This is a genomic window from Lentzea chajnantorensis (assembly GCF_054300775.1).
Window position 1 is genome coordinate 8,107,501 of sequence record NZ_JBSDZT010000002.1, and the last position, 115,343, is coordinate 8,222,843.

Consider the following 115,343-nt stretch of genomic DNA (forward strand, 5'->3'; position numbering starts at 1 on the left):
GCCGACGGTCTGCGCGGCGACGGTGATGCCGGACCTGGTGATCTTGACGGGCCGGTCGGCCGGGTGGACGCCTCGTGCGAGGACGATGCGCTGGCCTGGGCGGGCGGTGTCGATCGCGGCCTGCAGGGAGGACACGGTCGAGACGGCGACCACGGCGGCCTGGGCCGGCACGTGGACGAAGGACAACAGCAGGGCGGCCGCGGCGACAGCGGCCAGTGATCGGATCATTCGCCAACTCCGTTGTGGGCAGTTGGCGGCGGCAGGAGCGAACCTACCGCAGAATTCCCGCGGGTGGGGCGGTCCGGTAGAGGCCGAGGGCGGTGTCGAGGGACGGCACGCGGTCGAGTTGTCCGACGTCTGCGAGCGGGTGCCACTGGGCGAGGTCGGTCGTGCCGCCCACCTCGTTGCGCAGCTCGCCGCCGATGATCCGGACCTCGTACATGATGCGAAGTGCGTGGTAGTCGCGGCGGGACTCGGTGCGGAGCTCCGAGTCGATGCCGAGCAGGCGCACCACCTCGACGGTGAACCCGGTCTCCTCCTCGACCTCGCGGACGACCGCGTCGTACGGGTGCTCGCCGTGCTCGATGCCACCGCCGGGGAGGATCCAACGTTTGCCCGTTGGGCCAAGCCAGCGCGCCAGCAGGATCCGGTCCGCCTCGTCGACGCACACCCCGTACGCGGCCACACGCTGCTTCTTCACCCTCATGCGGCTCAGCCTAACTTGCGATCAACCGCAAAAAAGTGATATCACTTAGATACTACTTCACCAGGGGGTCTGGATGAGCGCAACCATCGACACGACAGTGCACATGCCGGCACCTGTCGTGCGCGAGAAGCACGCACGGGAGATCGCCGGTCTGCCGATGTTCTTCGCAGGGTTGGCGGTGTTCGCGGTGGGCGTGTGGACGATCATCGAGGGAGTCAGGGTCGCGGAGGCCAACGGCGGCGAGCCGTCGGCGGGGCTGCTGGTCGCGGGGGTGCTGGTGCTCCTGGCGGCGTCGCTGCTGATGAAGGGGCTGTTCACCGTCGCGCCCGGTGAGGCGCGGGTGCTGCAGTTCCTCGGCCGCTACGTCGGCACGGTCCGCTCGGACGGCCTGCGGTGGGCGAACCCGCTGACGACGCGGGAGAAGATCTCCACCCGCATCCGCAACCACGAGACGCAGACGCTGAAGGTCAACGACGCGGACGGCAACCCGATCGAGATCGCCGCCGTGGTCGTGTGGCAGGTCGAGGACACCGCGCGCGCACGGTTCGAGGTCGACGACTTCGTGCGGTTCGTGGGCATCCAGACCGAGACCGCGGTCCGGCACATCGCGACGAGCTACCCGTACGACAACCACGAGGGGGCGGGGCTGTCGCTGCGGGAGAACGCGGACGAGATCACCGAGACGCTCGCGATCGAGATCTCGGCACGCGTGCAGTCCGCGGGCGTGAAGGTCATCGAGTCGCGGCTCACGCACCTCGCGTACGCGCCGGAGATCGCCCACGCCATGTTGCAGCGGCAGCAGGCGGGCGCGGTCGTGGCGGCCCGCACCCGGATCGTCGAGGGCGCCGTCGGCATGGTCGAGCTCGCGCTGGAACGGCTCGCCGCGCACGACGTCGTGGAGCTCGACGAGGAGCGCAAGGCGGCGATGGTCTCGAACCTGCTCGTCGTCCTGTGCGGTGACCGCTCCACCCAGCCCGTGGTCAACACCGGGTCGCTGTACACCTGATGGCGGAGCGCAAAAGCGTTCTGCTCAGGCTCGACCCGGCCGTGCACGACGCGTTGAGCAGGTGGGCGAACGACGAGCTGCGCAGCACCAACGCGCAGATCGAGTTCCTGCTGCGGCGTGCGCTGGCGGAGGCAGGCCGGCTGCCCGGTGAAGCGAAGAAGATGCCGCGCCGCGGCCGTCCGCCGAAAAAACCGGAACCGGAACCGGACGCGGGTTGACCGGTCACTGCGGCACGCTGAACAGGCGTTTCAGCAGCATTGAACCGCTTCCACGGCGTTCGTGCTGTCAGCTCGTGCCGACCAGGCCGGGTTCACGGTGCGCTGAGCTGGCCTGATATCCTTCGTCGTCGTGAACGCGCGGCGCTCCGCCGTGGAGGAGAGCCGGCTCTCGCCGGTGCCGACCAAGCGCGTCACGAACTCCGGTTTCGACACAGAAGGGTGATGTCGCATGGCGAACATCAAGTCCCAGCTCAAGCGGATCAAGACCAACGAGAAGGCGCGCCTGCGCAACAAGTCGGTCAAGTCGTCCCTCAAGACGGCCATCCGCAAGTTCCGCGAGGCTGCCGAGGCCGGTGACAAGGCGAAGGCCCTGGAGCTGCTGCAGGACGCGTCCCGCAAGCTCGACAAGGCCGCCACCAAGGGCGTCATCCACGCCAACCAGGCCGCCAACAAGAAGTCGGCGATGGCGCTGCGCGCGAACCAGCTCGAGGGCTGATTCCGCTCACCTCAGAGCCGTCGGGAAGGGCTCGCTCCTCGTGGAGCGGGCCCTTTTCGCTGTTCTGGTGGGGATGAGGGCCATGGAGTCGCTCCACGCATTCACCTCATTGGGCTTCACGACGCGCCGTTCCGTGCGGAAGCTGGCGCGGCACGGTCAATTCCGGTGCGTGGACGGTTCCGCGGGAACGCCGCGAGGGTGCTACCGGCGGCCGTGTGCCGCCACGATCCGCAGCACGGCGCGCTCCAGCGCGTAGTCGGCGTCGGCGGCCACGCCCTTCACGTCGGCGTTGAGCCCCGCGACCACCTGCATCGCGTCCGCGAGACCCGCCTGCTCCCAGCCGCGGGCCTGCGCCTGAGCTTTCTTGATCTTCCACGGCGGCATGCCGAGCGGACCGGCCAGGCTGAACGGGTCGGCCCGGCCCACCGCGGAGACGCGTGCGACCGTGCGCACCGCGTCCGCCAGCGCGTCGGCGACCAGCACGTGCGGCACACCGAGCTGCATGGCCCACCGCAACGACTCCATCGCGCCCGCACGGTCACCGGTGACGGCCTTCTCCGCGACGGCGAAACCGGTCACCTCGGCCTTGCCCTGGTGGTAGCGGCGGATCTCCTCGACCGTCACCTTGCCGTCGGTGTCCGACACCAGCTGGGAGGCCGCCGCGGCGAGCTCGCGCAGGTTCGTGCCCACGGCGTCGATGAGCGTCGCGACCGCCTCGGGGTCGATCTTGCCGCCTGCCTGCCGCACCTCGTTGCGCACGAACGCCTCGCGCTCGGCCGACTTGGTGACCTTGCCGCACTCGGTGACCGCCGCACCGGCCTTCTTCAGCTGGCCGGGCAGGTCCTTGGCCGCCTTGCTGCGGCCGCCACCGGTGTGCACGACGACGAGCGTCACCCCGTCCGCGGGCGCCTTGAGGTAGGAGAGCACCGTGTCGGCGATCTCCTTGCTGATGTCCTGCGCGTTCTGCAGGACGATCACCCGGCCCTCGGCGAACAGCGACGGGCTCACCAGCTCGGCGAGCTCCGGCGGCGTGAGATCGCTCACCTGAACGCGGGTCAGGTCGGCCGACGCGTCGACCGCGCGCGCGGCCTCGAGTGCCGCCCGAACTGCGCGTTCGACCAGCAACTCCTCCTCGCCGACGACGAGGTGCAGTGACTCCGGTGCGCTCACGCTCCGCATCCTCCCACGTCCCGAATCGTGGACGTTTGTGGCCGAGCGGCGGAGACGTGCCGTACGTTGGTGGCCACAACTGAACACCGCTCATCCAGAGGGGCAGAGGGACCGGCCCGAAGAAGCCCCGGCAACCGGCGTCAGCGCTATGCGCAGACGATCACGGTGCCAATTCCGACCCGTTCGATTTCGCGGGAAAGATGAGGAGATACCTCGCGATGACTGCTGTCACTGTGCCCACGAGCACCAAGTTCGACCTCGGCCCCGCCCGCGCGCTGCTGTGCCGTGAGTGCGGAAATGAGACCCCTCTCGCTCCGGAATACGCCTGTCTCGAGTGTTTCGGGCCGCTGGAAGTGGCCTACGACTTCGGCAAGGTGCGGCGCGAGGACATCGAGGCCGGCCCCCGCTCGATCTGGCGCTACCGCGGCCTTCTGCCCGTTCCGTCCACTGTGGAACAGCACCCGAACACCGACCCCGGCGGCACCCGCCTGGTCGAGGCCGACCGCCTCGCGAAGGCGCTGGGCGTACGCAAGGTCTGGGTGAAGGACGACACCGGCAACCCCACCCACTCCTTCAAGGACCGCGTGGTCGGCGTGGCACTGGCCGCCGCCCGCGAGCTCGGCTTCAAGGTCCTGGCCTGCCCCTCCACCGGCAACCTCGCCAACGCCGTCGCCGCGGCCGCCGCCCGCGCCGGCTGGGAGTCCGTCGTACTGGTCCCCTCCTCCCTGGAACGCGCCAAGATCCTCATGAGCGCCGTCTACGAGGGCGCCCTGATCGCCGTCGACGGCAACTACGACGACGTCAACCGCCTCGCCCAGGAGCTCGCCGCCGAACACGAGGACTGGGCGTTCGTGAACGTCAACGTCCGCCCGTACTACGCGGAGGGCTCCAAGACCCTCGGCTACGAGGTCGCCGAGCAGCTCGGCTGGCGCCTGCCCGACCAGATCGTCGTGCCGGTCGCCTCCGGCTCCCAGCTCACCAAGATCGACAAGGCCTTCCGCGAGCTCGGCCAGCTCGACCTCGTCGAGGCCTCCCCGTACCGCGTGTTCGGCGCCCAGGCCACCGGCTGCTCGCCCGTGTCCACCGCCTTCAAGGACGGCCACGACGTCATCCGCCCGGTCCGCCCCGACACCATCGCCCGCTCGCTGGCGATCGGTGCCCCCGCCGACGGCCCGTACGTGCTCGACACGGTCCGCCGCACCAACGGCGCCATCGAGGACGTGACCGACGAAGAGGTCGTCGAGGGCATCAAGCTCCTCGCCCGCACCGAGGGCATCTTCGCCGAGACCGCCGGCGGCGTGACCGTGGCGACGGCGAAGAAGCTGATCGAGACGGGCCAGCTCGACCCCGACGGCGAGACCGTCCTGCTGATCACCGGTGACGGCCTCAAGACCCTCGACGCCCTCGGCGACACGATCGGCCCGCGCGCCACTGTGCCGCCGTCGGCCGAGGCCGTGCTCAAGGCACTGGGCTAGGTCGTTCGTTCAGCAGATCACCTCCTCCCGGTCCGGGGACGTCCGCGTCCCCGGACCGCGTCGTTTCACGCGGTGAGCGTCAGAGGGTGATCGCGGCCGACTTCGTCCAGCCCGTGCGCGGGAAGCGGCGCAGCTCGTCGCGAACGTGCGGGCCGACCGGTTCCACCTCGGCGCGCCAGGCCACGATCCGTTGCGGCCACGGGGCTTCTGCTTTGAGGGCGTTGTAGTGGTACTCGTGCCAGACGTCCGGGGCGATGCGCATGCCGTCGTCGAACACGTGCTCGGCGACGAGGTCGTAGGCGGCGTCCGCGTCGGCGGCCTCCGTGGGTGGCAGCACGTGCGTGGCGCGGGCGCGGTAGGTGATGGCGCGGCTGCCGTCCTCCAGTGTTTCGCAGAGGTAGTAGGCGAAGTCGGGCTTCAGTTCGTCGTGCGGCCACTGGGTGGCGGGGTAACCGGGCTGCCACATCGCCCAGGCGAAACCGGGCGTGCCGCCGGGAATCGGGTAGCGCGCGTTGTGGAGCCTGATCCAGACCTGGTCCATCTTCCTTCTCCTTTTCCTTCGTACGACTCGGCTTCCTGGCAACACCGCCAGGTCGCCGTCCTTGTCCGTGCGCAACACCAGGGCGCCACCCGCCCGCAGCGCGTCGATCACCTGCGGGCTCGGGTGCCCGTAGCGGTTGCCGGTGCCGACGCTCACCAGTGCGATCCGCGGTCGCACGCGTTCCAGGAACGCGGGCAACGAGGAACGTGAGCCGTGGTGGGGCACCTTGAGCACCTCGGCCCCCAGGTCCCGCTCCCCCAGCAACGCGGCCTGGCCGGCCAGTTCGACGTCACCGGTGAGCAGCACCCGGCCCGCGGGTGTGGTGGCCCGCAGTACGAGCGAGTAGTCGTTCACGACCGTGTTCGTCTCCGCGACGACCGGTTGCCGCCGCGGGCCCAGCACCTCCAGTTCCAGCCCCGGCCAGGCGAACCGCTCACCCGCCTTCGGTTCCAGCACCCGCACGCCATTCGCGCGCGCCTGCTCGTTGACCTCCTTCCACGCCCACGCCGGCTCCTTGAGCGGTCCCACCGCCACCGCGCCCACCGCACGCCCGGCGAGCACCGCCTGCAGACCGCCGATGTGGTCGGCGTGCAGGTGCGACAGCACGATCAGCGGGATCCGCGTGATCCCCAACGTCCTCAGGCACCGGTCGATCGCGCCGGGGTCGGGCCCGGTGTCGACCACAACCGCGCGGTCGGCCTCCGCAGTGGCCAGCACGAGCGCGTCGCCTTGGCCGACGTCGCAGCTCACGACTTTCCAGCCGGCCGGTGGCCACATCGGCGCGATGGTCCGCATCGGCACCAGCGCCACGAAGCCGCCGACGAGGAGCGCGACCGTCAGCACCCGCGTCTTCTTGTTGCGCAACAACAGGAAGACGATCGCCGTGACCACCGCCAGCGCGAGCCCGCCGACCCAGCCCTCCGGCCAGCTCAGCGACGCACCCGGCACCGTCGCCGCGTGCCGCCCGACCAGGACCAGCCACGTCACGGCCGGCCCGGCCACGTGCACCACCACCTCGGCAGCCGGTGGGAACAGCGGCGCGATGACCGCCGCCACCACACCCAGCACCGTCGCGGGTGCCACCACCGGTGCGACGGCCAGGTTCGCGAGCACCGACACGAGGCTGATCTGCCCCGACAACCCGACCACGAGCGGAGCCGTCGCGAGGCTGGCGACCGCGGGCACGGCAAGTGCTTCGGCGAACCCTTGCGGCACACCGCGTTCCTTCAGCCTGCGTGCCCATCTCGGTGCCACGAGCACCAACGCCGCCGTGGCCGTCACGGACAACGCGAACCCGGGATCGGCTCCCAGCGCCGGATCGACGAGCACCAGGACGAGCACCGTCGTCGCCAACGACGGCAGCGCTGACCGTTCGCGGCCGATGAACAGCGCCAGCAACGCGACGGCACCCATCACCGCGGCCCGCAGCACGCTCGGCTCGGGACCGGCCAGGGCCACAAACCCCACGAGTGCCACCAACGCACCCACCGCCGCCTTGCGCGGACCGGTCTTCCGCAGCAGCAGGTAGACCGCGCCGCAGACGATGGCCAGGTTCGCGCCGCTCACCGCGAGCAGGTGGGCCAGGCCCGCTGTCCGGAACTCGTCGACGACGCGCGGCACCATGTGCTCGGTGTCGCCCACCACCAACGCGGGCAGCAGTCCCGCCTCCTCCTCGCCGAGGGTGGCGCTGGCCCTGCTCAGGCCGTCGCGGAGGTGGTCGGCCCAGCGCTGCCAGGCCGGTGGCGGCTGCACGTCCGCCGGTGGCCCGCGGACCCGGAGCAGGGCGGAGGTGAGGTCGCCCGGTCTCGGCGGCGCGAGCGAGCCCTTCACCGTGACCCGCTGACCGGGCAGCAGATCACGCCACTGCGCGGCCGGCGCGAGGATGACGACGGTGGCCCCGTTCGCCGTCGCGGTGACGACGACGTGGTCCACCCCGGCCTGGTGCCCGCCGAACCCCGCGGCCCGGATGCCACGCGGTCTCGTGCTCAACTCCGCGGTCACCGTGGTCGTGCGGCCCTCGTCGGCGGCCAGGCGGAGCGGGTGGGTCTCGGCGCGCAGGACGTGGCTGCCGACCCAGGCACCGGCGATCGGGCCGGCGAGCAGGAGGGCGATCGCGCACGTCTTGGGCCACCACGCCCGGTGCCAGGCGATCAGGCCGACCGCGCCGGCGGACAGTCCGATGAGGACTGCGGCCTGCCAGCTCAGGTAGAGGCCGGACAGGGCCGTTGCCCACACCGCGGTGGCTGCGGGGACCAAGCGGTAGTCGTGGGTTACCGGGTGTCTGCGAGGCATGGTCGGGCCTTCGCTGTCGGGGCGCTTGGGGTGGGGTCGGTGAGGAGGGTGGCGAGTGCGCGGCGGTTGGAGCACCAGGCTCGGCGGCGCCAGGCTCGGCGTTGGGCGAGCAGGACGGCTGTTCCTGTGGACAGTCCGATGAGGACTGCCGTGTGGCGGGTCAGGAACAGGGCGGCCAGGGCGGTTGCCCATACAGCGGCGGTTGCGGGGATTAGGGGGTGGTCGTGGGCTGGGTGTCTGCGGGGCTCGGGTGTGGGAGGTCGCGCCGCGATGGTGGAGGACCGGGGCGCGGGGGCGGGAGATCGAGGTGCGGCCGTGGGAGACCGGGAGGCGGCGGTGGGAGGGCGGGGCGCGGCAGTGGGAGGCCGGGGCGTGGTGGCGGGGGCACGGCTGGTTGTTGTGCGGGTGCGGGCTCGGCGGTGTGGGAGGCCGTTCGGGGAGAACTCGCGGACGGTGACGAACGGGGTGCGCAGGAGGCCGGAGTACAGGCGGCCGGGGCGGGTGGACTGGTGCCAGATGAGGTCGGGTGCGGGCATGGCGACGATGCAAGGCATGGGAGTTCCTCTCGGCGAGTGCGAGGTGGGCTGTGGAACGCGCGGCGTCGGGCACGGGCGCGGGCGTGGGGTGGAGCGCGGGCGTGAGTGGGACGCGGGCGCGGGTGGGCAGGGCGCGGTGGGCAGGGCGCGGTGGGCAGGGCGCGGCGGGCAGGGCGCGGCGGGCAGGGCGCGGCGGGCAGGGCGCGGCGGGCAGGGCGCGGCGGGCAGGGCGCGGCGGGCAGGGCGCGGCGGGCAGGGCGCGGCGGGCAGGGCGCGGCGGGCAGGGCGCGGCGGGCAGGGCGCGGTGGGCAGGGCGCGGTGGGCAGGGCGCGGTGGGGCGCGTGGGGCGAGGTGTCGAGCGCCGGGCCTCGGGTGCGGGCCGTCAGCGGGGACGAGGTGCAGGCAGCCAGGGGCGGGCGAGGTCAGCGGGATGGCTGCGGGAGCCCGGCGTCTGGGATGGGGCCAGCGGGTGGAAGCGCTGGGGGTCAGGTGTGGACCAGGTCGGCGAGTTTCGCGAGTTTGGTGTCGCCGATGCCTTCCACGTCGCGGAGTTCGTCGACGGAGGCGAACGGGCCCTTGCGGGTGCGGTGGTCGACGATGCGCTGGGCGGTGACCGGGCCTACTCCGGGCAGGGAGTCGAGGTCGGTGGCCGAGGCAGTGTTCAGGTTCAGCTTGGCCGGGTGCACGGCCGCGGGTGGGGGTGGGATGCCGACCGCGATCTGTTCGCCGTCGGTCAGTTTGCGGGCCAGGTTGAGGCCGTGGAGGTCGGTGCCGGGGTGGATGCCGCCGGCCAGGCGCAGGGCGTCGGCGACGCGGGCGCCGGAGGTGGCGGTGACGAGGCCGGGGGTGGCGACCTCGCCGATCACGTTCACGACCAGTTCGGGGGCCGGGGCGCTGGTGCTGACCAGGGCCAGGTCCGGTGCGGACTCGGCGGTGGGGCGTTGCAGCCAGGTGGACAGGCCGATGACCGTGCAGGCAACGGCGATGCCGAAGGCGAGCAGGCCGCGGCGGGGCAGCCGGGGCAGCCGGGGCAGCCGGAAGCGGCGGGGGTGGCCGTGTTCAGTGGAGTCGGCGGAGTTCGCGTGGACGAGGGTCGGGTCGGCGCGGACCTTGGCGGCCAGTGCTTCCAGGCGGTCGGCCGGGGTGTCGTCGTGGTGGGAGCGGGGGAGCATGGGGTCGAAGTTACGGAGTGGGAGGGGTGGGGGGTGCGGGGGAAGTGCCGGGCTGTGGGTTACTCGCGGGTTGTGGACAGGTCGCGATCACTCGCTGCTCGGGGAACCGGGATTGTCGGGGGTGTGTGGGAGGATGTCCGGTCCTCCTGGCAGGACCACCACGCCGAGGACGCCGGGGCCCGTGTGCGCGCCGATCACCGCGCCGACCTCCGAGATCACGCACCCGGTCGAGCCGGGGAGGCGTTCGTCCAGGTGGGTGGCCAGTTCTGCGGCGCGTTCCGGGGCTGCGAGGTGGTGCACAGCCAGTCCCACCGGGCCGTCGCCGGCCGCCGCCGCGGCGAGGTCCACCAGTCGGGCCACCGCCCGGCTCATCGTGCGCACCTTCTCCAGCGGCACGATCCGGCCGTCGTCGACGTGCAGCAGCGGCTTCACGGCCAGCGCGGTGCCCACCAGGGCCGCGGCCGCACCGATCCGGCCGCCGCGGCGCAGGTGGTCCAGGGTTTCGACGCAGAAGAACATCCGGGTCTCGGCGGCCGCGGTGGACGCGGCGTCCTCGACCTCGGCGTGCGAATGCCCGGCACCGACAGCGGCACACGCGCGCAGCACGGCGAACCCGAGCCCCATGCCCGTCGACCGCGAGTCGACCACGCGGATGCGGGACGGGTCGATCTCCTCCGCCGCGAGCCGTGCTGCCTCCCACGTCCCCGAGAGCTCGCGCGAGAGATGAACGGACACGATCGCGTCGGACGACGACAACACGTCCCGGTACACGTCGGCCATCTCGCCCGGTGTCGGACGCGACGTGGTCACCCGGCGGTGCTCCGCCAGCGCGGCGGCGAGCTCGGCCGGGCCGAAGTCGACGCCGTCGAGACGCCCGGCACCGTCCACCGCGACGTGCAACGGCACCACGGTGATCGAATGGCGCTGCGCGAACCCCTCGGGCAGATACGCCGTGGAGTCGGTGACGATGGAGATGCGCACGAGCGACGAGCCTACGGCCCTCACTCCTCCGTGTGATTGACCGCCACGGACGAGATGAGCTCGGCCATGGCCTCGCCCACCAGCTCGTGCCCCTCCCAGCCCCAGTGCATCCCATCGGGGTTGCCCGCACCCGAACGGACGTGCGGGCCGATCACCGCGGGCAGGTCCAGCAGGGGCACCTCCGCATGTGCGGCCCACCCGCGCACAGCCTTCACCGCAGCCGCGTGCCCGGAGTGCACGAACCCGTACGACTCGGCCCGGTGCACTGACGGCACCATCCCGATCGCGGGCATCGTGTACTGGAGATTGCGCACTGACTGCAGCGAGTCGCGCAGATAACGAGCCGTCAGCGCCGGAGGCAGGGCAACGCGCGCATACGGCGCCAACAGTGGCTGCGCGGCGATGTAACGCGCGCGCACCCACCGTCGCAACCAGTCAGGCCGCACATAACGCAGCCCTTCGCGCAGATAGGTCGGCAGCGGCGACGGCAGCGTGTCCATGCTGCCGACCGCGAAGATCAGCACGTCCGTGGACGGCAGCAACGACCAGATCCGCGGATCACCCGTCAACGCCCACCAGGCGTCCCGCGCCGTCCACCCGAACCCCGCGGCCAGCTCCGCCGACCCGCCCAGGGCCGCGGCACAGAGGTTGTGCCACAGCCGCGGATGATCGGCGGGCAACGGCCCGGACGGTCCGAAGAACGACAGCGAGTCGCCCAGGACGAGCAGTCTCAACGCGTGGTGCCCGCGTTGTACGACGACAGCCGCCACCGGTCGTTGCGCCGGGTGAACACGGTCCAGTGGCAGTTCGAGATGCCGCCGAGCTGCGACCAGTTCTCCACCGGCAGTTCGAGCAGTCGCCCGGTCAACGCGCTGATCAGGCCGCCGTGCGCGCACAGCAGGACGGTCTCGGAGAACTCCGCGTCGACCTCCTGCACGACCTTGATGGCCCGCTCGGCGACCTCGACCCGCGACTCACCGTCCGGCGGCGTGTAGGTGGGGTCGGTGCGCCACACGGTGACCGCACCCGGCCACTCCTGGTCCACCTCGGCCGTGGTCAGCCCCTGCCACTTGCCCAGGTGCGTCTCGCGCAGCCGCGCGTCGATGCGCAACGGCACGTCCGCGGACGTGGTGAACACACGCGCCGTGTCGCGCGCACGTTGCAGATCGGAGGCGACCACGACCTCCGGTTCGAAGCCGGCGAGCACCGGAACGGCGAAGCGCGCCTGGTTGAGGCCGGTCTCGGTGAGCGCCGAGTCCAGGTGGCCCTGCAGGCGGCCGGTCGCGTTGTAGTCGGTCTCGCCGTGCCGCCACAGCACGAGCCGGCTCAGGGCCATCGGCTACCCCTGCTCGGCCGCGGTGTCGGCGGGGACGTCCGCTTCGAACTCGATGCGCGGGCAGTCCTTCCACAGCCGCTCCAGGCCGTAGAAGCTGCGCTCCTCGGTGTGCTGCACGTGCACGACGACGTCCACGAAGTCCAGCAGCACCCACCGGCCCTCGCGGGCCCCTTCGCGGCGCACCGGCTTCGTGCCGGCCTCCCGCAGCTTCTCCTCGATGTTGTCGACGATCGCTCCGACCTGCCGCTCGTTGGGAGCGGACGCGATCACGAACACATCGGTGATCACGAGCTGGTCGGAGACGTCGAGCACCGTCACGTCGTGCGCCTTCTTGTCGGCCGCTGCGTTCGCCGCGACCAGCGCCAGCCGTCGTGCCTCGTCGGTGGCTGCCACGTCACTCCTCTGACTTCCGGCGGACGTCGATACGCCCGCACGAGTTACTGAGGGTACCGGCGAGCGCCAAACAGGTACTTCACGCCCAGGCATGACGAAGGCCACCTCAGCGCCCTGAGGTGGCCTTCACCTGCGCCGAAGACTAGATCGGGCGGACCTGCTGGGCCTGCGGGCCCTTCTGGCCCTGACCGACCTCGAACTCGACCTTCTGGTTCTCCTCGAGCGAGCGGAACCCCTTGGACTGGATCTCCGAGTAGTGCACGAAGACGTCAGCCGAGCCGTCGTCGGGCGCGATGAACCCGAAGCCCTTTTCGGCGTTGAACCACTTCACGGTGCCTGTAGCCAAAGTCTTGCCTTCCACGAACCAGCAACAACCCGTCGATTGTTGCTCCCCGGGCCCTCGGATGCACGCAAAATCCACTCGAACGTGATTACGACTCGGAGTACAGGCCCGTCTTGGCGATGTACTGGACCACCCCGTCCGGTACGAGGTACCAGACCGGTTGGCCCGAGGCGGTGCGGTCGCGGCAGCCCGTGGAGGAGATCGCCATGGCCGGGACCTCGACCAACGAGACGGCGCCCGGCGGCAGGTGGTGGTCGTCCAACGTGTAGCCCGGACGGGTGACTCCGATGAAGTGGGCCAACGCGAACGCGTCCTCCGCGCGTTTCCAGGACAGGATCTGCTCGAGCGCGTCCGCGCCGGTGATGAAGAACAGCTCGGCGTCCGGGTACTGCGCCTTGAGGTCGGTCAGCGTGTCCACGGTGTAGGTGGGGCCCTCGCGGTCGATGTCCACGCGGCTGACCGAGAACCGGGGGTTGGATGCGGTGGCGATGACCGTCATCAGGTAGCGGTCCTCGGCCGGGGAGACCTCGCGCGAGGCCTTCTGCCAGGGCTGACCGGTCGGTACGAAGATCACGCGGTCCAGGTCGAACCTGGCCTGCACCTCGCTGGCGGCCACGAGGTGGCCGTGGTGGACGGGGTCGAACGTGCCGCCCATGACGCCGATGCGCATCGAAACAGCGTAGACGGGCGCCGGACCGCTCCCGAGCTCCGGCGCCCGTCGTGCTGATCACACCGCACGGCCCAGGGGGAGGACGGGCCGTGCGGGTCGCGGCCCACCCCGAAGCAGAGCCGCGCACCGGGGAAACGCACCCGCCGCTCCCCCATTACGCGACTTCGTGAAGATTTTTCTCACCAGCTCGCCACGAGCCGCAACGGGCCCCTGACCAGCGAACCCTTGCGGAACTCGACGGATTCGGCCAGCCGCAGCCCCGGCATCCTGCGCAGCACCGCGGCCAGTGCGACGTGCAGCTCCATCCGCGCGAGCTGCGAACCGAGGCAGAAGTGGACGCCGTGGCCGAACTGCAGGTGCTGACCGGTCTCGCGGTCCAGGTCGAACTCGGCGCTGTCGCGGTACACGGACTCGTCGCGGTTGGCCGACGACACCACGACCAGCAGCGCGTCACCCTCCTCGACCCGCACGTCCCCGATCCGGACGGCCTCGGTCGCGATCCGCGGGAAGCCGGCGCCGCTGCCCAGCGGGACGAACCGCAGCAGCTCCTCGACCGCGCGGGGAACTTCCTGGGGGTCGTCGACCAGCCGCTGCCAGACGCCGGGGTGTTCCAGCAGCGTGAGGATGCTGTTGCCGAGCATGTTCGCGGTGGTCTCATGACCGGCGACGAGCAGCGTGATGCCGAACCGGACCAGCTCGTCCTCGCTGAGCCGGTCGTCGTTGTCACGGGCGGCGACCAGTGCGCTGTACAGGTCGTCCGTGGGCTGCGCACGGCGTTTCGCCACCAGTGCGGTGAAGTAGGCGTGGAGCTTCGCGACGCCCTCCGCCGCCTCCTGGGGCGTGTTGCCGCCGACCGTGCCCATGACCTGGTTCGACCACGTGCGGAACTCCGCGCGGTCCGCGAAGGGCACGCCGAGCAGCTCGCAGATGATCGTGACCGGGAACGGCGTCGTGAAGCCCTCGACCAGGTCGCCGGGGTTGTCGAGGCGGTCGAGCAGGTCCTCGGTGATCTCCTGGGCACGCGGCCGCAGCGCCTCGACCCGCCGCACGGTGAACGCCTTCGACACGAGGCGGCGCAGGCGGGCGTGGTCCTCGCCGTCGGAGGTCAGGATCGACCCGCCGGGCGCGATGAGGGGCTGCATCCGCGGCACGTCCCGCCCGACGGTGCGGGCGCGGCTGAACCGCGGGTCGCCCAGGACGAACTTCGTCTCTTCGTACGACGTGACGAGCCAGCCCTCGCCGCCGTAGGGGAACATCACGCGCGCAACGGGTTCTTCGCGCCGTAACCGTTCATACGCCGGGTCGAGGGCCAGGCCGTCGGGTTCGGAGAACGGGTAGGTGGGAGCCATGTCCCCGAAGGTAGGGCTACGCCTTCGGGCGCGTGTGCCCTTCGCCCCACGCGACCCACTTCGTGGACGTCAGCTCGGTCAGGCCCATCGGGCCGCGGGCGTGCAGCTTCTGCGTGGAGATGCCGATCTCCGCGCCCATGCCGAACTCGGCGCCGTCGGTGAAGGCCGTGGAGGCGTTGACGAACACCGCCGCCGCGTCCACACGGGCGGTGAACCTGCGTGCCGCCGCGACGTCGTTCGTCACGATGGCCTCGCTGTGCCCGGAGCCGTGCTGGGCGATGTGCTTGACCGCGTCGTCGAGGGAGTCGACCACCCTCGCGGCGATGTCGAGGCTCAGGTACTCGGTGCCCCAGTCGTCGTCGTTGGCCTGCACGACATCGGGCTGCTGCGCGAACTGGTCGTCACCGTGGATGGTGACGTCCTCCTGCTGCAGCGCCTTGGTGATGCGCGGGACGAACTCCGCGGCGACGTCCTTGTGCACCAGCAGGGACTCGGCCGCGTTGCACACGCTGGTGCGCCGGGTCTTGGCGTTGAGGACGATGGCCTCGGCCATGTCGAGGTCGGCGTGCGCGTCCACGTAGACGTGGCAGTTGCCGACGCCGGTCTCGATCGTGGGCACGGTCGCCTGCTCGACGACGGCGTTGATCAGGCCGGAGCCGCCGCGCGGGATCACCAGGTCGACCAGGCCGCGTGCGGTGATGAGGGCCGTGACGGACGCGCGGTCGTGGCACGGCAGCAGCTGTACGCAGTCAGCCGGCAGGTTCACGCTTTCGAGTGCGTCGCGCAGGACGGCGACGAGCGTCGTGTTCGAGTGCTCGGCGGTAGAGGAACCGCGCAGCAGAGCGGCGTTGCCCGACTTCAGCGCGAGACCGGCGGCGTCGACCGTGACGTTCGGGCGGCCCTCGTAGACCATGCCGACGACGCCCATCGGGACGCGGACCTGCTTGAGCTCCAGCCCGTTCGGCAGGATCGAGCCGCGCACGACCTCGCCGACCGGGTCGGCGAGTCCCGCGACGGTCTCCAGGCCCTTGGCCACGGCGTCGACGCGCGCCTCGGTCAGCGTGAGCCGGTCGAGGATGTTCTCCGGCAGACCGGCCGCCCTGCCCGCTTCGAGGTCCTTCCCGTTGGCCTCGATGATCTCCGGCGTGCGCGCGCGGAGGGCGGCGGCCATCTCGTGCAGCGCGGCGTCCTTGCGCTCACGGGTGGCGAGGACGAGGTCGTCGGCGGCGACGCGGGCGCGGCGGGCTGCGGCGTGCACCTGGTCGCGCAGGTCTTCAGTCACGCCGCACAGCTTACGACCTGCGGCAATCACAATTGTCAGACCTACCTGGCAAGCTTGCTCCCCATGGACGACATCGCGTTGCGGGAACTGGCGGAGGAGCGGCTCCGGGCACTGGCGGGCCCGGAGGCGGTGCTGCGCGAGGACCAGTGGACGGCGATCCACACCCTCGTGGCGCAGCGCCGCAGGGCACTGGTCGTCCAGCGCACGGGGTGGGGCAAGTCGGCGGTGTACTTCATCGCCACGGCGTTGCTGCGGCAGCTCGGCGAGGGCCCGACGGTCATCGTCTCGCCGTTGCTCGCGTTGATGCGCAACCAGGTCGACGCGGCGGCGCGGGCCGGGGTGCACGCGGTGACGATCAACTCCGCCAACACCGACGAGTGGGACGCGGTGCAGGCGCAGGTCGCCGCCGGTGAGGTCGACGTGCTCCTGGTGAGCCCGGAACGGCTGAACAACCCGGACTTCCGCGACTCGGTGCTGCCCTCGCTGACGGCCTCGGCCGGTCTGCTCGTGGTCGACGAGGCGCACTGCATCTCCGACTGGGGCCACGACTTCCGGCCGGACTACCGCAGACTGCGGACGCTGCTGGCGGAGCTGCCGCCGGGCGTGCCGGTGCTGGCCACGACGGCGACGGCCAACGACCGGGTGGTCCACGACGTCACCGAGCAGCTGGGGCTCGGTGCCGAGGAGGGCACGCTGGTGCTGCGCGGGCCGCTGGACCGCGACAGCCTGCGGCTGGGCGTGGCGCAGCTGCCGACCGCCGAGGCGCGCCTGGGCTGGCTCGCCGAGCGGCTGGAGCGGCTGCCTGGCTCGGGGATCATCTACACCCTCACGGTCGCGGCGGCGGACGACATCGCCGCGTTCCTGTCCGACCGGGGCTTCGCGGTGGCCGCGTACTCGGGCAAGACCGAGCCGGCCGAACGGCAGCGGGCCGAGGAGGACCTGCTCGCCAACAGGGTCAAGGCCCTCGTCGCCACCTCCGCGCTGGGCATGGGGTTCGACAAGCCGGACCTGGGGTTCGTCGTGCACGTCGGCGCGCCCTCCTCCCCCATCGCCTACTACCAGCAGATCGGCCGGGCGGGCCGCGGTGTCGAACGCGCCGAGGTGATCCTGTTGCCCGGCCACGAGGACCGGGACATCTGGGCGTACTTCGCGTCCCTGGCGTTCCCGGCCGAGGTGGTCGTGCGGCAGGTGCTGTCCGCGTTGTCCGGGGCGGGCAGGGCGCTGTCGACGGCCGCGCTGGAGCCGGTGGTCGAGCTGTCGCGCGGGCGGCTCGAGGTCGTGCTCAAGGTGCTGGACGTGGACGGCGCCGTCCGCAGGGTGCGCGGTGGCTGGGAGGCGACCGGGCGGCCGTGGGAGTACGACGGCGAGCGGTACGCGCGGATCGCCGAGGCCCGCCGCGCCGAGCAGCAGGTGATGATCGAGTACCAGCGGACGTCGGCGTGCCGGATGCGGTTCCTGCAGGACCAGCTCGACGACCCGACCGCGCACGACTGCGGCCGCTGCGACAACTGCACGGGCGAGCGGTTGTCGGTGGACGTGTCCGAGACCGCGGCCGGCGCTGCCCGCGAACGGCTGCTGCGGCCGGGCGTTGACGTGGCGCCGCGCAAGATGTGGCCGACCGGCATGAAGGCGATCGGCGTCGACCTGTCCGGCAAGATCCCCGCGTCCGAGGTGGCGGCCACGGGACGGGCGCTGGGCCGGCTCACCGACATCGGCTGGGGCAACCGGCTGCGCGACCTGCTCGGCGACGGCGCCGACCGGGAGATCCCCGACGACGTGTTCGCGGCCTGCGTGAAGGTGCTGTCGGTGTGGGGCTGGGACGAGCGCCCGGTCGGCGTGGTGGTGGTCGGCTCCCGCAACCGCCCGTCCCTGGTGGGCAGCTTCGGTCAGCGCATCTCGTCGATCGGCCGGCTGCCGTTGCTGGGCACGGTCTGGCTCGGCGAGTCGACGCACCGGGCCAACAGCGCCCAGCGGCTGGCCGGCCTGGTGCGGTCCGGCGAGGTCCCCGACCTGTCCGGTGTGGACGGTCCGGTGCTGCTGGTGGACGACCACGTCGACACCGGCTGGACGATGACCGTGGCCGCCCGGCTGCTCAGGAGGGAGGGGGTGCCCGCGGTGCTGCCGTTCGCGCTGGCGGTGACGAACTGACGCCGGGCTCTACCGGGCGGCCAGCCGCCGGAGCTGTCCGATCTCGGCCACGTTCTTCATCAGCTCGGCGTTGACCCAGGCGAGGGTGTGCGCGACGGACATCGTCCCGTCCGGCCACGGGAAGCCGGTGGTCGCCTCCAGGTCGGCGGTCGCCAGCACGTCCAGCCACTGCGCGCGCAATCCGCGCAACCACTCCACGGCCAGCTCCGGCCCCGGCCACACCACCTCTCGCGGCTCGTCCCCGCGCACGTGGTCGATCGCGGCCGTCCACCACCAGCCGATGTGCCACGTCAGCCAGGCCGTCGTGGCCACGCCGGTGGGTTCCTGCTCGGGCGTGGGCCAGTCGCGGTCCCACCCCGTGCCGTTGTGGCGCATGGTGAACACGGCAGGGGCCTGCGGTTCCCAGAGGAGGTCCGCGGGGTCCAGCAGCTCCAGGTGGTGCTCGAACAGCGACCAGGTCAGCTCGAACTGCCAGCGCAGCAGGTCGCGTTGGGAGACAGCCATGTCGTCAACCTAGAGGAGGTCGTCGTGCGCGTTGCCGCTGCCCAGGCCCGCTGTCCGTGGCTGGACCGCGAGGCAGGCGTGCGCAAGGTGGTCGACTTCGTGGGGCGGGCCGCGGCAGAGGGTGTGGAGCTCGTCGTGTTCCCGGAGACCTTCTTGCCGGGCTACCCGATCTGGCTCAGCGAGGCCGGTGGTGTGGAGTTCGACGACGACCGGCAGGAGGCGGCCTGCGCGGCGTACCGGGAGCTCGCGGTCGAGCTGAGCGGACCCGAGGTGCGGGTGGTCGTCGAGTCCGTCCGGGACCACGGGGTGTTCACCTACCTCGGGATCGCCGAGCGCGGGCCGGGGCGCGGCACCGTGTACTGCACGCTGCTGGCCATCGACCCGGTGACCGGTGTGTGCGGTGTGCATCGCAAGCTGGTGCCCACGCCGGAGGAACGGGCGGTGTGGAGCAACGGGGACGGGCACGGCCTGCAGGTGCACGAGGTCGGCGGTGTGCGCGTCGGCGGCCTGTGCTGCTGGGAGAACTGGATGCCGTTGGCGCGGCACAGTCTCTACGCGCAGGCACCGGACCTGCACGTGTCGGTGTGGCCGGGCTCCACCAGGCTGACCGGCGACATCACCCGGTTCGTCGCGCTGGAGGGCGGGGTGTACTCGCTCGCGGCCGGAGCGGTGGTCGACTACGCGGACGTGCCAGCCGGTTTCCCGCTGCGGGACGAGGTCCTGGCGGCCCGGCACCGCTCGCCCTACGACGGCGGGTCGGCGATCGCGGGGCCGGACGGCCGGTGGCTGGTGGCACCCGTGCGGGGCGAGGAGCGGCTCGTGATCGCCGACATCGACCCCGCGGAGGTGCGCGGTGCGCGGCGGGAGCTCGACCCGGACGGGCTCAGGGCGAGACCGGACGTGTTCGGGGTGAGCGTGAACCGAAGACGGGGCTTTCCCGGCTGACGGACCGCAGCGGGCGCGAGCACTCGACGAACAGCATCGCGGTGGTGTTCACGCTGGTGCTCACCGGCCAGCCGTGCAGGAGCAGGCGTTGGAGGCGGCCGCCGCGGTAGGCCACCTGCCGAAGGGTCCTCTGTGGCAGTGTCCTCGGCATGACTGCGGGTGTCGTGCGGTTCCGGCGGGCCGAGCTCCTCCTCGCGGCACACCGGCGGTTCGGGCCGGTCGTGCGGCTGGGCCCGTACACCTGCCTGCTCGGGCCGGAGGCGAACCGGTTCGTGTCGCGAACTCCGGGCTGTTCGGGGTGGAGCGGGCGTTCCAGTCGCTGGTGCCGGTCGACGGGCCGACGTCGTTGATCGTCAGCGACGGCGAGGACCACGGGCGGCGGCGCCGGCTCGTGCAGCCGGCGTTGGCGCACCGGCGGATCGCCGGGTACGCACCGGTGATGGTGGCCAACGCCGAGGCGGCGCTCGACGCGTGGCGGCCCGGTGCGGTGGTCGACGTCTACCAGGAGTTCCGGCGGGCGATCCGGCGCAGCACGATCGAGGCGTTGTTCGGGGCGGAGCTCGCCGGGGACGCGGACTTCTTCGGGGCGCACCTGCAGGTGCTGATCAACCTGATCGACCGCAACCCGGCCGTGGTGACGGTGCTGCGCCGGCTGAACGCCCCTGCCTGGCGCAACGCGATGCGGGCGCGGCGGGCCGTCGACGCGCGGGTGTACCGGGCGATCGAGGAGGCGCGGGAGAAGGGGACGGCCGAGGACGACCACGTGCTCGCGGCGCTCGTGCACGGCGGGGGTGACGACGGGCTGAGCGACCTGGAGGTGCGCGACCAGGTGGTGACGCTGATCGCCGCCGGGTACGAGACGACGAGTGCCGCGATGGCGTGGTCGGTGTTCAACCTGTTGCGGCACAACGGGATCTGGGAGCGCGCGGCGGAGGACGACGAGTTCCTCGGCAACGTCGTGAACGAGACGCTGCGGCTCTACCCGCCCGCGGTGGTGTCGGCGCGGACCGCGACGCGGGACTTCGAGTTCGCCGGGAAGCGGATCGAACAGGGCACCTTCCTGCTGTACAGCCCGTACGTCACGCACCGGTTGCCCGAGGTGTGGCCGGATCCGCTGCGGTTCGACCCGGACCGCTGGGAGCACAAGCCCGCGCCGCACGAGTTCCTGCCGTTCGGCGGCGGGCCGCACCGGTGCATCGGCGCCGGTCTCGCCGTGACGGAGCTGACCGTGATGCTGAAGGCTTTGCTGCAGCGGCCGAAACCGGTGTTGCTCGCCCAGCGGGTCACACCGGTGAGCCTGGCGGCGATGCGACCGAAGCAAGGCATCAAAGTCCGAGTGGCAGGGTGACCGCCGAGGCGAGACCGGCGACGCCGCGCACGTGGTTCCACAACGTCCACCGGCGCAGGTACTCGGGCCAGTAGGCGTCGTCGGTCCGTTCAAGACGGTTGTTCATCGGCACGTTGACGACCATCGTCAGCACGAACACGCCGACGAGGTAAAGCAGGCCGCCGACATGGCGCCCCTGGACGACCTCGATCCCGCACACCACCGCGGTACCAAGGAAGACGAGCAGGAACACCGGGTTCTGGATGCGGGCGTTCAGGCGCCGCATGGCCGCGCGGCCGTGTTCGGGCGGAAGGTCCGCGAGACCGGGCATCACCGAGGTGGAGAACGCGAAGAAGACGCCGGCCATCAGACCGGTTGCGGCGCTTGCGATGAGCGTGGTGGTGTCCATGATGCCAACCCTGTCCCGATCAGCGTGGACTCTCAATGACAGTTCATCGCGCAGCTTTGCTCGATCGTCCAGAATGTCGGGCATGACGGACGCGCTGGCCGAAGCCCTGCACCTGCTGCGCATGTCCGGCACCTTCTACTGCCGGAACGAGCTGACCGAGCCGTGGGGCCTCACGATGCCCGACATGGCGGACTGCCTGTGGTTCCACGTGCTCACGAGCGGTCGCTGCCAGGTCGAGGCCGACGGCGGGACCACCGTCCTCGCCCCCGGTGACGTCCTGCTGGTGCCCGGCGGCCAGGGCCACCGCCTGTTCAGCACCGCGGACGCCGCGTCGCCGGTGGTGACGACCTTGCCGCACGAGTTCGAGACCGACAACTACGCGATCCTGCGCCATGGCGGCGGTGGCGGCGTGACGCACCTGGTGTGCGGCACGGTGCGGTTCGACCACCCGGCCGCCCAGCACCTGGTCGAGGTGCTGCCGCAGGTCCTGCACGTCCGCCAGGCCGACGACATGCGCGCGATCATCGACCTGATGGCCGCCGAGGCGCGGACGCTGCGCCCCGGCGGGGAGGCGGTCATCACCCGCCTCGCCGACGTGCTGGTGATCCAGACCATCCGCTCCTGGCTCGCGAACGACCCGGCGGCGCGCACCGGGTGGCTGGGCGCGTTGCAGGACCGGCAGATCGGCCGGGCGCTCGCGCTGATCCACCGCGACCCCGCGCACCCGTGGACCGTCGACCGCCTCGCCCAGCGGACCGCGATGTCCCGTTCGGCGTTCGCGGCCCGCTTCACCGGCCTGGTCGGCGAGTCGGCGATGCGGTACGTGACGCGGTGGCGCATGCACGTGGCGATGAACCGCTTGCAGGACCGCGACTCCACGGTCAGCGAGATCGCACGCGGCCTGGGCTACGAGTCGGAGGCGGCGTTCAGCCGGGCGTTCAAACGCGTCGTCGGCGTCTCGCCCGGTCAGGCCCGCGCGGGCTGAAGCAGGTCCCAGCGGTTGCCGTAGAGGTCTTCGAACACGGCCACCTTGCCGTAGACCTCGTCGCGTGGCGTCTCCAGGAAGCGCACGCCGAACGCGGTCATGCGGGCGTGGTCGCGGTCGAAGTCGTCGGTGGTGAGGAAGAACCCGACCCGGCCACCGGTCTGGTCACCGACGCGTGCGGCCTGTTCCTCCGATGTGGCCTCCGCCAACAACAACGACGCACCGTCGCCCGCCGACACCACCACCCAGCGCTTGTCGCCCTGTGGCGTGTCCTCGACCAGCGTGAACCCGAGACCGTCCACGTAGAAGCGGATCGCCTCGTCGTAGTCGCGGACCACCAACGTCACCAAACCAATGGATCGCACGCCGACGAGTATCGCCCTCCCCGCCTGATGAGACGCACCCACAGGGGATTGCGCTGTGTGACAGGGTGATCGCATGGCGGTTACTTCGGAAACGCATCGACTGCCCGTGCGCAAGCTGGTCGCGGCCTCGGCCGGCAACGCGGTCGAGTGGTACGACTGGGGCATCTACACCGCGTTCAGCATCTACTTCGCCACGCAGATCTTCCCGAAGGGCAACGAGGCCGCTGCCCTGCTGAGCACGTTCGCGACGTTCGCGCTGGCCTTCTTCTTCCGCCCGCTCGGCGGGTACCTGCTCGGCCGGTTCGCGGACGTCCGCGGGCGGCGGACCGCGATGCTGCTGACGATCGTGCTCATGTCGGGCGGGTCGGTGGTGATCGGGTTGCTGCCGACGTTCGAGCAGGTCGGGTGGCTGTCCCCGGCCCTGCTGGTGCTGGCGCGGATCGCCCAGGGCATGGCGCTGGGCGGCGAGGTCTCCAACGCGTCGGCGTACCTAGGTGAGATCGCCAAGCCGAGCCACCGCGGGCGGTACTCGTCGTTCTTCTACATCTCGACCGGTGCCGCAGTGCTGGTGGCGTCGCTGCTCGGGTTCTTCCTCAGCCGCAGCCTCGACGCGGCGGCGATGGCGTCCTACGGGTGGCGGGTGCCGTTCCTGGTCGGCGGCGTGCTCGGGCTGATCGGGCTGTGGCTGCGGCGGGCGCTGCCGGAGACCGAGCAGTTCGAGGAGAACCGTGCGAAGGCGGAGAAGCTGAAGAACCCGTTGCTGACCACGCTGCGGGAGCACCCCAAAGCGGTCGGGCAGCTGGTGGGCTTCACGCTGTTGTCGACGCTGTGCTTCTACACGTTCTTCTCGGCGCTGACGCCGTTCGCGGTGAAGACCCGCGGTGCGGACGACGTCGACGTGTTCCTGGCGTTGTCGATCGCCACCGGTGTGTTCATCGTCCTGCAGTACCCGATGGGCTGGCTGGCGGACCGGGTGGGGCGCAAGCCGCAGATCCTGGTGTGGTCGGCGGTGACGGCGGTGCTGATCGTGCCGCTGTCCGCGCTGGTGCAGCCGGGGCTGGGGAACCTGCTCGTGGTGTTCTGCGTGGGCCTGGGGCTCTACACGACGATCACGTCGATCGCGCCGGCGTTGATGAGCGAGCTGTTCCCGACGGAGCTGCGCGGGCTCGGGATCGGTGCCTGGTACAACCTCACGGTCGCGTTGTTCGGCGGCACGGCGCCGCTGGTGATCCAGGCGCTGCCGGGCACCACGTTCTTCTGGTACGTGGCGGTGGCGGCGGTGATCACGTTCCTGGCGATCCTCACCCTTCCGGAGACAAGGGGTGTTCGGTTGAGCTGAGGCAGAACTCGTTGCCCTCGGGGTCGGCGAGCACGAACCACACGCCGTCCCGGCTGATCACCGCGGCGCCGAGGGCGACGAGCCGGGCCACCTCGGCCTCGACGTCGTCGCACCACAGGTCGACGTGCACGCGGTTCTTGCCGGTCTTGGGTTCCGGGACGCGGTTGAAGAAGAACCGGGGCGACCCGTCCAGCAACACCGACGGGTCGTCCTCGGGGTCGGCGATCCCCTTGCCGCGCAACCGTTCCAGCTCTTCATCGGTGTACGGCGCGAGCTCGTGGTCGTCCAGCACCGCCGCCCAGAACCTGGCGAGCGAGGCGGGGTGGGCGCAGTCGATGACGACGTCGTGCATCCGGGCCATGCGACCGAGGCTAGCGGTGCAGCGGCACCAGGTCGTCGGCGTGCACGACCTCGCGGCGTTGTTCCGCGGGCAGGTCGTGGGACTTGCGGCCGATCACCGACGGCAGCTCCGCCGAGTCGTAGCCCACGACACCGCGGGCCACCACGTCACCGGCGAGGCTGACCAGCTCGACGACGTCACCCGCCTCGAAGTCGCCGTCCACACCGGTGATGCCCGCGGCCAGCAGCGACCGGCGCCGGCCCACGACAGCGGCGACAGCGCCGTCGTCGAGGTGCAGGCGGCCGTTGGCGTCGGTGGCGTACCCGAGCCAGAAGCGGCGGGCGGTGAGCCGTGAACCCGTTGCGGCGAAAGCGGTGCCGACGTCGGCGGAGGTCAGCGCGCGGTGGGCCTCGGTGGCGCCGGTCAGCAGCACCGGGATGCCTGCGGAGGACGCCAGCCGTGCCGCGGCGAGCTTGGAGGCCATGCCACCGGTGCCCAGGCCGGACGCGCCGACGCTCCCGGCCCGCACACCGTCCACGTCCGCGGCGGACGCGACCTCGGAGATGCGCACCGCACCGGGCTGACGCGGGTCACCGGAGTACAGCGCGTCCACATCGGACAGCAGGAACAACGCGTCCGCGCCGACGAGGTGCGCCACCAGCGCGGCGAGGCGGTCGTTGTCGCCGAAGCGGATCTCCTCGGTGGCAACGGTGTCGTTCTCGTTCACGACCGGCACCGCACCGAGGGCGAGCAGGCGGTCGAACGTGCGCTGGGCGTTGCGGTAGTGGGCACGGCGCACCACGTCGTCCGCCGTCAGCAGCACCTGGCCGACGGTCAGCGCGTACCGGCCGAACGAGTTCGCGTACGCGTGCGCGAGCGTCAGCTGGCCGACGCTCGCCGCGGCCTGCTGGGTGGCGAGGTCGCGCGGGCGGCGGGAGATCTTCAACGGCGCCAGGCCAGCGGCGATCGCGCCGGAGGACACGAGCACGACCTGGCTGCCCGCCGCACACCGCGCGGCGAGGGCGTCGACCAGCGCGTCGAGACGCGCCGGGTCGAGCCCGCCTTCCGCTGTGGTCAGGGAGGAAGACCCGACCTTGACCACGATGCGGTTCGCCGAGGCGACCGCGGTGCGAGCTGGTGAGACCACGGGGGCCGTCACGGGTTCACTCCTCGTCGAAGTCGTCACCGTCGTCACCGGCGCCGGGCGCGCGGCGGGCCTTCTTCAGGGCCTTGCGCTCGTGGGCGCCGATGCGGTCGTTGCGCTCGAGACGGGCGTCCGTGCCACGTCCGGTCATCGTCATCGCGATGCCGGCCGGGGTGGTCGGCTCCCAGTCGAAGACCAGGTCGCCGATGGTGACCTGGCAGCCGGGAACGGCGCCCATCTTCACGAGCTTGTCCTCGACGCCCAGCCTGTTGAGGCGGTCCGCGAGGTAACCGACGGCTTCGTCGTTGGAGAAGTCGGTCTGGCGGATCCAGCGCTCGGGGCGTTCGCCCTTCACGATGAAGCCACCCTCGACCGAGGGGTCCTCGGTCACGGTGAAGCCCTGGTCGTCCACGGCGGTCGGCCGCAGCACGATTCGGGTCGACTCCTTCTTCGGCTGGGCCGCGCGGTACTCGCGCACGACCTCGGCCAGCTTGAACGTCAGCTCGCGCAGACCCTGGCGGGACACGGTCGACACCTCGAAGACCGGCAGGCCGCGGGCCTCGATCTCCGGGCGGACGATGTCGGCGAGGTCCTGCGCGTCCGGGATGTCGACCTTGTTGAGGATCACCACGCGCGGGCGGTCCTCGAAGTTGCCGCCCAGCGACGGCGTGTACTCCGAGAGCTCCTTCTCCAGCGCGTCGATGTCCGCGATCGGGTCGCGGCCCGGTTCGTACGTGGCGCAGTCGACGACGTGCGCGAGAACGGCGGTGCGCTCGATGTGGCGCAGGAAGTCCAGGCCGAGGCCCTTGCCCTGCGAGGCGCCGGGGATCAGGCCGGGGACGTCGGCCATCGTGAAGACGGTGTCGCCCGCGGTGATCACGCCGAGGTTCGGCACCAGCGTGGTGAACGGGTAGTCGGCGATCTTCGGCTTCGCGGCGGAGAGCACCGAGATCAGCGACGACTTGCCGGCCGACGGGAAGCCGAGCAGACCGACGTCCGCGACGGACTTGAGCTCCAGCACCAGGTCGCGGGTCTCACCGGGCTCGCCGAGCAGCGCGAAGCCGGGGGCCTTGCGCGCCTTGGACGCGAGCGACGCGTTGCCCAGGCCGCCCCGGCCACCGGCGGCGGCGATCAGCTGGGTGCCCTCGCCGACGAGGTCCGCGACGACCTCGCCGTCCTCGGTCAGCACGACCGTGCCGTCCGGGACGCGCAGGACCAGGTCCTCGCCGTTCGCGCCGTCGCGGTTCGCACCCGCGCCCGCCTTGCCGTTGGTGGCGGAGGCGTGCGGGCGGAAGTGGAAGTCCAGCAGGGTGTGCACCTGCGAGTCGACGACGAGGATGACGTTGCCGCCACTGCCCCCGTTGCCGCCGTCCGGGCCGCCGAGGGGCTTGAACTTCTCGCGGTGCACGGAAGCACAGCCGTTGCCCCCGTTGCCGGCGGCAGCGTGGATCACCACCCGGTCAACAAAACGAGCCACGGAACTACTTCCTCTCAAAGTTCTGGAACAAGCGACGAGGGGCGGTGCCGGATGACCGGTCCCGCCCCTCGCCGAGGTCTAGCTACGTTGCGGAAACGATCCTCAGACCGCGACCGGAACGATGTTGACGGTCTTGCGACCGCGCTTCGTGCCGAACTCCACCGCACCCGGCAGCAGGGCGAACAGCGTGTCGTCCTTGCCGATGCCCACACCGACGCCGGGGTGGAACTTGGTGCCGCGCTGGCGGATCAGGATCTCGCCGGCCTTGACGACCTGACCGCCGAACCGCTTCACACCCAGGTACTGGGGGTTGGAGTCACGGCCGTTGCGGGAACTGGATGCACCCTTTTTGTGTGCCATGAGAAGTCAGGTCCTCACTTACCGGTGATGCCGGTGACCTCGACGCGGGTCAACTTCTGACGGTGACCCTGCCGCTTGTGGTACCCGGTCTTGTTCTTGAACTTGTGGATGCGGATCTTCGGGCCCTTGGTGTGCTCGACGACCTTGCCGGTCACCGAGAACTTCTCCAGGGCCGCCGCGTCAGCGGTGACGTCAGTGCCGTCGACCACGAGCAGCGTCTGGAGGGAGATTTCGGTGCCCGGCTCGCCCTCGAGCTTCTCGACCTCGACGATGTCGCCGACAGCGACCTTGTACTGCTTGCCGCCGGTCTTGACGATCGCGTACATCAGGACGGAAGTCTCCTGCTACTCGATGGTGACGGGCCATGTGCCAAACCGTCTGCGAGAAACCAGCAGAGGAGGCACACGACAGGACCCGTCGGATGGCGGGCCGCAGACAAGGTTACGGGAGTGGGTGCACCCGGAGCAAACTGGGGTCCCCTGAACCTGTTTCCGCAGGCTGTGCGGTCCCTCACAGGTGCGGTCGCGCACCCCTGACAACGCAGAACCGGGGCCGCGTGAGCGACCCCGGTTCGACGGTTGCTGACCTCAGTCCTCCTGGACCGGCGGGCCCGCGGGCCGCGACACGGCACGGCGCCTGCGGGTGGTGGTGACCACCGGAGCGGGCAGCTGGACCTCGGGCTGCTTCGGGACCTCGGCGACCACCACGGGGGGCGCCTCGACGGCCGGCGGGGCACCGGCGGCGCGCTTGGCCGCACGACGCCGCGGACGGGCCGCGGGAGGCTGCACGGCGACCGGCGCGACGGGCTCGGGTGCCGAGACCGGCTGCGGGGCCGCGACGGCCTCCTGCTCGGGCTCGGCCACCGGCTTGGCCAGCTGGGAGCCGATGCGGCCGGTCACGACCGGCTTCACGGGTTCCGGGGCGACCGGCTCGACGAGCTCCGCCGCGGTCTCCTCGACCACCTCGGGCTCGACGGCCGCCTCAGGCTCGACGGCCGGGGCCGACTCGACGACCGGGGCAGGCTCGGCGACCGCTTCGGGCTCGACGACCGGGTCGATCTCGACCGGCTCGGGGTCCTCGGCGACCTCGTGCGGCACGTCGCCGTTGAGCGCCTGCTCCTCGACGACGACCGCGTCGACGACGGCCTGCGGCTCCTTGTCGCGGCCACGACGGCGGCGGCGACGACGGCCGTGGCCCTCGTGCTCCTGGTCGGCCGCGACGGCGTCCTCGGAGGTGTCCTCGGGCTCGGCCGGCTCCACGACCTGCGGCTCGACCGGCGCTTCGGGGGCCTCGACGGCCGCCTCCACCACCTCGGTGGTCTCCGCGGCCTGGTCGCCGCCCTTGTTGCGGCGCGACTTGCGGCCACCGCCCTGCGACTGCTGCTGCTGGCCACCGTTGCCGCTGCCACCGCCGTGCGAGTGCACCGGCTCGGTCGACACGACGACGCCACGGCCGCGGCAGTGCTCACAGGTCTGGCTGAACGCCTCCAGCAGGCCGGTGCCGACCCGCTTGCGGGTCATCTGCACCAGGCCCAGCGAGGTGACCTCGGCGACCTGGTGGCGGGTGCGGTCGCGGCCGAGGCACTCGGTCAGGCGGCGCAGCACCAGGTCGCGGTTCGACTCCAGGACCATGTCGATGAAGTCGATGACGATGATGCCGCCGATGTCGCGCAACCGGAGCTGGCGGACGATCTCCTCCGCCGACTCCAGGTTGTTGCGGGTGACGGTCTCCTCGAGGTTGCCGCCCGACCCGGTGAACTTGCCGGTGTTGACGTCGATGACCGTCATCGCCTCGGTGCGGTCGATGATCAGGTAGCCGCCCGAGGGCAGCCAGACCTTGCGGTCCAGCGCCTTCATCAGCTGCTCGTCGATGCGGTACTCGACGAACGCGTCGTTGTTGCCGACGTGCTTCTTCAGGCGGTCCTGCAGGTCCGGCGCCACGTGGCGGACGTAGCCGTCGATGACGTCCCACGCCTCGTCGCCCTGGACGACGAGCTGCGCGAAGTCCTCGGTGAACAGGTCGCGGACGACCTTCACCAGCAGGTCCGGCTCCTCGTAGAGCAGCGTCGGCGCCTTGGTGGAAGTGCTGGCGGACTTCTCCTTGATGACCTTCCACTGCGCCTGCAGGCGGGTGACGTCGCGCGCCAGCTCCTCCTCGGAGATGCCCTCCGACGCGGTGCGGATGATCACGCCGGCGTCCTCGGGGACGACCCGCTTGAGGATGTCCTTGAGGCGCTTGCGCTCGTTGTCGGGCAGCTTGCGGCTGATGCCCGTGGCACCGCCGCCCGGCACGTACACCAGGAAGCGGCCGGGCAGGCTGATCTGGGTGGTCAGGCGGGCGCCCTTGTGGCCGACCGGGTCCTTCGTGACCTGGACGAGCACCGAGTCGCCGCTGGAGAGCGCCTGCTCGATCTTGCGGGACTTGCCCTCGAGACCGGCGGCGTCCCAGTCGACCTCACCGGCGTAGAGCACGGCGTTGCGGCCGCGGCCGATGTCGATGAACGCGGCCTCCATGCTCGGCAGCACGTTCTGCACACGGCCGAGGTACACGTTGCCGACGATCGAGCCGGAGCCCGACGACGTGACGAAGTGCTCGACCAGCACGCCGTCTTCCAGCACGCCGATCTGGGTGCGGTCACCGTGCTCGCGGACGACCATCGTGCGGGCCACGGCCTCGCGGCGGGCCAGGAACTCGGCCTCGGTCAGCACCGGGGCGCGGCGGCGGCCGGCCTCGCGGCCGTCGCGGCGGCGCTGGCGCTTGGCCTCCAGGCGCGTCGAGCCGCGGATGCTGCGGACCTCGCTGCGCGCGGCCTCGCTCTGGGCGGCGTCGTCGGCCTTCTCGTCGCGCACCTCGCGCACGTGCACGACCGTGTTCGGCGGGTCGTCCTCGGACGACACGTCCTCGTCCGCGCCGGTCTTGCGGCGGCGGCGACGGCGGCGACGGCGGGTCGAGCCCTCGTCACCCTCGTCCTCGGCGGTGTCGTCGGCGTCGGCACCCTCCGCGGGCGCCTCGGCGTCCTCGGACTGGGTGTCGTCGCCGTCCTCACCGCCGTTCTCGGCATCCGCGCCCTTGCCGCGGCCACGGCCACGGCGACCGCGGCGGCGCCGGCGACGGCCCTCGCCCTCGTCGTCACCGTCGACGTCGATGTCGCCGTCGGTGTCCGCGTCGACGTCGGCGGCCTCGGCGGCGTCGAGCTCGTCGGCGGCGAGCTCGCCCACCGACTTCTCGTCCTCGACCGGCTCCTGCTCGACGACGAACGGCGAGGCGGACGCCTTGGGCCGCTCGATCGGCGTCGGCGGCAGGAAGACCGCGCTCGGCGCGGCGAAGACCGGCGCGAGCGCCGGGGCCTCGAACGCGGGGACCGCCGGGGCCTCGTAGTCCTCGGTGATCTCACCGGTGACGACGTCGTCCCAGTCCAGCAGGGTCTCTGCGACCTTCAGCGCGACGTCGCGGCTCACGCTCGACTGCGCACTGCGCGCGACCTCACCGAGGTCGGCCAGCGCCGTCATCACGTCCTTGCTGCTGACGTCCAGCAGTTTGGCCAAGGCGTGCACCCGCAACTTGTCGGGCAGATCGGCCAGCTCAGGGCGTGCGGAAACCACACCCTGCCCGCCGGTCGCACCGGCGGGCTTTTCCGTGTTCGACATGCAGCTCCTCCACCCCCGGGCGCGTCCCGTGAGGACGCGGCCGCGCAGGGGCCTCTCTTGTCTCTCTCCACCGCATGCTCGCGGCGGGAATCCTTGCCTCGCGCGCAGCGGCGTGACGCCTCAGCGGGCGCACGCTTGCGCAGGTCCCACGACGACGCCGCCTCCAGCGCCGCTCCTCCTGTTTGCGTCGCTGACCGGCGTTCCGGCGCTCGTCAGGACTCTCTGTCCTGCTGGAGCGGGTCCGCCAGCCTGCCTTCGTCGTCGAGCCGTCCCTGCGCCATCCGGATTGCTCTCGCAGGAACCGGTGGCACGAGATCGGCGACGACACGAAGCGCATTCAGCACGTCGTCGGGTCGGACGGTAGGCGTTACCTGCCGAACGACCGTCATGAGTATCCCACACGGTGGTGACATTGCGGCGTCATCGTGTCCGGCGTCGCTCGAACGTGGCCCGACCTGTGCCGACACGACCGCAGGCCGGACGTCGACCGTCTTCACGCCGTTCTTCGTGAGCCGCTCGACCTCCACCCGTTCGGCGGAGAGCAGGAGCTCGACCGCTTTCGCGAGCTCAGCGGGGTCGACGCCGTCGAGCTCGATCCGCCATTCGCTCGCGTCGATCCGCTCGGTGAGGTTGCCCCCGCGGGCCTGCACGACCTCGACCACGTCGATGCCGGGTGGCAGCGCCGCGTCGAGGGCGAGCTTCAGCGCCGCCGGGTCGACCTGCTCGACCACGGACACCTCGACGTACTCCGCCTCGCTGGCGACGCCGGTCGGCGCCGCGCCGACCCACGACACCTTCGGGTGAGGGCTGAAGCCCTGCGAGTACGCCATGGGTACGCCGGCCCTGCGCAGTGCTCGTTCGAACGTACGAGCGATGTCGCGGTGCGACGTGAAGCGCAGCCTCCCCCGCTTGGTGTAGCGGAGGCGCAGTTTCTGCACGGCTGCTGCCGACGGGTTGTTGGGCTGGTGGCGGCTCAGTGGTGCTCCCCACGGGTGGGCCTGACGGGTGAGCGGTCCCATCGGCGCAGGCTGTTCGTCCAGTAGGACGGTACCGTGAACTTGATTCAGGACGTTCAGCTTGTCTAGATCGTTGCGCGTGGTTACGGTCCGGCTGACCGGACGCCCCGCCAACCTGGAGGTCCCTGGTGCCTCTGCTCCACCGCGCACGGGCGGCTGCGGTGACCACCGCGCTGCTCGCCGCAGGACTGGTGGCGTCCACGCCCGCCGGCGCCGAGCCGGTGCTCACCAGCTGCACCCAGCCGGGTCCGCTGCTGCGCTACCTCGTGGTGTTCCCGCAGCTCACGACCCCTGCTACGGCGCAGTCGGAAATTGCTGGGGCGTGTGGCACCACCACCGTGTACTACCCGGAGATCGCGGTCGCCGTGGCCACGTCACCGGACCCGTCGTTCCTCCGGCTGATCGGCCCGCAGCGCGCCTACAGCGCCCAGGCCGAGGGTGCCTCCAAGCGCACGGTGAAGCGCAAGAAGGACGACACCGAGCTGCTGCAGCCCGCCGGCGCCCGGTCGAGCGAGCAGTGGGACATGGATCTCATCAACGCCCCGGCGGCGCACTCGATCACGACCGGTTCGCGGTCCGTGGTGGTCGGGGTGCTCGACTCGGGCGTCGCCCGGCACCCCGACCTGGCCGCGGCGCTGGCACCGGAGCTGTCCGCGGGCTGCCTGACCGGCAAGCCCGACCCCTCCCCCGCGGCTTGGGCACCGACCACGTCGGCACACGGCACGCACGTCGCCGGCACGATCGCGGCGGCCAACGACGGCCGCGGCATCACGGGCGTGGCGCCCGGCGTGCGCATCGCGTCCGTGAAGGTCGTCGACGACGACGGGTTCATCTACCCCGAGTACGCGGTGTGCGGCTTCATGTGGGCCGCCGCGCAGGGCATGACCATCACGAACAACAGCTACTTCATCGACCCGTACCTGTTCACGTGCCAGAACGCGCCGGGTCAGCGGGTCGTCTACGAGGCCGTGCGGCGTGCCGTGGACCACGCGACCTCGCGCAACGTGCTGACCGTCGCCGCCGCGGGCAACAACGCCGCCGACCTGTCGCGGCCGGGCCGTGACTCGGTGTCGCCGACGAACGGCGAGGCGCAGACCCGGCCCGTGGACCCGTCGTGCGTGGTGCTGCCGGTGCAGCTGAAGAACGTCGTCGGCGTGTCGGCGGTGGACGCGACCAAGACCAAGTCCTCGTACAGCTCGTACGGCCTGGGGGCGATCGACGTGACGGCGCCCGGTGGCGACTCGCGGTCCCCCGGCGGGTGCGTGCTGTCGACGGTGCCGTCCGGCTACGACTACTCGTGCGGCACGTCGATGGCGGCGCCGCACGCGGCCGGGGTGGCGGCGCTGATCGCCTCGGCCCACCCGGAGGCCGACGCGCTGCAGCTGGGCCGGATGCTGAACGTGCAGGCCACGACGCTGGCGTGCCCTGCGGACTACGACCTGTACGGGACCGGGGTGCAGGACGCGTTCTGCACCGGGTACTCGGAGTACAACTCGTTCTACGGACACGGTCTGGTGGACGCGCTGGCCGCCGTCACGAGGTGACGTCGCAGGCCACGGACGGTCCCGTTTCCGCACTGAACGACGCCCCCGCTACTTCGAGCAGCAGAGGCGTCGTTCAGGACACGGGGTCGTTCACTTCGAGGTGAGCGCCGGGTTCTTCACCGGCGAACCGACGCCGACCGGGGAGATCGGCAGCAGTTTGCGGCCCGTCGGGCCGACCTCGATGTCGGTGCCCATCGCGGGGCACACGCCGCAGTCGAAGCACGGGGTCCAGCGGCAGTCGTCCTGCTCGCGCTCGTCGAGCGCGTCCTGCCAGTCGGCCCAGAGCCACTCCTTGTCGAGGCCCGAGTCGAGGTGGTCCCAGGGCAGGACCTCCAGCTCCTCGCGCTCGCGGGTGGTGAACCAGGCGAGGTCGACGCCGAGCGGCTCCAGCTCGCGCGCGGCCATCGTGGTCCAGCGCTCGTAGGAGAAGTGCTCGCTCCAGCCGTCGAACCGGCCGCCGTCGCGCCACACCGCCTCGATGACCTTGCCGATGCGGCGGTCACCGCGGCTGAGCAGGCCTTCGATGAGGCTGGGCTTGCCGTCGTGGTAGCGCATGCCGATGTTGCGGCCGAGGCTGCGGTCGGCGTTGACGGCCTCGCGGAGCTTGCGCAGCCGGTCGTCCACGACGTCCGGGTCGCACTGCGGGGCCCACTGGAACGGCGTGTGCGGCTTGGGCACGAACCCGCCGATCGAGATGGTGCAGCGGACGTCGTTGCGGCCACTGGCCTGGCGGCCGGCGCGGATGACGTTCTTGGCCATCTCGGCGATCTGCAGGACGTCCTCGTCCTCCTCGGTGGGCAGGCCGCACATGAAGTACAGCTTCACCTGCCGCCAGCCGTTGGAGAACGCCGCGGACACCGTTCTGATGAGGTCCTCTTCGGACACCATCTTGTTGATGACGCGCCGCATCCGCTCGCTGCCGCCCTCGGGCGCGAAGGTGAGGCCCGAGCGCCGTCCGTTGCGGGACAGCTCGTTCGCGAGGTCGATGTTGAACGCGTCGACGCGGGTGCTCGGCAGGCTCAGGCCCGTGTTGGTGCCCTCGTAGCGGTCGGCGAGACCCTTGGTGATCTCGGCGATCTCGCTGTGGTCCGCACTGGACAGCGACAGCAGGCCGACCTCTTCGAAACCGGTCGCCTCCAGGCCCTTCTGGACCATGGCGCCGATGCCCTCGATGGACCGCTCGCGCACCGGGCGGGTGATCATGCCGGCCTGGCAGAAGCGGCAGCCGCGGGTGCAGCCGCGGAAGATCTCGACGCTCATCCGCTCGTGGACGCTCTCGGCGAGCGGCACCAGCGGCTGCTTCGGGTACGGCCACGCGTCGAGGTCCATCGTGGTCCGCTTGAAGACGCGGTACGGCACCCGGTCGCGGTTGGGCACCACGCGCTGGATGCGGCCGTCCGGCAGGTACTCCACGTCGTAGAACCGCGGGATGTAGACGCCGCCGGTCTCGGCCAGGCGGGTCAGCACCTCGTCGCGGCCACCGGGGCGGCCCTCGGCCTTCCAGTTCTTGACGATCTCGGTGATCTCGAGGACGGCTTCCTCACCGTCGCCCAGCACCGCCGCGTCGACGAAGTCCGCGATCGGTTCCGGGTTGAACGCCGCGTGCCCACCGGCGACCACGATCGGGTCGTCCTCGGTGCGGTCGGCGGCGTGCAGCGGGACGCCCGCGAGGTCCAGCGCCGTGAGCATGTTCGTGTAGCCCAGCTCCGTGGCGAAGCTGATGCCCATCAGGTCGAACGCCTTCAGCGGCCGGTGCCCGTCGACCGTGAACTGCGGCACCCCGTGCTCGCGCATCAGCGCTTCGAGGTCCGGCCACACGGCGTACGTGCGCTCGGCGAGCACGTCCGGGAGCTCGTTGAGGATCTCGTAGAGGATCATGACGCCCTGGTTGGGCAGCCCGACCTCGTACGCGTCCGGGTACATCAACGCCCAGCGCACGGACGCCTCGTCCCAGTCCTTGACGGTCGCGTTGAGCTCCCCGCCGACGTACTGCACCGGCTTGGAGATCCGCGGCAGCAGGGGCTCCAACCTGGGGAAAACAGACTCGGCACTCACGCGACCAGAGTAACCGCCCCCACGTTGACGGCCGAATCGCGTGCCGCACCGCTCAGTCCAGCAGCAGTTTGCCGAGCCGCCGCGCCGCCACCACCGTGCCCACCGCGGCCATCACCGCGAAGTACGCGAGGTGGCCGAGCATCCCCCAGCCCACGACGCCCAGCGTGAGGCCGCGCATCAGCTCGATCGCGTGGTAGAGCGGGGTCCACGAGACCACGACCCGCACCCAGCCGGGGTAGACCGACAGCGGGTAGAACGTGGTCGAGAACAGGAACAGCGGCAGCACGGCCAGCTGCACCAGGTCGAAGTCCTGCCACGAGCGCATGAACGTCGTCGCCGCCATGCCCACCGCCGCGAACGCGAACGCGACCAGCAACGCCACCGGCAGCGCGAGCAACGCCCACGGCGACGCGATCAGACCCATGCCGAGCATCACGGCGAGGAACCCGGCCGAGTACAGGCCGCCGCGCAGCAACGCCCAGGCGATCTCGCCGATCGCGATGTCCATCGGCCCCATCGGCGTGGCCAGCATCGCGTCGTAGAGCTTCAGGTACTTGAACTTGAAGAACACGTTGAACGTGGCGTCGTACACGGCCCCGTTCATCGCGCTGGCCGCCAGCAGCGCCGGCGCCACGAACGCCGCATAGCCGACCGGCTGCCCGTCCGGCCCGGTGACGGCCGTGACCATCTGGCCGAACCCGAGCCCGAGCGACCACAGGAACAGCATCGGCTCGAAGGCACCGCCGACCAGCACGAACCACGCGCGCCGGTTGACGACGGCGGCCCGTTCGACGAGCACGCTCGCCTTCCCGCCGTAGAGCCCCGGCGGTACCACCCGCCACAGCAGCCCCACGCTGGCGGGCACGGCCCGTCGCCGGTCGAGGGTCCCGGTCATCTCACACCGCCAGCCTGCGTCGGAAGTACCTGACGCCGAGCGCGAGCCCGGCCGCCGCCAGCACCGCGAGGTACGCGACGTGCCCGAGCGCGGGCAGCACCCCGAGCGTGCCGAACGCCGCTCCCCTGGCCAGCTCGATGCCGTGCCACGCGGGCGTCAGCCACACCACCGGCAGCAGCCACTCCGGCAGTTGGGCGACAGGGAAGAACGCGCCGGTGAACAGGGTCATCGGCATCAGCACGAACCGGAAGACCGTCGTGAAGCTGTCCGGTTTGTCCAGCCGCGCGCTGTAGGCGATGAGCGGCGCGCTGAACGCGAGCCCCGCCAGCGCCCCGAACGGGACCGCCCACAGGATTCCCGGTCCGGCCGCCGCTCCCAGCGCCGCGGCGATGACGACGAACACCGCGGACCGCGCCACGAGCTGGGTGCCGATCCACATGACCTGCCCGTACAGCACCTGAGCGGGCGTGATCGGGGTGGCCACCATGCCGATGTACGTCTTCTGCCACAGGAACGCCGACATGATCGCGTACGTCGACTCGAACGTGGCGCCCTGCAACGCCGTGACGACGACCAGCGCGGGCGCGAGGTACTGCAGGTACGGCACGCCGCCGAGCAGCTCGGTCGACCGCACCTGCGACCCGAACCCGAACCCGAGCGCCAGCAGGAACAGCACGGGCGTGAGGAAGCTCGACACGACCGTGGCCCGCCAGTTGCGCCGGTACCACGTCCAGTGCTTCTCGAACCCGTACCAGGAGGCCCGCAACGTCCGCATCAGTCCACCAACGTCCGGCCGGTGAGCCGGAGGAACACGTCCTCCAGCGAACTGCGCCGCACCAGGCTGGACACCGGCTGCACCCCGTTGTCGTGCACGGCTTGCAGCGCCCGCTCACCGTCCTGGGTGTACAGCAGCAACCGGTCCGGCAGCACCTCGACCCGCTCCGCGAACCGCCCGAGGTCCGGTTTCTCCGCACCGGGCCGGAACCGCAGCTCCAGCACCTCCCGCGTGGAGTAGCGGCTGATCAGCTCCGCGGGCGACCCCTCGGCCGCGATCCGCCCGCCGTCCATGACCACGAGCCGGTCGCACAGCTGCTCGGCCTCGTCCATGTAGTGCGTGGTGATGATGAGCGTGACGCCTTCTTGCTTGAGCCGGAACAGCCTGTCCCACAACAGGTGCCGCGCCTGCGGGTCGAGCCCCGTGGTCGGTTCGTCGAGCAGCAGCAGCTCCGGGTCGTTGACCAACGACCGCGCGATCGTGAGCCTGCGCTTCATCCCACCCGACAACGGCTCCACCTCGTGGTCCGCGCGGTCGGCGAGCTGGGCGAACTCCAGCAGCTCGGTGGCCTTCTCCCGGCACCGCTGCCGCGACATCCCGAAGTACCTGCCGTAGACCTGCAGGTTCTGCCGGACCGTGAGCTCCGTGTCGAGGTTGTCGAGCTGCGGCACCACCCCGAGCCGCGCGCGGATCCTCGGCCCGTCCACGTCCGGGTCCAGGCCGAGCACCTTCAGGTCCCCACCGGTCCGCCCCGACACGCAGGAGATCATCCGCATGGTCGACGACTTGCCCGCCCCGTTCGGCCCCAGGAACCCGAACGCCTCCCCCTTGCGCACCTCGACGTCGATGCCGCGCACGGCCTCGAACGCCCCGAAGTGCTTGGTGAGCGCCTTGGCCTCGACGAGGTTCTCCACCCGCCCGACGTTAGCCAAGGGGTCTGACAATTCTCGACGCATTTACGATCGCCCCATGCCGGAGATCGAACTGCGGTGGCCGCACGAGGCAAACCCCCGGCTGCGCGCCGAGATCCACACCGTCGTGCACGACGTGGTCGCTGCCGGCGGCGCCGTCGGCTACCACTCGCCGCCGGGTCCGGACCGGCTCTCGGCGTGGCTGGACGGCGTTCTGGAACAGGTCCGCGACGGCGACGCCGCGTTCGTGACCGCCGTGGTCGACGGCGTGGTGCGCGCCGTCGGGTTGTGGCGGCGCGGGGGCACCGCCGTGTTCCAGCACCGCTGCGAGGTTCAACAGGTCATGGCCCACCCAGCCGCGCGTGGGCTCGGGCTGGGGCGGCTGGTGGTGCAGGGCTTGGTGGACAGCGCGCGGGCGGCCGGGTTCGAGATCGCCATGCTCGGCGTGCGCGGCAACAACCACGGGGCGATCGAGCTGTACGAGCAGCTCGGGTTCCGCGAATGCGGGCGGATGCCCAACGCGATCGCCGTCGGGGCGGACCGCTGGGACGACGTGTGGATGTACCTGCCGCTCGGTCATCCCGAGGGGACGCGGTTGAACGGCTCGTCGCCGGGTGGGCTGGGATCAAGCCCTCGGCGGGGAGCTGGGTTTTGATCGAGCCGAAGGCGAGGCGTTTCGAGCCTCTTCCTCGGGCTTTGGCGGTGGTGGCTTCCCCGTCGAGCGCTCCGATGGTCCTGCCGGGCCTGAGAGGGGATGTCGAGCGCAAGGACACGCTCCCGCAGGCGTCCCCTCAGAAACAGGACCCCCTGATCAACCCGACTGTACTCAGCGGGTCTGACAACCAGGGGGTCCGACGAACTCAGACGGCTCGGACGCTCAAGCGCCCAAGCTCAACGCGCTCAGCTCACCGCTTCACGCAGAATCCTCACAACCTCAGAGGTTCGGGAACCAGATCTTGATCTCGCGCTCCGCCGACTCCGCCGAGTCCGAGCCGTGCACGAGGTTGTACTGCACCTCGGTGCCGAAGTCGCCGCGGATCGTGCCGGGCGTGGCCTTCTCGACGGGGTCGGTGCCGCCGGCGAGCTGGCGGAACGCCGGGATGGCGCGGACGCCCTCGACGACGAGCGCGACCAGCGGGCCGCCGGTGATGAAGTCGACGAGGTCGTTGTAGAACGGCTTGCCGTCGTGCTCCGCGTAGTGCTGCTCGGCGGTAGCACGGTCAGCCGTGCGGAGCTCCAGCGCGGCGAGCTTGAGGCCCTTGCGCTCGATGCGGGCGATCACCTCGCCGACCAGACCACGCTCGACGCCATCGGGCTTGACCAGAACCAGGGTGCGCTCGGACACGACGGTGTGACTCCTCGAAAACAGGTACGGGATGTCCGCACAGGGTAGCCGCGCCCGCGCGGTGCACGTCGGGAGGGCTGTGACCGGCGATACGCCATAGTTCTGCGGGTGGATGCAAAGCACACCGGGTCCGCGGTGACCGGCGCCGCCGTTCTGTTCGTCCTGCTCAGGCTGCTGGCCGTGTCGCACTATGATTGGCACACGGCGTTCGCGCTGCTGCACACGCTGGAACTGGATGACGCGCCCGGGTTGTTCCTCGGCACGTTCATGGCGGACGACCGGATCAGCACGGTGTTGCTGATGGTGGTCACGCCGGCGACCTTCTTCTTCTACCTCCGCACGCGCAAGGACCCCGAGCGGGCGAACACGACGGCGTTGCTCACGTTGATCGTGCTCGTGGCGCTGATGGTGTCGCACACGCTCACGTACCACCGGTGGTGGATGCCGCTCGGCGCGGTCGCGCTGGGGGTGGTGTTCGTGCTGGTCATCAGGAACGCGCGGTGGTTGCTGCACTGGTTCGCGTGGCTCCTGGCCGGGACGGCGCTCGCGGTGGCGGCGGTCGTCAGCACGCCGTGGGTGCCGAAGGAGCGGATCAACGACTCCGAGGACGTCTACGTGTTCGAGACGAGCCCCGGCTACCTCAAGGTGCTCAAGGCGCAGGACCGCGAGTTCGCGATCCTGCGCTCCGAGGACGTCACCAAGCGGGTGGAGCTGGCGGACCACTGACGCCGGGCCGCGTCAGCTCTGGTGGACCAGCCGCTCGGGGACCGCACCGGTGCTGAGCCACGCTCGCGCCAGCTTGCCGTCCTCGGCCTGCTTGTCCAGGTACACGAGCATCGGCAATGCGATCACCTCGCAAACGATCCGCGGTTCTGAAACGAAACGGGCGGTGAGTGGCACGCGCCGCCACCCACCGCCCGCTCCCCCTCAGTGCACGAGCACCGGCTGGGCGTCGCGGGACACCGCGACCTGCCGGAGCACGAACACCGCCAGTGCCAGCGCGACCGCCACCAGGCCGGCGCTGATCCAGAACGCCAGGTGGAAGCCCGACGTCAGCGCCTCCAGCCGGCCGACGCCGGACGCCAGCAGCGACGAGGTGTACGTGGTCGAGGTGGTGGCGAGGACGGCGAGGCCCAGTGCGCCGCCGACCTGGGCGGTGGTGTTCACCAGGCCGGAGGCGAGGCCCGCCTCGTCGTGGGCGGCGCCGGACATGGCCAGCGTCATCAGCGACGGGAACGACAGGCCCATGCCGATGCCGACCGGTGCGACCGCGGGCAGGATGTCGGCCACGTACGAGCCGTCGACCGGCACCTGCGTGAAGACGACCATGCCCACCAGCATCAGGACCAGGCCGAGGATCAGCATGTTGCGCTCGCCGAACCGGGTGTTCAGGCGGGCCGAGAGCGACACCGAGAACACCGCGATGGCAACGGCGACGGGCATGAAGGCCAGGCCGATCTGCAACGGCGTGTACGCCAGCACGAGCTGCATGTAGAGGGTGCCGAGGAAGAACAGGCCGAACATGCCCGCGACCATCGAGATCTGCACGAGGTTCGCACCCGTCACGTTCCGGGAGCGGAACACGCGCAGCGGCAGCAACGGCTTGGTGGCGTGTCGTTGGCGCAGGACGAACGCCACCAGCAACGCCACCGCCACGGCGCCGAGGGCCAGGGTGTGCACCGAGCCGAAGCCGTAGTGCTCGGCCTTGACGATCGTGTAGACGCCCAGCATCACCGCGGCGACGATCAGCAGCGCGCCCAGCACGTCCGCGCCCTCGCGCAGGCCCAGGCCGGGTGAGTCGGGCACCAGGCGCATGGCGGCAAGGGCGGCCACGATGCCGATCGGGATGTTCACGAAGAAGATCCAGTGCCACGACATGGTGTCCGTGAGCACGCCGCCGAGCAGCAGGCCGATGGACGCGCCCGCTGCTGCGACGAAGCTGAACACGCCGATGGCGCGCCTCTGCTCGTCGGGCTTCGGGAACATCGTCACGACCATGCCCAGCGTCACGGACGTGGCCAGCGCGCCGCCGGCGCCCTGCACGAACCGCGCCACGACGAGCATCTCGGAGCTGATCGACAGGCCGCACAGCAGCGAGGCGGCGGTGAACACGCCGAGGCCGATCAGGAACACCCTCTTGTGCCCGACCAGGTCGCCGAGGCGGCCGGCGAGCAGCAGCAGACCGCCGTAGGCGATCAGGTACGCGTTCACGACCCAGGCGAGGCCCGCCTGGCCGAACTTCAGGTCCTCGTCGATCGCGGGCAGCGCGACGTTCACGATCGTCTGGTCCAGCACGATCATCAACATCCCCGCGCACAGCACGATCAGCGCCGGCCAGCGCGAGTCCGTCTTCGGTCCCCCTGTTGTCATAAGAGGGACCGTAGCAGATAGTTTTCTACGGGACTATCTGTTACCCGATCGCCTGGCGCAGCGCCCTCTTGCGCGGGGGCTTCTCGCAGGGGACGACGGCACCGAGACGGCCCTCGACCAGCCTGGTCAGGCCGTTGACGAGGCCGGACCGCTCGTCTTCCGGCAACGACAGCAGGACGCTGTTCACGACGTCCGCGTACACGTCGTCGGCCTGCTCCGAGATGGACCGGCCCCGTTCGGTGACGACGACGACGCGGGCACGGCGGTCCGTCGGGGACGGCCTGCGCTCGGCGAACCCCGCGGCCTCCAGGGCGTCCATCGTCACGACCATGGTCGTCTTGTCGATGCTGACGATGTCGGCGATCTCGGTCTGCGTGCGGTCCGCGTCGAGAGCGGTCGCCAGGACGCAGCGGGCTCGCGGAGTCAACCCGATCTCCGCGAGCCTCGCCGTCAGTTCGGTCTCCAGTGCGTGACCTGTGCGGTGCAACAGCATCATCAGGTCGGTACACCCCTTCGTGCCCATGAGCACTAAGGTACCAAACTATTTTGTTATAAACTGTTTTCCAGCGGTACTACCGCTCCAGCACCACGACCGACCGCGCGGCTCCCGCCTTCTTCTCGCTGGTCACCGGCTTCCAGTCACCCGGCGGCAGCGCGATGGCCTGGTCTTCCGGGTACGGGTTGATGACCACGAGCACGCCGCGCCGGGCCGGGTCCACGTCGGGTCCGACGGTGTCGTCGACGTGCATGACGACCACACCGGACCGCGCCGCCGGGAACGACACCTTCTGCTGCACCAGGTCGGCCGACCCGAGCGAGAACAGCGGTGAGGACTGCCGGATCCGCAGCAGCTCCAGCGTCGCGTCCAGCGCGGCCTTCATGTCCGCGGACGCCGGCTTCGGCAGCGACAGCAACGGCTTCGCGTACGGCCACTTCGCCTCGTTGTCGGCCTTGGGCGGCAACCCGCGGCCGAAACCGTTGTCGCGCAACGACGGATCGTACCGGTTGAACCAGTCACCGGAGTCGTAGCTGTTGCGGTCCAACGACTTCGAGCGCAGGAACTCGGTGCCCGCGTGGACGAACGGCCGCCCCTGCCCCAGCAACACCGGTGCCAGCGCCACCGTCTGCATCTTCACCCGGTCCGCCATCGACGTCTCGGGCTTCAGCTTGTACGTCAACGCGTCGAACAACGCCTCGTTGTCGTGCGCGTCCACGTACGTGATGGCCTCCAACGGCTGCCCGGTGTACCCGGCGGCGGTGCCGTTGTACTGCACGTCCCGGCCGGCGACGACCGGCCCGGCGGTGGATTGGAAGCGGTACGACGCCATGTTCCCGGCCATGCCGAGCTTCACCAGGTCGCTGTAGTTCTCCAGCCGTGCCGCGACGTTCCCGTTGGCGGGCGAGGAGTTCACGTCACCGGCCAGACCGGAGCCGAGGCCCTGCACGCGCGGGTCGTCGTCGAACGGCCCGCCGCCGCGCACCGCGTCGCGCAGCCGGTCGCTGAACGTGCCGATGCCCGTCCCTGCCATGTTCGCCTGCGTGGCCTGCTCGAACCGGGCGTTGCCCGCGACCTCGCCGAAGTCCCAGCCCTCGCCGTAGACGCCGATCTTGCGCCCGTCCACGCCGTCGCGCTCCACCGTCAACGCGTCCAGAGCGGCGCGCACGGCGAGGATGTTCGCCTTCGGGTGGTGGCCCATCAGGTCGAACCGGAACCCGTCCACCTTGTACATGCGGGCCCACCGCACCACCGAGTCGACGACGAGCTTGCCCATCATGGCGTTCTCGGTCGCCGTGTTCGCACAGCACGTGGAGTTCGCGACCGACCCGTCGAGGTTGAGCCGCTGGTAGTAGCCGGGCACGACCTTGTCGAGCACCGAGGTCGGTGCGTCGCCGAACGCCGCCGTGTGGTTGTAGACGACGTCCACGACCACGCGGTTGCCGTTGTCGTGCAACGACTTCACCATCTCGCGGTACTGCTTCGAGCGGGCCCAGCCGTTCTGCGCGTCCGCCGTGGCGTAAGAGCCCTCGGGAACGTCGTAGTGGAACGGGTCGTAGCCCCAGTTGAAGCCGTCACGGGCGGCCACCGCGCCCACGCAGGCCTGCTGCTGGTCCGAGTCCGCGGGCAGCGACGGCAGGTCGCACGCGGGCGTGGCCTGCTCGGAGCGCTTCTCGGGGATCGTCGCGATGTCGAACGTCGGCAGCAGGTGCACGGTGTCCATGCCCGCCGCGGCCAGCTTCCTGAGGTGCTTCATGCCGACCGAGTCACGGTGCGTGAACGCCTTGTACGTGCCGCGGTCGGCGGCCGGAACGGACTCGTCGCCGATCGAGAAGTCCCGCACGTGCAGCTCGGTGATCGCACCGCCCATCCCGCGAGCGACGTCGCGCGACCACCCGGCGGGCATGGTCCGGCTGTCCTCGAGGTCCGCGAACTGCGAGTGCGTCGAGTTCACCGACAGCGCCACGGAGTACGGGTCGGTGACCACGACCGTGCGCTGCCAGTTGGCGACCTCGAACTGGTAGTACCTGTTCTCCCAGTCGCCGGAACCGGTCCACGACCCCGAGGCGTCGTCGCGCTTGAGCTGCACGACCTTCCGCGGCTCACCGGAGGGCTGGTCGAACAGGCGCAGCTTCACGTTCTTCGCCGTCGGCGCCCACAGCCGGACCGATGCGCGGCCGTGGTCGAAGGTCGGCCCGAACGCCAGCTTCGTCGCGGCGGCGGCATAGCGGTCGTCCAGCACGCCCGCGATCTGCACGCCCGTCCGGTGCCGGATCGCACCGCCCGCGTCGACGTGGACGGCGGAGAGCTTGTCCCGCAACGCTTCGTCGACGAACCCGCGCACCGCGAACACCGGCTTGCCCTTGAGGTGCGGGAGCCGCGCCGGCACCGCCTCGGTCGTGGGCGAGAGCCTCAGCACGCGTGAGCCGTGCTCCAGCCGGTAGCCGTCGGACTGCACGACCGGCACGTCCCACACGACCCTGTCGCGCGAGATCCAGATCGCCTTCTCCTTGGTCAGGTCGTCATCGGCGGCCGGACCGGCGTTCGGCGGCAGCAGGTAGGTCTCGTTCCCCTGCAACTGCCACACCTCGTTCCCCTTCTGCCCCAGGTCGAGGAACTGGTCGGGCCCGGGGTCCTTGGCGTCGCCGCGGTGGACGAGGTAGCTCAGCCCCGCGGCGCCCGCGGCGAGCGGCACCGACCAGTACACGCCGAACCGGTCCCGCCCGTCCGGCACCCGCGACTGGTTCCAGCCAGGTGACGGCTCCGCGGAGCCCGTCCAGTGGTACATCGTCCAGTCGGTGTAGTCGCCGTCCGGCCGGTTGTAGTGGATCACCGCCCGGTTCTCGGCCGCGGCCGGGGAAGCGTGCACCTCGCCGTTCGCCACCCACGCGTGACCGCTCGTGAACTTGCCGGACGCCTCCACGGTCGTCCCGCGCACCACCGAGAAGTCGGTGGTCGGCGGCAGTTCCGCGATCCCGTTCGAGAACGGCACGTCGGCACGTCCGGCCACGCGCACCACGGCACCCGTGGAGTCACCGACGTGGTGCACGACCGCCTTGCCGGTGGCCGCCTGCTCGGACGGGTGCACGGCCGGGTCGTCCTGCTTCAGCCACACCTCGGGCGTCACGCTCGGGTCGACGACCCGGTCGGCGTTCGTGTCCTTCTCGTCGCCCTTGTGCGCGATGATCCCGACGGACTTCGCGCCCGGCTTCAGCTTCACCCACGCGAACCGCCCGTAGGTGTCCTCGCCGGCGAACGGCAGCGGCGTGCTCCACTCGGTCGGCGTCTCGACGTCGCCCCAGACGTGCAGGCCCCAGCCGTCGTAGTCGCCGCGCGCGTAGTGCACGACCAGCCAGTCCGGGTTCTTCGTGCCGGGGTCCGGCAGCGGCGGTGCGGCCACGAGCGACACGAACGCGCCGTCCGCGCCGATCTCGCCGGACTTCGCGACCACCCGCAGCTCGACGCGCTTGCCCACGGCCGCACCCGGCAGCGCCGACAGGTCCGCGAACACCCGGTACGGCGCCGCGTCGTCGGTGCCCAGCACGGTCCAGTCGAACTTGCCCTCGACGCGAGCGGCGAAGGTGGCGGCCGCGTTGGCCGTGCCGATGCCGTCGGCACGCAGCTCGACCCGTTCGTCCAGCACGGTTCCGGCGGCCGGGGCGACCAGCACGGGCGCCGGCTTCGACTTGGCGACGTCGCTGGTGCCCTTGAGCACCAACGCCGACAGCGCGGGCACGGTCACCGTGACACGGCCGTTCTGGACCTGGGCGTTCTCGAACCCGGCCGAGGACACCGGCACGGTGACGGTCGCGGGCGCGGTACCGGCGTTCGCGACGACGAGGTGCTCACGACCGAGGATGCGGCTGAACGCGAACACGTCCCCGTCGGCGTACCGCAGCACCTGGTTGCCGTCCCGCCACACGGGGTCCTCGTCGACCTGCGCCGCGAGGGCCTTGAGCTGCTGGTACAGCGGGTGCGCGGTGTTGAAGTTGTCGACGGCGCCGGTGCGGTCGGAGCCGATCAGCTTCTCCGCCACGTACTCGGGCGTCTTCGAGGCGAACATGTCCTGGCGCGCCAGCTTGTCGCCACCCGTGCCCGCGAAGCCCTGCTCGTCGCCGTAGTAGACGACCGGGTTGCCGCGCCACAGGTACATCAGCCGGTTGCCGAGCTTGAGGCGCTCCAGCAGCTCGGCGTCGGTGATGCCGGGCCGGTCGTTGCGGATCATCCACGCGACCCGGCCCATGTCGTGGTTGCCCAGGAACGTCGGCAGCGACGAGGCGTTGGAGTCGGCGTCGGTGTAGCGGTCGTCGTCGAGCAGCACCTCGCCGAGGCGCTGGGAGCCCTTGCCGGCCAGAAAGCTCACGGCGCTGCTCTGGAACGGGAAGTCCAGCGTGGCCTGCATCCGGCCCTCGGTCGTGTACTTCGAGGTGTTCTCCGGTGAGGAGTCGAAGACCTCGCCGAACACGAAGAAGTCCTTCTTGCCCTTGCGGTTCGCGTACTGCTTCACGTGCGGCGCGAGCGCCTGCCAGAACTCCAGGTTGACGTGCTTGACCGTGTCGACCCGGTAGCCGTCGATGTCGAGCGTGTCGATCCAGCTGGTGAAGATGTCCTTCATGCCGTTGACCACGCGCGGGTGCTCGGTCATCAGGTCGTCGAGCCCGGAGAAGTCGCCCTGCTCGCTCGACTCACCGGAGAACGTCGAGTCGCCGCGGTTGTGGTAGAGCGTGGAGTCGTTGAGCCACAACGGGAACTTCGTCGGGCCGTCCTTGACCGGCGTGTACGGGAACGACTTGGCCGCGTCCAGCTTCGGGAAGTCCTTCCGCCCCGCGTGGTCGGCGAGGTCGAACGGCTTGCCCGAAGCGTCCAGGTACGGCTGCGCACCCGTGGACACGTACGCGTTCTTGCCCTCGGCGTACTTGATCACGTCGGCGGTGTGGTTCGCGACGATGTCGAAGAACACCTTGATGCCACGCCGGTGCGCGTCGCGGATCAGCTCGCGCATCTCCTGCGTGGTGCCGAAGTGCGGGTCGAGCTTGGTGAAGTCGATGGTCCAGTAGCCGTGGTAGGCGGCGCTGTCGCCCTGCACCCAGCGGTTGAGGAACATCGGCGTCATCCAGATCGCCGTGATGCCCATGCCGTCGAGGTAGTCGAGCTTCTGGTGCAGGCCCTTGAGGTCACCACCGTGGTAGAAGCCCTTGTCGGCCGGGTTGAACCCGTTCTCGGCGCTGCTGCTGCGACCGCGGTCGTTGCGGGGGTCGCCGTTCGCGAACCGGTCCGGCATCACGAAGTAGAAGCGCTCACCCCGCAGGTCGTCCCGCTTGGGCGGCAAGGCGAGTTTCGAGTCACCGGCGCGCACACCGGGCGCGATATCCACCACCTCCCCCACGGCCAGGCGTTGCTCCGGTGGAGCGGCAACGGCCTGGACGGGTGTGAGAGGCAGTAGGACCAGTGCAGCGAGCGCGGCGACGACCCGACGCATCGCGACCTCCTTGTCGCAACTTCTTGCAGGGTTGCTGCACGAAACCACGAGAAACAGGGGGAAACAATACGTCGGGGCGTGCAAACATTTGCGGTCAGCGGGTCGGGCGGTGGTAGGTCGGCACCACGTGCAGCGGGTGGACGCCCCAGTCGGTGATCGCCTGCAACGCGAGCTGGCCCAGCCCGACCACGTTGTTCGCCGCCGCCGGGGCCTCCAGCGTGGGCAGGCCGTTGAACTGGGTGTTCGCCGACGGCGCGGGGGACGCGGAGGCGATCGCGACCGGGTCGCCGTCGAAGAGGCCCTGCACGGTCAGCAACACGTACGGGTCCTGCTTCAGCTCGTTCTCCAGCTGCTCGACGAAGATGTGCTCACCGCGTTTCGCCGCGGCGAACACGCACCGGCCGAGCCGTTCGAACGCCTCCCGGCACGCCTCCGGTGTCGCCGCCGCCAGCGCCTCCTCCTCGCTCACCCCGGTGAGCACGGTCTTGGTCCCGGTCGTGGCGTCGCCGTAGCGGTTCGGGATCAACAGCTCGCCGGTGTCCTGGTCGAGCAGCACGAAGTCGCGGAACCGGTGGCCCGGCGAGTGGGCGCGGGTCAGCACCCCGGAACCGAGCCGGCTCGACAGCGCGTCGTCGGGCAACCGCCAGTACGTCCGCTGCTCCCCCTGCTGCAACGCCACGCAGCCGCCGACCGGGATGCCCGGCACCGCCGTGGCCAGCTGCCCGCTGAACTGCGCACGCACCTCGTCCGCGAGGCTCTCCGGCGTGCCCGGCGCCTCCGTCGTGCCCGCGTGGCGGTGGAAGGTGACCGCCATGTCCAACGGGTGCGGGCCCCATTCGAGCGCCGCGTGCAGGACGAGCTCACCGATGCCGCGCAGGTTCTCCGCCGTGACGGGCGCCCTGATCCCCGGACTGCCCTGGAACGGCGTGTTCTCCGAGGGCGCCGGCGAGCACGAGACGAGCACGACGTCCTCGCCCTCGTGGTGCTGCATGCTCAGCACCGCGAACGGCTCCGACCGCCCGACCTGGTGCGTGATCGGTTCGATCGTGAGGTACTCGTTGCGGCCGTCGGCCATGTCGGCCAGCCGCCCGAGGCCGCGGTAGGCCTCCTTGAGCGCCTCGGGCGTGACCGCCGCGTACGCCTCGTCACGGGTGACCGGCTGGAGCCGGGTGTGGACGCCCAGGGAGGCGCCGTCGGTCATGAACCGGTCCATCATCAGGGCGGTTCCGGTGCGCTCGTCGACCACGAGCACCTCGCGGAACCGGGCCTCGCCGTGTGGGGAGCGACCCAGGGTGCCACGGCCGAGCCGGTGCGGCACGGCCTCGCCGACCAGCTTCCAGTAGGTGGTGCGTTCGCCGATCTGCAGCGCGATGTGGCCGTTGACCGGGAGGCCGCACTCGGCATTGACGAGCTGGGAGTTGAACACCGCGTCCACCTCCGGCGGGAGCTGCGGCGCCGGTGGTGCCACGAACGCCGGGTCGACCCGTGCGGTGCTCACGAGCTGGTGCATCAACCGGCGCACGCGCGACAGCGGGTGGTCGGGGAAGCGGCTGTCGAACCGCGGGTCGTCGCCCGCGTGGAACGGCAGCCGGCCCTGCACCTGCGGCGCGTACGGGTGCGGCAGGACCCAGCGCTGGAACCCGATCTCGGCGGCCAGCACACCCTCGCGCACGCCGGTCGTGCCGCGTTCCTCCGCCACCAGCGACAGCACCGCGTGCGCGTTCACCCCCTGCACGGTCAGCGAGAGGCCGAACGCCTGGCCGGGCCGGTTCCCCAGCGGCACCTTGGCGATCTGCAGCAGCGCGGGCACGTCGCCGAGCCGGACGACCTGCGCCTCGACGAGACAGCCCGTCGGGGCGTAGCGGACCGCGAGCTCACGCCGCAGCCCCTGCAGGTCGTCCAGCCCCACCGGCAGGTCGGCCGGGCCGTCGTAGACGGTCAGCGCGAGCCGGTCACCGCCTCCGTGGAGCCAGGAGTTCTCTTCGTGCTGCTGGAAGCCGGTGGTGTCGAACGTGATGGGCACGCACCAACCCTATTGCGATCTTCAGCGCGCGTTGAGCGTTGTGGACCAGAGCGCTGCGCCGGATGCGTCACGCAGCCACACCGTGAGCTCGTTCCGGTCGGCCCTGACCTCGCCGAAGTGCTGGAAGGCGTCGAGCGGGCTGGTGTTCGCGGCGGGCGGTGCGTGCACGAACACGGCTTCGGGACCGAAGGTCGGGTCGAGCGTGTTGGGGCCGAACGCGCCGGAGTGCAGCGGGCCGGACACGAACTCCCAGAACGGGTCGAAGTCGCCGGCGGCGGCCCGCTCCGGCGAGTAGTGGTGGGCGGCGGTGTAGTGGACGTCCGCCGTCAGCCACACCGTGTTGCGCACCCGGCGCCGCTTGAGCTCGCGCAGCACCCACGCGATCTCGTGCTCGCGGCCGTTCGGTGCGCCGGGCAGGCCGTTCGCCACGCCCTCGATGTCGGTGCCGTCCGGCACGGTCAGCCCGATGGGCAGGTCGGCGGCGATGACCTTCCACGTGGCGGTGCTGCGCGCGAGACTCTCGACGAGCCACTTCGCCTGCGCCGCATCGAGGATCACGCCCGGCTGGTCCTTCGGCGCGGTGTTGCGGTCCTTGTAGGTGCGCATGTCGAGCACGAACACCTCGACGTTGCGGCCGTAGGCGAACTTCCGGTAGACGCGGCCGTCCACGGCGCGGTGGCGGTCGATCGGCATCCACTCGTGGAACGCCTGGAACGCCCGTTGCGCCAGCACGTCCACGCGCTTCTCGGTGTACTGCGGGAGGTCGAGGATCTCGCCGGGGTACCAGTTGTTCGTGACCTCGTGGTCGTCCCACTGCGCGAAGACGGGAACCTCGGCTGCGAACCGCTTCACGTTGTCGTCGAGCAGGTTGTAGGCGAACTGGCCGCGGTACTCGTCGAGCGTCTCGGCGACCTTGAGCTTCTCCGGCGTCACGACGTTGCGCCAGACCCGGCCGTCCGGCAGCGTCACCGACTCCTTCAGCGGGTTGTCGGAGTAGACGCTGTCCCCGCTGTGGATGAAGAAGTCCGGGCGGCGGTCGGCCATCGCGCGGAAGATCGGCATGCCGCCGATGTCGGGGTTGATGCCCCAGCCCTGGCCAGCGACGTCACCGGACCACACGAACCGCACCTCGTCACGGCCCAGCGGCGCGGTGGTGAAGCTGCCGGTGACCGGTGCGCTGCGGGTGCGGCCGTGCAGGTCCTCCGCCGTCACGCGGTAGTAGGCGCGGCGGCCGGGCAGCAGGCTCGACACCCGGACGTGGCCGGTGCCACCGGTCTCGGGCGTGAGCAACGGGCCGCGGATGCGCCGGGAGAAGCGGAACCCCGGGTCGTTCGACACCTCGACGAGCATCCGGGAGGGGCGGTCGGCGCGGGTCCAGACGATGCCACCGTCCCAGGTGACGTCACCGGACTGCACGCCGTGCGTGAGCAGCGGCCGGTCGGTCTTCGCGAGGCCGGCTCCGGTCGGCACCAGCGCTGCCGCCGTGCCCAGCGCGCCTGCCTTGAACAACGTGCGTCGGTCGAAGGTCATGCGCGGTTTCTAGTCGCCGGTTCTGACCACAGCCCCAACCGCGGGTGAACTTCGTTCCGGCCGGTGTGCTTGACCACCAGCCAGCGGCCGGGCCGGCAGCTGCCGCGGCGACTGCGTGGCCCGCGCAGACGGCGCTCGGCCGGTCATGACCCGCCGCCTTCACAGAAAGAGGACGAATTCGCGGGGGCCGCGAACTCGTCCTCTCACCGGTCCTTCGTCAGCCGGCCTGCTGCTGCTGGGACGGCAGCCGTCCCTCGGCCATCCGCTTGAGCAGGTCCTTGCGCAGCCACAGCAGGTACGCCCACACCAGCGCGAAGATCACGCCGATCACGCCGAGCGCGGGCAGCAGGACCCACGTCGCGATCAGCAGCACGTGCAGGCCGATCAGCACGCCGATGGCCCACGGGCGGCGGACGAACGCGCACAGCGCGATGAAGGCGACGATGAAGCCGAACGTCACCCAGCCCACGAGCGAGGTGACGCCGCCGTGCAGCTTCGCGATGACCGGCAACGCCAGCGCCACGACGATGACTTCGAGGATCAAGGTGCCCGCCATGATGCCGCGGAACGCCTTCATCGGGTCCTTCTTCGGTGCCGGCACCGGGTTCTCGCTCATGCCGGTTCCTTTCCGAACAACGCGCGGGCCTCACCGGCGGTGACGACGGAGCCGGTGACGATGACACCGCCGCCGGACAGCTCGTCCTCGGTGAGGTGGATGGCCTCGTCGATCGCGTCGACCAGGCGGGGACGGACCTCGAAGCGGTCCTCGCCGAAGATCGGCACGGCGAGACCGGCCAGCACGTCCGGGTCCATGGCGCGCGGCGACGAGTTCGTGGTGATGACCAGTTCGGACACCACCGGTTCGAGCGCCGAGAGGATGCCCTCGGCGTCCTTGTCCGACATCACGGCGACGACGGCCACGAGCTTGCGGAACCCGAACTCCGACTCCAGCGCCTTGGCCAGTGCCGCGGCGCCGTGCGGGTTGTGCGCGGCGTCGACGAAGACGTTCGGCGCAGAGCGGACCCGTTCCAGCCGGCCCGGTGAGACGACCGTCGCGAAGCCCTCGCGGATCGCCTCGACGTCGAGCTGCCGGTCGGTGCCCGCGCCGAAGAACGCCTCGACCGCGGCCAGCGCCAGCGCCGCGTTCGCCGCCTGGTGCTCCCCGTGCAGCGGCAGGAAGATGTCCTCGTAGACCCCGCCGAGGCCCTGCAGCGTCACGAGCTGGCCGCCGACGGCGACCGAGCGGGAGACGACGCCGAACTCGCTGCCGAAGCGCGCGACCGTGGCGTCGACCTCGGCCACGCGTTCCAGGACGACCCGCATCGCCTCGGGCGTCTGCTCGCCGATGACGGCGACCGAGCCGGGCTTGATGATCCCGGCCTTCTCGGTCGCGATGTCCTCGATCCGGTTGCCCAGGTACTCGGTGTGGTCGATCGAGATCGGCGTGAGGATCGCGATCTTCGCGTCGGCGATCGAGGTCGCGTCCCACGTGCCGCCCATGCCGACCTCGACGACCGCGACGTCGACCGGTGCGTCGGCGAAGGCGGCGTAGGCCATGCCGGTGAGCACCTCGAACTTGCTCATCCGGATCTCGGACCGCGCGTCCACCATCGCTACGTACGGCTCGATGTCGCGGAAGACCTCGACGTAGCGCTCGGGGCTGATCGGCTGGTTGTCGAGGCTGATCCGCTCGGTGGCCAGCTGCAGGTGCGGGCTGGTGTAGCGGCCGGTGCGCAGGCCGATGCGCGTGAACAGCGCGTCGACCATGCGCGACGTCGACGTCTTGCCGTTCGTGCCCGTCAGCTGCACGACCGGGTAGCTCGTCTGGGGGTCGCCCAGCACGTGCGCCAGCGCCTTGATCCGGTCCAGCGACGGCTCGAGCTTGGTCTCGGGCCAGCGCTGGTTGAGCTCGTTCTCGACGTCGAGGAACTCGTCGAGGTTGGTGTCCATCGGTTACTTCTCCGGCAGCGCGGCCAGGCGCTCGTTGATGCGGGTGATGTCGGCCTCGGCGGTGGCCTTGCGCTCCTCGATCTTGGCGACGACGTCGGCCGGCGCCTTGGCGAGGAAGCCCGCGTTGCCGAGCTTGCCCGAGGTCTGGGCGAAGCTCCTTCTGCGCTGCCGCGAGGTCCTTCTCGAGGCGCTTGCGCTCGGCCACGACGTCGATCGCGCCGGACAGGTCCAGCTCGACCTTCACCGCTCCCCTGGGCAGGCCGACCTCCAGCGTGGCGGAGACGGTGAAGTCCTCGCCCGGCTCGGTCAGGCGCGTCATCGAGCGGACCGACGGCACCTGGTCGGTCAGGCCGACGCAGCACGCGCCGCGGACCTTGCCCGCGACCTTCTGCCCCGGCTTGAGGCCCTGCTCCGAGCGGAACCGGCGGATCTCGGTGGCCAGCTTCTTGAGGCCCTCGACCTCGGCCTTGGCGTCCGCGTCGCGCTCGGCACCGGAGGCCTGCGGCCACGCGGCGACGACGAGCGACTCCTCGCCGGTGAGCGTGGTCCACAGCGTCTCGGTGATGAACGGGACCGCCGGGTGCAGCAGGCGCAGCAGCGTGTCGAGGACGTGGCCCAGGACCGACTGCGTGGCCTCGACCCGGCCGTCGGCGATCTGGACCTTCGCGATCTCCAGGTACCAGTCGCAGAACTCGTCCCAGGTGAAGCTGTACAGCGCCTCACAGGCACGGGAGAACTGGAACGCCTCGAAGTTCGTGTCCACCGTGGACACGAGGGCGTCGAGCTCGTCGAGGATCCAGCGGTCAGCCGCCGTCAGCTCGTCGCGGGCGGGCAGCGGGCGGGCCACCGTCGCACCGTTGGAGAGGGCGAACCTGGTGGCGTTCCACAGCTTCGTGGTGAAGTTGCGGGAGCCGGCCGCCCACTCCTCGGCGACGGCCATGTCCGAACCGGGGTTCGTGCCGCGCAGCAACGTGAACCGGGTGGCGTCCGCGCCGTAGCGCTCCATCCAGTCCAGCGGGTCGATGCCGTTGCCCTTGGACTTCGACATCTTCTTGCCGTGCTGGTCCCGGATGAGACCGTGCAGGAAGACGTGGTCGAACGGCTGGACCTCGTCCATCGCGTACAGGCCGAACATCATCATCCGGACGACCCAGAAGAACAGGATGTCGTAGCCGGTCGACAGAACGCTGGTCGGGTAGAACTTCTTCAGGTCCTCGGTGGAGTCCGGCCAGCCCAGCGTCGAGAACGGCCACAGGCCCGAGGAGAACCAGGTGTCGAGGACGTCCTCGTCCTGGCGCCAGCCCTCACCGGTGGGCACCTCGTCGTCGGGTCCGACGCAGACGACCTCGCCGTTCGGGCCGTAGTAGACCGGGATGCGGTGGCCCCACCACAGCTGGCGCGAGATGCACCAGTCGTGCAGGTTGTCGGTCCAGTCGAAGTAGCGCTTGTTCAGCTCGGCCGGGTGGATCTTGGTGCGGCCGTCGCGGACGGCGGCGGACGCCTTGGCCGCGATGCCCTCGACCTTGACCCACCACTGCAGCGACAGCCGCGGCTCGACGACCGTGTTGCAGCGCGAGCAGTGCCCGACGGAGTGGACGTACGGCCGCTTCTCCGCCACGATCCGGCCCTCGGCGCGCAGCGCGGCGACGATCGCCGGGCGCGCCTCGAAGCGGTCGAGCCCGAGGAACGGGCCGGGCACGGTGATGGTGGCGCGGCCGTCCATGACCGTGAGGTTCGGCAGGCCGTGGCGCTGGCCGATCTCGAAGTCGTTCGGGTCGTGCGCGGGCGTCACCTTGACCGCACCGGTGCCGAACTTCGGGTCGACGTGCGCGTCGGCGACGATCGGGATGCGGCGGCCGGTCAGCGGCAGCTCGACCTCGGTGCCGATCAGGTGCCGGTAGCGCTCGTCGTCGGGGTGGACGGCGACCGCGGTGTCACCCAGCATCGTCTCGGCGCGCGTGGTCGCGACGACGATCGACGCGTCCCCGTCGCCGTAGCGGATCGAGACGAGCTCGCCCTCGTCGTCGCTGTGGTCGACCTCGATGTCCGACAGCGCCGTCTGGCAGCGCGGGCACCAGTTGATGATCCGCTCGGCCTGGTAGATCAGACCGTCGTCGTACATCTTCTTGAAGATCGTCTGGACGGCGCGCGACAGCCCCTCGTCCATGGTGAAGCGCTCGCGCGACCAGTCGATGCCGTCGCCGAGCCGCTTCATCTGGTCGAGGATCTTGCCGCCGTACTCCTCCTTCCACTCCCAGACGCGCTCGACGAACTTCTCGCGCCCGAGGTCCTGCCGCGACAGGCCCTGCTTCGCGAGGTCGCGCTCGACGGCGTTCTGCGTCGCGATGCCGGCGTGGTCCATGCCCGGCAGCCACAGGACCTCGTAGCCCTGCATGCGGCGGCGGCGCGTCAGGGCGTCCATCACGCTGTGGTTCATCGCGTGGCCCATGTGGAGGCTGCCGGTGACGTTCGGCGGGGGCAGCACGATCGTGAACGGCGGCTTGTCGCTCTTGACGTCCGCCTCGAAGTACCGCCGGTCGACCCACCGCTGGTACAGCTCCGCCTCTACCTCCGCCGGAGTCCACGCGGCGGGGAGGTCAGGACGCTGGGTTGCGGTGTCGAGTTCAGTCACAGCTGACAAGTCTACGGAGGCGTGGCTATCGACTTACACCGAGATACCTGCTAACGGACGGGCGAGCCCCTAAGATCCGCGGGCTGTGAGCATTCCTGGGGGAATCGAAGACCATCCCGACCTGAAGGACGACGCCTGGCTCCGCGCGGCGAACAGACGCGCGAAGCAGGACATCCGCAGGCAGCGCAGACAGGCCCGCATGCGCAGGCACGGCGGCAAGGTCGTGTCCGCGGTCGCGCTCGTCGTCATCGTCGGCGTGGTAGTGGGGCTGTACAGGGCGGGCACGTTCGGCGAGCTGTCGATGCCGGACCTGCGGGGTTCCCACAAGGGCGTCGACACCGCGCAGCCGTACGCGCGGACACCGGCCGAGAAGTGGGCCGACGGGGAGGCCGGGATCGTCGCGCCGGACCAGGACCCGCGGTACGCGCCGATCTACGAGGCGGCACGCAGGGCGATCATCGCCGCGCACCTGGACCCGAGGATGGTGGTCGAGCGCGACCGGACGCCGTTCCTCGCGCTGCTCGCACCCGAGGTCGCCGACCACTTCGAACCGGTGCAGGACACGGTCCTGTGGACGCGCACCAAGGCGGGCACGGCGTTGCTGCCGGTGCCGGTCAAGGTGGACGGGCGGATGTGGCCGGGCCAGGACGAGAACGGGCTGCCGGTCGTGCACACCAGCTACCGGTTCGCCTACGCGTTCGAACCGGGCGAGATGCGGAACTCGCTGTTCGAGCAGACCGACCTGCTCGCGATGGTCCGGGCGGACGTGGACTTCCAGCTCGACGCCGAGGGGCTGTGGGTCACCAGGGTCGACGGCTACCACTACCTGATGGCCTGCCAGGCGTCGAAGGACGGCTACCTGGCGCCGATGTTCACCGAGAAGCGGCAGCGGGACGACGGGGGCAGCGAGCGCGGGCCCGACGAGTGGTTCGCGTCCGACGCGCCGATCCCCACCGAGAGCGGATGCCACTGATCACTCGTTCAGAGGTGCCGATCGACCGTGACGGCGATCACAATTGACCGTCACGGACCGTTCAACCCCTTGGGGCCCGTGATGGCGACGCCGCCGCGTTCTTCGGGGGCGCTGGCGGCGCCGACGTCCATCGGCGTTGAATGAAGGACATGAGCAGCAAGCCTCCGCAGCACGACGTCGACGAGTCCGCGCTCGAAGTGTCCACGCCGAAGAGCTGGGCAGCGGGTGTTCCGGGTGTCCTCGTCTCGCTCGACCGCGCGGTCGAGCAGATGGGCGTGACCCGGACGGTCAAGACGTTGCGCCTGCTCAACCAGCGCGAGGGGTTCGACTGCCCCGGCTGTGCGTGGCCGGAGCCGCAGGGCCACCGCAAGATGGCGGAGTTCTGCGAGAACGGCGCGAAGGCCGTGGCCGAGGAGGCGACCAAGCGCCGCATCGGGCCGGAGTTCTTCGCCGCCCACTCCCTCGAGAGCCTGCGGACGAAGACCGACTACTGGCTCGGGCAGCAGGGCCGGATCACCGAGCCGATGGTCCTGCGCCCCGGCGCCACCCACTACACGCCCATCGACTGGGACGACGCGTTCACGCTCATCGCCGACGAGCTGACAGCGTTGTCAGCGCCGGACGAGGCGATCTTCTACACCTCCGGCCGCACCAGCAACGAGGCCGCGTTCCTCTACCAGCTGCTGGTCCGCTCGTTCGGCACGAACAACCTGCCGGACTGCTCGAACATGTGCCACGAGTCGTCCGGCTCCGCGCTGAACGAGACGATCGGCATCGGCAAGGGCTCGGTGTCGATCAAGGACTTCGACCTCGCCGACCTGATCGTGGTCATCGGCCAGAACCCCGGCACGAACCACCCGCGCATGCTCAGCGCGCTGGAGGACGCCAAGAAGAACGGCGCGAAGATCATCGCGATCAACCCGCTGCCGGAGGCGGGCCTGATGCGGTTCAAGAACCCGCAGAACGTCGCCGGCGTCGTCGGCCGCGGCACCGCGCTGTCCGACGAGTTCGTGCAGATCAAGGTCGGCGGCGACCAGGCGCTGTTCCAGGCGGTCGGTCACCTGCTGCTGCGGTGGGACAAGCTCGACAAGGCGTTCATCGCCGCGAAGACGCACGGGTTCGAGGCCTACGCCGAGAGCCTGCGCGAGCTCGACTGGGACCGCGTGCTCACCGCGACCGGCCTGACCCGCGAGCAGATCACCAGGGTCGCCGGCATGTTCGTCGACTCGCAGCGCACGATCGCGTGCTGGGCCATGGGCCTCACGCAGCACAAGCACAGCGTGCCGACGATCCGCGAGATCACGAACGTGATGTTCCTGCGCGGCATGATCGGCAAGCCGGGTGCGGGCCTGTGCCCGGTGCGCGGCCACTCGAACGTGCAGGGCGACCGCACGATGGGCATCTACGAGAAGATGCCGGAGAAGTTCCTGCTGGCGCTGGAGAACGAGTTCGGCATCTCCGTCCCGCGCAAGCACGGCTTCGACACCGTCGACGCGATCAACGCCATGCGCCACGGCCGCGGCAAGGTGTTCATCGCGATGGGCGGCAACTTCGTCAGCGCCACCCCGGACACCCCGGTGACCGAGAAGGCGCTGGAGCAGTGCTCGCTGACCGTGCACGTCTCCACGAAGCTCAACCGCTCGCACGTCGTGCACGGCCGCACCGCGCTGATCCTGCCCGCGCTGGGCCGCACCGAGAGCGACGTGCAGCACTCCGGCGAGCAGTTCGTGACGGTCGAGGACTCGATGTCGGTCGTGCACCGCTCGCGGGGCCGCCTGGCGCCCGCCTCCGACCGGCTGCTGTCCGAGGTCTCGATCGTCTGCCGGCTGGCGCGCAAGGTGCTCGGCGCCGCGCACCCGGTCGCCTGGGAGGAGTTCGAGAAGGACTACGACGTCATCCGCGAGCACATCGCGCGCGTCGTGCCGGGCTGCACCGACTACAACACGCGCGTGCGCCAGCCGGACGGTTTCGTGCTGCCGCACCCGCCGCGCGACTCGCAGGAGTTCGCGACGGCCACCGGCAAGGCCAACTTCACGGCGAACGAGCTGACCGTGCTGGAGGTGCCGGAGGGCCGGCTGCTCATGCAGACCCTGCGCAGCCACGACCAGTACAACACCACGATCTACGGCCTGGACGACCGCTACCGGGGCGTCAAGGACGGCCGGCGCGTGGTGTTCGTCAACCCGGACGACCTCAAGGCGCTCGGGTTCTCCGATGGCCAGATGGTCGACATCGTCTCGGAGTGGAAGGACGACCCGACGGGCGTCGTCGAACGCCGCGCCGAGTCGTTCCGGATCGTGTCGTACCCGACCGCGCGCGGGTGCGCGGCGACGTACTTCCCTGAGGCGAACCCGTTGGTGCCGCTGGACTCCAAGGCCGACATCTCGGGTACGCCGACCTCCAAGTCGGTGGTCGTGCGGCTGGAGCCGGCGGCCTGATCAGGCGTGCCGGACCCGGACGGACAGCCGTAACCGGCGCCGCTCGGGTTCGGCCGCGGGTTCCTGCTCGGTCTTCCTGACGAGCCGGCGCGCGGCGGCGTCGGCCTCGAAGTCCTGCTGACGGGACTTCGCGATTGCGAACACGTGGTCGTGCGGGATCATGCGAGCTCTCCTTCGAGTCGGTTGGTTACTCGGGTGCGACCGTGTGGCTCAGGAAGAACCGGACCGCCCGCGCGCCCTCGGGGCGCAGCCCGGGGTTCAGCTTGCGCTCGCCGTACTTCTCGAAGACGGCCCGCAGCTCCTCGACGAGGGCGACGGCCTCCTCGGGGGTGACGAACTTGACCGTGCCCTCGGTGCCGATCGCCGGGCGCCACTCCGCGGGCATCCGGTCGAACTGGCGCAGGCTCGACCGGATGCGTTCGAACTCCTGGTCCAGGTAGGCCATCGACGCCGCCTCGGCCGCGAGCGCCGCCTCACCCTCCAGACCCTCGGTCGAGATGGACTGGCGCTTCGGGACGATCTTCCACGGCTTCTGCCTGCCCGGCCCCTCGACCTCTTCGACGAAGCCGTACTTGGCCAGCATGTTCAGGTGGTACGAGCAGCTCGCGACGCTCTCACCGAGCACCGCCGAGCACTGGGTCGCGGTCTGCGGCCCCTGCTCGGTGAGCAGCTGGAGCACCTTCCAGCGGAACGGGTGCGACAGCGCCCGGAGCGCCTTGGGGTCGGTGATGGGAGCGTCGGTCATGACACGACGGTACGCGTATCAAGGAACCCTTAGCAAGGTTCCTTGATATAGAAGTCTTTAGATAGCCGCGTCACCAGTCCGGCGAGTTCCGGGCCACCGCCGTGACCAGCGGCAACGACTCGATGACCGGCACCCGCAGCAGCTCGGCGGGCACGTCGGGGTCACGCACCGGCTCGACCAGCTCGCGCAGCAACGCCCCCACGACGTCGTCCGCCGTCGAGTCGATCTCGTGCGCCAGGTCGCGCAGCTGGGCGGCGGCCTCGTTGAGCACGCGCGGGCGCAGGGGTTCTTCGAGCATCAGTGCCGCCAGCCGCAGGACCCGCCGGCTCGTGCGCAACCGCAGGCTGCGCGACGCCGACTCCGGGCCGCCGGCGAGCCCCAGCCGGCCGCGGGTGCGATCGATCCACGGCTCGACCGTCTCCCGGCGCCAGATCGGGCCGGACGCGAGCTCCGCGTCCGGCTCCGGGATGCCGTGCGAACGGCGCTTGCGCCACACCGTGACGAGCTGGCGGCTCAGGCCCATGGCGTCGGCGATCTCCGCGATCCCGTAGAAGTCCCCCACGGGCACCACTGTAACCAGAGATGACGACTCACGTCATCGAGAATGTCTCAGCCGCGTTCCAGCACAGCCCGCGCCGCGTTGTGGCCGCCGATGCCGCTGACCCCGCCGCCGCGCCGGGAGCCCGCGCCGCAGACGAAGACGTTGTCCACGTCGGTCTCCACGCCCCAGCGGCCGACCTCGTCCTCGCTCTCGGCGAACGGCCACGCGAGCTCGCCGTGGAAGATGTTGCCGCCCGGCAGGCCCAGCTCCTCCTGCAGGTCGAGCGGTGTGCGCGCCTCGATGCACGGCCTGCCGTCGGCGTCCACCGCCAGGCAGTCCTGCACCGGCTCGACGAGGTGGGCGTTGAGCTGGTCGAGGTAGCGCTCGACGAGCCGGTCGCGCAGCTCCTCGTTGCGGCCCTCGAACAGCGCCGCCGGCAGGTGCAGGCCGAACAGCGTCAGCGTCTCGTGGCCCGCGAGCGACGGGCCGAGGATCGACGGGTCGGTCAGCGAGTGGCAGTACATCTCGCCCGGCAGCACCGACGGCACCCGTCCGGCGGCGCTCTCCCGGTAGGCGGTCTCCAGCTGGTCGTAGGACTCGTCGAGGTGGAACGTGCCGGCGAACGCGAGCCGAGCGTCCACACCGGACTTGAGCGCGGGCAGCCTGCGCAGCAGCATGTTGATCTTCAGCTGGCAGCCGGGCGAGTCGTGGACCTCCTTGCCCCGCAACCGTCCCAGCACGGACGGGGCCACGTTCGACAGCACGAACCTCGCGTCCACCGAGGTGCCGTTGTACGCCACGGAGGCCGTCTTCCCGTCGGCTTCGACGGAGGTCACCTCGGCGCCGGTGACGATCTTCGCGCCGGCCGCGCGCGCCGCCCGTTCCAGCTCGGCGGTGACCGCTCCCATGCCGCCGACCGGGACCTTCCACTCCCCCGTGCCGTTGCCGATCACGTGGTAGAGGAAGCACCTGTTGGCCTGCAACGAGTGCAGCGACGAGTGCGTGCCGATCAACGCGTCGGTCGCGACGACCCCGCGCACCAGGTCGTTCTCGAACAGCTCCCGCAGCGTCGCGCCGATCGGCCGTTCGAAGACCTGCTCCCACACCCGGCCGCGCGCCACCGCGTCGACGTGCACGCGCAGGTGCTCGCGGGAGACCAGCGGCTCCAGCAGCGTCGGCGCCAGCGCGCGGGCCATCAGGTCGAGGTCGGCGTACCAGCGCTGCCAGCGCTCCCAGTCGCCGAGGTCACCGCACACCTCCTGGAACGACCGGGTGGTCGCCTCGCCCGGTGACCGCTCGACGAGCAGCCCGGACCCGCCACCGGGCGTGTAGGAGGACGCGGCCCGCGACCGCAGCGCCAGCCTCAGCCCGAGGTCGGAGACGATCCGGTCCGGCAGCAGGCTCACCAGGTAGGAGAAGCGGGAGAGCCGGGCGTCGACACCGGCCCACGGCGACGCGCTCACCGCGGCGCCGCCGACGTGCGGGAGCTTCTCCAGCACGGTCACCGACCGGCCGGCCCCGGCCAGGTACGCGGCGGCCACGAGCCCGTTGTGGCCGCCTCCCACGATCACGACGTCGTCCATGCCCCGAGATCCCTCCCACGTAGCCTGGTCGTGGGGAACATAGCGGTCCGAAGGAGAGGTGCACATGGGCCGAGTGACGGTGCGCCGGGCGGTCGAGCGGGTGTCGCCGGGTGACCGGCGGCGGCGGGTCGACGCGCTGGCCGCCGAGGAGCCGATGGAGCTGCGGGTCAACGGGCGGGCGCTGGCCGTCACGATGCGCACGCCCGGCCAGGACGTCGAGCTCGCGCACGGCTTCCTGCTCAGCGAGGGCGTGATCGGGGCCGCTCAGGACGTGTCGGTCGCGCGGTTCTGCGAGGGCACCGGGCCGGACGGGATGAACACCTACAACGTGCTCGACGTCGCGCTGGCACCCGGTGTCCCGGAGCCGGACACCGGAGTGGAGCGGAACTTCTACACCACGTCGTCGTGCGGGGTGTGCGGCAAGGGCGCGCTGGACGCGGTGAAGCTCAAGACCCGCTTCTCGCCCGCCGCCGACCCGCTGCGGGTCACCCCGGAGGAGCTGACGGCGTTCCCGGACGCGCTGCGGGCCAGGCAGAAGGTCTTCTCCTCCACCGGCGGGCTGCACGCGGCCGGGTTGTTCCGCGACGGCGAGCCGCTGGTCGTGCGCGAGGACGTGGGCCGGCACAACGCCGTGGACAAGGTGCTGGGCTGGGCGGTGCTGCAGGACCTGGTGCCGCTGACCGGGTCGGTGCTGATGGTGTCCGGGCGGGCGTCGTTCGAGCTGGTGCAGAAGGCCGCGATGGCCGGGATCGCGCTGCTGGCCGCGGTGTCGGCGCCGTCGTCGCTCGCCGTCGAGCTGGCCGAGGAGCAGGGCATGACCCTCGTCGGGTTCCTGCGCGGCGACTCGATGAACGTCTACACCGGCGGGGAGCGCGTCGTTGAGGCCGCTTGACGGCGTCGTGGTGGTGAGCCTGGAGCAGGCCGTCGCCGTGCCGTACGCGACGCGGTTGCTGGCCGACCTGGGCGCCCGCGTCATCAAGGTCGAACGACCCGGCAGCGGTGACTTCGCGCGGCACTACGACTCGGCGTGCGGCGAGGTGTCGTCGTACTTCGCGTGGACGAACGTCGGCAAGGAGTCGGTGTCGCTCGACGTCTTCCACCCGGACGGCCGGGCGTGGCTCGACCGGCTCGTCGACCGCGCCGACGTGCTGCTGTGCAACCTGTCGCCGCGGGTGTGGGACCGGCTGGGGCTGGAGCTGCCCGAGACGCTCGTGGTGGCCGAGCTGTCCGGCTACGGCTGGGACGGCCCGTACGCGGACCGCAAGGCGTTCGACGCGCTGGTGCAGTCCGAGGCGGGCCTGGTGTCGCTGACCGGCGAGGGCGACGTGAGGGCGCGCGCCGGCATCTCCGTGGCCGACATCGCGGCCGGGGTGCAGCTGCACGCGGCGGTGCTGGCGGCGTTGCTGCAGAAGGCGCGCACGGGACTGGGCACCCGGCTGCGGCTGTCGCTGTTCGACGCGCTCGCGGAGTGGATGCACCAGCCGATGCTCTACGCCGTCGGCACGGGAGCCGCCGCGCCGCGGTCGGGCGCGCACCACCCGAGCATCGCGCCGTACGGGCCGGTGGCCTGTGCGGACGGCGCGGTGCACCTGGCCGTGCAGAACGACGGCCAGTGGCAGCGTCTCAGCACGCTCATCGGCCTCGCCCCGCAGGAGAGGTTCGCCACAGTGCAGCTCACGGGTGGAGCACCGCGGCGAGCTGCAGGCACTGCTCGAACGGGCGTTCGCGGACATGACCGCCGCACAGCTGCTGGCCGCGCTGGACGAGGCCGACGTGCCGGCCGCACTGACCCGCTCGATCACCGAGCTGCCCGAACACCCGCAGCTCAGCGCGTGGACGGACGTCGCGGTGCCCGGTGGTTCGGTGCGGATGCTGCCGCCGCCGGTGCGCGGCTGGGAGTGGTCACCGGGTGCGGTGCCCGCCCTCGGCGAGCACAATGACCGCGTGCTCCGCTGGCTGGGATGCTCCGACGAGGAACTGACCTCGTTGCGCGCGCGTTCCGTCTTCTGGAAACGAGGACAGGAACCTGCGCGATGAGGTGAGCATGGGGGAACCGAACCACCGCCGTCGCCGCACACTGCTGGCGGCTGTCGGCGTCGTCGTCGCGATGGCCGTCGGCACCGCCGTGTACGTCTCCGCTCACCGCGCGGCGCAGCACCAGGTCGCCACCGCCAACCGCGTCGCCACCAAGTCCGGCGCGAAACCCGCCATCCGCTTCGAGCGGGTCTACTCGTCCGCGCGCCGCCGTGAGATCACGCTCGCGTTCTTCACCCCCACGAACAAGGCTCCGCGCGGCCTGCCCATGTCGATCCTGCTGCACGGCCTGCACGGCAGCGCCCGCGACGCCGCGGTCGGCAGCCTCGCCGAGAACCTGGCCGATGCCGTCGCCAAGGGCTCGGTGCCCGCGTTCGGCTTCGTCGCGGTCGACGGCGGCGACAACTACTGGCACGAGAACGTCCCCGGCGACGACCCGATGAAGATGCTGCTCGACGAGGTCCCCACCTGGCTGCACGACCGCGGCTACGGCGACCCGTTCGCGATCACCGGGGTCTCCATGGGCGGTTTCGGCGCGCTGCTGTACGCCCGCCGCAGGGCCGAGCGCGGCGACCCGGTCACCGCGGCCGCCGCCATCTCCCCGGGCCTGCTCACGTCGTGGCCGGAGATGGCCAAGCGCAGGGCGTTCAAGAGCGAGGCCGAGTGGGCCGCGCTGGACCCGCTGCGGCACCCGCGTGCGACCGGCCCGACCGCGCTGGGCGTGTGGATCGGCGACCGCGACCGGTTCATCGTGGGCACGCGGCAGTTCATCCGCGACGAACGGCCCGAGGTGGGCACGGTCAAGCCCGGCGGGCACGACGACGGCTTCTACCGCAAGATCACGCCGGACGTGGTCCGGTTCCTCGCCAAGTACGCGAAGCAGGCCGTCTAGCACCTAGCGGGGCGTCAGCGGCACCGTCTTCGACCGGACCCACTTGAGCACCGCCGGCCACTCGCCGTAGCCCGCGTCCACGTTGATGTGCCCCGCACCCGGCACCACGTCGACCTCGATCCGCAACGACTCCGCGAGCTGCTTCCCGGCCGCCACCGGCAGGTACGGGTCGCCCTCGCCGAGCACCAGCCGCGTGTCGGTGGCCGCGCGCCGCAGCCCGGCCGGGTCGAGCGGTGCCGGGAAGAACGTCTTGATGGCGGGCTCGGGGTAGTCCGGGGCGGGCGGGGCGACCAGCAGGACGCGGTCGACGTGCGCGATGCCCTCGCGGGCCGCGTGGTGCAGCCACAGGTAGCAGCCCAGCGAGTGGGCGATGACCACCCGTTCGCGGTCGGCCGGCGCGGCTTCGAGGTGGGTGTCGAGCTCCCGCAGCCACGTGGTCAGGTCGGGCTGGTCGGGGTCGCTGAAGTGCGGCATGTCGACCAGGCCGCCGTGTTCGGCGACCGCGTGGGCGAGCTTGCTCTGCCAGTGTTCGGGGCCCGAACCGGTCCAGCCGTGGATCAGGAGCACGTGGGGCAGCGACATGGCACCACCCTAGTGGCCGCCGGGTACGGGACGTGCCTGCTCTCCTGCTGGAAGCGGCGGTAGAAGCCGGTCATCAGCTCGGCGGTCGGCGCGTGGCGGACGAGGACGTCGGCGACCTGCCGCGGCACCCCCGCCGGACGCTCCCCGCGGGCGCACGCGCGCAGGAACGCGCTGTGCTCGGCGCCGCGGTGCCCGTACAGCTCGGCGGTCAGCCAGAGCACCAGGTGGGTGGCGGCGTAGTCGCGGTCGTAGCCCTGGTGCCCGGCGAAGAAGTCCGCCTCGTCCCGGGCCAGGTCGAAGTCCGCGGTCAGCGCGAGACCGAAGTCGGCGAAGTACAGCCGTTCGCCGTCGGTCAGGACGTTGCGGAAGTGGGCGTCGAGGTGCAGCAGGCCGCGGGCGTTCATGGCGGCGATCCCGGCCGCCAGCTCCCGCTCGACCATCGCGCAAGCGTTCGCGGTGGCCTCGGCGCCGGCGCGGACCTGCTGCCGCAACCAGTCGTGCAGGTCGTGCGGGAAGTGCTCCAGGAACAACGCGATGCTCGCCGTGGAGTCCCGCAGCGCCTCGATCCGGTGCCGCGCCGCCGGCGTGTCCTCCCAGTAGGCCACCGCCCCGTCGACGTCGGCCAGCTCGTCGGGCAGCGACTGCCCGGGGTGCGGCAGGACCCGCCAGTGGTGCAGCAGCGGGAAGCCCTCGTGGTCGCCCGCGAGCACCCAGTCCGTCGTCAGCTCGTGCACGGCGAGCTCGCGCCAGGCACCGAACCCCGGCGCGCCGACGAGCCCGACGCCGTAGTGGCAGAAGGCGGGCAGGCCGAAGAGGTTCGCCGTGGACCGGACGTGCTCCGGCCGCAGCTCCAGCTCGGTCAGCGGCACCCGTTTGACGAAGACCGGAACCCCGTCGACGTGCAGCAACGCCGACGTCCCGCCGATCCCCGCCCCCAGCGGCCTGGCCGCGGCCACGAGAGCGGCCAGCTTCTCGTCCCCGAGACCGGCCAGCGCCGTGGACACGGCCCCGTGAGCGGCCACCCGCGCGTCGAACGACATCCCGATCCCCCCGGAAACGCGAAAGGGCGCCGGTGAGCTCACCGGCGCCCTTCTCACGAGCGAGTACTACGCGGACTTCTCCCGACGCTCCCGGCGCGAGGGCTGCCGGGCCACGATGGTCGGGTTCACGTTCTCCTTCACCGTCTGCTCGGTGATCACGACCTTGGCGACGTCCGTGCGGCTCGGGATGTCGTACATCACCGGGAGCAGGACCTCTTCCATGATCGCGCGGAGCCCTCGGGCACCGGTCCCGCGCAGGATGGCCTGGTCGGCCACCGCCTCGAGCGCGGTCTTGGTGAACTCCAGCTCGACCCCGTCCATCTCGAAGAGCTTCTGGTACTGCTTGACCAGCGCGTTCTTCGGCTCGGTGAGGATCTGCACCAGCGACGGCTTGTCGAGGTTCGTGACGGAGGCGACCATCGGCAGACGCCCGATGAACTCGGGGATCAGACCGAACTTGATCAGGTCCTCCGGCATGGAGTCGGCGAAGTAGTCCGCCGCGTCCGTCTCGGCCTTGGAGCGGACCTCGGCACCGAAGCCCAGGCCGCGCTTGCCGACCCGGTCCTGGATGATCTTCTCCAGGCCCGCGAAGGCACCGGCCACGATGAACAGCACGTTCGTCGTGTCGATCTGGATGAACTCCTGGTGCGGGTGCTTGCGGCCGCCCTGCGGTGGCACCGATGCGGTGGTGCCCTCCAGGATCTTCAACAGCGCCTGCTGCACGCCCTCGCCGGAGACGTCGCGCGTGATCGACGGGTTTTCACTCTTTCGAGCGATCTTGTCGACCTCGTCGATGTAGATGATGCCCGTCTCGGCCCGCTTGACGTCGTAGTCGGCGGCCTGGATGAGCTTCAACAGGATGTTCTCGACGTCCTCACCGACGTACCCGGCCTCCGTCAGCGCGGTCGCGTCGGCGATGGCGAACGGCACGTTCAGCATCTTCGCGAGCGTCTGCGCGAGGTAGGTCTTGCCACAGCCCGTCGGGCCGAGCATCAGGATGTTCGACTTGGCCAGCTCGACACCGTCGTCACGACCCTCGCGCCCGCGGTCGCCCGCCTGGATGCGCTTGTAGTGGTTGTAGACGGCGACGGAGAGGGTGCGCTTCGCATCGCTCTGGCCGATGACGTACTGGTCGAGGAACTCGTGGATCTCGGCGGGCTTCGGCAGCTCGTCGAGCTTCACGTCGCCGGCTTCCGCCAGCTCCTCCTCGATGATCTCGTTGCAGAGATCGATGCACTCATCGCAGATGTAGACGCCGGGGCCGGCGATGAGTTTCTTCACCTGCTTCTGGCTCTTTCCGCAGAAAGAGCACTTCAGCAAGTCGCCGCCGTCACCGATACGCGCCATGACCGCTGACCTATGTCCCCTCCGGCGCACACCTGCTGTAGTGCGCCTGCTGACTTGCTGTGGCAGTCCCACTGGCTGTGGGTGCTTCGCCCGTTCTCCTGACGGTACCCGGCCGACCCCGTTTCAGGGGAGGACCAGCGTCCCCCCGACGCCCCGATCAGGCCAGTTGCCCGGTCACATCGGCGTGTCGGCGGTTCCCGAGGGCCGGCTTCCCAGCCCTCGGGAGACGACGCTTCAGGACTTCGCGGAGAGCTTGCGGTAGGGCAGCACCGAGTCGACGATGCCGTAGTCCTTGGCCTCGTCGGCCGTGAGGATGCGGTCGCGCTCGATGCTCTCGCGAACCTCCTCCGCCGTGCGGTTGGTGTGCCGCGCGAGGGTGGACTCCATCAGGCGGCGCACGCGCTGGATCTCGTTCGACTGGATCTCCAGGTCGGACACCTGACCGTACGCGCCCTCCATGGAGGGCTGGTGGATCAGGATTCGCGCGTTCGGCAGCGCGTGGCGCTTGCCGGGGGTGCCGGCGGCCAGCAGCACCGCGGCGGCCGAGGCGGCCTGGCCGAGGCAGTACGTCTGGATGTCCGGGCGGACGAACTGCATGGTGTCGTAGATGGCCATCAGCGAGGTGAACGAGCCACCCGGCGAGTTGATGTACATCAGGATGTCGCGGTCCGGGTCCTCGGACTCGAGGACCAGCAGCTGCGCCATGACGTCGTTGGCCGAGGCGTCGTCAACCTGCACGCCGAGGAAGATGATGCGCTCCTCGAACAGCTTGTTGTACGGGTTCGACTCCTTCATGCCGTAGCTGGTGCGTTCGACGAACGACGGCAGCACGTACCGCGACTGAGGCATGTGGAACTGGCTCACTTGAGGTCTCCTAGCTGACGTCAGTTGTTCGAGTCGCCGACGGGCTGCGACCGGGTGACGACCTTGTCGACGAAGCCGTACTCCAGCGCTTCCTGCGCGGTGAACCAGCGGTCGCGGTCGGAGTCGGCGATGATGCGCTCGACCGGCTGGCCGGTGTGCTCGGCGATCAGCTCGGCCATCTCGCGCTTGGTGCGCGTCAGCATGTCCGCCTGGATCGCGATGTCCGCCGCCGTACCACCGACACCCGCCGACGGCTGGTGCATGAGGATGCGCGCGTGCGGGAGCGCCTGGCGCTTGCCGCGGGCACCCGCGGAGAGCAGGAACTGACCCATCGACGCCGCGAGACCCATGGCGACCGTGGCCACGTCCGGCTCGATCAGCTGCATCGTGTCGTAGATGGCCATGCCCGCCGTGACGGAACCACCCGGCGAGTTGATGTAGAGGGTGATGTCCTTCTCGGGGTCCTCAGCGGCCAGCAGCAGCAACTGAGCGGTGATCTGGTTGGCGATGCCCTCTTCGACCTGCGATCCCAGGACGATGATCCGCTCGCGGAGCAGCCGCTCGTACACCGAGTCGTTGAGGTTCATCCCGGCGGTGGCCGACCGCATCTCGGGGGTCGGGAAGGAGTGCTGCGTCACGTCTGCCTGCCTAACTCCAGGTGGAACGAATCTGGAAGCGAAAACTCTCTGCGATCGACCTTAACGAAGGCGGGCGGCGTCAGATGCCCGACACCGCCCGCGTTCGCTCAGGGCTGTATTTCCGGCGTTCGCCGCGTCACGCGGCGAGGGCGCCGAACTACTCCGCGTCCTCTTGGGACTTGGTCTCGCCGAAGAGCTCGTCGAGGTCCAGCTTCTCGCCGCTGGTGTCGCTGACCGTCGCCTGGCGCACGACGCTCGCGAGCGCCTTGCCGCGGCGGACGTCGGCGAAGATCGCGCCGAGCTGGCCGGACTGCTGCGCGCGCTTGACGTACTCGTCGGGGCTGATGCCGAAGCGCTGGGCCTGGTAGATGATCCGCTCGGTCAGCTCGCCGTCGGACACCGTGACCTGCTCGGCGTCGGCGATCGAGTCGAGCACCAGCTGCGTCTTGACGGCCTGCTCGGCGGCCTTGCGCAGCTCGGCGTCGAACTCCTCCTCCGACTGGCCCTGCTCCTCGAGCCACGCGGCGAACTTCGCGTCGTCGTGGTCGAAGGCGTGCACGGCGTCGTGCTTGCGGGCGTCGATCTCGCCCTGGACGATGCCCTCGGGCAGCGGGACCTCGGTGGTCTCCAGCAGCGCCTCGAGGACCTTGTCGCGCGCCTGCACGCCCTGCTGCATCTTCTTGACGCGGCCCAGGCGGGTCCGCAGGTCGGCCTTGAGCTCGTCGAGCGTGTCGAACTCGCTGGCGAGCTGCGCGAACTCGTCGTCGAGCTCGGGGAGCTGGCGCTCCTTCACCGTGTTCAGCACGACGGTGACCTCGGCCTCGCTGCCCTCGTGCTCACCGGCGACGAGCGTGGTGGTGAAGGTCTTGGTCTCGCCCTCGGACGCGCCGACGAGCGCCTCGTCGATGCCCTCGACGAGCTGGCCGGAACCGATCTCGTAGGACAGGCCGCTGGTGCGCGCCTCCTCGACCTCCTCGCCGCCGACGGTGGCGGACAGGTCGACGACGACGAAGTCGCCGGTCTGCGCGGGGCGGCTGACGCCGGTCAGCGTGCCGAAGCGGGCGCGGAGCTCGTCCAGCTGCGTGGTCACGTCCTCGTCGGCGACCTCCTGCTCGTCCACGGTCACCGCGAGCTCGCCGAACGCGGGCACGGTGATCTCGGGACGGACGTCGACCTCGGCCGTGAACTCGAGCGTCGCGCCGTCCTCGATCTTGGTGACCTCGAAGTCGGGGCGGCCCAGCGTGCGCACCTCACCGGCGTTGACCGCCTCCAGGTACTTGGCCGGGATGGCCTCCTGGATGACCTCGTCCAGGACCGGAGCGCGGCCGATGCGGCTCTCCAGCACCTTGGCGGGGGCCTTGCCGGGGCGGAAGCCGGGGATGCGGACCTGCTTCGCGAGCTTCCGGTACGCCTGGTCGAAGTTCGACTTGAGCTCGTCGAACGGCACCTCGACGTTGATCCGGACCCTCGTCGGGCTCAGGTGCTCGACGGTGCTCTTCAACGTGGACTCCTCGATACGAACAAGAACGTGCAGACAGCCGGTACCGCCACTCGTGGCGCCCGGATTCCCAGCGAGTCTAGGCGAGGCCCGCCGTGTGACCGCCGCCACCCCGGTTCCGCGCCCCGCGGGACCGGCCGGCAGCCGTCGCTACCCTTCTCCGCACACGGCCGGTTCGTGCCGTTATGGGGGCTTCACCCGATCATCGGGAGTTCGACGTGCACAGTGCTGTCAGCAGACTTCTCGCCATCACCGCCGCCGGCGCCGTCCTGGGAGCGGCCGCGGTCGCACCCGCGTCGGCGGGCACCCCGGTCTTCCCGCAGGTCGCCACGGCGTCCGCCTACGCGCTGACCGTCAACGGCCGGACCGAGGGCCTCAGCCGCACCTGGCTCCCCGGCGACGAGCCCGCCGGGTTCCGCGCGGACGAGGTCGTGGTCGGCCGCACCGCCCTGCACCCCGGCTGGGGCGTGCACCTGGCCGACGAGGACGTGGCGCCGCAGCTGCCCGAGTCCGCCGTGGTCCTCTACGCGGGCCCCGGTGACAGCACGAACCTCAAGGCCGAACGCCTCGCCTCGATCGCGCTCACGGACTCGCGGGGCCCGTTCCTGGCGTTCGCCGAGATCAACCGCACGGCGTGGTGCACCACCGACCCGGACAGCTACAACACGGTCAGCGAGATGTCGAACCTCGCCCTGCACCTCCGCGACGCGGCGGGCCGGATGGTCAAGGCGCCGGCCAACGGCATCGGCGTGCACACCCTGACGGGCGTCGACGCGGGCGACTCCGCGACCCCGGACGGCGCGCAGCGGACCACCACGGTCGAGCTCCGCGGCGCGCAGCGGGCGTCCATCCTCGAACCGTGGCGCAGCGAGTTCCCCCACACCTACGAGTGGGCGGACGGCATCCGCCTCACCGTGACGCAGCAGCTGGGCACCGAACCGCCGGTCGTCTACAGCTTCCTGCTCGGCGGCGGGGCCTGCGGCGCCTGATCCGCACCTCCGCCCACAACGCCGTCACCTCTGCGAGGTGGCGGCGTTGTTTGTTCGCCTGGCGAAAGGATCACTGAAAAGAGTCGGCCCGCTACGGCCTGTCGCAGACCACCTCTCTAAAATCACTCTTTCGGCGGAAACCCCCTTTCGCGACCGATCAAGATGACTCCATTAGCACCAATGTTGCGGCCAAGGGGGACAGGTAGCGTTACGACCCTCGCACCATCCGTAACAGGACCACGGGAACGAACGAGAAAAAGTCGTCGCACCGTTTTAATCCGAGGATCCGCCTGATGGAGACACGCCAGCTTCTCGCGTTCACGACCGTGGTTCAGACAGGGAGCTTCACCAAGGCCGCAGCCACGCTCAACTGCTCGCAGCCGACCATCACGACCCGCATCAAGGCCCTGGAGGAGGCACTCGGCGTCGTGCTATTCCGACGCCTGCCGCGGGGTATCCAGATGACCTCCGCAGGCGTGGAACTGCTCCCGTTCGCGCGAAACATCATCAACCTCACGGAAAAGGCCCGAAAAGCCATCACGATGAACGGCGAGCCGCACGGCAAACTCGTCATCGGTTCCGCACAGAGTTTGACCGACTACCGTCTGTTACCGCTCATCGAATACATGTGCTGGCGCTACCCGAGCGTCCAACTCTCGCTCCACTCGCGCAACGCCCTGAACAACCTGAACTCGGTGCGCGACGGCCAACTCGACTGCGCGTTCTTCATCGGCGCCATCGAGCCGCGCGAGGGCCTGGAGACGACGGTGCTGTGCCCGGAACCGCTCGTGGTGGTGGCCGGCCCGAACCACATGCTGACGCAGCGCCAGTCCCTCACGGAGGACGACCTCACCGGCAGCACGCTGATCCGCGCCGAGAACGGCGCCGCCTACCACGACCTGTTCGAGAGCTCCCTCGCCTTCGACGAGACGCGGGCCCCGGTCCTGGAGCTGGACTCGATCGACGCGGCGAAGCGCGCCGTCTCCTCCGGCCTCGGCATCGCGCTGATGCCGGAGGTCACCGTCGCCGCCGAGCTGGCCGACGGCAGGTTGGTCCGCTTGCCCTGGTCCCCGAACTTCCGCGTCTACACCCAGTTCGGCTGGCGCCAGGACAACTCGACGAACCCGGCGGTGACCGCACTCGTGTCGGCGGCGGCCCAGGTGGTCAGCGACCAGGTGGCCTCGCTGACCTGACCGTCCCGAGCGCAGGACCTCGCCCGGTGGCGGCCGCGCGCCGTCCACCGGGCGAGGCCGCCCTCAGGCACTGCCCGGTGCCACCCCGGAGCTTCCCCGCACCACCAGCTCCGGCAGCACGTCCTCCACGTCCGTCGGCACCGCGCCGCCCAGCACCGCCAGCAGTGCCCGAGCCGCCCGTGCCCCGAACGCGAACGTGTCCCGCGACAGGGCCGTCAGCCGCCCGTGCTGGCACAGGACCGAGTCGTCCCAGGCGACGATCGACAGCCGTTGCGGCACCGCCACCCCCAGCGCACCGGCGACCTCGGCCCCGGCCACCGCCATCACGTCGTTGTCGTACACGATCGCGGTGGGCGGTTCGGCCGCTCCCAGCAGCTCCCGCGTGGCCGACGCCCCGGACTCGGCGGTGTAGTCCCCGTACACCACGACACCGTCCACGACGGACGAGGAGAACGCCGCGTCCCGCCGCACCGTGTGCAGCAGCGACGGCAACCCGGCCACGCGCGCGATCCTCCGGTGCCCCAACGCCTTCAGGTGCGACACGACCGACGTCATCGCCGCGTAGTCGTCGGCCCACACCGAAGCCAGCGCTCCGTGGTGCCCCGCGCCGCCGACCACGACCGCCGGCATCCCGAGCGACGACATCAGCTCCACCCGCGGATCCGACACCAGCAGGTCGACGAGGAACACCCCGTCGACCCGGTGTTCGGCGAACCACCGTTCGTAGAGCGCGATCTCCTCGGCGCGCGACGACACCACCTGCAGCAGCAGTGCGCATGACATCTCCGACTGCATGCCGGCGATCAACTGGAAGAAGAACGCCTCGTCCCCCAACGCGCGCGGTGGGCGCACCAGGACCAACCCGACCGCGTCGGCGGAGGCGGAGGACAACGCGCGCGCGGTCGCGGAGGGGCGATAGCCCAGGGACGAGGCCACGGCCAGCACGCGGGCGCGGGTCGTCTCGGACACGCCGGAGCGGCCGTTCAGCGCCAGTGACGCGGCGCCCTTGGACACGCCGGCGGCCGCCGCGATGTCCTTGATCGTTGGCCTCTTCACCGCTGCGCACCCTGTCCGGAACGAGACAACAAGACGATCGGAGGCTAGCCGCAGATAAACCGGTTTAGCTAGGGTCCGCCAGCAAGGAGGTGGCTGTTGATGAAGAGGCGCACGTTCCTCGCGGGCCTGGCGGCGGTGCCCGTGGCGGGATGCGGACTGTCCGGCACACCGAACACAGGCTCATCGGCGTCGGGCCAGGTCACGGGCGAGATCACGGTCCAGACCTGGTCCCTCAAGCCCAAGTACACCGACTACGTCAACGGTGTCGTCGACGCTTTCCAGAAGCGGCACCGGGGCACCACCGTGAAGTGGGTCGACCAGCCCGCGGACGGCTACCTGGCCAAGGTCATGGCGGACGCGAGCGCCGGGAGCCTGCCCGACGTCATCAACGTCCCGCCGGACCTCAGCTTCCCGCTCGCCAAGGCGGGGCAGCTCGTCAACCTCGACGAGAACCTCAAGGACGCCAGGCAGGAGTACCTGGCGAACGCCTGGCAGGCGTTCGAGATCCCCGGCAAGGGCGGCTGCTACGGGTTCCCCTGGTACCTCAACACCGGGCCGATCTTCTACAACAAGGCCCTGTTCCAGCAGGCCGGTCTCGACCCGAGCAAGCCGCCGACGAACTTCAAGGAGCTTGAAGTCACGGCCCTCAAGCTCGCCGAGAAGAAGATCGCGATCCTCGGCCAGACCCCGAGCATCGCCGACTTCGGGCTGTACGGCGTGAAGCTGTTCGAGAACGACAGGTTCACCTTCAACGAACCCAAGGGCGTCGAGTTCGTCGAGAGCTACAAGCGCATGTACGACGCGGGCGCGCTCATCCCCGAGGCGCTCACGCAGAACTACACCGGCGCCGGCGCGAAGTTCATGGCGCAGCAGACCGCGATGAACCCCGGCAGCGCCTACGACCTCGGCAAGTTCAAGACCGACGCGCCCAGCCTCCACGCGAACATCGGCATCACCACGCCCATCACGAACACGGGCAGCGCCAACATGTTCCTGCACGGCGTCAGCGTGCCGAAGAGCAGCAAGAACCAGGCGACGGCACTGGCTTTCGGCCGGTTCCTCACCAACGCCGAGAACCAGGTGGCGTTCGCGAAGCTCGCCTCGATCTTCCCCAGCACCAGCAGGGGCGGCGACGACCCGTACTTCACCACCGAGGACGGCACGGACGAGGCACGCGTGCGCGTCGCCGCGGCCAAGCAGCTCAAGACGGCGGTGAACTACACGCCGGTGCAGTTCAGCGACCAGATGCGCGAGGCGCTGCTGCAACAGCTCGCGGACGCCATGCTCGGCAAGAAGTCGCCGAAGCAGGCACTCGACGACGCCGTCACCGAGTGCAACCGGCTGCTGAGGTGACGCACCGCCCGTACACGCCGTGGCTGTTCCTGGCGCCAGGACTGGCCATCTGCTCGCTGTTCGTGATCTTCCCGTTCCTGAACATGATCGTGCTCGCGTTCACCGACGCGAGCGCACTGGGCGGCGGCACGTTCACCGGCGTGGACAACTTCGTTCGGATGGCCCAGGACCCCAGGTTCTGGGCCGCCGCGTGCAACAGCCTGCTGTACATGGCGGGCGTCGTGCCCCCGCTGGTGCTGCTGCCGCTGCTGGTCGCGGTGCTCGCGCAGAAGGTCGTGCCGGGCATCGGGGTCTTCCGGACGGCGTTCTTCACGCCGGTGATCGCGTCCACGGTCGTGGTCGGGCTCATCTGGACGTGGCTGCTCGACAGCCGCGGCCTGGTGAACAGCGTGGTCGAGGCGCTGGGCGGTGACCGGGTCCCGTTCCTGACCGACTCCGGCCTGCTCCTCGTCAGCTCGATGGTCGTCACGGTCTGGCGCGGTCTGGGCTACTACATGGTGATCTACCTGGCCGCGCTCGCGAACGTGCCGAAGGACCTGCACGAGGCCGCGATGGTCGACGGCGCGGGACCGGTCAGGAGGTTCTGGTCGGTCACCGTGCCGAGCCTGCGGCCGACGATGGTGCTGGTCGCGGCACTGAGCGCGGTCAACGGGTTCCGCGTGTTCTCCGAGGTCTACCTTCTGTCCGGCGGCACCGGCGGGCCGGGCGGGGCGAGCACCACGCTGGTGATGCTCATCCAGTCCGCCGGCCGCGGTCTCACCGGCGAGGTCGGGTACGCCTCCGCGCTCAGCGTGGTCCTGTTCGTCGTCCTGCTGGGGCTGCTGCTGGTCACGCTGAAGCTCAACCGCCGGGAGGACCAGCTGTGAAGCGCGCCCACGTCCTCCTCGGCCTGCGCTACCTCGGGTTGCTCGCCGTCCTCGCGATCAGCGTCGGACCGTTCCTGTGGCAGTTCGCGACGAGCATCAAGGGGCCCGGTGAGGACGTCTTCGTCCCCGACTTCATCCCGGACGACCCGACGTTCGCGAACTACGCGGCCGTCGCCGACGTGGTGCCGGTCTGGTCGTTCGCGCTCAACTCGCTGGGCGTGGCGAGCGTCAACGTCGTCACGAACTGCCTCGGCGCCGCCATGGCCGGCTACGCGCTGGCGCGGTTGCGGTTCCGCGGCCGCCGGTTCGCCGCGGTGGTGTTCGCGAGCAGCATCCTGGTGCCGTTCGAGGCGATCATGATCTCGCTGTTCCTGGTGATGCGCGGGTTCGGGCTCACGAACACGCTCACCGCGGTCGTGCTGCCCGGTGCGGTCGCCGCGCTCAACGTCCTGTTGCTGCGCAACGCCTTCCTCGCCCTGCCCGCCGAGGTGGAGGAGGCGGCGGTCATCGACGGCGCCAACGCGTGGCAGCGCTTCACCCGCCTCGCGCTGCCGTCGGTGAAGGGCACGCTGGTCGTGGTGGCGCTGTTCTCGTTCATGTTCAGCTGGGACGACTTCCTGTGGCCGCTCATCGTCCTGAGCGACCAGGAGAAGTACACGCTCACCATCGGCCTGGCGTACCTCCAGGGCACGTTCGTGCAGAACCAGCGGCTGGTGGCGGCGGGCACGATCATCGCCGTCGTCCCGCTGGTCCTGCTGTTCCTGTTGCTGCAGAAGCACTTCTTCCGCGGAGTGGGAGAAGGCGCGATCAAGGGCTAAACCCGAGGAGTTCAACCTTGCGTTTCGGCGTGAACTACACCCCGTCCACCGGTTGGTTCCACCACTGGCTCGACTTCTCGCTGGACGACGTGAAAGCGGACTTCGCGGCGATCGCCGGGCTGGGGCTCGACCACGTGCGGGTGTTCCCGCTGTGGCCGGTGTTCCAGCCCAACCGGGGCCTGGTCCGCCCGAAGGCGGTCGAGCAGCTCGGCCAGGTGCTCGACGCGGCCCGCGAACACGGCCTGGACGTGCAGGTCGACGTGCTGCAGGGCCACCTGTCGAGCTTCGACTTCTACCCGTCGTGGGTGCAGACCTGGCACCGCGCCAACATCTTCACCAACCCCGAGGTGATCAGCGGGCAGAGGCTCTACGTCCGCACGCTCGCCGAGGCGCTGCGCGACAAGCCGAACTTCCTCGGCTTCACCCTCGGCAACGAGGTCAACCTGCTCACCGAGTCCAACCCGTGCACGCCCGAGCAGGCCGGCGAGTGGATCGATGCGCTGCTCGCCGAGTGCGCCGCGGCCGCGCCGGACCACCCGCACGTGCACTCCGAGTACGACGCCGTCTGGTACGAGAGCGAGCACTCGTTCCTGCCGGAGCACGCGGCCAACAAGGGCGCAATGACCACTGTGCACTCGTGGGTCTTCAACGGCACCGCGCAGCTCTACGGCCCGATGTCGCCGGAGAGCGTCCACCACGCCGAGTACCTGATCGAGCTCGCGAAGGCGCACGCGAGGGACCCGCGGCGGCCGGTGTGGTTGCAGGAGGTCGGCGCCGCCCAGCCCGAGATCAGCGCCGAGCAGGCGCCGGAGTTCGCCGAGCGAACGCTTGCGAACGTGCTGACGTGCGCGGACCTGTGGGGCGTCACGTGGTGGTGCTCGTTCGACGTCGACCGCGCGCTGGTGGACTTCCCCGAACGCGAGTACGAGTTGGGGCTGATGACCACCGGACGCGAGGTCAAGCCGCTCGGCGAAGTGATCGCCCGGATCGCAGGGGAGACGCCGCCCGCGCCGGCCGAGCGCACGCCGATCACGCTGCACGGCGACCGGCCCTCGTGGGGTCCCGGTGGCGCCTTCTTCGAAGAGTGGATGGCCCTCGCGCGCACGGGTGTGCGGGCCTCGATCGAGTTGGGGAACTGACATGCACGACGAACGCGCGCTGCTGGAAGAACGCCTCAACCGCACGCTGGAGGAACGCATCCGCCCGGCGGTCTACGGCGAGACCGCGCCGCTGGAGCTGGCCGTGTGGACCGTGCCGGACGAGCCGGTGCCGGTCGCCGAAGCCCTCGCCGCTCACTACGAACCCGCGCGGGTCGGCGACGACTGGGGTGCGCCGTGGAGCACCAGCTGGTTCCGGCTGACCGGCACCGTCCCGGAGGCGTGGCGGGGCGAGCAGGTCGAGGTGGTGCTCGACCTCGGCTTCACCCACCCCGGCCCCGGTTTCCAGTCCGAAGGCCTCGCCTACACCGCCGACGGCGTGCCGATCAAGGGCATCGAGCCGCGCAACACCCACCTGCCGGTCGAGGGCAGCGAGGTCCGCTACTACCTCGAAGCCGCGGGCAACCCGACGATCCTCGACTTCCACCCGTTCGTGCCGACCGCTTTGGGCGACAAGGACACCGCGGGCACCGAGCCGTTGTACAAGATCCGCAAGGCCGAGCTCGCGGTGTTCCGGCCGCAAGTCTGGCACCTCATGCTCGACATCGAGGTGTTGCAGGGTCTGATGGAGGAGCTGCCCGAGCACGACCCGCGCCGGCACAAGGTGCTGCACGCGCTGGACCGGGCGATGGACGCGCTCGACCTCAACGCGGTCGCGGAGACCGCCGCCGACGCCCGCGACCGGCTCGCCGGCGTGCTGTCGATGCCCGCCACGGCCTCCGCGCACAAGGTCTCCGCGATCGGCCACGCGCACATCGACTCCGCGTGGCTGTGGCCGCTGCGGGAGACGGTCCGCAAGTGCGCCAGGACGTTCTCCAACGTCACGAGGCTGATGGACGAGTATCCGGACTTCTACTTCGCGTGCTCGCAGGCCCAGCAGTACGCGTGGATGAAGGAGCACCACCCGCACGTGTGGGACCGCGTGCGCGAGAAGGTCCGCAGTGGGCAGTTCGTGCCGGTCGGCGGCATGTGGGTCGAGTCGGACACGAACATGCCCGGCGGTGAGGCGATGGCCCGGCAGCTGGTGCACGGCAAGCGGTTCTTCCTCGACAACTTCGGCGTGGAGACCGAGGAGGTGTGGCTGCCGGACTCGTTCGGCTACAGCGCCGCGCTCCCCCAGCTGATCAAGCTGTCCGGCTCGCGCTGGTTCCTCACGCAGAAGCTGTCGTGGAACCAGGTCAACCGGTTCCCGCACCACACGTTCTGGTGGGAGGGCATCGACGGCACCCGGATCTTCACGCACTTCCCGCCGGTCGACACCTACAACTCCTCGTTGAGCGGCGAGGAGCTCGCACGGGCGTCACGCCAGTTCGCCGAGCACGCCAAGGCCTCCCGGTCGCTGGTCCCGTTCGGCTACGGCGACGGTGGTGGCGGCCCCACCCGCGAGATGATGGAGACCGCGCACCGGGTCGCGGACCTCGAAGGCTCCCCGACCGTGACGGTCGAGCCGCCGCGCGACTTCTTCCAGGCCGCGCAGGACGAGTACCCGGACGCGCCGGTGTGGGCGGGCGAGCTGTACCTGGAGAAGCACCGCGCCACCTACACCACGCAGGCCAAGACCAAGCAGGGCAACCGGCGTTGCGAGCACCTGCTGCGCGAGGCAGAGCACTGGTCGACCGCGGCGGCGCTCCACGGTGCCGAGTACCCGTACGACGACCTCGACCGGTTGTGGAAGACCGTGCTGCTGCACCAGTTCCACGACATCCTGCCGGGCAGCTCGATCGCCTGGGTGCACCGCGAGGCCGAGGCGACCTACGCGCGGATGGCGGCGGAGCTGGAGCAGCTCACGACCCGTGCGATCGACGCGGTCAAGGGCGACGGCTCCGCCGAGGTCGTCTTCGACGTGTTCAGCGGTGACGCGCCCAGGCCGTTCGTCGCGCCCGTGGGCGGCGTGCTCGACAACGGCCGCCTCCGCGTGACGGTCGACGGCGACGGCGTGATCACCTCCGTCCTCGACCTGGAGGAGCAGCGCGAGGTCCTGCCGCCGCACGGGTGCGCGGGCCTGCCTCAGCTGCACAAGGACAACCCGAACCAGTGGGACGCCTGGGACGTCGACCCGTTCTACCGCAACTGGCGGTCCGACCTGGCCCCGACCGAACGCGTCGACGCCGCCGACGCCGTGGTCGTGCGCACCGAGTTCGGCGACTCCGCGCTCACCCAGACGATCCGGCTGCGCGAGGGCTCCAAGCAGGTCGACTTCGAGACCGAGGTCGACTGGCAGGAACGCGAGAAGCTGCTCAAGATCGCGTTCCCGCTCGACCTGCGCGCCGAGGTCTCCACCGCCGAGACCCAGTTCGGCCACCTGCACCGGCCCGTCCACACCAACACCTCGTGGGAGGCGGCGAAGTTCGAGATCTGCGCCCACCGCTTCCTGCACGTCGGCGAACCCGGCTACGGCGTCGCGGTGGTCAACGACTCGACCTACGGCCACGAGGTCACCCGCACCACCCGCGAGGACGGCGGGACCACCACGACCGTGCGCCTGTCCCTGCTGCGCGCGCCCCGGTTCCCCGACCCCGAGACCGACCAGGGCCACCACCGCTTCCGCTACGCCCTCGTGCTCGGCGGCCTGCCGGAGGCCGTGGACGCGGGCTACCGGATCAACCTGCCGCCGCGGACCGTCCAGGGCTCGGCCGCACCGCAACCGCTGGTGCGCACCGGCAACCCGGCGGTCAGGGTCGAGGCCGTGAAGCTGGCCGACGACCGGTCGGGCGATGTCGTCGTCCGGCTCTACGAGGCGCACGGCGGTCGTGCCCGCGCCTCGATCAGCACCTCCTTCGCGCACCGGGGCATCCAGGAGACCGACCTGCTCGAACGGCCGCTGGGTGCCGCGGGCGCGGAGGTGGTGCTGCGCCCGTTCCAGGTGATCACCCTGCGGTTCACGAGGTAACGCGCGCGCTGCGCCGGATGGGGCAATTCGGCCGGAACGTGCAACGAACACCCCATCCGTCGCGATCTAGGGTCGGGGTACCCCTGCCATCAAGGCCGGGGTCTGGGGACTTGGGGGAACTTTCGCATGCCTTCCTGGAGATCAGCGGCGGTCGCGGCCGTCGCCCTGGTCGGGGTGCTGGTGCCCGGTGTGGCACACGCGGCACCACCGACCAACGACGACTTCGACACGCCCACCGTGATCAACGCCCTGCCGTACGTGACCGAACAGGACACGACGTCCGCCACCAAGGCGCTCGACGACCCGTACGACTGCACCGGTTACATCGCAAGCGGTTCGGTGTGGTTCAGCTACACCGCGACCGAGGACGGCCTGCTGCGGCTCAAGACCGAGGGCAGCGGCCGAGACCTGGTGGTCACGACGCTCACCGGGCCGCGGCACGAGCTGCGCCACGTCGACTGGTACTCCGACGGCTGCAGCCGCAGCCGGACCGACCCGGTCACGTTCCGCGCGACCGCGGGCGAGACCTACCACTTCATGGTGACCGGGCAGAACGTGACGGGTGGCGCGCTGAAGCTCGCGCTCGACCGGATCTCCCCGCTGGCCAACGACGACTTCGCGAACGCGCAGCCGGTGACGTTGCCGTTCTCCACACCCGGTCCGGACTTCTCGCTGGCCTCCGCCCAGGACGCCGAGCCGTACGCGGCGGCCTGTCACAGCTCCGAGGGCCGGCCGTCGGTCTGGTACTCCTACACGCCCGCCCAGGACCAGTCAGTGGTCGTGCAGGTCAAGTCGAGCGGCGGCAGCAGCCCGGTGATCAGCGTCTTCGACGGCGCCGCACTGGGCGGGCTGGAACTGCGCAAGTGCACCGGGACGTCCGCCTACAACGGCAAGGCAGTCGGCCTCACGGGCGGCAAGACCTACTTCTTCCAGCTCGTCAGCAGCGCCGGCGACGACTCCCGGTTCACGCTGGAGCTGAAGGAAGCACCCGCGTTCACGACGAACCTCAGCTACTCCACCACGTCGGGTGGTCCGTCGGTCAACGACACCATCCCGTTCCGGGTCTACACCGGCAACGACTTCGACGACCCGGTGCTGACCGAGTGGGACTTCGGTGACGGCACCACGCTGCCCGCGAGCGAGGAGACCGACCGGAACCACCGGTACACCAAGGACGGCGTGTACACGGCGGCGATCCGCTCGACCACGTCCGACGGCCGCGTCTCCACCGACACCGTCGAGGTCACGGTCAAGACGCACGACGTCGGCATCACCAAGTTCACCGTGCCCACCTCGGCACGGGCCGGACAGCAGAAGCAGATCACCGTGCAGGTGGGCAACACCCGGTACCTGGAGCAGGCCACGGTGAGGCTCTACAAGCACGACGGCGAGTGGTGGCGTGAGGTCGGCGTGCTGAAGCTCGACGTGCCCGCGCACCCGACGCGCAAGGTGAGCTTCCCGTTCTCCTACACCTTCACGCCGGAGGACGCGGTGACCGGCAAGGTGACGTTCAAGGCCGAGGTGAAGCTGGAGTACCCGGTGTACGACGCGAACACCGGCGACAACGAGGTGATCGCGATCGCGACCACCGTGCGTCCCGCACTCGCCGCCGCCGCCGTCCTGAACTGATCTGGGGGGATCATGAGACTGTCCATCAGAACGCGTGCGCTGGCCTTCGGTGCCGCGGCCCTGCTCGCCCTGTCCGTACCGGGTGTCGCGCACGCCGCACCGGGCAACGACGACTTCGACACCGCTCTTGACGTCACCGCACTGCCGTTCACGGCCACCGTCGACACCACCGGTGCCACCAAGGCCGCCGACGACCCGAACGCCTGCAACTACTGGGGTACGGGGTCGGTGTGGCTGCGCTACACCGCACCCGCCGACGGCTTCGTCCGGCTGGCCACGCACAGCGAGCGGTACGGGCCGTTCTACGGCGTCTTCACCGGCGAGCGCGGCGCGCTGACGCCGGTCGAGGGCGCCTGCACCGCGAACGGTCCGAGGGACGACACGTTCGCGGTCAAAGCGGGCACGACCTACCACGTGATGGTGGTCGAGTACTACTCCGGCGGCGGCCCGGTCCTGATCGACTTCCGCGGCGTTCCCGGCCTGTCGAACGACAACCGCGCGAACGCCGCGGCGGTCGCGGTGCCGAGCAGGCACGACGTCGACCTGCGGCGCACGACGGCGGAGCCGGGCGAGCTGTCCGCGAGCTGCGACCCGGCGGCGACGCAGTCCGTCTGGTACCGCTACGCCCCGACCAGCAGCAGGTTCGTCCAGGTCCTCGCCAGCGAGGGCGCCGTCAGCGTGTACCGCGCCGCCGACCTGTCCGAAGTGGACTGCGTGTCCACGGACGACAACGAGCGCAACGGCATGCGGTCGGTCTTCTCGGCCGAGGCCGGCGAGTCCTACCTGGTCCGGGTGGCGGAGACGCCCGCGGACGCGGAGCCGGCGTTCGTGGAGTTCAGCACCGCTGCGCCGCTGCGGCCGTGGCTGTCGCCGTACCCCAACAACCCGACCATCTACACCGACGTCGAGTTCGTGCCGTCCGCGGGTGAGCAGCGGCCGTTGGTCAGCGGCACCGTCTACTTCGGCGACGGCGGGTCGGCGCCGATCGTGCCCGGTGAGCGGATCAGGCACCGGTACGCGAAGGACGGTGACTACTCGGTCTCCGTGACCGCGACGACGTCCGACGGCCGCACCGGCAGCAGCGTGCCGGAGAAGCTGACGGTCGAGACGCACGACCTGGCGATCACCGCCCTGTCCGTGCCGGAGGCGGCACGGGCCGGCCAGACCAAGACGATCAAGGCGTACGTGGCGAACCCCCACCACGACGGGAACGTCAAGGTCACGCTCTACAAGGTCAGCGCGAACGGCGCCCAAGGCCAGGAGATCGGCTACACCCTGCAGCGCGTGGCCGCTTCACCGACCGCCCGCACCGAGTTCGTGTTCGCGTACACCTACTCCGCCGCCGACGCCGCGGCGGGCCAGGTGACGTTCCGGGCGGTGGCCTCGTCCCCCGACTGGTACCAGGACGCGAGGCCCGCGGACAACCAGGCGCAGGCCACGACCACGACCGTGCGTCCCGGTACGACCGCGCGCGTGAGCTAGCACGCCTCAGGCGCCCGGGTGGAACCCTTCCACCCGGGCGCTTTCGGCTGAGTAAGGGGTCTCGCGGCGCAGCCTTGGGTGATCGTTCGATGTGAGGGGCCATCCCTCAGGGGCAACCTCGGTCTCGTCAACGAAGCGAACTGAGGAGCTGGTTCAGGTGGAGTGGACGCCCGAGGCGATCAAGGCCGAGATGGACTACCGGCAGGCGGCGCTGCGCGAGGACGCCCGCCGCGTCCAGGAGTACTACCGCAGCGGTGGCCGGCCGCGGTCGTGGTGGCACCGCATGACGCACCGCCACGAGCCTGAGGTGCCCAACGGGCGCCAGGCCGCCTGATGCGTGAAACGGGTCGTGGGTGGTTCCTCTCGTCCAGGAACCACCCACGACCCGTGTCGGTCGTCAGACCTTCGGCAGCCGGGCCTTGACCTTGTCGCCGTTGGCCTCGACCCCTCAGCCCTCGCCCCGCGTCCACCACTTCTCGTCAGGGCCGGAGATGTCCTCGACGCTGAGCCTGCGCACGGAGTTCGCCCGCCGCAGTCGCGCGGTGAGCTGGTCCTTGCGCTGGGCGAGGCGGCGGTAGACCTCCAGCGCGGGCGTCTCGTCCCGGCCCTGCCGGCGTTCCCGCGTGCGCCAGTTGCCGAGGAACTCGAGCGCCAGGTCGGCGAGCGCCTGCCCGGCGTGCGCGGTCAGCACGTCGCCGGGCGCGGCGAACGTGCCGGCGTGGAAGGCGAGGTTCCGCGTGGCGTAGAGCCATTCCAGCAAGGCCGCGGCCGTGTCCTCCTGCTCCTGCAACCAGTCCGCGAGGGCGTTCGAGTCCGCGAGCCGCGACCGCCACAGCTCCACGAGGTCTGGCACCAGCCCGCCCTCGCTCTCCGCGAGCGCGGTGACGGCGTCCTGCGCGGCCTTCAGCCGCTCGTTCGGCCGGGGGTGCCGGACGAGCACCTCCAGCCACGCGTCGACGGACCTCAGGTGGTGCTTCACCCCGGTCGTCGGCACGTGCGCGTCGAGCGGTGCCCTCAGCTCGCGGTCGTGGTGGGTGACGACGACGTGCAGGCTGACCAGGTGCTGCCGCAACACCTGCAGCGCGCACGCCTTGGCCAGCCAGCCGATCCGGCTCGGGTCCAGCCCGGTCGCCTCCAGCGCGCTCCACGCGAGCCCCGCGGCCGCCATCGGCGCGTCGACCTGCCGTGCCAGGTTCGCGACCCGCATCGCCGACCGCAGCTCACCCGGCCAGTACGGGGTGAGCGGGTAGGCGTTGCCGACCGTGCGCTGGTGCTCCCCGCCGCGGGTCACCCGCCCGGTCGGCCCGCTGACCTGCCACACCGGCGCGATGTCGAGCTCCGTCAGCCGCTCCCCCGCCGCGTACTGGTCGAGCGCCTCGCTCAGCACCCGCCTGCCGAGCACCGCCGCGGTGTGCGCGTCCGCGGCCGTGACCGGCAGCCGGACCAGCGCCGACGAGCCGGTGACCACGTCCTTGAGGAAGTCGTCCCTCGGCAACCTGCTGCGGTGCAACGGTTCCTGCCGCGCCCCCGGCAGCAGCTCGTCGAGGTGCCGCAGCACCCTGGCCCCGCGCACGACCAGCGCCACCACGTGCCTGCGCGGCAGCGGCCACAGCACCTGCGCCAGGTCGTCCGGTTTCTTGAGGAACCGCAACAGGTCGGTGCGCAGGTGCCGCCCGTCCCGCCCGTGGTCGGCCGTGACGACCGCGACCTCGGCGATCATCCTGGCCCGCAACGGCAGCTCGACACCGTTCCACAGTGGAGCGAGCCACCGCTCGACCGCGGCCCTGAGCGCCTCGGGGTCGAGCTTCGCGGCAGCCGCGGCCGTGACGGCGGGGGCGAGCTTCTGCCCGTCGGCGGCGATGGCGGCGTCCACGTCGAGCAACGTCCGCCGTGCCTCGGCAAGCTCCGCGGCGCCGCCGTGCGCGTAGGCGGGCGCGGCGGCGTCCACCACCGTGACGGAGGTGCTGATGATGCGGCGCAGCAGGTTCCACCGCGGGTGGTCCTCGGCGGCGTGGCTGGCAAGGGCGGTCTGCGCGCGTTGGACGGCCAGGAACGCACTGCCCAGCCCGGCGACGTGCTCGCCGAGGTGCGCATCGGGGTCGAGCGCGCGCAGCACGCCCTGCAGCAACGCCCGCTGGCACCGGCTGAGCCCGGCGTCGTCGAAGGCCTGCCGCAGCCGGGCGTCGAGGTACTGGTAGCGCACGGACCGGACAGTAGTGACGTGGAGAAACGCTTTTCGCGGTCGTCGACCATCGGCGCCTCCGCCGACACCGCCCACGTGGAACACCTGCTGGCCGACCGGGCGGACGCGACGTACGTGGCGCGGGTGCTGGCGACGTGGGCCAGCCGCTACCTGCGGGGGTGGAGAAGGCGAAAACCCGCAGCGGCGAGCGCTGCGGGTTTTCGGCAACCGATCGGGGCGACAGGATTTGAACCTGCGACCCCCCGCTCCCAAAGCGGGTGCGCTACCAAACTGCGCCACGCCCCGGTTGCACCAAGCTTACCGCCACCCGCTAAAGTATCGATCGCAGCCCCGACAACGGGCGGCAAGCGGGCGTAGCTCAATGGTAGAGCCCTAGTCTTCCAAACTAGCTACGCGGGTTCGATTCCCGTCGCCCGCTCGACACGAAGGGCCGAGTGCACCCGCACTCGGCCCTTTTTCGTGATGCGGCTCACATCGAGGCGGCCCCGACCTGTGTGCGGCGGCGCTCACCGCCACGCCCCCGTCCGGCCTGGCCTCAGGCCCCGAAAACAACGATCTTCGCCATGGCCGCGGAGGTAGGCTGCGCGACTGGGCACGAGAGGACCTGGTGGAGACGTGAGGCTGGAACAGATCGTCATCGACAGCAACGACCCGGCGATGCTCGTGCGGTTCTGGGCGGAGCTGCTCGGCGGTGAGCCCGTCGAGCGGGCGCTCGGGTGGGCGCACGTGGAGCCGCCGGGCGGGGTGCGGATGTCGTTCCAGCCGGTGCCCGAGCGCAAGGACGTGAAGAACCGGCTGCACCTCGACTTCCAGGTCGACGACATCGAGGCCGCCGTCGTGCGGGCGGTCAACCTGGGCGGCACGCGCGAGGGCGTGGTGCACACCGACGAGCAGGGCAGCTTTCAGGTGATGCGCGACCCCGAGGGCAACGAGTTCTGCTTCGTGCGCGACTAGCGCAGGTTCGTCCAAAGGCGATCACGAGTGGAAGGCCCGCCAGAGCGCCTCACCGAAGCGGACGGCGAGCACGACGAGCAGCACGCCGATCGCGAAGCTGATGAGGCACCGCACCACGAGCAGGAGCTTGGCGCCCTTCACCCCGACATGATTGACCGTCGCGCGCCAGGAACAACAGGGTCCAACGGGACCAATACCATCGCGGGGTGACCGACTGCCTGTTCTGCCGCATCGTCGCGGGTGAGATCCCGGCGACCGTCGTGGCCGAGACCGACACCACGTTCGCGTTCCGCGACATCGACCCCAAGGCCCCGACGCACGTCCTGGTGATCCCCAAGGAGCACCACCGGGCCGTCGGCGACCTCGACCCGCTGCTCGCCGGGCAGGTCCTCGCGACCGCGCACCAGGTGGCGAAGGCCGAGGGCGTCGACGGGTCCGGCTACCGGCTCGTGTTCAACACCGGGCGCGACGGCGGCCAGACCGTGTTCCACGTGCACTGCCACGTGCTCGGCGGGCGCGGCCTCAGCTGGCCGCCGGGATAGCCATCGCGCGCACGAACGCCGCGTCGACCGGGTTGCCGTGGCCGGGCACGACGATGCGCGGGCCGAGCGCCAGCACCCGGTCGAGGACGTGCCGCCAGTTCGCCGGCGTCGCGTCCGGACCGGCCTGCGCGGGAGCGCCCTCCTCGACCAGGTCGCCCGCGAAGACCACGCCGGCGTCCGGCATGTGCACGACCACGTCGTGCGAGGTGTGCGCGGGACCGAAGTGGTGCAGGTCGACCCGGCGGCCCCCGACGTCGAGCGTGGTGCTGTCGCCGAACGTGTGCGTCGGCGCGACGAGTCTGCCCGTGAACGGCTCGTCGTAGTACCGGGCGCGGCTCTCCAGCAGGCTCTCGTCGACCACGCAGTCCTCGTGCGCCCACACCTCGCACGGCAGGAACGCCTCCGTCGCGAGCACGTGGTCGAAGTGGTTGTGCGTCAGCACGATCCGCGACGGGCTCAGCCGCTCGGCCAGGCCCTCGTCCATGCCGGAGTCCACCAGCAGCGAATCACCCGATCCAGTGATCAGGCCGAGGGTGAGGTCCAGCTCGGCGTGCCGGAGCACGAACACGCCGTCCGCGATCTCGATCACCGGAAGACCCCTTCCACCAGCTGCGGCACGACCCGGCTGACCCCGAGGGCGACCGCCAGCTCGACGTCGGCGGCGTGCCCGTTCCCGGTCAGCTCCCGCCCCGACCCGCACTCCCGCACGGCCCGCACGACGTCGGTGTGCGTGAACGCCGTGATCGCGAGCTCCGCCTCGGGCGACGCCTGACCCGCGGGCAGCCGGCTCGCGAGCGCCGCCAGCACCGCGCCGGCGCCCAGGTGGTCCTCGACGCACGGCCGCAACGGGCCGAACTCGCGCGGTCCGGTGCCCAGGACGTCGAGGCCCCACCGCTCGCCACCGGGCACCACGCCGACGACCTCGCCCAGCTGCGCGGCGCGTTCCGCGACGGCCTCGGCGTTGCGCAGGCAGGCCGCCAGCACGTGCGCACCGGTCGCCGCCGCGAGCGAGCTGAGGTTCGACCCGTTCGGCGACGGCAGCTCCACCAGCCCGGTCGCCCCGGCCAGTGACGCCGGTCGCGGCGTCCGCCCGGACTCCGGTCCCCAGCGCGACGGCCGGACCTGTCCCCCGTTGCCGACGACCAGGTCCACCGACGTCGTGAACGACAGCACGTCGACCACCACGAGCACGTCGCAGCCCTTGAGCGCGTCGATCCCCTCTGGTCCCCACTCCAGCCGCAGCCGGTACCCCTCCTGGCTGAACATGGGCACCAGCGTGTCAGACTCCGTGACGTGCGCGTTTATCTGGCAGCAGACCACGCTGGCTTCGAGCTGAAGTCCCACCTGTCCACGGCTCTCAAGGAGCAGGGTTACGAGGTCGTCGACGTCGGCGCCCACGAGTACGACGCCCTGGACGACTACCCGTCGTTCTGCGTCGACGCCGCCGAGCGGGTCGTGAACGACCCCGGCAGCCTCGGCGTGGTGATCGGCGGCTCCGGCAACGGCGAGCAGATCGCCGCGAACAAGGTGAAGGGTGCCCGCGCCGCGCTGGCGTGGAACGTCGACACCGCGCAGCTGGCCCGCCAGCACAACGACGCCCTGCTGGTCGGCATCGGCGCCCGCCAGCACACCGCGGAGGAGGCGACCGCGATCGTCGTGGCGTTCCTCGAGACGCCGTTCTCCGGCGACGCCCGCCACCAGCGGCGCATCGACCAGGTCAGCGCCTACGAGAACTCCGGCAAGACCGGCTGACCGATGCCAGAGGGCCACACCCTGCACCGCCTCGCGCGGCTGCACCAGCGCCGGTACGCGGGTGCCCCGGTGGCCGTCTCCAGTCCACAGGGCCGCTTCTCGGCGTCCCTTGTGGACGGACGGACGCTCGTGCGCGCCGAGGCGCACGGCAAGCACCTGTTCCACGTGTACGGCCCGGACGCGGTGGTGCACGTGCACCTCGGTCTCTACGGCACGTTCACCGAGCACACCCCGCCCGTGCTGCTACCGGTCGGCCAGGTGCGGATGCGCATGGTCGGCGCGACCCACTGGACCGACCTGCGCGGCCCGACGGCGTGCGAGGTGCTGAACGCCGACGAGGTCAAGGCCATCCGGGCTCGTCTGGGCCCCGACCCGCTGCGCCGTGACGCGCGGCCGGACCTGGCCCACGAGCGGGTCAGCCGCTCCCGCCAGTCGCTGGCCGTGCTGCTGATGGACCAGAAGGTCATCGCGGGCGTCGGCAACGTCTACCGCGCCGAGGTGCTGTTCCGGCACAACGTCAACCCGATGACGCCGGGTACCGAGGTCAGCCGCGAGCTGTGGGACGACCTGTGGAACGACCTGGTCGTGCTGATGAAGGACGGCGTGAAGGTCGGGCGGATCGACACCGTGCGCCGCGAGCACATGCCGCGGGCGATGAAGCGCCCGCCGCGCGTGGACCGGCACGGCGGTGAGGTGTACGTGTACCGGCGGGCCGGTGAGCCGTGCCTGGTGTGCGGCACCGAGGTGCTGACGAAGGAGCTGGCGGCGCGGAACCTGTTCTGGTGCCCCGTCTGCCAGGCCTGACACCCGACAACGACGGAGGCCGCCCCCGCGCGTGTGCGGGGGCGGCCTCGTGTCGTTCACGGCCCGGCTAGAAGTCGAACCCGCCGCCCATGTCGCCGAAGTCGAAGCCACCGGAGTCGCCCATGTCGCCGCCACCGAAGTCGCCGCCCATGTCGTTCATGCCCGCGTCGGCGCCCATGCCCAGGTCGGCCGCGCCGTAGTCGCCGATGCCGTGCATGCCGGAGAACATGGCGTCCATCAGCAGGAACGTGCCGACGCCCCAGGCACCCGCCACGAGCGCGGGCTTCCACCACGGCTCGGAGTACCAGCCGCGGGGCACCGGGCGGCCGGCGACCATGCCGCCGGGGTAGTAGTACGGCGTGCCCGCGCCCGACTGCGGCGAGGCGGCGTAGTCGTGGCCCTCGACGGTGACCCGGCGGTCCTCGCTGACGGCACCGGCCTGCTTCTGGCCCGCGATCTCGGGCAGCGCGGGACCGGGGTCCATGCCCATGGCCTCACGCGCGGCGCGGACGTAGTGCAGGCCCTCCATCGCGGTCTGGGTGACCAGGCGGGCCTGCGGGATCGTGCGGGCCTGCTCCATCTGGGAACCGGCGGCGGTGAAGCGCTCGGAGGCGTCGGCCAGCGCCTGGGTGGAGGCGGTGTTGCTGCCGGTGAGGCTCATCACCTGACCACCCAGCCGCTCGACCCAGCGGCGTGCCTCGGCCTTGGCGTCGTCGAGCTCCCGCGCCTTGCGCGCGTTGCTCTGGCTGACCAGGTAGAACACGCCGGCGACCAGCAGCACCAGCACAACGACCCACACGATCGTGCCCACGGTTTACCTCCCACGGCAGACAAACCGTCAACGAGCAAAAGCGGGCCAGAGTTCCGTTAGAACACCTCGGGGCAGTGCGGTTCGTGTGTGTTGAGGAACGCCAACGTCAGCGCGTCGACATGCCCTGGCGTGTGCTCGACCACGCGATGTGCTCGTGCGAGCACGGAAAGCCGCACGCCGCCGAGGTAGGCGCTGCCGAGCGCGGCGATGTCGAGCGACACGTCCGCGGGGTCCTCGGTGCGGGTGACGACCGCCTCACCGCCCTTCACCGTGAGGCGCCAGCGGCCCGAGTTCCACGGGCACAACGCGTCCTCGACGGCCAGCACGCTGTCCACATCGGACAGGTAGCGGCGCAGCGGCAGAGCGCGGTCCACGTCGACGATCCGCAGCCACAGCGCGTCCCCGAGTTCCTGGCGCACCTTCCGCGGGTCAGCGACCATGTGCAAGATCGGTTCATCGGTGGCGGTGTAGAAGGAGATCCGAGCGGCCAGGTCGACGTCGAGCAGGAACCGGTAGAGGTCCGCGTACGCCTGCTCGGTCTCGCACGCGAGCTCGCGCACGTGCAGCTCGTTGCGCGGCCCGCTGTTGTCCCACTCGTGCTTCACGCGGAACACCACGTACCCCTGCGGGTGCAGGCAGTAGCGGTAGGACGAGAGGCCGTTGCGGTCGGACTCGTCGTCGGACAGGTGCACGTCCCACGACCTCTCGACCCGGCTCAGCCAGCCGGTCCTGGTGCGGCGCACGCGGTCGTGGACCTCGCGCATGAACGGCAGCGCCTCGTCGCGCGTGACCTGCCGGATGCGCGCGTCGCCGACCCGCACGCCGGGGTGGAACGGCATGCGCGTCGGCATCGTCATCATCGACCGGCTCGACGCGTGCTCGCCGTAGCCGAACCGCCGGTAGATCCCGCCCTCCGACGCCCAGAGGATCGCGATCGAGTCGCCCGCTTCGTGCATCTGGTGCAGCTGGGTCTTCATCAGCAGCGATGCCACGCCACGGCGCCTGTGGCCGGGTTTGACGCCCACGACGGTCACGGCGCCGACCGGTGCGAGCGCGCCGCCGGGGACCGTCAGCTCGCGGCTGAGAATCCCGCCGGTGCCGATCATCTCGTCACCGTCGAACACCGCGTGGGTGCGGTCGAGCTCCAGCACCTTGGTCCAGCGGTGCTCGCTGTCGCGCGGTTCGTCGAGGAACGCCCAGGCGAACACCCGCCGGAAGTCGTCGAGGTCAGAGCGGTCGATGGTCCTGATGCTCAGCGTCGAGTCGGCCATGGCGGCAGTGATACGCCGCCACGGCCGGTTCCGCAGCTCATTTACCGCTGGATCGACTTGATCTCGCAGAACTCGTCGAGGCCGAACCTGCCGAACTCGCGCCCGTTGCCCGACTGCCGGTACCCGCCGAAGGGCGCGCTCGTGTTGAACGCACCGCCGTTGATGTCGACCTGCCCGGTGCGCAACCGCTTGGCCACGGCGAGCGCGCGGTCGGTGTCCGCGGAGAACACGGCACCCCCGAGCCCGTAGATGGTGGAGTTCGCGATGCGCACCGCGTCGTCCTCGTCCGCGTACGGCATGACCGACAGCACCGGCCCGAAGATCTCCTCCTGGGCGATGGTCATCTCCGGCGTGACCCCGCCGAACACCGTCGGCGCCACGTAGAACCCCTTCGGCAACGGCGCGTCCGGCCCACCGACCGCCAGCTGCGCGCCCTCCTCGACACCCTTGCGGATGTAGCCGACCACCCGGTCCCGCTGGGCGGCGGACACGGCAGGCCCGATCCGCGTCGCCGGCTCCGCCGGGTCACCCGGCACGTACTTGGCCGCCGCGGCGACCGCCAACCGCACCGCCTCGTCGTGCCGGTCGGCGGGCACCAGCAACCGCGTCCACGCGCTGCACGCCTGGCCGTTGTTCATGAACGAGTTCCCGACGGCGATCTTCACGGCCCGCCCGAGGTCGGCGTCGTCGAGCACCACGCAGGCCGACTTGCCGCCCAGCTCCAGCGCGACCCGCTTGACCGTCTCGGCGGCCACCGCCGACACCCGCCGTCCCGCCCGCGTGGACCCGGTGAACGACACCATGTCGACGTCCGGGTGCGCCGCGAGCGCCTCCCCGGCCACCGGCCCGGTGCCGTGCACGAGGCCGAAGACCCCGCTGGGCGTGGCGCTCGTGACGATCTCCGCCAGCAGGTCTGCGGTCCGCGGTGCCAGCTCGCTCGGCTTGAGCACCACGGTGTTGCCCGCGGCCAGCGCCGGCACGACCTTCGCCACCATCTGCTGCAACGGGAAGTTCCACGGCGTGATGGCCGCGACCACCCCGACCGGCTCGCGCAGCACCAGCGAGTTGCCGATCTCCTCCGGCTCGAAGTACCCGCGCTCCAGCACGTCCGCGACACCCTCCGCGATCCCGATCGGGTTCGCGACCTGCACCTTCCGGCTGAACGCCAGCGGCGTGCCCATCTCCCGGGTCATGGTGGCCGCGAGCTCGTCGGCCCGCTCTCGCAGCCCGTCGACGATCGCCCGCACCACCTTCACCCGCTCGGGCACCGCCGTCAGCGACCACGCCGGAAAGGCGGCGACGGCAGCGGCCACGGCCGCGTCGACGTCGGCCGGCGTGCCTTCGGCGAGCGTGCCGACGACTTCCTCGGTGGCGGGGTTGACGACCTCGATCACGAGAGCCCTCCAGACGGATGTGACAGGTTTGGCGCGGACGACGTCCAGACTGTCACATCGGGTGGGCGGTGGTCATCGGCCATGCGCACGCCCGCTCCGGTGAAACGGCGGTGGCGCCACACCGGGTCGTGAAAGACCTCGGCGCGGCGCCACGTCCGCCGACACCCCGGCAGAAAAGTCGCCCCGAAAATTCGCCGCGCGTCGACGAAGCCGCGGCACGGACCTCAGCTGAAGTCCAAGTCACCCGTTCGAGTGCGCTTCAGCTCGAAGAAGTGCGGGTAGCCGGCGAGCAGCCGGGCGCCGTCGAAGATCCGGCCGGCCTCCTCGCCGCGCGGGATCTTCGTGAGCACCGGGCCGAAGAAGGCGACGCCGTCGATGTGGATGGTCGGCGTGCCGACGTCCATCCCGACGGGGTCCATGCCGCGGTGGTGCGAGGCCCGCAGCTCCTCGTCGTACTCGGTCGAGTGCGCGGCCTCTGCCAGCTCTGCGGGCAGCTCGGCGTCGGCGAGTGCCAGCTTGACGACGTCGTCGAAGTCCTGGTTGCCCTCGTTGTGGATGCGGGTGCCCATGGCGGCGTAGAGCCGGGGCAGCACCTCGTTGCCGAACTTCTGCTCGGCCGCGATGGCCACGCGGACGGGACCCCAGCCCTTGGTCATGAGCTCCCTGTACTGCTCGGGCAGGTCGCGGCCCTCGTTCAGCACGGCCAGGCTCATCACGTGGAAGCTGAGGTCGATGTCGCGGACCTGCTCCACTTCGAGGATCCACCTGGAGGTGATCCACGCGAACGGACAAAGCGGGTCGAAGTAGAAATCGACCTTGGCCTTCTCAGCCATGGGTGCCCCTTCAGTCACGGTAGGTGGGGTTGTCCCCCCAACAGCCCAACCAGATCACCCCGTCATCTCTTCCCGCACGCCGGTTCCGTGATTGGATGCGGGAGTCATAACCATTCCCGACGACGTCAGCGCGTAACCACACGCGTGGCAGACGAGGTGAACAGTGGCCGCGCCCAACCTCACCCGCGACCAGGCCCAGGAACGTTCTGGGCTGCTGGAAGTGGAGTCCTACCGGATCGAGCTGGACCTGACCGACGGCGGCGGAAAGCCGGGTTCGGACACGTTCCGCTCCACCACCACCGTGGTGTTCCGCAGCCGGACTCCGGGTGCTTCCTCGTGGATCGACATCGTGGCGGCGACCGTGCACCGGGCCGTGCTGAACGGCGAGGAGATCGACGTCTCCGACTACCGCGAGGAGGACGGCGTCCGGCTGTCGGACCTCGCGGAGACGAACGAGCTGACGATCGAGGCCGACTGCCGGTACATGAACACCGGCGAGGGCCTGCACCGGTTCGTCGACCCGGTCGACGGCGGCGTGTACCTGTACTCGCAGTTCGAGACCGCCGACGCCAAGCGCATGTTCGCGTGCTTCGACCAGCCGGACCTGAAGTCGGTGTTCTCGCTGAAGGTCACCGCGCCGCACGACTGGAAGGTGATCTCCAACGGCGAGATCACCGGCACCGAGGACGGCGAGGGCGGCGCGGACGTGCACACGTTCGCCACGACCAAGCCGATGTCGACGTACATCGTCGCGCTCGTCGCCGGTCCGTACGCGGAATGGCGCGACGAGTTCGTGGACGGCGACTTCCGCATCCCGCTCGGCATCTACTGCCGCGCCTCGCTCGCCCCGCACATGGACCACGAGCGGCTGTTCACCGAGACCAAGCAGGGTTTCGGGTTCTTCCACCAGGCGTTCGGCGTGAAGTACCCGTTCGGCAAGTACGACCAGTGCTTCGTGCCGGAGTTCAACGCGGGCGCGATGGAGAACGCGGGCTGCGTCACTTTCCTGGAGGACTACGTCTTCCGCAGCCGGGTCACCCGCTACCTCTACGAGCGCCGGTCCGAGACCGTGCTGCACGAGATGGCGCACATGTGGTTCGGCGACCTGGTGACCATGCGCTGGTGGGACGACCTGTGGCTGAACGAGTCGTTCGCCACCTGGGCGTCGGTGCTCGCGCAGGCGGAGGCCACCGAGTACCGCCAGGCGTGGACGACGTTCGCGAAGATCGAGAAGTCGTGGGCGTACCGGCAAGACCAGCTGCCGAGCACGCACCCGGTCGCCGCGGACATCCCGGACGTGCAGGCGGTCGAGGTCAACTTCGACGGCATCACCTACGCCAAGGGCGCTTCCGTGCTGAAGCAGCTCGTCGCGTACGTCGGCCTGGAGAACTTCCTGGCGGGCCTGCGGGTCTACTTCGCCAAGCACGCCTGGGGCAACGCGACGCTCGCGGACCTGCTGGGCGCGCTGGAGGAGGCGTCCGGCCGCGACCTGTCGTGGTGGAGCGCGCAGTGGCTGGAGACCACCGGCCTGAACCTGTTGCGCCCCAAGTTCACCGTCGACGCGGACGGCAAGTTCACCGAGTTCGCCGTGCTGCAGGGCGGCGCACGTCCGGGTGCGGGCGAGTTCCGCACGCACCGCATCGCCATCGGCGTGTACGACGACGACGGCAGCGGCAAGCTGGTCCGCACGCACCGCCACGAGCTGGACGTCACCGGCGACCGCACCGAGGTCCCCGAGCTGGTCGGCGTGCACCGCGGCAAGATCGTGCTGGTCAACGACGACGACCTCACGTACTGCACGATGCGCCTGGACCCCGACTCGCTGGCCGGGCTGATCGACCACATCTCCGACATCGCGGAGCCGCTGCCCCGCACGCTGTGCTGGTCGGCCGCGTGGGAGATGACCCGCGAGGCCGAGCTGAAGGCCCGCGACTTCGTGAACCTGGTGCTCGGCGGTCTGCACGCCGAGTCGGAGGTCGGTGTCGTGCAGCGGCTCCTGCTGCAGGCCCAGACCTCGCTGTCGTCCTACGCGGACGACTCGTGGCGCGCGGAGGGCTGGCGCCGGTTCGTCACGAAGACCCTGGAACTGGCGCGGGCCGCGGAGCCGGGTTCGGACCACCAGCTGGCGTTCGTGAACGCGCTCGCCTCCTCGGTGCTGGACGAGTCCACTCTGGACGTGCTGCGCGGCTGGTACGACGGTTCCGCGGGCTTGGAAGGCCTTGAGGTCGACACCGACCTGCGCTGGCGCCTGCTGCAGGCCCTCGTCGCGCACGGCAGGGCGGACCTGCCGGAGATCGCCGCGGAGGAGGAGCGCGACCCCACCTCCACCGGTCACCGCCGCGCCCAGTCCACCCGCGCCCTGCGCCCGACGGCCGAGGCCAAGGACGAGGCGTGGGACCGGGCGGTCAACGACGACGACCTGCCCAACGCGGTCAGCGAGGCCATCATCGCCGGCATCTCGCACCCCTCGCAGAAGGAGCTGCTCGCGCCGTACGTCGAGCGCTACTTCGCCGACGTGAAGGGCGTGTGGGACCGCCGTTCCTCGGAACGCGCGCAGTCGATGGTGGTCGGCATGTTCCCGGCGTGGTCGATCGCGAAGTCCACTGTGGAGGCCGCTGACGCGTGGCTGGCCGACGAGCACCCGCCGGCCCTGCGCCGCCTGGTGTCCGAAGGCCGTGCGGGCATCGTGCGCGCCCTTGCGGCACAGGAGTTCGACCGCTCCTGACCGGTCCTGGAAGCCCCGCAACGCGTTCGCGCGGTGCGGGGCTTCCGCGTATCGTCGGCCGGCTGTTCACGGGCTGGAGGGATCATGTGGGAAGTGGTGCGGCGGTACGAGGTGGGCGACGACGAGCTGCACGAGGTGCTGACCGGGCCGAGGACGTCGAGGGGCTGTTCGCGGAAGCCCTCCCGCTCGAACGCCGTGAGCTCGTCCTGCGCGGTGAGCTGGACGTGGCGGCGCTGTCCGGTGGCTTCACGATCGAGGTGCTCGACGGACGGCAGTGGCTATGGTTCTGGGACGTGCTCGACCCGGTCGTGCGGGAGGAGGCCGACCACGTCGTCGTCACCGCTTCCGTCGCGCTGCAGGAGGAAGACCGTCCGCAGGCGCTGCACCGGCCGGCACAGCCGCGGTACCGGGTCTTCCAGGGGCACCGGCTCGTGGGCTGGTGCGAGGTCGAGGGGCTGCCGGACAGGTGGGAGGGCTGGTCGTGGCCGCCGGTCACGGTGCTCGGCTGCGACACGCCGGATCTCCCGTGTGACCGCTACGATCTGTGGACCGGTGTGCGCGCGTTGGACGTCACCGGGCGCGTGATGGGCGAAGTCCGGCTCGACCTCGACGTCACGGAGGTGCGTCCCCGCGCGGACGGGCGGTTCGACGTGGTGCTCGACCAGTCGGGCTCGCACCCCGTGCCGAGGTGGCGGGAACGGCCGTCGCCCGCCGCGGCAGCGGTGTGGGACCTCTGGCGGCGGGGCCGGCCACGGCACCGCGGGCTGTGGGCGGAGCTGGGCACCGAGGAACGCCGGTCGTGGCTCGACCTCACGTTCGTCGACTGGGAGAGCACGGCGGAGCTGGGCGCGGGGACGTTCCACCTCGACGGCGGGCACGTCACCGACGAACCCGGGCTGTACCTGGCGCTGAGCGAGGCGTTCGCGGGGCCCGGCCAGTACTTCGGCCGGCACTTCGACTCCTTCCTGGCCTGTCTGGCAGACGCCCGCGCGGCCGGGTCGACGCTCGGGTGGCGCGACGCCCGCACTGCCCTGGAGTCGGTCGGTGAGCTGTTCTTCGAGGTCGTGGAGCTGTTGCGCGCCAACGGGGTGGTGGTCGAGCTGGACTGCGCCTCCACCGAGCTGGACCGCAGGTCCGCCTTGGACGAGCTGGCCGGCCGCCTGGCCGAGGCGGGCGAGCACGTGCTCACCGACAACCGCCGCTGGAAGCTCGACCTGGTGGCGGCCGACGCCGCCGTGTCGACGCGGGGTGAGCGGATCGCGGTGGTGACGCACTCGCCGGCCGAGGTCGCGAAGACCCTGCTGCGCAACGGGTTGGAGCTGCAGCCGCAGCGGACGGTCCTGCGGAGCGGGACCGGGCTGGTCGTGGCCGGGGACGACCACCGCGAGCACGGCTGGGAACGGGTCGCGGACCTCGTCGTCGCCAGGAACGACGCGGGGCGCGACGAGGTGGATCGGCGCAACCGCCTCACCGATTCGGCGCAGAGCCGGCACGAAGCGATCACCGCAAGGGGGAACGTGAACCACATCGGCACGCTCGTCGAACGCTGGCACCGCGGCTGGACCGCCGCCGACGGGCTCACGTCCGAGGTTCGCGACGGGCACCTCGTCGTGCACGTCGACCGGCCGCACCGGAAGTACGAGTGGCTCGCCACCGACGAGGCCGAGGTCGCGGAGCTGGCCGCGCTCGTGGCCGCGACGCGGGAACCGAACTGGCTCAGCGTGCCCACCTCCGACCCGGCGCAGGTGGTCGGCGAGCTGGAACGGGCCGGGCTGGTCGTCGCGCGGCCGGACGAGACGTTCATGCGGCGTGCGCTCGCCGGTCACCCGCTGCCCGCGCCGCCGGCCGGGTACGCGGTGGAGGTGACGCGCGAGCCCGTGCTGCGGGTGCGGGTGCTCGCCGGCGGTGAGCTCGCGGCGAGCGGGCTGATGGCCGTGGTCGGCACGGACGCGGTGGCGCACCGGATCGAGACCGCGGCCGAGCACCGGCGGCGCGGGCTGGGCAGCGTCGTCATGGGCACGCTGGTGCACGAGGCGCTCGCGGACGGCGCGGACACCGGGTTGCTGTTCTCCTCGGCCGACGGCGTGCACCTCTACCGCCGGCTCGGCTGGGAGCGGATCTCCGACCTGGTGGTGGCGCAGAACCAGGTCGCCGCGCGGCTGAGCCCCTGACACGGCGACAGCCCCCGGCCGGAGGTGGCCGGGGGCTGTCGCGAGGTCGGGTCAGGAACGCGGTGCGTTGCCCGCCTGGTCGGTCAGCATGCGCAGACCGGACACCAGGCCGCCGGCGAGGTCGCCCTCCTTGAAGGACGCGACCATGCTCATCACCGCGAGCTTGGCGCCGCGGTCGGCGAGGCGGCGGTGCGACTCCTCGCCGGTCACGACCTCGACGACGCGCTCGCCCGGCGAGACGGCCACGAGGACGTGGTGCGAGGGGCGCTCGGTCGAGGCGTGCAGCTCCTCGGCGCGCTGGCGGGACGAGCTGCCCAGCTCGCCGAGGTACACGCTGAAGTCGAGCCCGGTCGCGCGGCTGGACAGCGTGAGGGCCTCGTCCAGCTGCGCGAGCTGGGTGGGCGAGAACGGCAGCTCGGGGGTGTGCGGCTCGTACATCTTGGCGGCGGAGACGCGACCGCTGTTCGTCACGACCGCACCGAGCGGCAGCGACGACGGGTCGACGGCCGCGATGGCCTTACCAGTTGCCACGAGCGCCTCCCTTGGCAGTCGAACCCGCCGCGGCGGACTCGGCGGAACCGCGGTGGTCCGCGCTCAGCCCGGCCGGGTTCGCACTCCACCACACCGGGGCGTAGCCCCACTCCTGGCCGGGCCGGTACCGGGGGATCCGGGTGGCCTTTGGCCTCACCGTCAGCAGCGTGATCACGCCGTAGATAGCCAGCGGGATCAGCGCGAAGACGAGAACGGTCTCCACGATGGTCACGGGCGGTACCGTAGCCGAACTCGGTCGCGCACGAGTGGCCGGGCCACCGCGCGGCGAGCCGCGAGGGCTAGCAGAGCCGGGAGCACCGCGCACCGGACGAGCCCGTGAACCACCCGGTTCGCCCTTGAGGAAGACCTGGTTGGAGTAGAGCACTGCTGTTGTTGCGACGACAACCAGCAGTGACGACGTTGTCAGGTCCCAAACGAGTTGCACCCCTCGGCGAGCATTCCGGTCACCCCCACATCCCACGAACGCCTCACCGGACGACCGCGTCCCGTCCTCTCGCGCGTCCACATGCGGGACGACCAGCGGTACGACCGCGCCGGCGCGATCACCGTCACCGGCGTGGTGACCGGATTCGGACCGTTCGGGCCTGCTCAAAACCACCCGCGAGTGCTGTTCCTGTGACACAGCACCGGAAAACGTCCCGGTTTTTCCGCCTGAGCACTCCATTTGCACTATGACGCACATCACTTCAGGCCGAATTTCACGTCACGGAGCGTGTGCGTACCGACCAGTAGAGCCAATGAGCACTCTCGTGCGGCGCAGCGGTTACACCCGGTCAGTCCTCACCCGGTCGGCGGCGAACGGGTGCCGGTTTGGGGTCTTGTTCCCGGAACACCCACCTCCTAGCTTTTCACCTATACGGGTCTTGCGCACCCGCCCCGAGCGTCCTGGAGGACACGAAATGTCAACGATGACCCGCCCCCAGGCCCTGTCTGTCACTCTTCCGAGCTACAAGGACGATTCCGTGCGTATCACCGCAAGTGACTCCGTTCGCATCACGGCGAACGACTCCGTTCGGATCACCGCGGCCGATTCCGTGCGCATCACGGCCGGGGACTCGGTGCGCATCACGATGACCGACTCCGTGCGCATCACGGCGAGCGATTCGGTCAGGATCACGGCCACGGACGACTCGGTCCGGATCACTGCCACGGACGACTCGGTCCGGATCACGGCCACGGACGACTCGGTCCGGATCACGGCCACGGACGACTCGGTCCGCATCACCGCGTCCGACGACTCCGTCCGCATCACGGCGTGCGACGACGACTCGGTCCGCATCACGGCCCGTCGCAACGAGCTCACCCTCGCGGCCTGAACCACCAGGGGGCGGCAGCTCAGGCCGCGGGTTCACCCAGGTACTGCAACCACTGCGGGTCAGCCTCGGCGACACCCGCGAGCAGTCTCCAGTGCGGACCACGGGGCGCGGCCGGCACGACGCGCAACCGCCAGCCCAGTTCGGACAGCAGCTTGTCCGCCTTGCGGTGGTTGCACTTCGCGCAGCACGCGACGCAGTTCGTCCAGGTGTGAGGTCCGCCACGCGAACGCGGCACGACGTGGTCGATCGTCTCCGCCCGTCCGCCGCAGTAGGCGCAGCGGTAGCGGTCGCGGTGCATGAGCCCGGCACGGGTCATCGGCACGCGGCCGCGGTAAGGCACGCGAACGTAGGTGCTCAGCCGGATGACCGAGGGCACGAGCACCTCGGACTTCGACGAGTGCAGCACGAGCCCGGAGGCGTCACCGTGCACGACCTCGGCTTTCCCGCACACCACCAGGACCACCGCCCGGCGCAGCGACAGCGCCGTGAGCGGCTCGAACGTGGCGTTGAGCAGCAGGACCTTGCGTCTGCCCCAGGGGAACACCGCCGGCGTCGGACCGGAACCTCCCCCGTCGCGGCCCCCGTCGGGCACTGCCCGCAGCTCGGGCTGATTTCGGCATGGGGGGACCGTCGGCGCCGTCTCGCCTGGTGGCGAGGCGCCGATAGGGGTCGGTTGTCGGTCTGGCACGCGACCACCTCCACCGGTTCAGCCCTAGGAGACCACACTTACCAGGAAAAAATCACGTGTGATAAGTGACGCGTCACGGATGTGTGATCGAACCCGGGGTGAACCAGCGCCCTATCGGGGATCGTTTTCAACAGCCGCTACCCTTGCCAAGGTGACAGAAGCCCCTTCCACACCACTGCCTGCGACGATCACGTACCCGATCGCCGAGCGGCTGAACCTCGTCGAGCAGCTCCACGGGCGAGAGGTCGCCGACCCCTACCGCTGGCTCGAGGACACCGCGGACCCCCGCACCGAGGCGTGGTCGCAGGCGCAGGACGGGCTGGCCCGCTCCTGGCTGGACGCGATGCCCGGCCGTGACCGCCTGGGCGAGCGCCTGAGGGAGCTGATGCGCACGGGTTCGGTGTCCACGCCGACCTGGCGCGCCGGCCGCGCGTTCTTCACCCGCCGCGGCCCCGAGCAGGACCACCCGGTCGTCGTCGTGCGCGAGACCGACGGCACCGAGCGCGTGCTGTTGGACGTGAGCGTGCTCGACCCGTCCGGCAGGACCACCCTGGACCGCTGGTCCCCGAGCCTCGAAGGCACGCGCCTGGCCTACCAGGTGTCGGTCGGCGGCAACGAGCACTCGCTGCTGCACGTGCTCGACGTGGACACCGGTGAGCTGGTCGAGGGACCGATCGACCGGTGCCGCTACTCCTCCGTCGGCTGGCTGCCCGGCGGCGAGGAGTTCTACTACGTCCGCCAGCTCGACCCGGCGCTGCTGCCCGAGGACGAGAAGCTCTTCCACCGCCGCGTGTGGCGCCACCGGGTCGGCACCGACCCGGAGACCGACCTCAACGTGCACGGCGACGGCCTGGAGCACACGTTCTACTACTCGCTCACCGTCTCGCAGGACGGCCGCTGGCTGGTCGTGAGCGGTGCGCCCAGCACGTTGAAGCACGACTCGGTGTGGATCGCCGACCTGCACGGCGACGCGGTGCTGAACCCGGTGCTCCTGTCCGACGCCGGCGCGCAGTGCTCGGCGTTCGTCGCCCGTGACGGACGGCTCTACCTGCACACCAACCTCGGCGCGCCCCGGCAGCGGCTGTGCGTGGCCGACCCGGCGAACCCGGCTGAGTGGACCGAGCTGATCAGCGAGGAGCCGGACTCGGTGCTCGACGGCGTGCGCTGGCTGAACGGCGACCTGGTCGTCCTGCGCACCCGGCACGCGGTGTCCGAGCTGCACCTGCACAACGCCGAGACCGGCGCGCACCTGCAGGTCGTCCCCATGCCCGGCACCGGCTCCGTGCACGGTCTGTCCGTCGTGGACGCCCTGACCGGCCACGACGAGGACGCGCTGTGGTTCGGGTGGACGGACTTCGTCACGCCCGCCTCGGTGTTCCGCTACTCCGCCGCCACCGGCCAGACGGTGCTGCACGAGGCCGCTCCCGGTCGCGTCGAGCTGCCCGCGGTGACGACGCAGCAGGTCGCGTACACGTCCAAGGACGGCACGACGGTGCGGATGTTCGTCGTCAGCGGCGAGCAGAAGCCCGACCTGCCCCGCCCGGCGCTGCTGACCGGCTACGGCGGCTTCGCGATCGGCCGCGGCCCCGGCTACAGCGCCACCACCCTCGCGTGGGTCGAGGCCGGCGGCGTGTGGGTGCACGTGTCGTTGCGCGGCGGCGACGAGGAGGGCGAGGAGTGGCACGTCGACGGCATGCGGCAGAACAAGCAGAACGTCTTCGACGACTTCCACGCCGCGGCCGAGCACCTCGTGCGCACCGGGTGGACCACCCCGCAGCAGCTGTCGGTCATGGGCGGCAGCAACGGCGGTCTGCTCGTGGGCGCCGCGCTGACCCAGCGGCCCGACCTGTACGCGGCCGTGGTGTGCTCAGCACCACTGCTCGACATGGTGCGCTACGAGAAGTTCCTGCTCGGGCGGCTGTGGGCGGACGAGTACGGCAGCGCGAGCGTGTCCGAGGAACTGGGCTGGCTGCTCTCCTACTCGCCTTATCACCAAGTGGTAACGGACGTTGAGTACCCTTCCGTCTTGTTCACGGTGTTCGAGTCGGATTCTCGTGTGGACCCCAACCACGCCAGGAAGATGTGCGCGGCACTGCAGCACGCTTCGTCCAGCGATCCGACCAAGCACCCGGTGCTGATCCGCCGCGAGACCGAGGTCGGTCACGCGGGCCGGTCGGTCAGCCGGACGGTGGCTCTCGCCGTGGACCAGCTGACGTTTCTCGCGAATGCCACGGGCATGGAGTTGTAGGAGGGCACGACCACGTGTTGGCGACGAATCCGGTGGATGACGCCGCGAACAAGACCGCGGAGGCGGTTGAGTTCTTCGACAGGTACGGGCCGGACATCATCGCGGGCGCGGTCAAGATCCTCGTGATCCTGATCGCCGCGTTCGTGATCAGGGCCCTGCTGCGCAAGGTCATCGACCGGATCACCACGCCGGGCAAGGAGGGCAAGAAGCCCGGCCTGCTCAAGCCGCTGCGCGAACGTGCTCCGCAGGCGCTCGGGAACCTGATCTCCGAGCGCCGCGAGCAGCGGGCGAAGACGATCGGCTCCGTGCTGAAGTCCGTCGTCACGATCCTGGTCTTCGGAATCGCGTTCCTCGAGATCATGATCGTGCTGACGCTCGACATCACGCCCGTGCTGACCTCGGCGGGCATCCTGGGCGTCGCGATCGGCTTCGGCGCCCAGAACCTCGTCAAGGACTTCCTGTCCGGCATGTTCATGCTGATGGAGGACCAGTACGGCGTCGGCGACGTCGTCGACCTCGGCCCGTCCATCACCGGCACCGTCGAGGCGGTCGCCCTGCGCACCACCACGATCCGCGACACCGGTGGCACCGTCTGGTACGTCCGCAACGGCGAGATCCTGCGCGTCGGCAACTCGTCGCAGGGCTTCGCGGTCGCGGTCGTCGACCTGCCGCTGAGCTACGGCGCCAACCTCGCCGAGGCGACCAAGGTGCTGGAGCGCCGAGCCGCCGACGCGGCCGACAAGGAGCCGTTGAAGAACGACATCACGGCCAAACCGGACGTGCTCGGCGTCGAGAAGTTCACGCCGGAGGGCATCACCCTGCGGGTCACCGTGAAGACGCGCCCCGGCCGCCAGTGGGCGGTCCAGCGCAACCTGCGCGCGCAGCTCATGCCCGCGCTGGAGGAAGCCGGCTTCACCGCGAAGTAGGCGGGCCCGGGTTCAAACCTGGATGCTGGGTGAGGTAGAACACGCATTCGAGACGGTGATCACCCGGTGTCGTACCAGTTCACAGGCCTATGACCGAGACAACAGGCGGGGCGCCCTGCACGCGCGCACGCGCGTGAGTCAGGATGGGTGTGTGGGCAACCCGGTCAGCTTCTTCGAACAGGTCGGCGGCGAGGAGACGTTCCGCCGCATCGTCGCGCGCTTCTACCACGAGGTGAAGTCCGACGACGTCCTGCTCCCCCTCTACCCGGAGGAGGACCTCGGACCTGCGGAGGAGCGCCTGCGGCTGTTCCTGATGCAGTACTGGGGCGGCCCGCACACGTACTCGGAGAACCGGGGACACCCCCGGCTGCGAATGCGGCACGTGCCGTTCACGATCGGACCGGTCGAGCGGGACGCGTGGCTGCGCTGCATGAGGGTCGCCGTCGACGAGGCCGGACTCGACGAGGCCCACCGCAAGCAGCTCTGGGACTACCTGGAGATGGCCGCGAACAGCCTGATGAACAGCTGGTCTTGATCGCCCATCACCCGATCGGGTCCTTACGCAGCGACACGAATGGCAGGATGACCCCCCGTGCGACGATCCTCCGACCTCAGCCCCGAGATCGCCGAAGAGTCCGGTTGGTGGCGTGACGCCGTCTTCTACCAGGTCTACGTGCGTTCCTTCGCCGACTCCAACGGCGACGGCGTCGGCGACCTCGACGGCATCCGGTCCCGCCTGGGCTACCTCGAACTGCTCGGTGTCGACGCCCTGTGGCTCACCCCGTTCTACCGCTCCCCCATGGCCGACCACGGCTACGACGTGGCCGACCCGCGCGACGTGGACCCGTTGTTCGGCGACCTGGCCGCGTTCGACCGGCTGGTGGCGGACGCGCACGAGCACAACATCCGGGTGACCGTCGACCTGGTGCCGAACCACACGAGCGACCTGCACGAGTGGTTCCAGGAGGCCCTGCAGGCCGGTCCCGGCAGCATGGAGCGCACCCGCTACATCTTCCGCGAGGGCCGCGGCTTCGACGGCTCGCAGCCGCCGAACAACTGGACGTCGGTCTTCGGTGGTCCCGCGTGGACCCGCGTGCCGGACGGCCAGTGGTACCTGCACCTGTTCGCGCCCGAGCAGCCCGACCTGAACTGGGAGCACCCGGAGGTCCGCGCCGACCTGGAGCAGACGCTGCGGTTCTGGCTCGACCGCGGTGTCGACGGCTTCCGCATCGACGTGGCGCACGGCATGGCCAAGCCGGAGGGCCTGCCGGACATGGACATCCGCCCGCAGGCGCCGGGCGTGCTGAGCGACGACGCGCACGACCCGCGGTTCGACAACGAGGGCGTGCACGAGATCCACCGCATGATCCGCAAGGTCATGGACGGCTACCCCGGCACCATGGCCGTCGGCGAGATCTGGGTGAAGGACGACGAGCGCTTCGCCGCCTACGTCCGCCCCGACGAGCTGCACCTGGGCTTCAACTTCCGCCTGGTCGAGGCCGGCTTCGACGCCGACGCCGTCCGTTCGGCGATCGAGCACACGCTGGCCGCGGTGGCCCTGAGCGGCACGCCCGCGGCGTGGACGCTGTCCAACCACGACGTGGTGCGGCACGTGACCCGCTACGGCGGCGGTGCGCTGGGCGAGCAGCGCGCGCGGGCGATGACGCTGGTCGAGCTGGCCCTGCCCGGCGTGATCTACCTGTACAACGGCGAAGAGCTGGGCCTGCCCAACGTCGAGCTGCCGGACTGGGCCCTGCAGGACCCGACCTGGGAGCGCTCCGGCCACACCGAACGCGGCCGCGACGGCTGCCGGGTGCCGATCCCGTGGGAGGGCACCGCCCCGCCGTTCGGCTTCTCGACCGCGGTCAACACCTGGCTGCCGCAGCCGAACGAGTGGGACCACCTCACCGCGGAGGCGCAGCTGGAGGACCCCGGCTCGATGCTCTCGCTGTACCGGGAGGCCCTGGAGCACCGCAAGACGTCGCCGGCGTTCGGTGGCAACGAGCTCGAGTGGTACGGCGCCCCGGCGGGCTGCTTCGCGTTCCGGCGCAAGGGCGGCGGGCTGATCTGCGCGCTGAACACCTCGGGCGCGTCCGTGCCGCTGCCCCCTGGCCGGGTGCTGCTGTCGTCCGGTCCGATGGACGGCGACCAGCTGCCGCCGGACACCGCCGTGTGGCTGGTCTGACACCGCAATTCGTTCGACCGCGGCGGCGGGGCCGGTGAGGATGGCGGGCGTGCGTTCCCGTGGAGTCCTCGCCGTCCTCGCCGCCGCCGTCCTGTTCGGCACGACCGGGACCGCGCAGGAGCTCGGTCCCGGTGGCCTCGACCCGCTCGCGGTGGGCGCTGCCCGCGTCGTGCTCGCCGGGGCGGTCCTGTTCGCCGTCGCCCAGGTGTCGGGCGCTTACCGCGGCACCCGCTTCTCGTGGCCCGTCGTGGTCGCGGGAGCGGTCGGGGTCGTCGCTTTCCAGATCGGGTTCTTCACCGGTGTGCGGCTGAGCGGGGTCGCGGTCGGCACGGTCGTGGCGCTGGGCTCCGGGCCCGTGTGGGCGGGCGTCGTCGAGTGGCTGAGCACGCGCAGGACGCCATCGGCGCGCTGGCTGGCCGCCACGGCGCTGGCGGTCGCGGGCGTGGCGGTGCTGACCGGCGGCGGCACCGGTGTGTCGTGGCTCGGGGTGGCGGCGTCGTTGCTGGCCGGGCTCGGGTACGGCGTCTACACGGTGGCCGGGTCGCGGTTGATCGCGCACGGCCAGCGTTCCCACGGTGCGATGGGGCTCATGTTCGGCGTGGGTGCGCTGGTGTTGGTGCCGATGCTGATCTGGCGGTGGCCGGGCGGCCTCGACTCCACCGGCGGCATCAGCATCGCCCTGTACCTGGCGCTGGTGCCCACGGTGGTGGCGTACCTGCTGTTCGGTGCCGGGCTCAAGGTGCTGCCCGCCGCGACCGTGGCCACGCTGACGCTCGCCGAGCCGGTCGTGGCGACCGCGCTGGGAGTGCTGGTGCTGGGTGAGGAGATCACCGCGGCCACGGTCGCCGGCGGGCTGCTGGTGCTCGGCGGGCTGTCGTTGCTGGCGTTGCCCGCCCGGCCGGAGGTCGCCCTCGACCGCCGGTAGCGGGTCAGACGATCAGCGGCAGCATCGAGTGCCGGCGCCGCACCACGGCCCCGTAGCGCGCGTCGATCCGCAGCCACGAGTCCGTCGCGGTCACCCGCACCTCGCCGTCCTCACCGAGGAAACCCATGCCGGACAACGCGAACAGGCACCGCAGCGGGATCTTCACGTCCAGCCCGGACCCGGTCACCGTCAGCACGACCTGGTCCAGCAGCGAGGCCGGTGGCGTGCCCTGCGGGCCGGTGTTCTCCCGCGCCACCTCGACGCCCTCGTCCGCGAGCTTCGCGACGACCTCGACCGGTAACCGGTCCACCAGCAGCCAGCCCTCCGCGGGCGGCAGGGCCGAGCGCCACATCAGGTCCTTGGCCGGTCCCGGGTCGATGCGCTCGTCGCGCATCACCGCGAGACCGGTCAGCAGCTCCGACCCGGCCACCGTGACGTCCGCCGGGTTCGCCTGCCCCGCAACGGTCCGCGTGGCCAGCGTGTCGAACGGCGTCGCCACCCACGCGTCCAGCAGCTCCTCGTCGCGGTTGCGCAGACGCACCACCGTCTGCCCGTCCAGCCGCACCGCGCGCGCGGCGAACGCGCCGAGGTCGTCTCTCTCGGCCGCGTCGGCCAACACCAGCTCAGGCACCGTTACCTCCGGCACGCCAACCCGCGAGGAAGTCGCGTTCGGCCTCGGTCAGACGACGCGGGCGCGCAGTCGTCAAGTTGTAGGGAGCCATCAGCGTCTCCGCCTTGGCGACCACCGGGCTACCCGTTTCCCGGCCGCTCCGCACCACGTAGTCGAGGGTGAAGGACGCCGACCGCAGCTCGCGCACCGACATCTCCACGACGATCTCCTCGCCGGTGAACACGATCGGCGCGAGGTAGTCGACCACCAGCCGCGCCACGACCATGCCCTCGGCCATCTCCTTGACCCCGTGACGGGCGGCCTCGGTGAACAGCAGCTCGATGCGGGCTTCTTCCAGCAGTGTCACCGTCTTCGCGTGGTTGATGTGACCGAACGCATCCATGTCCGACCACCGCGGTCGCACACCAGTGACGAAGACACCCATGCACGGACCCTACCGAGCAAACCCCGCCGCATCACGAGCGAGTCCCCTCGCGGAACGGGTGGAACGGCAGGGGCGCCGCGGAGAGAACTCCTCCGCGGCGCCCCTGTCGTCCGTGCCTGCTAGCGGACCATGCTCCGCACCTGCCGCGCGGCGACGGAGAGCGTGGCCAGGTCGAGCTGGTGGACCCGGTTGATCTCCTCCAGCGCGCCGCGGGAACGGGCCAGGCGCGAGGCGTTGGCCTGCTCCCACTTGGCGATCTTCTCGGCCGCCGTGTCGTCCTCGTCGCTCGCCCTCAGCACGTCGACCGAGATGGCCCGCAGCGACGTGTAGAAGTCGTCGCGCAGCGCGAGCCGGGCCAGCGCGTGCCAGCGGTTGCCGCGTTCCAGGCTCGTCACCGAGTCCAGCATGTGGTCGATGTCGAGGTGGTCGGACAGCGCGAAGTACAGCTCGGCCGTCTCCCGGTGGGTGCGCTCCGGGCCCGCTCCGCCGGTCGGGCCGAACTCGCGTTCTGCCAGCTCGGCGATCTCGGTGACGTCGAGCAGGCCGTACATGTAGAGCAGCGCGGCGACCTTGCGGGCCAGCTCCGCGGGAACGCCCTGTTCGACGTACCGCTCGGCCTTGCCCGCGACGACCGCCAGCTCCTTGCCCTGCAGCAGGTCGAAGGCCGACGGGCTCAGCTGCTCCACCACGCCGCGGAAGCGGCTGATCGTCGAGCCCACCGCGAGCGGCTGCGGGCGGTTCGACAGCAGCCAGCGCGACGCCCGGTCGAGCAGGCGGCGGGTCTCCAGGACCATGCTGTCCTGCACGTCCGTCGAGACCGCGGTGTCCAGCGCCTCGATCTCCCGCCAGATCGACGGCAGGTCGAAGACCTGGGTGACCACGGCGTACGCGCGCACCGCGTCCGTGGCCGAGGCGCTCGTCTCCTCGGCGAGGCGGAACGCGTAGGAGATGCCGCCACCGTCGACGACCTCGTTGACCACGACGGTGGTGATGATCTCCCTGGCCAGCGGGTGGTTCGGGATCGCGGCGCCGAAGCGTTCGCGCAGCAGGCTCGGGAAGTAGTCCGGCAGCTTGCGGGTGAACGTGTCGATCGTCGGGATGTCGCTGGCGAGCAGCTCCTCCTTCAGCGTGAGCTTCGTGAACGCGAGCAGCGTCGCGAGCTCCGGCGAGGTGAGGCCCTCGCCCGCCTTCTCCAGCGCCTTGAACTCCGCCGGGCTCGGCAGCGCCTCCAGCTGGCGGCTCAGCGCGCCGCGGGCCTCCAGGTCGGCCGTGAGCCGCGCGTGCACCGACAGCATCGGGGCGGCGTGCGCCCGGCTGACGCCCAGCACGTTGTTCTGCGAGTAGTTGTCCGCCAGCACGAGCCGGCCGACCTCGTCGGTCATCTCGGCGAGGACCTCGTTGCGCTGCTGCTGCTCCAGCGACCCCTCCCGGACCAGGTGGTCCAGCAGGATCTTGATGTTGACCTCGTGGTCGGAGCAGTCGACGCCGGCGGAGTTGTCGAGCGCGTCGGTGTTGACCTTGCCGCCGGTGCGCGCGAACTCGATGCGGCCGCGCTGGGTCAGCCCCAGGTTGCCGCCCTCGCCGATGACCTTGACCCGCAGGTCGGCGCCGTTGACGCGGATCGAGTCGTTCGCCTTGTCGCCGACGTCGGCGTGCGACTCGATGGACGCCTTCACGTACGTGCCGATGCCGCCGTTCCACAGCAGGTCGACCGGCGCGAGCAGGATGGCCTTCTTCAGCTCCGGCGGGGACAGCTTCTGCACGCCCTCCGGCAGCCCCAGTGCGACGCGGACCTGCTCGGAGATCGGGATCGACTTCGCCGTGAGCGGGAAGACGCCGCCGCCCTCGCTGATCAGCGAGCGGTCGTAGTCGTCCCACGACGAGCGCGGCACGGAGAACAGCCGCACCCGCTCGGCGAACGACGTGGCCGCCACCGGGTTCGGGTCGATGAAGATGTGCCGGTGGTCGAACGCGGCCACGAGCCGGATGTGCTCGGACAGCATCATGCCGTTGCCGAACACGTCACCGCTCATGTCGCCGATGCCGACGACCGTGAACTCCTCGGTCTGGGTGTCGAGGCCCAGCTCGCGGAACGAGCGCTTCACGCTCTCCCACGCGCCCTTGGCCGTGATGCCCATGGCCTTGTGGTCGTAGCCGATGGAGCCACCGGAGGCGAACGCGTCACCGAGCCAGAAGCCGTAGCTCTGCGACACGCCGTTGGCGATGTCGGAGAACGTCGCGGTGCCCTTGTCCGCGGCGACGACCAGGTAGGTGTCGTCGGCGTCGTAGCGCACGACCTGCGGCGCGGGCACGACCTCGTTGTTGATCAGGTTGTCGGTGAGGTCGAGCAGGCCCGAGATGAACATCTTGTAGCAGGCGATGCCCTCGGACATGAAGTTCTCGCGGTCGATGCCGGGGTCGCCCGTCGGGGCGATCGGCTTCTTGACCACGAACCCGCCCTTCGCGCCGACCGGCACGATCACCGCGTTCTTCACGGCCTGCGCCTTGACCAGGCCGAGTACCTCCGTGCGGAAGTCCTCGCGGCGGTCGGACCAGCGCAGACCACCGCGGGCGACGCTGCCGAAGCGCAGGTGCACGCCCTCGACGCGCGGCGAGTACACGAAGATCTCGAACTTCGGCCGCGGTGCCGGCAGGTCCGGGATGGCCTGCGGGTCGAGCTTGACCGACAGGTACGGCCGGGCGTTGCCGTCGGCGTCGCGGAAGAAGTAGTTCGTCCGCAGCGTGGCGTTGATCAGCGTGAGCAGGCTGCGCAGGATCCGGTCCGCGTCGAGGCTCGTCACGTCGTCGATCAGCTTGCCGGTCTCGACGACCATGGTCTCGGTGCGGTCGGTGCGCGTGGCGTCGTCGAGCCGCGGGTCGAACCGCGCCTCGAACAACGCGACCAGCGCGATCGCCACGCTCGTGTGGCTGAGCACCGCGTCCTCGATGTAGTCCTGCGAGTACGGCGTGCCCGCCTGCCGCAGGTACTTCGCGTACGCGCGCAGCATCGCGGCCTGCTGCCAGGTCAGCCCGGCCTGCAGCACCAGCGAGTTGAACCGGTCGACCTCGGCCTCGCCGCGCCAGACGGCGGCGAACGCGTCCTGGAACCGCACCCGCACGTTGTCGAGGCCGGCCTCGGACAGCTGCGACAGCGCGGCCTTGTCGATGCGCAGGCCGAAGTCGTAGATCCAGCACTGCACGCCGTCCTCGCGCGCGATCTCGTACGGCCGTTCGTCGACCACGATCACGCCCATGCGCTGCAGCATCGGCAGCACGTCCGAGAGCGTGATGCCGTCGCCGGTCACGAACAGCTTGAAGCGCCGCTCCCCCGGCTCGGCGTTCTCGGGCACGTAGAACACCATGTCGAGGTCGCCCTGCACGAGCGCCTCGATGCGCCGGTAGTCCTCCAGGCCCGTGGAGGCGGGGAAGTCCTCCTTGTAGGCCTCCGGGAAGACCGCGGCGAACCGCTGGCCCTGCTCCGTGGCCGACTCGGCGCCCAGGTCGTCGCCGACGACGGCCTCGACCATGCGGTCGTCCCAGCTGCGGATGGCCTCGGCCAGCTTCAGCTGGATCGCGTGCGTGTCCGGCTCCAGCGTCCGGTGCGGGTCCGTGTGCACCATGAAGTGCACCCGCGCCAGCGCCGACTCGCCGATGCGCGCGCTGTACTCCAGGTTCAGCCCGCCTAGCTCCGCGAGCAGCACCTCCTGCATCGCCAGCCGGCTCGTCGTCGTGTAGCGGTCGCGCGGCAGGTAGACCAGGCAGGAGAAGAACCGGCCGTACGGGTCGCGCCGCAGGAACAGCCGCAGCCGGCGGCGTTCCGCGAGGGCGATGACCCCCGTCGTGGTCTGGTAGAGCCACTCCTCGTCCACCGAGAACAGCTCGGTGCGCGGGTAGTTCTGGATCACCTCCAGCATCCGCTGGCCCGAGTAGGACTGCAGCGGGAAGCCCGCGCGGTGGATCACGTCGCGCACGCGGCGCTCGATCACCGGGATGTCCAGCACGTCCTCGTGCAACGCCGTGGTGCTGAAGATGCCGAGGAACCGGTGCTCCCCGGTCACGTTGCCGGCGCCGTCGAACGTCTTCACGCCCACGTAGTACGGGTAGACGCTGCGGTGCACGCTGCTCTGCGCACTCGCCTGCGTCAGCACCAGCGGGTTCGGGCTCAGCGCCTGCGCGCCGTTGTCCGGCCCCTCGGTGAGGCTCCGCGCGGCGAGGCTGTCCTGCCGCAACACCCCGAGCCCGCTCGCGAGCACGGCCCGCAACGCCGGGTCGTCGTCCTCCTGCACGAGCTCGTACTGCCGGTAGCCCATGAACGTGAAGTGCCCGTCCGCGAGCCACCGCAGGAGCTTCGCGGCATCCGCGGACGCCTCGTCGGAGGCGCCCTTGTCCAGCTCGTCGGCCAGCTGCAACGCCGTCGACGCCATCCGGTCGGTGTCCTCGACGACCTCGCGGACGTCGGTCAGCACCGACAGCAGCCGGGACTCCAGCTCCCGCGCCCGGTCGGCGTCGGTGATGAGGTCGACCTCGATGTTCATCCACGACTCGGCGAGCGCGTCGGCCGGCGGATCGGCCGGGTCCGCGGTCGGCAGCACCTCCAGGCGCTCACCGGTCACCGGGTCGCGGCGCACCACGACGATCGGGTGCACCACCCGCTGCACCTGCAGACCGCCGCGGGTGAGCTCGGACGCGACCGAGTCGACCAGGTACGGCATGTCGTCGGTCACGACCTGCACCACGGTGACGGGGCACTGCCAGCCGTCCTGCGAGCGGGTCGGGTTCAAGATCCTGACCGCTGCCCTCCCGGGCACGCGGCTCTCGGCCAGCCGGTAGTTCGACCGCACCGCACCGACCAGGTCCACCGGGTCGTCGTCGTTGACTTCCTCGGCGGGCACGTGGCGGTAGAACAGGCGGATCAGATCAGCGAGTTCGGGGGCATTGGCGGCGGCCCGTTCGATCAGCTCGTCACGGACCTGCTCAGGACTGGCCGGTCGACTGCCGCCGTCCGCGGTGGTCACCGCGGAGACGTCGTCGGTTCGGGTCGGGGCTCCAGTCGAGGTCATCTTCAGGCGACTCCACGCTATCCGGCACCTCTGTGTGCCGGGTCCGCCCCCACCCTAGATGGGGTGGCGGCCGTCACCGGCAACGGGAGGGGCACTGTCGAACCACTGAATCGAGGGCTGAATCGAGTCACTTCATCAGTGATCCCAAGGCATTCCGCATGGTGGACGCAATCCCACGACGTGCACGAGCGACACTCGCCACACCTCCGTTCCTCTGTCTCATTCCGCACCTCTCACAACCGGGCCGGCGCACCACCGCCGACCTGTTCGGCGCGGCCTTCCACCGACCGCCGGGTCCTCCCGGCAGTCCTGAGTGGATCTGTTCTCGCCGGACCTAGGTACC

The 115,343-nt window shown here is 70.6% G+C and carries 99 protein-coding genes, 2 tRNA genes, 2 pseudogenes and 1 riboswitch (2 of these 104 only partly in view); of the genes and pseudogenes, 41 read left to right on the top strand and 62 right to left on the bottom strand.

Going from position 1 to position 115,343, the window contains the following annotated elements; all coding sequences use genetic code 11:
• Positions 1-228: the 5' end (the start) of a polysaccharide lyase 6 family protein gene (locus ACVDFE_RS38810; RefSeq protein WP_458433905.1), read on the bottom strand. It extends 1,116 nt beyond the left edge of the window; 228 of the gene's 1,344 nt are visible here — the first part of the coding sequence; it begins with the start codon at positions 226-228; its stop codon lies off the left edge, out of view.
• A gap of 43 nt (positions 229-271) precedes the next feature.
• Entirely contained in the window at positions 272-706 is a 435-nt protein-coding gene (locus tag ACVDFE_RS38815; protein ID WP_458433906.1) for an NUDIX hydrolase, read from the bottom strand.
• Positions 707-779: 73 nt separating this feature from the next.
• Between ACVDFE_RS38815 and ACVDFE_RS38820 the strand changes: the two genes are divergently transcribed.
• From ACVDFE_RS38820 to rpsT, 3 genes are all read left to right on the top strand, one after another.
• Positions 780-1,712 carry an SPFH domain-containing protein gene (locus ACVDFE_RS38820; RefSeq protein ID WP_458433908.1) on the top strand — a complete coding sequence of 311 codons (933 nt, stop codon included), beginning with the start codon at positions 780-782 and terminating at the stop codon, positions 1,710-1,712.
• Positions 1,712-1,930 carry a hypothetical protein gene (locus ACVDFE_RS38825; RefSeq protein ID WP_458433910.1) on the top strand — a complete coding sequence of 73 codons (219 nt, stop codon included), beginning with the start codon at positions 1,712-1,714 and terminating at the stop codon, positions 1,928-1,930. The genes ACVDFE_RS38820 and ACVDFE_RS38825 overlap by 1 nt, the downstream gene beginning before the upstream one ends.
• Before the next feature lie 229 nt (positions 1,931-2,159).
• Positions 2,160-2,426, top strand: a complete 267-nt coding sequence (gene rpsT, locus ACVDFE_RS38830; RefSeq protein ID WP_030468084.1) for a 30S ribosomal protein S20 — start codon at positions 2,160-2,162, stop codon at positions 2,424-2,426.
• A 201-nt stretch (positions 2,427-2,627) separates the two neighbouring features.
• On the opposite strand, the gene holA is transcribed toward rpsT, so the two are convergent.
• Positions 2,628-3,605 carry a DNA polymerase III subunit delta gene (gene holA / locus ACVDFE_RS38835; RefSeq protein WP_458433912.1) on the bottom strand — a complete coding sequence of 326 codons (978 nt, stop codon included), beginning with the start codon at positions 3,603-3,605 and terminating at the stop codon, positions 2,628-2,630.
• Positions 3,606-3,683: 78 nt separating this feature from the next.
• Positions 3,684-3,803: riboswitch (SAM riboswitch) on the top strand.
• A gap of 11 nt (positions 3,804-3,814) precedes the next feature.
• Between holA and thrC the strand changes: the two genes are divergently transcribed.
• A complete protein-coding gene (thrC, locus tag ACVDFE_RS38840; protein WP_458433914.1) occupies positions 3,815-5,071 on the top strand; it encodes a threonine synthase in 1,257 nt (418 codons plus the stop codon).
• A 79-nt stretch (positions 5,072-5,150) separates the two neighbouring features.
• Here the strand turns inward: thrC and ACVDFE_RS38845 are convergent, their stop codons facing one another.
• The 10 genes from ACVDFE_RS38845 to ACVDFE_RS38890 form a co-directional block, all read right to left on the bottom strand.
• The gene (locus ACVDFE_RS38845; protein WP_458433916.1) at positions 5,151-7,904 is read right to left on the bottom strand and encodes a DNA internalization-related competence protein ComEC/Rec2; all 2,754 of its coding nucleotides are present in this window, start codon (positions 7,902-7,904) and stop codon (positions 5,151-5,153) included.
• A 1,021-nt stretch (positions 7,905-8,925) separates the two neighbouring features.
• The gene (locus tag ACVDFE_RS38850; RefSeq protein WP_458433917.1) at positions 8,926-9,612 is read right to left on the bottom strand and encodes a helix-hairpin-helix domain-containing protein; all 687 of its coding nucleotides are present in this window, start codon (positions 9,610-9,612) and stop codon (positions 8,926-8,928) included.
• A gap of 87 nt (positions 9,613-9,699) precedes the next feature.
• Positions 9,700-10,593 carry a DegV family protein gene (locus tag ACVDFE_RS38855; RefSeq protein WP_360399311.1) on the bottom strand — a complete coding sequence of 298 codons (894 nt, stop codon included), beginning with the start codon at positions 10,591-10,593 and terminating at the stop codon, positions 9,700-9,702.
• Positions 10,594-10,613: 20 nt separating this feature from the next.
• Complete coding sequence (gene octT / locus ACVDFE_RS38860) at positions 10,614-11,327, bottom strand: diglucosylglycerate octanoyltransferase (RefSeq protein WP_360399314.1); 714 nt, start codon at positions 11,325-11,327, stop codon at positions 10,614-10,616.
• On the bottom strand, positions 11,324-11,929 hold the full coding sequence (locus tag ACVDFE_RS38865) for a histidine phosphatase family protein (protein ID WP_360399317.1): 606 nt from the start codon (positions 11,927-11,929) through the stop codon (positions 11,324-11,326). The genes octT and ACVDFE_RS38865 overlap by 4 nt, the downstream gene beginning before the upstream one ends.
• A gap of 3 nt (positions 11,930-11,932) precedes the next feature.
• The gene (gene rsfS / locus ACVDFE_RS38870; protein ID WP_360399320.1) at positions 11,933-12,322 is read right to left on the bottom strand and encodes a ribosome silencing factor; all 390 of its coding nucleotides are present in this window, start codon (positions 12,320-12,322) and stop codon (positions 11,933-11,935) included.
• Between the two features lie 142 nt (positions 12,323-12,464).
• A complete protein-coding gene (gene cspE, locus ACVDFE_RS38875; RefSeq protein ID WP_053735596.1) occupies positions 12,465-12,668 on the bottom strand; it encodes a transcription antiterminator/RNA stability regulator CspE in 204 nt (67 codons plus the stop codon).
• An 85-nt stretch (positions 12,669-12,753) separates the two neighbouring features.
• Positions 12,754-13,335, bottom strand: a complete 582-nt coding sequence (gene nadD, locus ACVDFE_RS38880; RefSeq protein WP_360399323.1) for a nicotinate-nucleotide adenylyltransferase — start codon at positions 13,333-13,335, stop codon at positions 12,754-12,756.
• Positions 13,336-13,514: 179 nt separating this feature from the next.
• Positions 13,515-14,684, bottom strand: a complete 1,170-nt coding sequence (locus ACVDFE_RS38885; protein WP_458433918.1) for a cytochrome P450 — start codon at positions 14,682-14,684, stop codon at positions 13,515-13,517.
• Between the two features lie 16 nt (positions 14,685-14,700).
• A complete protein-coding gene (locus tag ACVDFE_RS38890; RefSeq protein ID WP_458433919.1) occupies positions 14,701-15,966 on the bottom strand; it encodes a glutamate-5-semialdehyde dehydrogenase in 1,266 nt (421 codons plus the stop codon).
• Positions 15,967-16,029: 63 nt separating this feature from the next.
• Between ACVDFE_RS38890 and ACVDFE_RS38895 the strand changes: the two genes are divergently transcribed.
• Complete coding sequence (locus ACVDFE_RS38895) at positions 16,030-18,114, top strand: RecQ family ATP-dependent DNA helicase (RefSeq protein WP_458433921.1); 2,085 nt, start codon at positions 16,030-16,032, stop codon at positions 18,112-18,114.
• A gap of 9 nt (positions 18,115-18,123) precedes the next feature.
• Here the strand turns inward: ACVDFE_RS38895 and ACVDFE_RS38900 are convergent, their stop codons facing one another.
• Complete coding sequence (locus ACVDFE_RS38900; RefSeq protein ID WP_458433922.1) at positions 18,124-18,618, bottom strand: DinB family protein; 495 nt, start codon at positions 18,616-18,618, stop codon at positions 18,124-18,126.
• Between the two features lie 24 nt (positions 18,619-18,642).
• On the opposite strand from ACVDFE_RS38900, the gene ACVDFE_RS38905 reads away from it, so the two are divergent.
• Complete coding sequence (locus ACVDFE_RS38905; protein WP_458433923.1) at positions 18,643-19,563, top strand: carbon-nitrogen hydrolase family protein; 921 nt, start codon at positions 18,643-18,645, stop codon at positions 19,561-19,563.
• A 298-nt stretch (positions 19,564-19,861) separates the two neighbouring features.
• A complete protein-coding gene (locus ACVDFE_RS38910) occupies positions 19,862-20,911 on the top strand; it encodes a cytochrome P450 (RefSeq protein WP_458433924.1) in 1,050 nt (349 codons plus the stop codon).
• On the opposite strand, the gene ACVDFE_RS38915 is transcribed toward ACVDFE_RS38910, so the two are convergent.
• Entirely contained in the window at positions 20,889-21,383 is a 495-nt protein-coding gene (locus tag ACVDFE_RS38915; RefSeq protein ID WP_360399347.1) for an anthrone oxygenase family protein, read from the bottom strand. The genes ACVDFE_RS38910 and ACVDFE_RS38915 overlap by 23 nt on opposite strands.
• Here ACVDFE_RS38915 and ACVDFE_RS38920 point away from each other — a divergent pair.
• Positions 21,382-22,284, top strand: a complete 903-nt coding sequence (locus tag ACVDFE_RS38920) for an AraC family transcriptional regulator (protein WP_458433925.1) — start codon at positions 21,382-21,384, stop codon at positions 22,282-22,284. The two genes, ACVDFE_RS38915 and ACVDFE_RS38920, sit on opposite strands and share 2 nt — an antisense overlap.
• On the opposite strand, the gene ACVDFE_RS38925 is transcribed toward ACVDFE_RS38920, so the two are convergent.
• Complete coding sequence (locus ACVDFE_RS38925; protein WP_360399353.1) at positions 22,266-22,649, bottom strand: VOC family protein; 384 nt, start codon at positions 22,647-22,649, stop codon at positions 22,266-22,268. The genes ACVDFE_RS38920 and ACVDFE_RS38925 overlap by 19 nt on opposite strands.
• 73 nt (positions 22,650-22,722) lie before the next feature.
• Here ACVDFE_RS38925 and ACVDFE_RS38930 point away from each other — a divergent pair, with 73 nt between their 5' ends.
• Positions 22,723-23,988 (top strand): MFS transporter, encoded by a 1,266-nt coding sequence (locus ACVDFE_RS38930; protein WP_360399356.1) that lies wholly within the window; start codon positions 22,723-22,725, stop codon positions 23,986-23,988.
• On the opposite strand, the gene ACVDFE_RS38935 is transcribed toward ACVDFE_RS38930, so the two are convergent.
• The 7 genes from ACVDFE_RS38935 to ACVDFE_RS38965 form a co-directional block, all read right to left on the bottom strand.
• Positions 23,951-24,349, bottom strand: a complete 399-nt coding sequence (locus tag ACVDFE_RS38935) for a VOC family protein (RefSeq protein ID WP_458433926.1) — start codon at positions 24,347-24,349, stop codon at positions 23,951-23,953. The genes ACVDFE_RS38930 and ACVDFE_RS38935 overlap by 38 nt on opposite strands.
• Before the next feature lie 10 nt (positions 24,350-24,359).
• Positions 24,360-25,487, bottom strand: coding sequence for a glutamate 5-kinase (gene proB / locus ACVDFE_RS38940; protein WP_360399362.1), 1,128 nt, complete (start codon positions 25,485-25,487; stop codon positions 24,360-24,362).
• 4 nt (positions 25,488-25,491) lie between these two features.
• Positions 25,492-26,949, bottom strand: a complete 1,458-nt coding sequence (gene obgE / locus ACVDFE_RS38945) for a GTPase ObgE (RefSeq protein ID WP_360399365.1) — start codon at positions 26,947-26,949, stop codon at positions 25,492-25,494.
• Between the two features lie 102 nt (positions 26,950-27,051).
• Entirely contained in the window at positions 27,052-27,309 is a 258-nt protein-coding gene (gene rpmA, locus ACVDFE_RS38950) for a 50S ribosomal protein L27 (RefSeq protein ID WP_053735607.1), read from the bottom strand.
• Between the two features lie 14 nt (positions 27,310-27,323).
• Entirely contained in the window at positions 27,324-27,635 is a 312-nt protein-coding gene (rplU, locus tag ACVDFE_RS38955; protein ID WP_030468121.1) for a 50S ribosomal protein L21, read from the bottom strand.
• A gap of 261 nt (positions 27,636-27,896) precedes the next feature.
• Positions 27,897-30,956 carry a translation initiation factor IF-2 N-terminal domain-containing protein gene (locus ACVDFE_RS38960; RefSeq protein WP_458433927.1) on the bottom strand — a complete coding sequence of 1,020 codons (3,060 nt, stop codon included), beginning with the start codon at positions 30,954-30,956 and terminating at the stop codon, positions 27,897-27,899.
• Positions 30,957-31,168: 212 nt separating this feature from the next.
• On the bottom strand, positions 31,169-31,894 hold the full coding sequence (locus ACVDFE_RS38965) for a TIGR03936 family radical SAM-associated protein (RefSeq protein ID WP_360399586.1): 726 nt from the start codon (positions 31,892-31,894) through the stop codon (positions 31,169-31,171).
• A gap of 206 nt (positions 31,895-32,100) precedes the next feature.
• On the opposite strand from ACVDFE_RS38965, the gene ACVDFE_RS38970 reads away from it, so the two are divergent.
• Positions 32,101-33,516: a S8 family peptidase gene (locus ACVDFE_RS38970; RefSeq protein ID WP_458433928.1), complete on the top strand. Its 1,416-nt coding sequence runs from the start codon at positions 32,101-32,103 to the stop codon at positions 33,514-33,516.
• A 90-nt stretch (positions 33,517-33,606) separates the two neighbouring features.
• On the opposite strand, the gene ACVDFE_RS38975 is transcribed toward ACVDFE_RS38970, so the two are convergent.
• From ACVDFE_RS38975 to ACVDFE_RS38990, 4 genes are read right to left on the bottom strand one after another with little or no spacing between them, the layout of a single operon-like run.
• Entirely contained in the window at positions 33,607-35,571 is a 1,965-nt protein-coding gene (locus ACVDFE_RS38975) for a TIGR03960 family B12-binding radical SAM protein (protein WP_360399376.1), read from the bottom strand.
• A gap of 52 nt (positions 35,572-35,623) precedes the next feature.
• Entirely contained in the window at positions 35,624-36,466 is an 843-nt protein-coding gene (locus tag ACVDFE_RS38980) for an ABC transporter permease (RefSeq protein ID WP_360399379.1), read from the bottom strand.
• A 1-nt stretch (position 36,467) separates the two neighbouring features.
• Positions 36,468-37,241 (bottom strand): ABC transporter permease, encoded by a 774-nt coding sequence (locus ACVDFE_RS38985; protein ID WP_360399382.1) that lies wholly within the window; start codon positions 37,239-37,241, stop codon positions 36,468-36,470.
• Positions 37,241-38,155: an ABC transporter ATP-binding protein gene (locus ACVDFE_RS38990; protein WP_458433929.1), complete on the bottom strand. Its 915-nt coding sequence runs from the start codon at positions 38,153-38,155 to the stop codon at positions 37,241-37,243. The genes ACVDFE_RS38985 and ACVDFE_RS38990 overlap by 1 nt, the downstream gene beginning before the upstream one ends.
• A 55-nt stretch (positions 38,156-38,210) precedes the next feature.
• Here ACVDFE_RS38990 and ACVDFE_RS38995 point away from each other — a divergent pair, with 55 nt between their 5' ends.
• Positions 38,211-38,807, top strand: coding sequence for an N-acetyltransferase family protein (locus ACVDFE_RS38995; protein WP_458433930.1), 597 nt, complete (start codon positions 38,211-38,213; stop codon positions 38,805-38,807).
• A gap of 279 nt (positions 38,808-39,086) precedes the next feature.
• Here ACVDFE_RS38995 and ndk read toward each other — a convergent pair whose 3' ends face one another.
• Positions 39,087-39,497, bottom strand: a complete 411-nt coding sequence (gene ndk, locus ACVDFE_RS39000; RefSeq protein ID WP_053735616.1) for a nucleoside-diphosphate kinase — start codon at positions 39,495-39,497, stop codon at positions 39,087-39,089.
• A gap of 108 nt (positions 39,498-39,605) precedes the next feature.
• Here ndk and ACVDFE_RS39005 point away from each other — a divergent pair, with 108 nt between their 5' ends.
• Positions 39,606-40,223, top strand: coding sequence for a hypothetical protein (locus tag ACVDFE_RS39005; RefSeq protein WP_458433931.1), 618 nt, complete (start codon positions 39,606-39,608; stop codon positions 40,221-40,223).
• Between the two features lie 201 nt (positions 40,224-40,424).
• Here ACVDFE_RS39005 and ACVDFE_RS39010 read toward each other — a convergent pair whose 3' ends face one another.
• From ACVDFE_RS39010 to ACVDFE_RS39045, 8 genes and pseudogenes are all read right to left on the bottom strand, one after another.
• Positions 40,425-41,867, bottom strand: a complete 1,443-nt coding sequence (locus tag ACVDFE_RS39010; RefSeq protein WP_458433932.1) for a DHA2 family efflux MFS transporter permease subunit — start codon at positions 41,865-41,867, stop codon at positions 40,425-40,427.
• A 40-nt stretch (positions 41,868-41,907) separates the two neighbouring features.
• Positions 41,908-42,390: a MarR family winged helix-turn-helix transcriptional regulator gene (locus ACVDFE_RS39015; protein ID WP_458433933.1), complete on the bottom strand. Its 483-nt coding sequence runs from the start codon at positions 42,388-42,390 to the stop codon at positions 41,908-41,910.
• A gap of 49 nt (positions 42,391-42,439) precedes the next feature.
• A complete protein-coding gene (pulA, locus tag ACVDFE_RS39020) occupies positions 42,440-47,842 on the bottom strand; it encodes a pullulanase-type alpha-1,6-glucosidase (RefSeq protein WP_458433934.1) in 5,403 nt (1,800 codons plus the stop codon).
• 94 nt (positions 47,843-47,936) lie between these two features.
• The gene (locus ACVDFE_RS39025) at positions 47,937-49,865 is read right to left on the bottom strand and encodes a hypothetical protein (RefSeq protein WP_458433935.1); all 1,929 of its coding nucleotides are present in this window, start codon (positions 49,863-49,865) and stop codon (positions 47,937-47,939) included.
• A 21-nt stretch (positions 49,866-49,886) separates the two neighbouring features.
• Complete coding sequence (locus ACVDFE_RS39030) at positions 49,887-51,395, bottom strand: alkaline phosphatase D family protein (RefSeq protein WP_458433936.1); 1,509 nt, start codon at positions 51,393-51,395, stop codon at positions 49,887-49,889.
• 217 nt (positions 51,396-51,612) lie between these two features.
• Positions 51,613-52,011, bottom strand: coding sequence for a DUF4233 domain-containing protein (locus tag ACVDFE_RS39035; RefSeq protein WP_360399451.1), 399 nt, complete (start codon positions 52,009-52,011; stop codon positions 51,613-51,615).
• On the bottom strand, positions 52,008-53,345 hold the full coding sequence (gene folC / locus ACVDFE_RS39040) for a bifunctional tetrahydrofolate synthase/dihydrofolate synthase (RefSeq protein ID WP_458433937.1): 1,338 nt from the start codon (positions 53,343-53,345) through the stop codon (positions 52,008-52,010). The genes ACVDFE_RS39035 and folC overlap by 4 nt, the downstream gene beginning before the upstream one ends.
• A gap of 3 nt (positions 53,346-53,348) precedes the next feature.
• Positions 53,349-55,977: pseudogene (locus ACVDFE_RS39045) on the bottom strand (valine--tRNA ligase).
• A gap of 85 nt (positions 55,978-56,062) precedes the next feature.
• Between ACVDFE_RS39045 and ACVDFE_RS39050 the strand changes: the two are divergent.
• Together ACVDFE_RS39050 and ACVDFE_RS39055 are read left to right on the top strand one after the other, a co-directional pair.
• On the top strand, positions 56,063-56,950 hold the full coding sequence (locus tag ACVDFE_RS39050; protein ID WP_458433938.1) for a hypothetical protein: 888 nt from the start codon (positions 56,063-56,065) through the stop codon (positions 56,948-56,950).
• 149 nt (positions 56,951-57,099) lie between these two features.
• On the top strand, positions 57,100-59,388 hold the full coding sequence (locus ACVDFE_RS39055) for an FdhF/YdeP family oxidoreductase (RefSeq protein ID WP_360399463.1): 2,289 nt from the start codon (positions 57,100-57,102) through the stop codon (positions 59,386-59,388).
• On the opposite strand, the gene ACVDFE_RS39060 is transcribed toward ACVDFE_RS39055, so the two are convergent.
• The 4 genes from ACVDFE_RS39060 to ACVDFE_RS39075 all read right to left on the bottom strand — a co-directional run bounded on the left by ACVDFE_RS39060 (position 59,389) and on the right by ACVDFE_RS39075 (position 62,257).
• Positions 59,389-59,550, bottom strand: coding sequence for a hypothetical protein (locus ACVDFE_RS39060; RefSeq protein WP_360399466.1), 162 nt, complete (start codon positions 59,548-59,550; stop codon positions 59,389-59,391).
• Between the two features lie 25 nt (positions 59,551-59,575).
• A complete protein-coding gene (locus ACVDFE_RS39065) occupies positions 59,576-60,133 on the bottom strand; it encodes a winged helix-turn-helix domain-containing protein (protein WP_458433939.1) in 558 nt (185 codons plus the stop codon).
• 70 nt (positions 60,134-60,203) lie between these two features.
• The gene (locus tag ACVDFE_RS39070) at positions 60,204-60,695 is read right to left on the bottom strand and encodes a hypothetical protein (RefSeq protein ID WP_360399472.1); all 492 of its coding nucleotides are present in this window, start codon (positions 60,693-60,695) and stop codon (positions 60,204-60,206) included.
• Between the two features lie 47 nt (positions 60,696-60,742).
• Positions 60,743-62,257 (bottom strand): phytoene desaturase family protein, encoded by a 1,515-nt coding sequence (locus ACVDFE_RS39075; protein WP_458433940.1) that lies wholly within the window; start codon positions 62,255-62,257, stop codon positions 60,743-60,745.
• Between the two features lie 64 nt (positions 62,258-62,321).
• Between ACVDFE_RS39075 and fdhD the strand changes: the two genes are divergently transcribed.
• From fdhD to ACVDFE_RS39095, 4 genes and pseudogenes are all read left to right on the top strand, one after another.
• Entirely contained in the window at positions 62,322-63,149 is an 828-nt protein-coding gene (gene fdhD / locus ACVDFE_RS39080; RefSeq protein ID WP_360399478.1) for a formate dehydrogenase accessory sulfurtransferase FdhD, read from the top strand.
• Positions 63,150-63,186: 37 nt separating this feature from the next.
• A pseudogene (locus tag ACVDFE_RS39085) lies at positions 63,187-63,861 on the top strand (CaiB/BaiF CoA transferase family protein); the annotation flags it as partial.
• Between the two features lie 76 nt (positions 63,862-63,937).
• Complete coding sequence (locus ACVDFE_RS39090) at positions 63,938-64,294, top strand: CoA transferase (protein ID WP_458433941.1); 357 nt, start codon at positions 63,938-63,940, stop codon at positions 64,292-64,294.
• A 7-nt stretch (positions 64,295-64,301) separates the two neighbouring features.
• Entirely contained in the window at positions 64,302-65,183 is an 882-nt protein-coding gene (locus tag ACVDFE_RS39095) for an alpha/beta hydrolase (RefSeq protein WP_360399484.1), read from the top strand.
• 3 nt (positions 65,184-65,186) lie between these two features.
• Here the strand turns inward: ACVDFE_RS39095 and ACVDFE_RS39100 are convergent, their stop codons facing one another.
• From ACVDFE_RS39100 to tig, 6 genes are all read right to left on the bottom strand, one after another.
• A complete protein-coding gene (locus ACVDFE_RS39100; RefSeq protein ID WP_458433942.1) occupies positions 65,187-65,765 on the bottom strand; it encodes an RBBP9/YdeN family alpha/beta hydrolase in 579 nt (192 codons plus the stop codon).
• Positions 65,741-66,805 (bottom strand): hypothetical protein, encoded by a 1,065-nt coding sequence (locus ACVDFE_RS39105; RefSeq protein ID WP_458433943.1) that lies wholly within the window; start codon positions 66,803-66,805, stop codon positions 65,741-65,743. Before ACVDFE_RS39105 ends, ACVDFE_RS39100 begins: the two co-directional genes overlap by 25 nt.
• A gap of 66 nt (positions 66,806-66,871) precedes the next feature.
• The gene (gene clpX, locus ACVDFE_RS39110; protein WP_360399493.1) at positions 66,872-68,152 is read right to left on the bottom strand and encodes an ATP-dependent Clp protease ATP-binding subunit ClpX; all 1,281 of its coding nucleotides are present in this window, start codon (positions 68,150-68,152) and stop codon (positions 66,872-66,874) included.
• 234 nt (positions 68,153-68,386) lie between these two features.
• Positions 68,387-69,001 carry an ATP-dependent Clp protease proteolytic subunit gene (locus ACVDFE_RS39115; RefSeq protein ID WP_089957693.1) on the bottom strand — a complete coding sequence of 205 codons (615 nt, stop codon included), beginning with the start codon at positions 68,999-69,001 and terminating at the stop codon, positions 68,387-68,389.
• 35 nt (positions 69,002-69,036) lie between these two features.
• The gene (locus ACVDFE_RS39120; RefSeq protein WP_053735683.1) at positions 69,037-69,624 is read right to left on the bottom strand and encodes an ATP-dependent Clp protease proteolytic subunit; all 588 of its coding nucleotides are present in this window, start codon (positions 69,622-69,624) and stop codon (positions 69,037-69,039) included.
• Positions 69,625-69,811: 187 nt separating this feature from the next.
• Positions 69,812-71,155 carry a trigger factor gene (gene tig / locus ACVDFE_RS39125; protein WP_360399496.1) on the bottom strand — a complete coding sequence of 448 codons (1,344 nt, stop codon included), beginning with the start codon at positions 71,153-71,155 and terminating at the stop codon, positions 69,812-69,814.
• A gap of 215 nt (positions 71,156-71,370) precedes the next feature.
• Here tig and ACVDFE_RS39130 point away from each other — a divergent pair, with 215 nt between their 5' ends.
• Together ACVDFE_RS39130 and ACVDFE_RS39135 are read left to right on the top strand one after the other, a co-directional pair.
• Positions 71,371-72,141, top strand: a complete 771-nt coding sequence (locus ACVDFE_RS39130; protein ID WP_360399499.1) for a hypothetical protein — start codon at positions 71,371-71,373, stop codon at positions 72,139-72,141.
• Positions 72,142-72,434: 293 nt separating this feature from the next.
• Positions 72,435-73,334, top strand: coding sequence for a LysR family transcriptional regulator (locus tag ACVDFE_RS39135; RefSeq protein WP_360399502.1), 900 nt, complete (start codon positions 72,435-72,437; stop codon positions 73,332-73,334).
• A gap of 63 nt (positions 73,335-73,397) precedes the next feature.
• Here the strand turns inward: ACVDFE_RS39135 and ACVDFE_RS39140 are convergent, their stop codons facing one another.
• Positions 73,398-74,390 carry a LacI family DNA-binding transcriptional regulator gene (locus ACVDFE_RS39140; protein ID WP_458433944.1) on the bottom strand — a complete coding sequence of 331 codons (993 nt, stop codon included), beginning with the start codon at positions 74,388-74,390 and terminating at the stop codon, positions 73,398-73,400.
• A gap of 99 nt (positions 74,391-74,489) precedes the next feature.
• Between ACVDFE_RS39140 and ACVDFE_RS39145 the strand changes: the two genes are divergently transcribed.
• From ACVDFE_RS39145 to ACVDFE_RS39180, 8 genes are all read left to right on the top strand, one after another.
• Complete coding sequence (locus tag ACVDFE_RS39145; RefSeq protein WP_458433945.1) at positions 74,490-75,743, top strand: ABC transporter substrate-binding protein; 1,254 nt, start codon at positions 74,490-74,492, stop codon at positions 75,741-75,743.
• Positions 75,740-76,609 (top strand): carbohydrate ABC transporter permease, encoded by an 870-nt coding sequence (locus tag ACVDFE_RS39150; protein ID WP_458433946.1) that lies wholly within the window; start codon positions 75,740-75,742, stop codon positions 76,607-76,609. Before ACVDFE_RS39145 ends, ACVDFE_RS39150 begins: the two co-directional genes overlap by 4 nt.
• Positions 76,606-77,427 (top strand): carbohydrate ABC transporter permease, encoded by an 822-nt coding sequence (locus ACVDFE_RS39155; RefSeq protein ID WP_458433947.1) that lies wholly within the window; start codon positions 76,606-76,608, stop codon positions 77,425-77,427. Before ACVDFE_RS39150 ends, ACVDFE_RS39155 begins: the two co-directional genes overlap by 4 nt.
• A gap of 17 nt (positions 77,428-77,444) precedes the next feature.
• Positions 77,445-78,566 carry a glycoside hydrolase 5 family protein gene (locus tag ACVDFE_RS39160; RefSeq protein WP_458433948.1) on the top strand — a complete coding sequence of 374 codons (1,122 nt, stop codon included), beginning with the start codon at positions 77,445-77,447 and terminating at the stop codon, positions 78,564-78,566.
• A gap of 1 nt (position 78,567) precedes the next feature.
• On the top strand, positions 78,568-81,474 hold the full coding sequence (locus ACVDFE_RS39165) for an alpha-mannosidase (protein WP_458433950.1): 2,907 nt from the start codon (positions 78,568-78,570) through the stop codon (positions 81,472-81,474).
• A gap of 126 nt (positions 81,475-81,600) precedes the next feature.
• Positions 81,601-83,103, top strand: coding sequence for a PKD domain-containing protein (locus ACVDFE_RS39170; protein ID WP_458433951.1), 1,503 nt, complete (start codon positions 81,601-81,603; stop codon positions 83,101-83,103).
• A gap of 12 nt (positions 83,104-83,115) precedes the next feature.
• The gene (locus ACVDFE_RS39175; RefSeq protein ID WP_458433953.1) at positions 83,116-84,585 is read left to right on the top strand and encodes a PKD domain-containing protein; all 1,470 of its coding nucleotides are present in this window, start codon (positions 83,116-83,118) and stop codon (positions 84,583-84,585) included.
• 157 nt (positions 84,586-84,742) lie between these two features.
• Entirely contained in the window at positions 84,743-84,919 is a 177-nt protein-coding gene (locus tag ACVDFE_RS39180) for a hypothetical protein (protein WP_458433954.1), read from the top strand.
• Positions 84,920-85,033: 114 nt separating this feature from the next.
• Here ACVDFE_RS39180 and ACVDFE_RS39185 read toward each other — a convergent pair whose 3' ends face one another.
• Positions 85,034-86,788, bottom strand: a complete 1,755-nt coding sequence (locus tag ACVDFE_RS39185; protein ID WP_458433955.1) for a hypothetical protein — start codon at positions 86,786-86,788, stop codon at positions 85,034-85,036.
• 211 nt (positions 86,789-86,999) lie between these two features.
• Positions 87,000-87,073: transfer RNA gene (locus ACVDFE_RS39190), tRNA-Pro, on the bottom strand.
• A 62-nt stretch (positions 87,074-87,135) separates the two neighbouring features.
• Between ACVDFE_RS39190 and ACVDFE_RS39195 the strand changes: the two genes are divergently transcribed.
• The 3 genes from ACVDFE_RS39195 to ACVDFE_RS39205 all read left to right on the top strand — a co-directional run bounded on the left by ACVDFE_RS39195 (position 87,136) and on the right by ACVDFE_RS39205 (position 88,284).
• Positions 87,136-87,206 (top strand) — tRNA-Gly (locus ACVDFE_RS39195).
• A gap of 197 nt (positions 87,207-87,403) precedes the next feature.
• Positions 87,404-87,742, top strand: a complete 339-nt coding sequence (locus ACVDFE_RS39200) for a VOC family protein (RefSeq protein ID WP_458433956.1) — start codon at positions 87,404-87,406, stop codon at positions 87,740-87,742.
• A gap of 206 nt (positions 87,743-87,948) precedes the next feature.
• A complete protein-coding gene (locus ACVDFE_RS39205; RefSeq protein ID WP_458433957.1) occupies positions 87,949-88,284 on the top strand; it encodes a histidine triad nucleotide-binding protein in 336 nt (111 codons plus the stop codon).
• Here the strand turns inward: ACVDFE_RS39205 and ACVDFE_RS39210 are convergent.
• Complete coding sequence (locus tag ACVDFE_RS39210) at positions 88,265-88,873, bottom strand: MBL fold metallo-hydrolase (RefSeq protein WP_458433958.1); 609 nt, start codon at positions 88,871-88,873, stop codon at positions 88,265-88,267. The two genes, ACVDFE_RS39205 and ACVDFE_RS39210, sit on opposite strands and share 20 nt — an antisense overlap.
• Positions 88,870-89,550, bottom strand: coding sequence for a 2-phosphosulfolactate phosphatase (locus tag ACVDFE_RS39215; RefSeq protein WP_458433959.1), 681 nt, complete (start codon positions 89,548-89,550; stop codon positions 88,870-88,872). Before ACVDFE_RS39215 ends, ACVDFE_RS39210 begins: the two co-directional genes overlap by 4 nt.
• A gap of 27 nt (positions 89,551-89,577) precedes the next feature.
• Here ACVDFE_RS39215 and ACVDFE_RS39220 point away from each other — a divergent pair, with 27 nt between their 5' ends.
• Both ACVDFE_RS39220 and ACVDFE_RS39225 read left to right on the top strand, forming a co-directional pair.
• The gene (locus ACVDFE_RS39220; RefSeq protein WP_360399556.1) at positions 89,578-90,036 is read left to right on the top strand and encodes a ribose-5-phosphate isomerase; all 459 of its coding nucleotides are present in this window, start codon (positions 89,578-89,580) and stop codon (positions 90,034-90,036) included.
• Positions 90,037-90,039: 3 nt separating this feature from the next.
• A complete protein-coding gene (locus ACVDFE_RS39225) occupies positions 90,040-90,840 on the top strand; it encodes an Fpg/Nei family DNA glycosylase (RefSeq protein WP_458433960.1) in 801 nt (266 codons plus the stop codon).
• Between the two features lie 67 nt (positions 90,841-90,907).
• Here the strand turns inward: ACVDFE_RS39225 and ACVDFE_RS39230 are convergent, their stop codons facing one another.
• The 4 genes from ACVDFE_RS39230 to ACVDFE_RS39245 all read right to left on the bottom strand — a co-directional run bounded on the left by ACVDFE_RS39230 (position 90,908) and on the right by ACVDFE_RS39245 (position 95,149).
• On the bottom strand, positions 90,908-91,651 hold the full coding sequence (locus tag ACVDFE_RS39230) for a hypothetical protein (RefSeq protein ID WP_458433961.1): 744 nt from the start codon (positions 91,649-91,651) through the stop codon (positions 90,908-90,910).
• Positions 91,652-91,707: 56 nt separating this feature from the next.
• A complete protein-coding gene (locus ACVDFE_RS39235; RefSeq protein WP_360399565.1) occupies positions 91,708-92,922 on the bottom strand; it encodes a GNAT family N-acetyltransferase in 1,215 nt (404 codons plus the stop codon).
• Between the two features lie 41 nt (positions 92,923-92,963).
• A complete protein-coding gene (locus ACVDFE_RS39240; RefSeq protein ID WP_458433962.1) occupies positions 92,964-94,316 on the bottom strand; it encodes an aldehyde dehydrogenase family protein in 1,353 nt (450 codons plus the stop codon).
• Between the two features lie 224 nt (positions 94,317-94,540).
• Positions 94,541-95,149, bottom strand: a complete 609-nt coding sequence (locus ACVDFE_RS39245; RefSeq protein ID WP_360399571.1) for a mycothiol-dependent nitroreductase Rv2466c family protein — start codon at positions 95,147-95,149, stop codon at positions 94,541-94,543.
• Between the two features lie 163 nt (positions 95,150-95,312).
• Between ACVDFE_RS39245 and pepN the strand changes: the two genes are divergently transcribed.
• Together pepN and ACVDFE_RS39255 are read left to right on the top strand one after the other, a co-directional pair.
• Positions 95,313-97,874 (top strand): aminopeptidase N, encoded by a 2,562-nt coding sequence (gene pepN / locus ACVDFE_RS39250; protein ID WP_360399574.1) that lies wholly within the window; start codon positions 95,313-95,315, stop codon positions 97,872-97,874.
• 86 nt (positions 97,875-97,960) lie between these two features.
• The gene (locus ACVDFE_RS39255) at positions 97,961-100,045 is read left to right on the top strand and encodes a GNAT family N-acetyltransferase (protein WP_458433963.1); all 2,085 of its coding nucleotides are present in this window, start codon (positions 97,961-97,963) and stop codon (positions 100,043-100,045) included.
• Between the two features lie 51 nt (positions 100,046-100,096).
• Here the strand turns inward: ACVDFE_RS39255 and ACVDFE_RS39260 are convergent, their stop codons facing one another.
• Both ACVDFE_RS39260 and ctaJ read right to left on the bottom strand, forming a co-directional pair.
• Complete coding sequence (locus tag ACVDFE_RS39260) at positions 100,097-100,576, bottom strand: DUF5130 family protein (protein ID WP_458433965.1); 480 nt, start codon at positions 100,574-100,576, stop codon at positions 100,097-100,099.
• Complete coding sequence (gene ctaJ / locus ACVDFE_RS39265; protein WP_360399583.1) at positions 100,563-100,808, bottom strand: aa3-type cytochrome oxidase subunit CtaJ; 246 nt, start codon at positions 100,806-100,808, stop codon at positions 100,563-100,565. Before ctaJ ends, ACVDFE_RS39260 begins: the two co-directional genes overlap by 14 nt.
• A gap of 697 nt (positions 100,809-101,505) precedes the next feature.
• Between ctaJ and ACVDFE_RS39270 the strand changes: the two genes are divergently transcribed.
• Entirely contained in the window at positions 101,506-101,913 is a 408-nt protein-coding gene (locus ACVDFE_RS39270) for a DUF2345 domain-containing protein (protein ID WP_458434467.1), read from the top strand.
• 19 nt (positions 101,914-101,932) lie between these two features.
• Here ACVDFE_RS39270 and ACVDFE_RS39275 read toward each other — a convergent pair whose 3' ends face one another.
• Positions 101,933-102,601 carry an HNH endonuclease gene (locus ACVDFE_RS39275; protein WP_458433966.1) on the bottom strand — a complete coding sequence of 223 codons (669 nt, stop codon included), beginning with the start codon at positions 102,599-102,601 and terminating at the stop codon, positions 101,933-101,935.
• Between the two features lie 151 nt (positions 102,602-102,752).
• Between ACVDFE_RS39275 and ACVDFE_RS39280 the strand changes: the two genes are divergently transcribed.
• The 5 genes from ACVDFE_RS39280 (at position 102,753) to ACVDFE_RS39300 (ending at position 108,885) form a co-directional block, all read left to right on the top strand.
• Entirely contained in the window at positions 102,753-104,849 is a 2,097-nt protein-coding gene (locus ACVDFE_RS39280) for a prolyl oligopeptidase family serine peptidase (protein ID WP_360401922.1), read from the top strand.
• Positions 104,850-104,944: 95 nt separating this feature from the next.
• Complete coding sequence (locus tag ACVDFE_RS39285; RefSeq protein ID WP_360401931.1) at positions 104,945-105,775, top strand: mechanosensitive ion channel family protein; 831 nt, start codon at positions 104,945-104,947, stop codon at positions 105,773-105,775.
• A gap of 151 nt (positions 105,776-105,926) precedes the next feature.
• Positions 105,927-106,310 (top strand): globin, encoded by a 384-nt coding sequence (locus tag ACVDFE_RS39290; protein WP_360401919.1) that lies wholly within the window; start codon positions 105,927-105,929, stop codon positions 106,308-106,310.
• 57 nt (positions 106,311-106,367) lie between these two features.
• On the top strand, positions 106,368-107,960 hold the full coding sequence (locus tag ACVDFE_RS39295) for a glycoside hydrolase family 13 protein (RefSeq protein ID WP_360401916.1): 1,593 nt from the start codon (positions 106,368-106,370) through the stop codon (positions 107,958-107,960).
• A gap of 49 nt (positions 107,961-108,009) precedes the next feature.
• Entirely contained in the window at positions 108,010-108,885 is an 876-nt protein-coding gene (locus ACVDFE_RS39300) for a DMT family transporter (RefSeq protein ID WP_458433967.1), read from the top strand.
• Positions 108,886-108,889: 4 nt separating this feature from the next.
• Here the strand turns inward: ACVDFE_RS39300 and ACVDFE_RS39305 are convergent, their stop codons facing one another.
• The 4 genes from ACVDFE_RS39305 to ACVDFE_RS39320 all read right to left on the bottom strand — a co-directional run.
• Complete coding sequence (locus ACVDFE_RS39305) at positions 108,890-109,516, bottom strand: hypothetical protein (RefSeq protein ID WP_360401910.1); 627 nt, start codon at positions 109,514-109,516, stop codon at positions 108,890-108,892.
• The gene (locus ACVDFE_RS39310; protein WP_360401907.1) at positions 109,509-109,940 is read right to left on the bottom strand and encodes an acyl-CoA thioesterase; all 432 of its coding nucleotides are present in this window, start codon (positions 109,938-109,940) and stop codon (positions 109,509-109,511) included. The genes ACVDFE_RS39305 and ACVDFE_RS39310 overlap by 8 nt, the downstream gene beginning before the upstream one ends.
• A 119-nt stretch (positions 109,941-110,059) precedes the next feature.
• Positions 110,060-115,000, bottom strand: a complete 4,941-nt coding sequence (locus ACVDFE_RS39315; RefSeq protein ID WP_458433968.1) for an NAD-glutamate dehydrogenase — start codon at positions 114,998-115,000, stop codon at positions 110,060-110,062.
• 334 nt (positions 115,001-115,334) lie between these two features.
• On the bottom strand, positions 115,335-115,343 hold the final stretch of the coding sequence (locus ACVDFE_RS39320) for a hypothetical protein (RefSeq protein ID WP_458433969.1). The gene runs 4,371 nt beyond the window's last position; 9 of the gene's 4,380 nt are visible here — the last part of the coding sequence; the start codon falls outside the window, past its right edge; the stop codon is at positions 115,335-115,337.

Excerpts from the sequence above, each read along its gene's own strand:
- ACVDFE_RS38815 (WP_458433906.1), bottom strand. The coding sequence starts at position 706 with ATGAGGGTGAAGAAGCAGCGTGTGGCCGCGTACGGGGTGTGCGTCGAC.
- ACVDFE_RS38820 (WP_458433908.1), top strand. The coding sequence starts at position 780 with ATGAGCGCAACCATCGACACGACAGTGCACATGCCGGCACCTGTCGTG.
- ACVDFE_RS38825 (WP_458433910.1), top strand. The coding sequence starts at position 1,712 with ATGGCGGAGCGCAAAAGCGTTCTGCTCAGGCTCGACCCGGCCGTGCAC.
- rpsT (WP_030468084.1), top strand. The coding sequence starts at position 2,160 with ATGGCGAACATCAAGTCCCAGCTCAAGCGGATCAAGACCAACGAGAAG.
- holA (WP_458433912.1), bottom strand. The coding sequence starts at position 3,605 with ATGCGGAGCGTGAGCGCACCGGAGTCACTGCACCTCGTCGTCGGCGAG.
- thrC (WP_458433914.1), top strand. The coding sequence starts at position 3,815 with ATGACTGCTGTCACTGTGCCCACGAGCACCAAGTTCGACCTCGGCCCC.
- ACVDFE_RS38845 (WP_458433916.1), bottom strand. The coding sequence starts at position 7,904 with ATGCCTCGCAGACACCCGGTAACCCACGACTACCGCTTGGTCCCCGCA.
- ACVDFE_RS38850 (WP_458433917.1), bottom strand. The coding sequence starts at position 9,612 with ATGCTCCCCCGCTCCCACCACGACGACACCCCGGCCGACCGCCTGGAA.
- ACVDFE_RS38865 (WP_360399317.1), bottom strand. The coding sequence starts at position 11,929 with ATGGCCCTGAGCCGGCTCGTGCTGTGGCGGCACGGCGAGACCGACTAC.
- nadD (WP_360399323.1), bottom strand. The coding sequence starts at position 13,335 with ATGCGCATCGGCGTCATGGGCGGCACGTTCGACCCCGTCCACCACGGC.
- ACVDFE_RS38885 (WP_458433918.1), bottom strand. The coding sequence starts at position 14,684 with ATGGCTCCCACCTACCCGTTCTCCGAACCCGACGGCCTGGCCCTCGAC.
- ACVDFE_RS38895 (WP_458433921.1), top strand. The coding sequence starts at position 16,030 with ATGGACGACATCGCGTTGCGGGAACTGGCGGAGGAGCGGCTCCGGGCA.
- ACVDFE_RS38900 (WP_458433922.1), bottom strand. The coding sequence starts at position 18,618 with ATGGCTGTCTCCCAACGCGACCTGCTGCGCTGGCAGTTCGAGCTGACC.
- ACVDFE_RS38920 (WP_458433925.1), top strand. The coding sequence starts at position 21,382 with ATGACGGACGCGCTGGCCGAAGCCCTGCACCTGCTGCGCATGTCCGGC.
- ACVDFE_RS38915 (WP_360399347.1), bottom strand. The coding sequence starts at position 21,383 with ATGCCCGACATTCTGGACGATCGAGCAAAGCTGCGCGATGAACTGTCA.
- ACVDFE_RS38930 (WP_360399356.1), top strand. The coding sequence starts at position 22,723 with ATGGCGGTTACTTCGGAAACGCATCGACTGCCCGTGCGCAAGCTGGTC.
- ACVDFE_RS38935 (WP_458433926.1), bottom strand. The coding sequence starts at position 24,349 with ATGGCCCGGATGCACGACGTCGTCATCGACTGCGCCCACCCCGCCTCG.
- rpmA (WP_053735607.1), bottom strand. The coding sequence starts at position 27,309 with ATGGCACACAAAAAGGGTGCATCCAGTTCCCGCAACGGCCGTGACTCC.
- rplU (WP_030468121.1), bottom strand. The coding sequence starts at position 27,635 with ATGTACGCGATCGTCAAGACCGGCGGCAAGCAGTACAAGGTCGCTGTC.
- ACVDFE_RS38960 (WP_458433927.1), bottom strand. The coding sequence starts at position 30,956 with ATGTCGAACACGGAAAAGCCCGCCGGTGCGACCGGCGGGCAGGGTGTG.
- ACVDFE_RS38980 (WP_360399379.1), bottom strand. The coding sequence starts at position 36,466 with ATGACCGGGACCCTCGACCGGCGACGGGCCGTGCCCGCCAGCGTGGGG.
- ACVDFE_RS38985 (WP_360399382.1), bottom strand. The coding sequence starts at position 37,241 with ATGCGGACGTTGCGGGCCTCCTGGTACGGGTTCGAGAAGCACTGGACG.
- ACVDFE_RS38995 (WP_458433930.1), top strand. The coding sequence starts at position 38,211 with ATGCCGGAGATCGAACTGCGGTGGCCGCACGAGGCAAACCCCCGGCTG.
- ACVDFE_RS39010 (WP_458433932.1), bottom strand. The coding sequence starts at position 41,867 with ATGACAACAGGGGGACCGAAGACGGACTCGCGCTGGCCGGCGCTGATC.
- ACVDFE_RS39015 (WP_458433933.1), bottom strand. The coding sequence starts at position 42,390 with ATGGGCACGAAGGGGTGTACCGACCTGATGATGCTGTTGCACCGCACA.
- pulA (WP_458433934.1), bottom strand. The coding sequence starts at position 47,842 with ATGCGTCGGGTCGTCGCCGCGCTCGCTGCACTGGTCCTACTGCCTCTC.
- ACVDFE_RS39030 (WP_458433936.1), bottom strand. The coding sequence starts at position 51,395 with ATGACCTTCGACCGACGCACGTTGTTCAAGGCAGGCGCGCTGGGCACG.
- ACVDFE_RS39035 (WP_360399451.1), bottom strand. The coding sequence starts at position 52,011 with ATGAGCGAGAACCCGGTGCCGGCACCGAAGAAGGACCCGATGAAGGCG.
- folC (WP_458433937.1), bottom strand. The coding sequence starts at position 53,345 with ATGGACACCAACCTCGACGAGTTCCTCGACGTCGAGAACGAGCTCAAC.
- ACVDFE_RS39055 (WP_360399463.1), top strand. The coding sequence starts at position 57,100 with ATGAGCAGCAAGCCTCCGCAGCACGACGTCGACGAGTCCGCGCTCGAA.
- ACVDFE_RS39060 (WP_360399466.1), bottom strand. The coding sequence starts at position 59,550 with ATGATCCCGCACGACCACGTGTTCGCAATCGCGAAGTCCCGTCAGCAG.
- ACVDFE_RS39065 (WP_458433939.1), bottom strand. The coding sequence starts at position 60,133 with ATGACCGACGCTCCCATCACCGACCCCAAGGCGCTCCGGGCGCTGTCG.
- ACVDFE_RS39075 (WP_458433940.1), bottom strand. The coding sequence starts at position 62,257 with ATGGACGACGTCGTGATCGTGGGAGGCGGCCACAACGGGCTCGTGGCC.
- fdhD (WP_360399478.1), top strand. The coding sequence starts at position 62,322 with ATGGGCCGAGTGACGGTGCGCCGGGCGGTCGAGCGGGTGTCGCCGGGT.
- ACVDFE_RS39095 (WP_360399484.1), top strand. The coding sequence starts at position 64,302 with ATGGGGGAACCGAACCACCGCCGTCGCCGCACACTGCTGGCGGCTGTC.
- ACVDFE_RS39100 (WP_458433942.1), bottom strand. The coding sequence starts at position 65,765 with ATGTCGCTGCCCCACGTGCTCCTGATCCACGGCTGGACCGGTTCGGGC.
- ACVDFE_RS39105 (WP_458433943.1), bottom strand. The coding sequence starts at position 66,805 with ATGTCGTTCGACGCGCGGGTGGCCGCTCACGGGGCCGTGTCCACGGCG.
- clpX (WP_360399493.1), bottom strand. The coding sequence starts at position 68,152 with ATGGCGCGTATCGGTGACGGCGGCGACTTGCTGAAGTGCTCTTTCTGC.
- ACVDFE_RS39115 (WP_089957693.1), bottom strand. The coding sequence starts at position 69,001 with ATGCCTCAGTCGCGGTACGTGCTGCCGTCGTTCGTCGAACGCACCAGC.
- ACVDFE_RS39120 (WP_053735683.1), bottom strand. The coding sequence starts at position 69,624 with ATGCGGTCGGCCACCGCCGGGATGAACCTCAACGACTCGGTGTACGAG.
- ACVDFE_RS39135 (WP_360399502.1), top strand. The coding sequence starts at position 72,435 with ATGGAGACACGCCAGCTTCTCGCGTTCACGACCGTGGTTCAGACAGGG.
- ACVDFE_RS39145 (WP_458433945.1), top strand. The coding sequence starts at position 74,490 with ATGAAGAGGCGCACGTTCCTCGCGGGCCTGGCGGCGGTGCCCGTGGCG.
- ACVDFE_RS39165 (WP_458433950.1), top strand. The coding sequence starts at position 78,568 with ATGCACGACGAACGCGCGCTGCTGGAAGAACGCCTCAACCGCACGCTG.
- ACVDFE_RS39170 (WP_458433951.1), top strand. The coding sequence starts at position 81,601 with ATGCCTTCCTGGAGATCAGCGGCGGTCGCGGCCGTCGCCCTGGTCGGG.
- ACVDFE_RS39175 (WP_458433953.1), top strand. The coding sequence starts at position 83,116 with ATGAGACTGTCCATCAGAACGCGTGCGCTGGCCTTCGGTGCCGCGGCC.
- ACVDFE_RS39215 (WP_458433959.1), bottom strand. The coding sequence starts at position 89,550 with ATGTTCAGCCAGGAGGGGTACCGGCTGCGGCTGGAGTGGGGACCAGAG.
- ACVDFE_RS39225 (WP_458433960.1), top strand. The coding sequence starts at position 90,040 with ATGCCAGAGGGCCACACCCTGCACCGCCTCGCGCGGCTGCACCAGCGC.
- ACVDFE_RS39235 (WP_360399565.1), bottom strand. The coding sequence starts at position 92,922 with ATGGCCGACTCGACGCTGAGCATCAGGACCATCGACCGCTCTGACCTC.
- ACVDFE_RS39245 (WP_360399571.1), bottom strand. The coding sequence starts at position 95,149 with ATGGCTGAGAAGGCCAAGGTCGATTTCTACTTCGACCCGCTTTGTCCG.
- ACVDFE_RS39270 (WP_458434467.1), top strand. The coding sequence starts at position 101,506 with ATGACCCGCCCCCAGGCCCTGTCTGTCACTCTTCCGAGCTACAAGGAC.
- ACVDFE_RS39310 (WP_360401907.1), bottom strand. The coding sequence starts at position 109,940 with ATGGGTGTCTTCGTCACTGGTGTGCGACCGCGGTGGTCGGACATGGAT.
- ACVDFE_RS39315 (WP_458433968.1), bottom strand. The coding sequence starts at position 115,000 with ATGACCTCGACTGGAGCCCCGACCCGAACCGACGACGTCTCCGCGGTG.